Consider the following 115,343-nt stretch of genomic DNA (forward strand, 5'->3'; position numbering starts at 1 on the left):
ATCCGTGAGCCTCACAGAAAAAGGACTTGATAACGGTGGCAATGCTATTAAAGGCATCAGTAGCGTGATGAATGACACCGCTATTGGTGGTGGCTCAAGTGGCACACAAAATGGCTCAGCCGATAGTTCTGCTCCAAGTGGTGATAGCAACACTTTCTTAACCACACTGCGCGGTTTCCAAAGCTCAGATACGACTGATGGAGGTGGTGCAGAGAAATTAAACAGCGCTGCTACTGTGGGCGATTTGCAAAAACTATCCAACTCTCCCCTATTCTTTAGCGCCGATAACTATGCTAAAGATACAGAGAATACCTATATCAAACGTCTGCTTGGTGAACGTGTTGCTATTAAGACAGGTGCATTTACTTGGGATGGTAATGCATTAAGTGGTTCAGTTGCTACAGCCACTACAAACTCTTATAGCAATACCAACCTTGCTGCCGTAGTCAAAGATGGGCAGATTCTTCTTGGCTTTAAAGAGCAACCTCTCTTTAATACTGTCGCGATTGGTACCTCTGGTGCAGGCAATAGCATCACTATCAGCAAAGTAACTGGCACAGCACCTGAGGGAAGTAAAGATGTACCACCAGCGTTGCAGTTCGGTGATACAACAAATCCTGTTCAAGTAAAAAACATCGCTACCCCGGCTGATGCCAACGACGCTGTGAACAAGTCTTATGTGGATAGCAAACTTGGCGACGCAGCATGGACGATTGGAGCGACGGTGACTGGTGCTGAAGGAGTTGTAACCCCTAGCACATCAGTTAATAAGGGGGATATCGTCAACTTTAACTCTGGTACAGGTACCACAACCACTGTTGCTGTAACAACCGATGACCAGCAAGATATCTTTGGGGTAGCGGTTAATGTCAACGAAGCAACCCTCACAAGAGACAACGAAGGCAAAGTGGTTTTGGATACAACTAACGGTACACCTGATACACATAGTTATGCTACCGCTAAAAATATCGCCGATATGATGAATAATCTTGGTACTAAGATTAGTGATTCAACTTTTGGCTTAAAAGCAGCTGATAATAATACAGTGACTAACAAACTAGGCAATACAGTGACCATTATCGGGGCTGATAACAATATCACCACGAAAGTGGTTGATGGTAAATTACAAATCGCTTTAAATAAGGACTTGGTACTAGACAGTCTCTCCACAGGCACTACTACAATGAATAGTAGCGGTGTGACTGTGGGTGATGATGTTACCTTAACGAGCACAGGTCTAACCATCACCGATGGTCCAAGTGTTACATCAACAGGTATCAATGCAGGTGACAAGGTCATCTCTAACGTAGCAAAAGGTAGTTTAAGTAGCTCTTCTACTGATGCAGTGAATGGTAGTCAACTCAACGAGCTTATATCTAAACTAGGTTTAGAGTTGAATAACGACAACAAAGGTCTTGCTGAACAAACGTTTACCGCCATTCAAGGCTCTGCCGACAGTGCTGCCCCTACCTCTTATAAAGACGCTATTGATGACTTAACAACAGCCGTCAATAAAGGGCTAATCTTCCAAGCAGAAGATGATGAGAACACTATCACCAAACACCTAGGTGATACCTTAGAATTTAGCTCTGATGATGATACAGGTAATTGGAAAGGCGGCAATATCCAGATTACACAAAAAGCAGGCAAGATTAATATTGCCCTCCAAGAAATCAGTAGTATCAGTGACACAGACAATAGCGATGTCGATAATAAAGCTAATGCAGGCTTAACCACAGGTAAAGTAGTCAAAGACTATGTGGATAGCAAATTGGCCAACTCTACACAACAATATACTGGTGATAATACGATTGGTGGAGATGGAGCCGATAAGGACAAGCTCGTCACTATTACGCGTACGCCTAGCCAAGTTCTCGGCATCAAAGGTGGTGCAACAAGCTATAGTGAAGAGAATAACCTTGCTGTTATCGCCGATAGCACAAATGGGACACTGACTCTACGCTTAGCCAAAGAGTTAAAAGGTCTCACCAGTGCTGAATTTACTGATGCAACAGGTAACACCACTAAGATAGAGGGTGGTCAAACGACCTATACCTCAGTAGCAACAGACACTTCCAATGGAGGTAAAAAAACTACTACAACCACAGTGGGTAAAGATGGCATTAGTATTACTACAAATATAACCGGTGGGACAACGCCCTCTACAAGTACGGTTAGCCTTACTGAAAATGGTCTAAACAATGGTGGTCATGCAATTACTGGAGTTCTCAGTGCTATTGAGAGTATCAAAGTACCCGCTCCAGAAGGAACTGATGCTGCTGATAAAGATGGGGATAATCTTAAAAATCCAACGTTTGCTCAGCGCCTCGAACAAGCCATAAAAAATAACACAGCAAAAAACAGTGCTGTCAATGTCAATGACTTGTACCAAGCCTCTCAAGAAGCCTCTAAGGCAGCAGCTGCCGCTAAAACTATCGTAAAAGGCGCCGGTGCTGCTGTGGTAAGCAAAACCACTGGAGAACAAGGTCAAGATATCTACGAAGTTAAGGTTGAGCAAACCACTGCGTATGTTGATGCAGAAGGTAACAAACTTGTCAAAGGGGCTGATGGTAAGTGGCATAAAGAGGAAGACCTTAAGGGCATGGCGTATATTCCTAGTGGAGTAGAAGGACAGCCAGGCACTTGGATGAAAGTCGGTGACAATGGCGCATTAACAACCGCAGATGCCCCTGCACCAGCAACACCTGTGTCGGTGAAACTTGTCAATGCCGATGGTACAACTGCAACAGCTACCCAATTAGGCAATGTTGCCAGTGCGATTGGTGGCAAGACTAACGATGGTAGGGAGAACACCTTTATAGCCAACTTAAATAAAGTCGGCAAAAAAGATGAGAATGACCCAACCAAGCCAGCAACAGACGCTATTGATAGTAACGCCGCTGTCACTACCCAAGACCTCAAAAACTTGGCAGACTCTGGTTTTAAATTACAAACCAGCGGTAATGGTGATAAACCAGCACAAACCATTAAGCTAGGCGATACTATCCAAGTGGTGAATGGTACCAATGCCAAGGTATCCGCCATTACCAGTAAAAACGGCGTGCATACCTACAGTATCAATGTTGATGGCTTACCAATGGCGTTTAAAGATGCTGATGGTAATCCACTTGTAAAAGTCGGTGATACATTCTACAAAGCGTCTGATATTGGTAAGGATGGTAAACTTACAGCAGAGGCAAAAGAAGCGACACCAACAGCAGTGGCTTTATTAGATAGTAAAGGTGCGGCTACAGCCCAAAAACTCGGTGGTATCCAGTCTTCTGTAAACGATGTTAAAGTCGTTAAAACAGATGATAAAGGCGAACCTGTCATACAAGATGGTCAACCTGTCTATGTTGACAACCCAACATTTGCGGATCAACTTGCGACTGCCGCCAAGGACGATAATCTCAAAAACGCTGCGGTTAATGTGAACGATTTGAACGAGGTCTCTAAACGTGCTGAAGCAGCCAACCAAGCTGCCACTAAAGCACAAGAAACGGCAAACAAAGGCTTTAATGTCAAGGTCAGTGCTGATGGTGGTAATGCAAATAAAGGTACGAAGATTGGTGATAGCGGCGACAACATCGCTCCAGGCGAGAGTCTTGAGTTTGTCGCTGGTAAAAACGTCACTCTTGATCAAAGCGAAGGCAAGATTAAGATTTCGACCAATGACCAAGCGATTGTGAACAATACCGTTTTGCCTGTGGATTATGTGACTGAAACCAAGGATAAAGACGGCAAGGTTACTGCTCGCGATAAAGTCTACAAAGGGGCAGATGGCTTCTTCTACAAAGATGCTACTCTTGCACAAAATGTCTCTGCTACAGACAAGGAGGGTACAGGTACGTATAAGGATTCGAAAGGAAATTCTGTTTCTGCCAAAGACTCTCGCGTAGCGATGGACAGTATCGTCACCGCGGTTCAAAATCCTGATGGAACGTTCAATACGTCAACCACACTCACCAATGTGGCTGATGGTACTATTGCCGAAGGCTCCAAAGAGGCCGTTAATGGTGGTCAACTTCACCAATTAAGGGCTGAATTAGGTGTAACAGAGGAAATCACCAACAATTTCCACACGGTCGAAATGAAGGAATTTAAAACTACCGTCGTACAAAAAAATGGTGAAACCAAAGAAATTACTGTTCATGTGCCCGCGGATAAAGATGGTAATCCATACCTCAAAACCTACAACGTTCAAGGACAGCAGGAATACATCACCAATAGTGTGTACAGTGCTATCCAGAACATGAATGAACAAGGTATCAAGTATTTCCATACTAACGATGGACAAGCACCAGTAAATCAAGATCACAACACTGAAGACTCCAGTGCGGCGGCGAGATATTCAACCGCTATTGGTTATAAGGCTTCCGTTGGTAAGAATTCGGATAATGCCTTAGCTTTCGGAGCAAACGCTAAAGTAGCTGAAAACTCAGAAAACTCGATTGCTATCGGTAATGGTAGTGAGGTTTCTGGTAGCAACAGCATTAGCATTGGTACGGGTAACAAAGTCACTGGTTCAGGCTCTGGTGCCTTTGGTGACCCATCCGTAATTACGGGTGATAGCAGCTACAGTGTAGGTAACAATAATAACCTCTCTGCGGATGGCTCATTTATCATTGGTAATAATGCTGAAATTAGCCAAGGTGCTAATAATGCTGTGGCTATCGGTAGCAGAGCCAAGGTATCTACCAGCAATAGCGTTGCCGTCGGTGCTGGTGCAGAAGCCACTCAGACCCTTGAGCAACTCCAAAGTGCTACACCTTGGGGTGACCCAAATGCAGTACAAGGCTATGGCAACCAAGTCGTGGGTGAAGTCTCTGTTGGTCGTATGACAGAAAGTGGTGAGCAAGAAGTACGTCGCATTACCAATGTAGCAGCAGGCTCTGCGCCAACTGATGCAGTCAATGTTAGCCAGTTATATGGTTTAGGTGCGGATATGAGCAAACGCATTAATCAGCTTGATAACCGTATCAGTGGTTTAGAAAAAGACTTAGATGCTTCTACAGCCACAGCCGCAGCAATGGCTAACTTACCTCAAGCCTATATCCCAGGCAAGAGTATGGTTGCTTTGGGTACTGGCTTCCATAAAGGACAGCGTGCAGTTGCGATTGGTGTGTCACGCATCTCTGACAATGGCAAGTTTATCCTCAAAGGTAGCCTCAGTCATAGCTCACGCAATAATACGACTTTCGGTGCTGGAGTCGGTTATCAATGGTAATAGGCTGCTGGTGCTAGCGGTCGATTAAATGGTAATCAGCTGCTGGTGCTAGCTGTCGATTAAATGGTAATCAACTGCTAGTGCTAGCGGTCGATTAAATGGTAATCAGCTGCTGGTGCTAGCGGTCGATTAAATGGTAATCAGCTGCTAGTGCTAGCGGTCGAGGTACATTCTACTGATATTAGCTACTGCCAACAGGCAGTGCTAGTATCCTGCATTAAATATAATCCCCCATTCAAAGAACTTTGAATGGGGGATTTGTCTAAATAAGTACCACTAAATCAGATACTACTCTACATCGCACCTGAGTATCATTTGCTCTAGTATTTTAAATAAGTATTGCTAAATCAGATACTACTCTATACCCTGCTTTGCCATCATGGCTTTACGCCGATCACATGGGGTATCACAGTCACAGACCTTTTCAATACCTAGTGCTGATAATCCTCCACAGCTGCCTTTTATGGCTTTTTTCTTGAAGATATAGCCAACTGCCATTGCACAAATAACTAGTATAAAAAATAGAAATGTAATTGTAAAAATAGCCATGCTGTACCCTATCGTCTACTGTTTTAATAATGCTTTAAAAGCGGATGACATCTTTGTCTCAAACTTATCTCCAGTCTGAATAATAAGAAAAACCGGAAGATGTTCTTTTTCTGCAATGTCTAATGCCTTTTGCTCTCCCAAGACAAATAGACCTGTTGCCAATCCATCTGCTGTCATTGTACTACCATGTACCACTGTGATGGAAGCCAATCTATGGCTTATGGGTGCTAAAGTCTGCGGATTAATGATATGCGATAAACGATGTCCTGTATCGTCCATACGAAAATTACGATAATCCCCCGAAGTCGCCATAGCCATATTTTCCAATGGAATCACTAGTTGATTGGACTGGTGCTGAAGCACACTGGGATGTTCAATACCGATACTCCATGGTTGAGATTGTAAATTATGCCCCTTAGCACGTAGCTCTCCTCCAATTTCTACCAAGTAATTGTTTAGCTGTAACTCATCAAGGTAAAAAGCGATTTTATCCACACCAAATCCCTTGGCAATAGAAGATAAATCAATATAAACACCTGCTGCTTTTTTGCTTAAAGTATTTTGATGGAGAAAAATCTTATCAATACCAATAATAGGTCTGACTTTTGCTAGCTGCTCTGGACTAGGTGCCTTAATAACCTCTTTGTCTGGCCCAAATCCCCACATATTCACAACCGGTCCAACTGTAATATCCAAGGCTCCTTGTGTCACAGCATTAATGCGTATTGCCTCACCAACAACAGTTGCAAAATCTTGGGCAATCGTCATATTACAAGGAGCAGTCTCACTACATCCTGTCATCTGATTAAAGCGACTAATTTCAGAACTAGGGATATAGGTAGACATTTCTTGATTAACTTGTTGTAGACGCTTATCAATTTCCGCTTTAACAGCAACAGGATCCGGCAAAGTTTGCGATGGTTCAACAATATATTTGACGGTATATGTGGTTCCCATAGTCTGCCCTGATAGGGTCACCATTTCTGGTTCTGCCTTTGGCTGACAAGCTGCCAACACCACCAGTCCAAGAGTCAATACTGCATAACGAAATAAGTTAAACGGTTTTAGATGCGACATTATTATCCTGCAGATTCTGTAGTATGATGAGATTCTTTGCTATTTTGCGATGCCATTGCCTGCTCTGGGGTATTTGATTCAGGAATTGCTCCTTGTTCACCTAAAGGCAATTCTTCTTGAACAACATCGTTCTTCTTGTTCTCTGATAGCTGCTCCCCTAACTCCTCTTGCCACTCAAAGACCTCCTGCTCTATATCTGACTTCCATTCAAAGTCCTCTCCCTCCATTAATTGACGCATCTGACGCCGTGTTTCAACATCATTCTCTTTGGCAACTCTTAATAACTCTGCATTTCCCCAGCGAGGTAATGTAGGGTCATAATATTTCGCCATCATCTTAACACTTTCTCTTTCACGATGATAATACAGATTCGATAACTCTACCGCTTTGTCATGTTCTATGCCTAACGCCTGCAAGGATAAGCGACCTGCACGGACTGCGGAGTCAAACATCTCTCGTACAATATCGGCATTAGGCTCTTCACCATGCGAAGCACAGGCTCGATATAGCTCGTAAGTATCCAAGCGATCATAGGCCCGAATTACCATCGGTAAATCAGATCGAATCAAACGTACTTGTTCAGCAATTAATCGTGCCTGTTCTGGTTTGCCTATAGCAATAATCAACAACCTGGCACGTGCAAGCCCTGCTGTTTCTAATAAATCAATCCTAGTTGCATCACCAAAATAAGTCTTGATACCATAACGGGTCATTCTATCCACAATATCTGCATCATGATCAATGACCGTCATTTTGTAACCACAAGCCGCCAACATGCCCACAACCACCTGACCGAAACGCCCCTGCCCTAGTACAATAATGGGATTTTCTTCTTGAATTTCATCTTGCTGTCTTGTGGCAAATGGTTCTCGAATACGCCGCCCCAATCTATCATATAAAATAAAAAACAAAGGGGTAAGCAGCATGGATAAAGCCACAACTAAGGATAAAAGGTTAGCAATATTTGTAGGAATAATATGCTCTCGTGTCACCAGAGAAATCAATACAAAACCAAACTCCCCTGCTTGCGCTAAACTCAATGCAAACAATAATCTACTTCTTCTATCCAGTCTAAAAATCCAGCCCAACGCATACAATATCACCATTTTGATAAGCATCATTCCTAGCGTTAGTGCAAAAATAATACCGATATTATGCAATAACAAATGCATATCCATCCCGGCACCAACCGTGATAAAAAAGAGACCTAATAAAATCCCTTTAAAGGGTTCGATATTATTTTTAAGCTCATGTCGGTAGTCACTATTGGCTAATACCACCCCCACCAAGAAAGCTCCCAATGCTGGAGAAAGCCCAATCAAGCTCATTAATACGGCAACTCCAATCACCAATGTTAGGGCTGTTAAGGTGAATAATTCCCGTAGACGACTAGCAGCAATATAGCGAAATAAGGGGCGACTTAAGTAATGGCCTCCACCCACAATCGCCACCATTGCTAATACCGTCACGGTGACTTTGAGTGTATGGCTAGCCCCCTCTAATAAGTTGAGACTGTCTTCTGCCGATACTTTAACTGGAACACCATGTTTGTGTAATACCACTGGCAGTGCTAGTAAAGGCAACATCGCCAACATCGGAATCGCAGCAATATCTTGAAATAGCAAAACAGCAAAACCACTGCGTCCGCCTGGCGTACTCAGCAAGCCTTTTTCTCCCAAGGTCTGTACTACAATAGCTGTAGACGATAGGGACAAAATACAGCCAATCGCAACCCCAATCTGCCAAGGTTGATTAAATAGCACCGCAATCCCTGTAATAGCTGCGATACTCAATAAAACCTGTAACCCACCCATACCGAGTAACTTGGTACGCAATGCCCAGAGTTTGGCTGGCTCTAACTCTAATCCAATAAGAAAGAGCATCATCACTACGCCTAGCTCGGCGATATGTTGAATCTCATGAGTTTCGCTACTCCCCACAATCCCTAGAATAGGACCAATAGCAACGCCTGCTAGCAAATATCCCAGGACAGAGCCTAGTCCCAGTCGCTTCGTAATGGACACGGCAACAACGGCGGCAAATAAATAACCCAACGCATTGAGTAATAATTCTGTCATGCTAGCAACTCTCTACAACTACATTGATGCTCTATCAACTCTCTCATGTCTATGCTGACAACCACTGTCATTGCCGAGCAGACAATGACTCACATAAAGGCATAAGGGCAAGTCTTCACAATAGGAATGACTTGCCCTCTATCTTATCACTAACCTTGCCTCTTATGAGCTTTTTGAAATCAAGGGAAGTGAATAGTGTTCGCTATGATGGTTTTTATTAGCCACCAAAATCATCTAATAGAATGTTTTCGTCTTCTACGCCTAAATCTTTAAGCATTTTGATAACCGCAGCATTCATCACTGGAGGTCCACACATATAGAATTCACAATCCTCTGGGGCTTCATGATTTTTGAGATAGTTCTCATACAATACATTGTGAATAAAACCTGTGTAGCCTGTCCAGTTATCATCGGGTTGAGGATCCGATAATGCGACATGCCACTCAAAGTTAGGATTTTCTGCTTGTAACTGATCAAAATCCTCGACATAGAACATTTCACGCTTAGAGCGAGCACCATACCAAAAGGAAATCTTACGTTTGGTCTTGAGACGTTTAAGCTGGTCAAAGATATGTGAACGCATCGGTGCCATACCTGCACCACCACCAATAAATACCATTTCAGCATCAGTATCCTTGGCAAAGAACTCACCAAATGGACCTGAAATGGTGACTTTATCACCGGGTTTCAATGACCAAATATAGGAGGACATCTTGCCTGGTGGCACATCAGGATTACGTGGAGGCGGTGTCGCAATACGCACGTTTAGCATGATAATACCCTTTTCTTCTGGATAAGAAGCCATAGAGTAGGCACGCACGATATGCTCGTCTACTTTGGACACATAACGCCATAAATTAAATTTGTCCCAATCTTCATGATACTCTTTAGGAATATCAAAATCTTTATAGTTCACGGTATGAGGATCGGCTTCAATTTGAATATAACCACCAGCACGGAAAGGTACCTCTTCTCCCTCTGGAATCGCTAATTTCAATTCTTTAATAAAAGTCGCTTTATTGTCATTAGAAATAACGGTACATTCCCATTTTTTAACCCCAAATACCTCTTCAGGTAATTGGATAGACATATCGCTCTTCACATTGACCTGACAAGACAGGCGACATCCCTCTTTGGCTTCTCGCTTGTTAATATGCGATAACTCAGTCGGTAAAATATCACCTCCGCCACTCTTAACAATCACTCGGCATTGACCGCATGAGCCACCACCACCGCAAGCAGAGGAAACGAAAATACCTTTGCTCGCCAAAGCGCCCAATAATTTACCGCCAGCAGGCAAGGTGACTGATTTTGCTGGGTCATCATTAATTGAGATGGTAATATCGCCACTGTTAACTAATTTGGATTTAGCGAACAGAATGATTAAGGCCAATGCCAAAATCACCGCTGTAAACATAATAATACCTAAGGCAATTTCCATTCGCTTTTCTCCTTACAACTGAATACCAGAAAACGACATAAATGCCAGAGCCATCAACCCACCACTAATAAAAGTGATACCTAAGCCTTTGAGACCTTTGGGAGCATCAGAATATTTCATTTTTTCAGTGATACCTGCAAGCGCCACAATCGCTAGCATCCAGCCTAAACCAGCCCCTGCTCCATACACCACTGATTCCGCAAAATTGTAATCACGCTGAACCATAAAAGATACGCCACCAAAAATAGCACAGTTCACTGCAATCAGTGGTAGGAAAATCCCCAATGCATTGTAGAGTGCAGGGAAATATTTATCCAAAATCATCTCTAGGATTTGTACAATCGCGGCAATCACCCCAATAAAGGTAATGAATTTTAGAAAACTAAGATCCACCCCTTCGACCAAGGCACCATCTTTGAGTAATAGTGAGTAAATCAACTGATTAACTGGCACTGAAATCGCCAAAACCACTGTTACCGCTACCCCTAAACCAAAAGCAGTAGAAACTTTTTTAGACACAGCAAGGAAAGTACACATGCCTAAGAAGAATGACAAAGCCATATTCTCAATGAATATCGACTTTACAAAAAGTGCAATATAGTGTTCCATGCTTTACTTCTCCGCCTGTTCTGGTCTAAGTGTACGAAGACACCAAATAATCAAACCAATGATAAAGAACGCACTAGGCGCTAATAAAAACAACCCATTGGCTTGATACCAACCACCGTCTTGGATAGTTTGTAAAATGGTAAATCCAAATAATTTACCAGAGCCTATAAGCTCGCGAATAAACGCCACGATAATGAGGATTAAACCATATCCCATACCGTTACCGATACCATCCACAAAGCTCGCTAATGGAGGCTCCTTCATTGCAAAGGCTTCTGCACGCCCCATCACAATACAGTTGGTAATAATAAGCCCTACAAACACTGAAAGCTGCTTAGACAATTCATAGGCATAAGCCTGTAAAATTTGATCAACCAGCGTTACTAGCGAAGCAATAATCGCCATCTGCACAATAATGCGAATACTGTTAGGAATGTAATTACGCATCGCTGAAATAAAGAAGCTAGAGAATGCGGTCACTAGGCTCACTGAAATCGCCATAACAATGGCTGTTTCTAATTTGGTTGTTACTGCTAATGACGAACAAATACCCAATACTTGTAAAGCAATAGGGTTATTCGCAATGACAGGTTCAACTAATAACTGTTTGAGATTTTTAGTTTCTGCCATTATTACTCTCCTGCTCTGAGTTTAGACAAATAGGGTCCATAACCATTTTGGCTAAACCAGTATTTAAATGTACCCTGAACACCTTTGGTTGTCATACTGGCACCTGACAAACCATCCACACCATGCACTGCATCTGCAGAGGCTCCTTTGGCAATACGAATAGCGACATTGCCACCATCATCATAGAGCTTTTTACCCACAAAACGTTGTTGCCATAAAGGGTTAGCAATTTCACCACCTAACCCTGGTGTTTCACCTTGGTCATAGTAGGTAATGCCATTAATGGTATTACCATCAGTTTGTACCGCCACAAAACCATACATGACAGACCATAGACCTGTACCATGCATTGGTAAAACAACTTGATTGACTTTACCTGATTCATCTTTGACAAGATAGACTTCTGCGTATTTAGTACGGTGTCTTAACCCAGCAAAATCCTCGTCGGGATTGATGCTTACTGTCTGCTGAGGGTCCTTGTCAGCGGCTCGCATATCATAGTGATCAAGACCAGCAACATAATCACCCGTTGCTAAATCTACCACTTTGGGCTCAATACGTTCCTGATAAACTTGATTAATATTAATCCCTGGTTTTAGTAAGCCTGCAACACTAAGAATATTCTTTTGTTTATCTAGCTGTTTCTGTGTCTGTTGAACGGGTTTTAAACCGACGACAGAACCTGCTACAACGACAGAACACACCAGGCTCACAGCCAACACGATGGCAACTGTACCACCAAAACTGTCTTTATTGAATTTTGCCATTATGCTCTCTCCTGCTCGGCATTGTCACCGTTACGAGCTTTTCTACGTTTAATATTGGCTTTGACAACAAAAAAGTCAAAAATGGGTGCGAATAAGTTAGCAAATAAAATAGCCAACATCATACCTTCTGGGTAAGCTGGATTAACCACTCGAATCAGCACACACATCACGCCAATCAAAATACCGTACCACCATTTACCAACATTAGTAAATGATGCAGAAACAGGATCGGTTGCCATAAAAATCATACCGATAGCAAAACCACCTAGCACCAAATGCCAGTACCACGGCATAGAGAACATAGGATTAGTAGCAGAACCAATGGCGTTAAACATAGCTGATGTGGCTACCATACCAATCATCACCCCCAGGATAATACGCCATGAAGCAATACGTGCAAATACAATAAAAGCACCACCAATAATAAGGGCTAGTGTAGACACCTCCCCTACTGTACCAGGCATATTACCAATAAAAGCATCAAGCCATGAAATGGGTTGACCTGTAGCGATGTTTTTAAGACCAGCTTCGCCTCCGGTTGCCCATTGAGATAAGGCAGTAGCCCCAGAGAAACCATCAACAGCCGTCCAGATAGTGTCTCCTGTCATTTGGGCAGGATACGAGAAGAACAAGAAAGCTCGCCCTGCAAGTGCTGGGTTCATAAAGTTTTTACCTACTCCACCAAACACTTCCTTGGCCATCACCACACCAAAAGTGATACCCAACGCTGCCTGCCAGAGTGGCAATGTAGGAGGCACAATCAAGGCAAACAGAATAGAGGTAACAAAAAAGCCCTCATTGATTTCATGCTTGCGGATAGAAGCAAATAACACTTCCCAAAAACCACCGACAATGAACACTACGGCATAAATAGGGAGGAAAAACACCGCACCCAATGCCATCTTGCTCATTACACCTGCATCAGCACCTAAGTTGATGCCTAGGCTTGCTGCTAACGCATAATGCCAGTTGCTAGTGATATTTTGATCAAGTAAACCAAACTGATTAATCCCTGCTATCGCTTGAGCTCCCACATTGTACATACCGTAGAACATGGCAGGAAACAGTGATAGCCACACCAAAATCATCATACGTTTAGAGTCCAAGGCATCACGCACATGCAAGAATTTGCGTGTCACATTGCCCGGGGTATACAAAGCGGTCGCTACAGCTTCGTATAAGGCATACCATTTTTCATACTTGCCACCGGGAGCAAAAAGATGCTCTTTTTTCTCTAGGAAATTCTTTAAACCCATGCTTAACCTTCCTTCTCAATCTTGTCGAGAGCCTTGCGTAACAAGGATGCATATTCATATTTACCGGGACAAACAAAGCTACAAAGTGCTAAGTCTTCTTCGTCTAATTCCAAGCAACCCAACGCTTGGGCACTATCTGTATCGCCAACGATTAAATCGCGTAGTAACAATGTTGGCAAAATATCTAGTGGCATGATGCGTTCATAAGTACCAATAGGCACCATAGCACGCTCACTACCATGCATAGAAGAAGTAAAGTTAAAGAGTTTGTTTTTAAGGAAATGACCTAATGTCGTCCGTGTAATCGTGTACTTGTCCGCACTGGGTTTTACCCAACCAAACAGTTCTCGGTGACGGTCTTCTGCAATCACGGAAACTTGCAAATGATAACGTCCCAAATAGTCATGAGGACCTGTGGCAGTAGCACCATGAAGTACTGAGCCAGAAATCACACGATTCTCACCTGATTGCAACTCACCTGCCGTCAAATCAGAGATTTTAGCGCCCAAGACGGTACGCACAAGACGAGGATTCTTGACTTGAGGCCCTGCCAAGGACACGATGCGAGAAGCATCAAGCTCACCAGTAGTAAACAAACGCCCAATCGCTATGACGTCTTGGTAATTAATACTCCAAACGGTTTTCTTGATACCTACAGGTTCAATAAAGTGAATGTGTGTACCTGTGAGACCTGCAGGGTGCACACCAGCAAACTCATGTACCTCAATATTGGTTACTGGAGCAGTGGGAATATCCGCTCCAAAGGCCTTACAGACGTGAACTTTGCGATCAGTAAGGCGACTAATCACAGTAAGACCATGCACAAAATCATCTTTACGCTCAGCAACAATAACAGTAGGGTCTGCTGCGAGAGGATTAGTATCCATCACATTGACAAAAATCGCCGCAGGTTGAGCATCAATCGCCGGTACCTTGCTAAAGGGGCGTGTACGCAATGCTGTCCATAGACCAGAAGCGATTAAATTGGCACGCACTTGCTCATTGCTTAACGCTACCAATGATGCAGCAGGATAACGCTCAAAAACGACCTGTTCATCTCCTTGTACAGAGATAACCACGGATTGCAATACTCGCTTCTCTCCACGATGAATAGCTACTACCTGCCCTGCTGCAGGTGCCGTATACACAACGCCAGGATTTTTCTTGTCTTCAAAAAGGACCTGCCCTTTTTTGACAACACTTCCTTCTTGAACTTTCATGGAAGGACGCATCCCTACATATTCCTCACCGAGCAAAGCCACCTCTGTAACAGGGTTAGCATCATAGATAACTTGCTCAGGTTTACCTGCGATAGGTAAATCTAAACCTTTTTTGATTCTAATCATGTGTCTGGGTTAATGTCGTTAATTGATAACTCCCCATTGTAACCCAATCAGCTATTTCCAGCACGAAAAACCTTGTCAATTATTTAAATTTGATGAATTGCTCTTTATCTGTGCAAATTTATATGTAAAAAACAAGGCTCCTGCTTATAAACAGGAGCCTATCCCTCTCATTTATACTCTCTAATAAGTAGATTCTCTGAGAGGCTTTTTATATACGAAAACAAAGACCACCAAGTTATTTTTGATAACGCTCTGCACTCGCTTGGATTTCTGCTTTGGCAGCATCAGGACCTGCCCAACCAGTTACTTTTACCCATTTACCTTTTTCAAGGTCTTTGTAATGTTCAAAGAAGTGTTGAATTTGTTTTAATTCAGTTTCAGGTAAATCCTCTACAGATTTAATATTGCTGTACAGTGGGTAAAGTTTATCAACAGGTACTGCTAGTAATTTAGCGTCTTGACCTGCTTCATCTTCCATTTGTAATACACCCAATGCACGGCATTTAATTACTGAACCCACTTGTACAGGGAATGGGGTCTTAACCAACACATCAACAGGATCACCATCAAGTGATAATGTTTGAGGAATATAACCGTAGTTGCATGGGTAATGCATTGCTGTCAACATGAAGCGGTCAACAAATACTGCCCCACTTTCCTTGTCTACTTCATATTTAACAGGATCAGAATTCATAGGAATTTCAATCACAACATTGAATTCTTCAGGTAATTTAGAACCTGCAGGAACATTTGCTAAACTCATTTTTCTACCTTATAAAAAGTTGATAAAAGGGATTAAATCACCGATGACTGAACATATCACATCACCATGGTGAGCATATCTTGACCCTATTCTATTGCTTAAAACAAGTGAAGAAGGTCAAACGGTATAATACTAGCCAAACTGGCTTTGTACTGTATCAGCACTCAGTAATATGGCAAGTACTTTGCACTATTCCTTGTTGGCATGGATACCAGGAATAGGAGCGGAATCAAAAAATTCGTCATCGGTTTTCTTATCAATAATACCACGCCCTGTCTCAACCTTATTCGCAAGAAAATGATCATCCAGCTTCTTAAGGTTTTTTACATCAGGTGGTACCTCGGGATCGTTACTAGTATCTGCCGCAGCCAATACACCGCTATTATCAGTAGCTGTAATAACAGAAGAACCAGATGCCAAACGCCAATGCTGCATTGCCTCTTGAGGACGTCCTTGACGGTCATTGAGCACCCCTAATAAGGCATGAACCTTGGCATTTTCTTGGAGATGCAGACTCTTGGTCAAATAACGCTCCGCTTGCCCCCATAATTTAGCCATTAAACATAACTGACCAAGAACACATAACAACTCAGCACTATTTTCATTGACCGATAACCACTGCTGAACTTGATGAATACGATCATTAAGCTCAGAATCCGGGCATTTGACATACTGTGCTAAAAGGCGAGAATCTAATTGACGATTCAAGGCCAATTCTAATGCTTCTCGAGACTTACGGTATTCCTCTAGCTGATCATAACGGGTAGCAATGGTCAACGCCACATCTGCAATCGCTTTTTCCTCTCTACTGAGGGCTTGATAAAATGCTGTGGCCTCTTGATAGGAGGCATTGGCCATGTAAATAGTACCGTAGTGTTCCACCAAAGCATGGAACTCATTTTGCGTCAAGGCATACTTACGCAGCAACTGACGTGCCACATCAAACATTTTTAATGTATCACCTGTCTGACGGTATGCCCGTAAAAAAAGTTGTAAGACGTGAGTACTTTTAGCATCAACTGTTTTCACAAAAGCAAGATGCTCCAAAGCCGCTTGACCATTGCCCTGCTCTAGCAACAACTCTGCTTGTACTGTTGCCACCGCCGCCTCCAACTGAGGGGTAGATTGACTTTTCTGACGAGCTTCTTTTAACAAGGCATCTCGTTTATCATAATGTGCTAAATTATGTGCTGCTCTTGCCGCTGCCAAGCTCGCTACAATTTGGCGTTTAGCATCCTTAGTATGGTCAACTAAACGCAATAGATTTTTTTCAGCTTTATCACTACGCCCTTCGAGTAACTCAATCCAGCCTCTCTCAAGCAATAGAATATCTTTATCTGTATGACGTTTATCCGACCACTGTGATACTGCTTTGGGAAAGCTGAGAATCTTAGCAATTAAGCGTACCACAACATAAAACACAGCAAAAATAACCAATAAGCAAAGAATTGCTGTGAGTAAAGACATTGTACGACGCTCATCACCTGTAATAAGCATCACCACATCGGTATTGTTTCTGAGAAAGAACACTGCAAGGATTGCCAAGCCAAACAGAATTAATAATTTGATAATTGCTCGCATAGTTTTTCCCTTGTTAGTTATCTAATCGTAATTGACGGGCAAGTTGCTCTAATGCTTGCTGAGTACGCTGCAAGTCAGGTAACTGTGAAGCAACAGAAGTGCCTGCTAGCTGATGGGCTAAAGCTACAGCTTGTTGTACAACATCGACATTGGTATTGTAATAAGTTGTCAATGCATGTTCGACTTTTTGCATCGCTTCTGCCCAAATAGTTTGTTGACGTTTTAATAAGGCTTCTTGTGCAATGCTTAGTTGACGCAATGTTTCTTCTCGTAATTGCTGTACCTGTTCAACCGACATAAGTGCCACTTCTGGATTGGAGAGCTTTTCAACCTTAATTAACCCTCCTAAATCTGAACGAATCGCGTTATAAGCATCACCAGAAAATTTCTCAACATGGTTAATCGCCTTGTCTAACCACGAAGTTGTCTCTGCAGGTGTTGCCGCATTGGTCTCCTGTATTTCAGAGGATTCCACAGGCACAATCACACCCTGACCACTTTCAGCACTAACAAAAGGTGCAACTTTTAATAATTCTGAAAGCCCCTTGGTCGCTTGGAATAACTTGTCCAAATTCACGTCTGTCGAGGCTTTAAGTGTATCAATATCTTGTTCAACAGCTAAACGCACTGCTTTCCACTCATCACCACTTTGTAAAGCCAATGTTGACTCAAGTACTGCCAAGGCTTTTAAAGTGTTTTCCTTGCTCACGCGTACAGTACGCTCAAAATCAGCTGACTGATACAACTGTGTCAGATTATGCAAAGTCTGCCGTAAAGCCTGTTGTTGCTCTGATTTCACTTGCTGATCAGCCATTGCTGCCTGCGCTGCTTTAAGCTGTTCGGTAAGTTGAGCGATTTGTTGCTCTTGTTGTTTTAATGCTGCCGATAAAGAAGCTACACTAGCATCTGAGGCAGGAGTGTTTGCCACCTCAGTAGATGCACCAGCAGATGTCGTTGAGGCAGTATTATCCGAGCCTGTTGGGGGAGGTGTGGTGTTATCCGCATCTGCAGAAGGCTGTGCTGAGCTATCAGAGGCTGTAGGTGCCGCTGAGCTGTCAGAAGCTGTAGATGTTGCAGAGCTGTCAGAGGCTGTAGATGCGGCTGAGCTGTCAGAAGCTGTAGATGTTGCTGAGCTATCAGAAGCTGTAGATGTTGTTGAGCTGTCAGAAGCTGTAGATGCCGCTGAGCTGTCAGAAGCTGTAGGTGCCGCTGAGCTGTCAGAAGCTGTAGATGTTGCAGAGCTGTCAGAGGCTGTAGATGCCGCTGAGCTATCAGAAGCTGTAGGCGCTGCTGAGCTATCAGAAGCTGTAGATGTTGCTGAGCTGTCAGAGGCTGTAGATGCTGAACTACTCGTTGTATTTTCTGGTGTCGACTCTGAACCTGCAGTCATATTTGCTTTATCTGCATTATCGGCAGACGCTGAATCCGCACTGGTATTATCATTGCTCACCACACTCTCTGAGCTACCAATAAAACCTTGTTCTTTGGCATAATAATAACCGCCACCAATAAGTGCTGCCAATGCAACAATAGTCATCACTGATTTACCAACATTACCCTTTTTGGATGTACCTGCGGTATCCGTACTAGTGGAATCGTCTTGTCCATCATCACCAATCTTCTGCTCATCAAAATGAGAAACTGCCGCTTCTGCTGCCGTCTCAAGAGACGCAGCCTCTGTTGACAACTGCTCTTTTGTTTCAGCTTCAAAAGATTTATCCGAAGTACAAGGTTTCTCCTGCTCAGAGTTAAGTGATTCTGTTGAAGACTCGATGGAATTCTCAACTTTTTTTGTTGGTGCCGATGTCGCCACAAACCCCTCAAGAGCAACCTTAGCCAACTCAGAGGTCGCCGAACTATCTTGTTGATGTGTTTCTACTTGTACTAGTGGTTCATTTTCTTTCATAGCGCCTGACCCTTGTTGATGTGATATTGGATTTGACAATGTCGACTCTGTCGCACTCACGCTGACATCCTTATGTTGTTGACGTTGGCGAGGAACACGTCTCCCTGTACGATATTTATGCCGTTGTGTCATCTCAAACCCCCGAATACTATTAGTACATTTTATACGCATTTTAGCCTATTATGTCTAGATACCTAGCAATCGCACTACTTATCCGCGTATTTTCTGCTGGGACAATAGAAATATCCTGTTCTGACAGGTGAATTTCACCATGACTTAAACTAGCCATGCATTGCTGTAAAGTCATAGCGATACGTTGATGAATCACCCAAAAATGGTGTTTGCAAAGCAACGACTTATCCACCATAGCGTGTTTTTCCACATAATCACAAGATGGATGAGAAAGCCCATCAAAAATACCTAGTTGGAATAAGGTAGGCAACATCGCCTCTACCCCTTCACTACTTGTGAACAACCACTGCACGGTAGTAGACAGAGGCAAGGATTGAAAAACCTGAATTTGTTCTTTTGTCAATGTAGCAGGTACTCTTCGATACATCGGTAAAGTGACCACATCAATACCATATTTTTGACATTGTTCTTGCAACCAATCACGACCTGTTTCTGCACGCACTATCAGTATTTTATGTAGTTTTTTCAACCTATCCTGAGCCACTAAAGTATCCCACAATGCCTCAGAGTCATTACCATTTACAGGAGATATAATGTCCGATTGACCACCAACTATTTGGTACAAGTAATCACGTGTGGATTGACCTACACAAAGTAAGGCAGCATTAATAGACTTTACCAACGGGGGAAAAATTGATGTAGGGGCATTATCCTCTTTTACCCCCCTGCCACCTTGCTCAACATCGCTGTCTTTTGCGGTTGTGTGACTGGGACTTTCCCCTAACAAAGCCCTATTTGCACCTATTCCACCTTGCTCAACATAGCTGTCTTTTGCGGTTGTGTGATAATTTGATGATTGGGTTGAGTTGTTATCAGTCGCCTTGGTAAATAATTGGAAAAAGCATTCTGCCGCATAGGCACTAACAAAGAAAATGGCATCAAAAGTATGAATGTTTTCTAGCGTGAGTCTATCCTTATCAGCTAACTCTGCCCAACTAAAAGGTTTTAACGCTAAAGCAGGCATAGAAAGAATCTGTACCCTACTCTTCTCTTTACAAGAGATAGAAGAAAACTGCTTTGCAGAAATATGAGGCTGACGATTGTCAATAGAAACTTTGGACTGACAATCATCTATGGAAATATGAAGCCGACGATTGTCAATAGAAACTTCAGACTGACAATCATCTATGGAAACATTGCATAGGTTCAATAAGTCAGAAGCCAAGGCTTGATTCTTGGCTTCTGGACGGGTAAGAACAATTAGGTGGTGCATAACTTTGAGTTATTAGGAAGCCTTGGCTTGAGCGAGTGCTTGCTCTACCAATGCTTGCCCCCCTTTAGCTTTAAGTTGCTGAGCCACTTCTACGCCTAACTCTTTGGCTTGAGAAACAGGACCAGACAACTCAGCACGTAAAATCTGCTTACCATCAGTTGATGCCACCAATGCACGAATAGCTAGCATATTATCCTGTAATGTCGCATGAGCAGCCAACGGCACTTGGCAAGAGCCTCCCAATACAAAGGATACTGCTCGCTCAGCAGCTACACAGCTCTGTGTTGTACTATCAACTAATGGCTGCAATAGAGCAAACATATCTGTACGACTTTCTAAGATTTCAATGCCTAACGCCCCTTGACCTGCTGCTGGCAAACTATCGTCAATAGAAAGATAGGCACGAATACGATTAGCTAAACCGAGACGTTTTAAGCCTGCAGCAGCCAGAATAATTGCCGCATATTGCCCCTCATCTAGCTTGCGTAAACGAGTATCTAAATTACCTCGTAATGGTTTGACTTCTAAATGCGGATAACGTTCACGAATTTGAGCTTCTCGGCGAAGACTGGAAGTCCCCACAATAGCCCCAGCAGGCAAATCCGCTAGACTTGCATAGTTAGGAGAAACAAAAGCATCACGAGGATCTTCACGTTCCATCACACAGGCAAGTTGAAATGGCGATTGTAAATCCACAGGAACATCTTTAAGAGAATGCACGGCTAAATCAGCACGACCATCTAATAAGGCGGTTTCAAGTTCTTTGACAAACAATCCTTTACCACCCACCTTGGATAAGGTTTTATCTAAAATCTGATCTCCTCGTGTCGTCATCTTGAGCAACTCAACTTGGGTATCAGGATAAAGCGCAGATAATCGGGCTTGTACGTGTTCTGCCTGCCATAATGCCAAACGACTCTCTCGTGTCGCAATAACAATCTTTGATGGAATTTGCTTAACTGCCATGCTTTTTCCTATCTTCTAGCGTAAATAATTAGCTGCTACAGTAAGTACTACACCTAGAATAAATACAATACCTAACCATTGCAATAGCGATAAGTGTGTTTTTTGTTTATCCACTTGATTACTCATAACCAACCTCTTCTTACATTCGACAAACACCCACATACGCTATGGCAGTGTAGGTGATTAATACGTTACGCTGCATTTATTTGGGCCTTTTTACGTTTTGCCAGAATGAGGCCAACCACCACAACAAATAAAGCACCAATAATTTCTGCTGTTAACTTAATATTCTTAGGAATACAATGAGAAAGTGTCTCTAACTTGGTTAAGTCGCACTCAGGAATGACATTGAACCAGTTGACAATCTGCCCTTCGGTGAAAAGCCACTCAATGACTTTAACATCCGTCAAGAACATACCACCTGCAATCCAACCGAGTAAGGCACCACCACCAATCACTACAATAGGGAAACGGTCAATAAGTTTAAGCACAAGTGTACTTCCCCAAATAATAATGGGAACAGAAACCAGTAAACCAAAAATCACATAACCCATTTGGTGGTCTGCATGAGAATGTTGTGCAGCCCCTGCAATAGCGATAACATTATCTAGACTCATCACAAAGTCAGCCACGATAATGGTCTTGACGGCGGACCAAATCGTTGTACCCCCTTGAATGCTATCATGCCCCTCGTCTTCAGGAAGCAAGAGTTTGATACCAATCCATAGTAACAATACACCACCGACCACTTTAACAAATGGAATTTGAAGCAATTCCATCGCTACAAAAATCAATGCAATACGCATAGCAATGGCACCTGCAGTCCCCCACAGAATACCTTGCATACGTTTGGATTTTTCTAAATTGCGTGAAGCCAATGCAATCACAACAGCATTATCACCACCGAGTAGAATGTCGATCATGACAATACTACCCACTACACCCCAGTGAATTGATTCAAACCACTCTAACATGTCCTTCCTTTAAAGCATCGATAAGAGAACAAATACCCTTAAACATAAGGGACTATCAAACGCTATAGTTTACCTTAAAAACCTCAAATATACGTGCAATAACACAGTATGTAACTGTTTTTTAGATTAATGAATAAAAAAGCCGCCACTACGTTAGTAATGACGGCTTTGTCGAAAGAAGTTAAATTATTAAAGAATAGACTTCAATAATTTACCCATTTCTGATGGATTGCGTGTTGTCTTGATACCGCACTCTTCCATCACAGCTAATTTAGCTTCTGCTGTATCGGCACCACCAGAAATCAAGGCACCTGCGTGACCCATGCGTTTACCTGGAGGCGCTGTAACACCAGCAATAAAGCCAACGATTGGTTTTTTCATGTTGTCTTTAGCCCATAAAGCTGCATTCACTTCGTCTGGACCACCGATTTCACCAATCATGATAACGGCATCAGTATCTGGGTCATCATTGAACATCTTCAATACATCAATGTGTTTAAGACCATTGATTGGATCACCACCAATACCCACCGCAGAAGATTGACCTAAACCTAGTTCAGTTACTTGAGCCACTGCTTCATAAGTCAATGTACCAGAACGTGAAACGATACCGATACGACCTTTGCGGTGAATATGACCAGGCATAATACCGATTTTGATTTCGTCAGGCGTGATTAAACCTGGGCAGTTAGGACCTAATAACAAGGTTTTGCTATTAAGCTCACGCATACGATTGCGCACTTCTAACATATCACGAACAGGAATACCCTCTGTGATACAAATAGCCAAATCTAACTCTGCTTCAACAGCCTCTAAAATCGCTGCTGCAGCACCAGCTGGTGGCACGTAAATCACAGAAACAGTCGCACCTGTCTCTGCTTTAGCTTCTTTAACTGTACCGTAAATAGGTACACCTTCAAAGTCCTCACCTGCACGTTTTGGATTTACACCAGCCACGAAGCATTCTTTACCGTTGGCATACTCGCGGCACATACGAGTGTGGAATTGACCAGTTTTACCAGTGATACCTTGGGTAATCACTTTGGTGTCTTTATTGATAAGAATAGACATTGCTTAATTCCTTATTTCTTTGCTGCTTCAACAACTTTGGTTGCCGCTTCAGCCATCGTATCAGCACTGATAATAGGCAAACCAGAGTCAGCCAACATTTTCTTACCGAGTTCTTCGTTAGTACCTTTCATGCGAACAACAAGAGGTACACTCAAGTTTACGGCACGGCAAGCTTGGATAACACCCTCAGCAATCACGTCACAACGCATAATACCGCCAAAGATATTCACAAGAATCGCTTTAACGTCTTTGTTCTTCAACATGATTTTGAAAGCTTCGGTCACTTTTTCAGCAGTTGCACCACCACCCACATCTAGGAAGTTGGCAGGCTCACCACCGAACAATTTAATCGTATCCATAGTTGCCATCGCAAGACCAGCACCATTTACCAAGCAACCGATATTACCATCAAGTTGGATGTACGCAAGGTCAAACTTACTTGCTTCTACCTCGGCAGGATCTTCTTCATCTAAGTCACGATAAGCCGTGATTTCTGGATGACGGAATAACGCATTAGAGTCAAAATTAAATTTAGCGTCTAACGCACGGATACCACCGTCACCAGTCAAAATCAATGGGTTAATTTCCGCTAAAGAAGCATCTGTATCCCAATAAGCTTTGTATAATTTTTGGAACTGATCTGCTGCTTCAGCCACAGAAGCCTCAGGGATACCAATACCACGAGCAAGGCTTTCTGCATCAGCCTGTGTCAAACCAGTAGCAGGATCTACAAACACTTTAAGAATTTTCTCAGGTGTTTTAGCGGCCACCTCTTCAATTTCCATACCACCTTCACTAGATGCCATTACGCACACACGTTGTGAAGCACGGTCAGTAACGATACCGACGTAGTATTCTTTCTTAATATCTGCACCCTCTTCAATCAATAAGCGACGTACTTTTTGACCTTCAGGACCTGTTTGATGGGTAACAAGTTGCATACCCAAAATTTGTGAAGAAAGCTCACGAACTTCTTCAATAGAACGTGCTAATTTAACGCCACCGCCCTTACCACGGCCACCGGCATGGATTTGGGCTTTAACTACCCAAACTGGGCCGCCTAATTGTTCGGCTGCTTTAACAGCTTCATCAACAGAAAAGGCAGGAATGCCGCGAGGTACATTCACACCGAATTTCTTGAGAAGCTCTTTGCCTTGATACTCATGAATCTTCATAGATAACCTATAAGAATTGAATAAACCCTTAATACTAAGGACACTGGTTAAAAGAAAAACTGCTGTAGCGATTAATTTCTGAGAAATTTAATCAACAACTCAGCATTGTAACATAGCTTGAAAAAAAACAAATGTCTTAAATGTTTCAATGTGGAACATCAGGGAAAAAAGACTCTTTTAAATGACATTGAAAGTGCACACTAGCATAAACAAGTCAATAGCAATCAAATTTGATTTTAATAGCGATGACATCAAAAACGGTGTAGACACTTCTGCCTACACCGCCCATATGGAGTAATAAAATCTACGCTATCCTCTTAGAATCGGTAACTTACTCTTAAGTTACCGCCAATTTCCTTGCGTTTGCCTGTATATCCTCTAACATTGATATCCGCTGCCCAACCAGACTTCTCTGTTGGCAAGACACGTAAACCCACTTCTGCCATGCCAGATGTTCCTTTAAGGCTTGGGGCTGCGATTGGCAATCCAAAAGTCGTTGCAGTTGCTTTACCTCCCATCTCTTGCTCTACAGCAAGTCCTACATAAGGGGTCACTCTATCAGTTAGCTTCCAATGCAAACGACCTCCAGCACGAATACGTTGAGACTCTACAGAATCAAACGACAATTTATCTCCTGTCGTCGTCACCACATCCTTACCATTCAAGCGTGAGTACAAGTATTTTGCATAAACCTCTGAACCTAGCTTGTCATTAAGCTGCCATTCATACCCCAATCCCACATGAAAACTGAAGTAAGCTGCATTAGCTTTGTACGATGCGACTCGGCCAAAACCATCGACTAAACCACTGTCAAATTGATTACGCGCTTGGCCTGCTCTTACACTACCCTCAGCATAAAAACCACTGCGAGCATCAAAACGTGCCAATAAACCACCGCCACTATAATCAACCGTACCGTTACCCACTCCACCTTCAATCACATCATTGTAGGTATCATAGCGGCTACGTCCCGCTTCAAAGAATGCACCGACAGTTAAATCACCTTTATCTAAGTGAAAACCTCTTACTAAACCCACAATCATAGAGGTATCTCTTGTATCAATGTGAGAGCCTGTGTCATAACGCCCTTTAATGCCTGAAGCAATACCAAAACCTTTCCATTTAGCAAAGCGTTCTTTAACAAGTTTTGCTTCTGTAATACCTTGTCCTGCAAGTAGGTCACCTGCTCTGATAGTTGCTAACGCACCAGCCAAATATCCTTCACTGAATGTTTTAGCCTCAGGTTTTACATGTGAGGCAACGACAGGAACAGGCGTTTCAGCAATTGGTTGTGAAACTTCAGGTCCTGATGGTTGCTCTTCTGTCTCAGGTTCTGGTTCTGGCTCAGGAATAACAGGTGGTTGCGGTTCTTCTGCACCAATTAATCTATCCACCAATAAATAAATTTTATTAGGTTCTTGCTTAACAATGGTTTCTGTTTCTAAAGTTACCCCTTGTTGCACCATAAGTGTTTGGTCTTTATTGCCGAGTGTGCCGTTAATAGTATCAGCATCAATCAAGTAAATCTTATCACCCACATTTAATGCTCTCGGACTACCTGCAAAGCTGACAGATTGAATTTCCGCGTGTTTATTGGCATCTGTTGGACTATCTAGTAATAAATCAGTTGTTGTCAAGGCTACACTTTCATTAACCACATGACTTTCAGGTAATACGAATTGGTAGTATTGGAAGTTACCAACAGAACCTAATTTGCTAGTACCCGTATAGTTATCCAAAACTAAAGTATTCCCTGTGAAAATATCCGCGCTAACGGCTTTGGAGAGTAATGCTGGAGGAACATAAGCACCAGAAACTATCGCATTATCTAATACTGGCGCTGATGACAAAATGACTTTATTATCTGTAAGTTTTAATGTCGTTTTACTCAAGTCGGAACCACCAGCATAAACACCAGCAACAAATTTAGCAGGAACGTTAGTACTCAACAATACCTGATTGCCTGTAGCTGTCAGCTCTTGCGTGTCTCCAGTGGGTGAGCCCAAAATTGCTCTTGCTCCAAATATATTGTCGATAGGCTTAGAAAACTGACCTCCAGAAATTTCAACAGTATTACGATTCAACTCAGCTTTATTTTGTGCAGAATAAGATGCTGCACCATCAACAATGCTCACAGCACCCCATGTTCCTCCTGAAATTTTCACACTATTTTCATTCAATGCGTGTTCTACGCTTTGCGATTGTACTACTGCCCCCCAGATAGGTCCTATTTTCTCTGATTGCCCTCCAGAGATAACAACACTATTCTGACTAGCTACAACTATCCCTGTCGATGTTCCCCATACAAAACCACCCATAAAAGAAGGACTTAAAGGATTCAATACTCCTCCCTGTGGAGTAGAATCACCACGAGCAATAAATTCCCCTCCTGAGATGTCTACTTTATTCCCCACTATATTCGTTCCCTGACTTCCTGATTGAACATTTGCCCCAGTCACTTGGGATAAGTCAGTAAAAGTACCCCCTGCAATTTTCACCGCATTATTCTGTGCTGTTGTTTTAGATTGTGCTGCACTAGAAGTAATGCTTGCACCGATGATACCATTCAATAGATTATTAAAATTACCCTGTTGAATAGATACTCTATTATTGTTTGCTATTAAAGATGCTATTCCATCTCTTCCTGTAGAAGCAGAAACTTCCGCGCCTAAAATCTTAGCGACCAACTGGTTTTTTCCTCCTGCCGCCCATATGTCATAAGTAAAACTTCCATTATGAATATCAACTTTATTATTTTCGGCCAACACACTCACACTAACTGCCTTTTTACCATTGGCACTAACACTCCCCCCTGTAATGGATCCGTTACGAATCTTTGTAATGGTTGCCTGCTCAATTAGAACGCTATTATTGCTAGAATGCACATCAATAGCCCCTGTCTGTGCAGATGGTGTAGAAACGTATATGGAACTTCCCACCATATTTTGTTGATTATGTGAAATAAGATTATTTACGATAACCTGATTATTGTCCGCTTTCACTACTGCATTCACAGCAGACTCATCCGCCTTATCGTACAAGTAGACATAACTACCAAATACTGAAATTTGTTTTGTAGTGGGTTCTGCTGGTTGTATCTGAGCACTATCGCTTAGCACAACTTTGTTGTTATTACTTATAGCATTGGGATTACCGTCGTGCTCAATACGAGCAGCTCCTATTGGACATGCTTGTTCTGTCACCGCCAAAGGACAAGTTATCGCTTCTTGGATATTAAGAGTATAACCGCTGACCTCTGCCATGCTGGCGGCAGGATTACTCGCCACATCACTTCCGTCTGCCCCCGCTAATTCAACGTTAGCAAATAACCGACCATGCTTCACTGGCTTACCCCTGAATAAATCAGGACCTTCTGTGATAGGCACTATCGTTGGTGTATTGACTGTATAAGTCTTAGTATCTTGATCTGCTGTATTCGCTACAGCAAAGACTGGCACCGCCCCTAGTATTGCGGTGGTCAAAGTAGATAAATAGAACTTTTTACCTAAATAATTATCTTTTTTATTCGAAATAATATTGAATAATTGACTTGGTTTTTTCATTAATGATTCCTTTATTATCCTACTGATTTAAGGCATTACTACTCGCCTTAGCTGCTTAAGGTAACAAAAAAAAAAAAAACAAGTCAATGTGTTACAAATAGAATATTGCAACAAAAAATAAACAAAAAACTTTCTTGTCTGAAAAGGATTCTCTTTTCTTAACCCTCCCCAACTGGTCAATAATACATCAACAGCAGATAATCATTTTTTATACCACTCCGGATAAAACTCTTTCACCGCTCCTGAATCCAAACGCAAGGCGTGACAACCTTCTAATTGAAAGGGTTTTCTTCCTAAATGTTGGTCTTTTTGATTTCTTTGCTTAGAAAGGCTTTGGACAAATACCGTCGGTAACAGAGCCACCAACTCTGACATATGTGTGCAACCTGCTGTTTTAGCAAATTTTTCCTTTACTTTTTGGCGAAATCCCCTTAGCAAATGCATACCGACTAATTGCTGATAAGCCTCACTAATGCTATAACAGGATTGCTCATAAGGGGCAGCAACATACTGCGCTTGGGCAGCCACAATCTCCCCTGCCTCCGTCACTGTAATACAAATTTTCATATCATGAACAGCATCACCTGCGTGCATGACCTTGCCGTTTTTCTTGGTAAAGTCGTAGGCCTTAACGTCTAATAAAGTCGCTTCTAAATCCCACAAACCATCCTCACGCAAGAACGAGTCCATTTGGATTTTGCGTGTATGTATGGGCGTGCGATTCACCTTATTTCTCCATGGTTGCTATAAAAGTTTTCATTAAAATTTACCTAAAACTTCTTAAAAAACAAAGTTTCAGTCAAACTTAACTGAAACTCTATTCAAAATAAAAAATCTCGGTAAAAATCATACCAAAACCCCATAAAAAATAAAGTTTCAGCAAAAATTTAACTGAAACTTTACAACACTAAACCATGGCATATTATAGGTACGAAAAAGTCTACATATCAGGAGAAGTGAAGGATATCACCTCTCCCATGCTCTATTTCAAAACGGCTACAAACCTAGAATCTAAACTTCACACCAGCATTGACACGGTATTTCTCTTGGAAGACTTTTTTGCTGCTGCGCTCCACTTCCGCATAAAGCTCGTACGAGGACGTCGTCCAGCTACCTCCTACACCATACGTCATATACCCACCATGATAATCATTAGCAATCCGATTCGTACGGTTATACACCAAGGTCGGCTTACCCTTAAACTCATGATAATACATCGCCTTGGCATATAGACTTAATGCGGACTCTGGCGAACGTTTCACATACTCCACCAACAACCCTGTACGACCGATTAAGCTGTCGTACGCATTAGCATGACCTTTTAAGCCTGAACTTGCCGTAAAGTCCATCTTGCCATAACGGGTATAACTAAGTTGTGCCTGTGGCTCAATAAACCAAGTCCCTGGCTCCTCTGTCTGCACACTCGAAGCCTGTAATGCCCCTTGACGCAGTGCAAAACGCTTACCCAACTCCACTGATAAGCCCCACTGTGTCTGATGAACGCCCTCAGCCTTTACCGCTTTCGTGCCTGCCGCATTATGTGTGGATAAATCCCCTTTATAGCGACCATAACGTCCGACAATATCTATATAAGCACTACCCAGCTTCTGAGTAAGGTATGCACCTACACCATAATAACCCCCTTTGACTTTACCATTATGATACGTAGACTTGCTATTAAAGTAACTGCCATAGAGTCCCAGATAGGTGCGGTAATCTTGACTTGGATGACTCCATGCTTCTATATAACGGTCTACCCCAAACTGCACCCCTGTTATATCGGTATCGGTCTTAGGAAGATGGCGTGTGCCTCCCATCTTAAAGCCTGCTTTCAATACCTTAATCCAAGGACTAGTCCCCTCTTGGAATAAGGCCAAATGATGTACATCACCTAAACGCTGACGCAATGTTTGCTGATCACTCAATCCCACCAAATATGCATCACTTAGCAAGACCTGTCCACCTTTAGCTGCTGGCGATAAGCGAGGAGCTGAATAACGCTTAGGCTTTGGAGGCTCCTCTGGCGCAGAAGGCTCTTCTGGCGCAGAAGGGTGTTCTGGTTGGCTTGGTTGTTCGGGTTCTTCTGGCTTTTCTGATAGAGCGTATAAATACCAGTCTCCCTTCTCTGCACTAAAACTCTGATTAACTTCAAAACGATTGGCATTTACCGTATCTGCATCACCCACTTGGTAAACGTAGGGACCAATTTCTACATCTTGAACCGCCTTAAAGGTTGCGCTAAACTGCGAAACAGGATTCGACGCTGTAACCACAGAATCAACAACTTTCACAGGAGCATAGGGATTTACCCCTTCTGCTGCTGAATTATCTTGAATATCTAAGAAATGCGAGCCTTCACTTGATTTCACAATTTGAATGTACTGTGCTTTACCTGCGGCCACATCGGTATTTAACTGAATAACCCCTCCATCCCCTACTAAGTTGAGCATATAAAGCGAAGGTTTTGTATGGTAGTCGTCAGGGTTGTTCACTTTAAATTCACGTACATTTACAATACCTCCAGACTCCATATGCAAGGTATCCAGAGAGGAGGCTGTACCAGAAGTAGTATCCCATCTTGCCCCATTCTTCAGCATAATATTCACTATTCCTTTCTCTTGCTGCCGAGTGACCATTTTATTATCCGTCCTCACTCTCATGACACTATCACCTGTATCTAAGGTAATCCCCACTAAGCCTCCATTGGTGGCTACCACTGCACCAAGTTCTCCGCCGTCTATTTGTTGCCTTGCTCCCCCATTACGATTGACAAGAATCTTAGCTTTTTTTCCACTTGCTACAAGCAAACCATTTTGTCCTGAAGCTCCACTAGAAAAAGCATTCTCTCCATCCAAATAAATATAGGCTTCAGCGGTACCACTTGAATTAGTTGTCTGTGCCCAAATCGTTGGTTGTCTGACAACTTCTGTTTGGGTCATGGTTAATCCATTACTAATTGTCAATGTCGCCTTACCAGAAAGCGAAGCCCATACACTAATAGGACGTTGATTACTCCCCGAAGCAATAGTACTCAACTCCAAAGAATCTAGGGTTACGTTTCTTTCTGCCCCACCTTCACTGCCAATAAAAATACCATAAGCAGAAGACCCTTTTACATCAACTTTAGTTTTACCTTTAACAGTTAACTTAAAATCACCCTTAATATTGCTATTCCACCCCGTCCCACCTACCAAGGACTCGTCGTGAGAAATAAACAACCCTTTACTAACACCTTGACTGCCCCATGCCTTTAAATCTAAAGCATATTTATCCGTAGCAAAATTGTCCGAACCGATAGTGAGATTAACACTCCCCCCTGCTGGCTGAATAATATTCTCAAAAGCACTCACTCCATTTGAAATTCCAGAAGAATACACATGACTTTTTACACCTTCTACAATCTGTCCGTCTAAACGTGAATCATTAATATCTAGAAGAATTCCTTTAAGTGAACCTGGCTGCTCTGGCACATCAACCGCTAATGCACCCAACATTTCTAGCTTAACATAAGAGCTATTCTTCGCCGAAACCTCAAAACCTCTACTTCCATTACCCTGAGATGGATTGGCTATCCCTACATCAAAAGAAAGAGTCTTTCCGCTAGCATTCTTTATAGTCACCTCAGATGCCTTATTCTCAAAATAAGCTCCCCACGTAGTACCACTTTGGCTTCTAGTACGAATACTAACATCTCCCTGAAAGTCAAATATTGCTTTTGATTGACCCTTTCCTGTTTGATATATCCCTCTGTTAGACAATTTGTCCTGTTGAGCATTCATCGTTATCGAAAGCCCATCTTTAGCGATAAACTCTGCAGTACCCCCCTTGTCTCCCTGCAGATATATCCCTATTGAGTTATTAGAAAAAGGATTAAGACCAGTAAGATTGCTTCCAGTAGTCCGCTTATCGCTAATCACAGCATTCACTGATTTTTCTAATGATAGTTGCTTCGTACCTGCGCTAGCAGTCTGATTTACCGAAAAAGCAACAATTCCAGGATACGCAGTGGCAGAAGAACACCCAGAAGAAGAACAAACCGATCGATTTGATACATATTTTACATCATCTGTAATAGCCTCTAAATCCATCCATAGTTCCGCATTAACCACTGCGTTAGAAGCCTCTCCTACCTCTATGGCACGCATACCTTTATCCCCACTATGTCTGCCACTATTGCGCGTAATCAGTGTCAATGACCCTGTTGAAGATAATGTGGGTAGTAATGCAGGACTTGAACTCGCTCCTATACTAGCTGCAGTACTTCTACTACCCCCTAACTTAATAAATACTCCATCATTAGGATTATTACCACCATCCCAACCAAGCACCGTTCCTCCTTCAAAACTCCACTGTTCTATTGTAGGAATAGCAAAATCCTTCCACTGATTTTGTGTTTGTGTATCTAACGAGTACTCCTCTGCATAAACAGGAAAGATACCAAACGACATCAAAATACTCACTGACAGTAATTTTCTATTAAAACGATGAGAAAGATAAGATGTTCTTCCTAAAATGTGGGACTTCATTGTTTTCATAATAAACCTTTTTTGTTACTAAGAAATAACCTTAAACCCGATAAGGTTTTATGGTCTATATCAATTGTAACGAAAAAACAATCAAGATGTTACCAAAAAAAACGATTCTTAATAAGAAAATTTTAAACTTGAAAACAAGGGATAAAAATGAGAAAAATACGAGCGAGGAGAGAATTTTTATCTTGCAAAAAAGAGGTATCTCGCTCTTAAAAAACGCGATACCTCTTTCCCTCTCCAACCATATTGAGTCGATAATATGCCGCTATCCCTTATCCTTATGGCTTTAACAACCAGTCAATAAGGTTAATAGCACGAATCCCTTCATATCAGAGGAATAAACTTTACGTACAAATTGCACAAAAGCTTTGGGCTATGAAGTCTCCCTACAATTAGCAAACAACTTATGCTTCTGGAGAGGTGACTGGAATCACATCTCCCTCATGCCACTCAAACACAGCAATAGACTCTACATGAGCGGTATGAGGGAACATATTGACTACACCAGCACAAACTAAACGATAACCGCCTTGTTTGACTAATACACCCGCATCACGCGCCAAGGTAGCTGGATTACAGGAAACGTAAACAATACGCTTAGGACGTTCATTCTCCGTGAGTTGTGCTAGGGCCTTGGCAACTGCAAAAGCCCCCTCTCGTGGTGGATCAATCAACATACGGTCAAAATATCCCAAATCACGTAGCCACTGTACATCGACCTCAAACAAATTCAACGTAGAGAAAGATGTCTTATGGTTTAGTCCATGTTCTGCCGCTGCAGCTAACGCTCTATCGGTCAGTGCAGAACTACCCTCAATCCCCACTACCTCTTGGGCTTGTGTGGCTAGCGGCAACGTAAAATTCCCCAAACCACAGAATAAATCAGCCACCCTATCAGTTGGTTCCACCGCCAATAAAGACAATGCTTTCGCAATTAAACTACGGTTAATAAAATAGTTAACCTGTGTAAAATCACTTGGTTTATAGTGCATACGCAAACCAAATTGCGGTAATGCGTACGCCAAGCGATTCTCATCGGCTGGATTCAGTGGTTTTAACGTATCAGGCCCTTTGGCTTGTGTCCACCATACCACATTATGCTGTGCGGCAAACTGCTCTAGTAGAGCAATATCCTCAGCAATCAGTGGTTCCATATGGCGTAATGCCAATACCACACAGGAATCACCTACAGCCACCTCAATCTGTGGCACATCCTCTTTAATCGTCAAACTACCGATTAACTCACGCATAGGTGCAAGCAAATCAGAAACGATTTTGGGCAAAACTAAGCATTCGGTCATATCGACAACATAATGCCCTCTTTTTTCTCTAAAACCAATAAGTACAGCGTCTTTCTTACGCACATAACGTACCGATAATCTTGCACGGAAGCGATACCCCCAGGTAGGGCCATAAATCGCTGGTAATACTTGAGGAATTTTTAACCCTGCAATATGTTTAAAATTATCTTCCAAGGTTCTTTGTTTAACAGCTACTTGTGCTGATGGCTCTAGATGTTGCATCGCACAGCCACCACAGACGCCATAGTTTGGGCATTGGGGTTCTACGCGCATAAAGGACTGTTTAAGAATACGCATAGTATGGGCATTATCAAAAGAGGATTTTTTACGATAAACATTGGCCTCAACCAACTCACCGGGCAATGCTCCCTCTACAAAGACCACCTTACCATCTCGGCGAGCAATACCTCTAGCCTCATTATCCAATGACTCAATCGACAAAATCTCAGACATAATTTTCCTTTATGCAATCTATTCTGATGAATTCGCTATTTTAAATTTTTTCATGGAAAAGAAGAAAGAGATTTATCACAGAAGCTAAAAATTTATGCAAAAGACAAAGGAATTGATTATTGCATTGGCAATATCACAGAAGCTAAAAATTTAAAGGGGTTGATTATTGCATTGGCAATATGAGTTACTGCAAAAAATAATCAAAAAAAACCTCGGTATGAAACCGAGGCCAAACAGGGAGAGGAAAGTTTTAAATGAAGGGAAAATTTGAATAAGCTATTTGCTATCAAACTGTAGTTGTATTATGCATCAAGGTCTGTTTCAAAAGTATTTCACATTGGGACGAAAATATTTCATTGAATTTCACCTTGACTACTCTACTAAAATCAATCTCCTCTTGCTAAAGCAAGGAAATTCCTACTGCGTCTAACGATACTACTTGTTAGCTCATTTCGCTCTATCAGGGCTGAACAACAGCCCTGAAAAAAGTTAAAAAGGAGAAATTATTTACTACCATCCTTGACAGCTGGTTGCTCACTATGATGGTGCTTTGCCTGATCGCCATCTTTGGGAGCCTTTCTGTGTTGTTCTACAAACTTATCCATACGCTCTTGTTTGTTTTTCAAGGATTGTGTGACTTTAATTTTTTGGTCTTTATCCAAGCTATCCCAGAAAGCAAGTACTTTCTCACGGATTTTAACCTTGCCCTCGGTCATCTCTTTATGGAATTGTTCGCCATTGTCAAGTAATGCTTTTAAATCCACAATTTCTGCTGAAAGCAATGATTTACGCTCTTCTCGGATTTGTCTATCAACTGTTTCGCGGCGGTTGAGTGCTGCTTGCTGTGCGTCTTTAACCTCGTCAAACTTAGCTTTTTGAGCTTCAGTTAAATTAAGGCTTTTGATAAGTTTGGGACTAAACAAACCAAACCCCTCATGGCGATTATCATGTTTAGGCATCTTTTGGCTAAACTCTGCTTTGGGGGCATCTTTGGAAGTATCTTGGGCATAAGCACCGCCTGCCAAACCAAATGCTAAAGCACTAGTGAGTAATAAGTTTTTTAATGTTGTGGTCTTCATAATGTACTCCTTTGTGACATGAAGATTTATCGTTGGGTACATTATGGAGGCATTGTCATTTCAAATGTATTTCATTTCAGCGTGGATTATTTCATCGCATTACTCACCACAGCTTCTCGAAACCTACTGTATTAAAACGCCGTGCTACAGCCCTTTATCCCAAGTATCAAGATACTCTTTCCAATGGGGTTTATCAATCTGACTCAGGGATTCTCGCACTAAATCAATCTCCTCTTGATAGGAAACTTCATCTAGCTCTCCTTTCATCAAACGATAGCGACAAAACACCAACCAGGTATTGACTACATCAGTTTCACAATAGCCACGTACTTCATCTGCTCGCCCTTCTTGCCATGCTGTCCAGACTTGGGAACCATCCATGCCCAATTTACCAGGGAAACCACATAGTTTGGCTAATTGATCAAGCGGAGCATTGGCACGCCCAGTGTAGCCAGCCAACACATCCATCAAGTCTAGATGGCGTGAATGATAGCGACTGAGGTAGTTGTTGTACTTGAAATCACGGTTGTTCTCTCCAGTGTCCCAATAGCAAGGTGAACTAATACCATGAATCAAACTACGGTAATGCAATACAGGTGCATCAAAACCTGTGCCATTCCAGCTAATTAGTTGTGGCGTATAAAAATCAATTGTTTTGAAAAACTGACGAATCATGGTTGCTTCATCAGCCTCATCACTTCCTAATGTTTTAACGCGAAAACCGTTGTCATCTCGGAATACACATCCAATAACAGCAACTTTTTGAAGATGATGTGGCAAAAAAGTTGAGCCGGTCTTCTCTAGGCGTTCAGCAAGTATTTGTTCTACAAACTCTGTATCGCTGAGTGACTCTGCTGGCTCATGTAAGGCACGTAGACCCTTTACATCAGGAATTGTTTCTAAGTCAAATACCAAATAAGGAATCATATCCTCCTCCTCTATGAGAAAACACCACCTTTTAATGTAGTAAAAGAATCTTTATTGCCTATGAGGGCTAGTCTTACAAGACACAAACAGCACCTAGTCATCCTAAGTGCTGCCTTGTGTATATAGCGGACTCTCCTTTTACCAAAACTAGGTTAATGTGGTAAGTAGGCTTGTGGGTTAACTGGTCGTCCATTACGACGAATCTCAAAGTGCAAACGAGGCGATGAGGTATCTGATTGACCTAACTCAGCAATGGTTTGTCCTTTGGAAACTCGTTGGTTTTGTTTGACTAATAATTTGCTGTTATGTGCATAAGCGGAAATAAAACCATTACTATGGGTAATCAAAACTAGATTACCTAAACCACGCAAACCGTTGCCTACGTAGGAAACCTTACCATCGGCAGCAGCTTTGACTGGGTCGCCAATTTTACCTGCAATATCAATACCTCTAGTGCTGGTGGAGTATGCAGTGATAATATTGCCACGATATGGCCAACCCCATGAAACAAGATTAGCATCTGAAGCTCTAGTGCTAGTGTCAGCATCTGCAAAAGCCCCTGAAGTTACTCCAGAAGGACGGCTAACAGGCGTTTTGCTACTACTGCTGCCACTGCTGCCTCCGCCACCAACACGGATGCGTTGCCCTACTTCAATCTGTGATGGGTTTGAGATATTATTCATGCTAAGCAAGCTCTTAACAGATACACCGTAACGACGAGCAATACTATAGAGTGTATCACCCCGTTGAACCACATAAGTCCCTGCAGATGCTCCACCTGAACTGTATCCTCCCACGCTACTAATAGGTGCCTTATGAGAGCTACCACAACCTGCCAACACTAACACCGATAAAGCTACACCACAAAAATAAGACTTTTTCACACTCATAGTAAACTCAAATATTTATAACAATCTAAACATGACCACCCCAGTTATTCAGCGCTGAATTCCTGGGCGAAGCGGCACAAAGCGTGTCGCCTCAAGTTCTTGTCGGGCCCACTCCTGAGCACCTTTACGCTCAATTAAAACAAGCTTTTGTTGTTGTTCACCTTCAGGCGCAATCAGCCTACCACCAACACTTAATTGTGACAGCAAAGCCTGCGGAATAGATAGTCCTGCAGCAGCAATCACTATCGTATCAAAAGGTGCCTTATCTGGCAAACCCAACATTCCATCTCCAAAAATAAATTGGATAGGAGGTAATCCAATAATCCTAGCCGCATTACGTTTTGCTAATTCATGCAACCCCGCAATGCGCTCAATGGAATAGACTTCTTTAAAAATACAAGCCAACACTGCCGCTTGATAGCCACATCCTGAACCAATTTCCAACACTCGCCCAGCCTCTCTGTCTTGGATAGCAACAGAAATCATACGAGCCACTACTGAAGGCATGGAGATAGTTTGTCCATAGCCTATAGGCAATGCGGCATCTTCATACGCTCTAACCGCCGTACCAGGATCCATAAACAGGTGGCGTTGCACTTGTATCAAGGCACGCAAAACCCGCTCATCAGTGATTCCTTTCTCTGTACGCAGGCGTGCTACCATATTGATGCGTAACTGGTCAGAATTTAACCCCTCATTACGAGATAATACACTTTTTACTTGCGTTCGTATGGTTTCCGAGGGACTTACACCAATTAATTTATTGCCTCGCATAATGCGGGTATTGCTGTTTTGCGAAAGCCCTGATAGCTTATGCAACAACTGAGAAGCTGGTCTGACCGTCCTCACTGCCATATTCCCAGGGAGCAAGCGTGCATTGCTATTGGCAGGGGTGATTTTCAGTTTCTTGTTCATTTGCCCTCATCAATCCATTGCTGTGTTTGCGCAATTTGATCGAAATGTGTTAAATCTAAACGCAAGGGGGTAATAGAAACACAACCCTGCTGGATAGCCATAAAATCCGTATCTTCACCCAAGTCAAGAATTTCACCTACAGGACCAATCCAATATAAAGTTTCTCCATGAGGGCTAGGAGTCTTAATCACTGGCTGGCTGGGGTGGCGTCTACCTAAACGTGTAGCACGAATATTGGCAAAATCATGATGTGGCAGCGGCGGAATATTGACATTTAACAACGTTGTGCATGGCTGAGGATGAGCAATTTGATGTTGTACGATTTTATTTGCAATCTCTACTGCTGCCTCAATATGCGGCCAATTACGCTCTGTCAATGAAAATGCAATAGAAGGCACTCCAAACAAATACCCCTCTGTAGCTGCTGCTACTGTCCCTGAATAAAGAGTATCTTCGCCAAGATTAGCTCCATTATTGATACCCGACACAACAAGGTCTGGTTTGAATTCCAGCACCCCTGTCATCGCCACATGCACACAATCACTGGGAGTGCCATTCACATAGTAAAAACCATTGGCGGCTTGTTTGAGCCATAAGGGGCGATTCACACTAAGAGAATTAGATGCACCACTGTGATTGACTTCAGGGGCAAATACGGTTACATCCGCCCATGCGGAAAGAGCCTGGTAAAGTAACTCCAAGCCTTTGGCCGTATAACCATCATCGTTTGCAAGTAAGATACGTTTTCGCATAATGAAGCAAGAAAAAATGATGCCGTTATTTTAACTTCAATTAAGTCTTGAAAACAATTTCTAATGACAAAAATGGTGTTTTTATCTAATTACACTATCAAACTAGACTGTTTACAACAAAGATATGAGATGTGGACTGCTTTACAATCCTTATGTTAGAATGAAAGGTTGTATCAAACAGGGATATGCTTAGGCTTTCTCTATGGTGATACCCTATTTGGGCAGGACTTATCTATTGTGCGTGTAAGGTAAACTGTACTAGTCAACCAGTTAGCAGCACAAACTCTTCGAGGTGAGCTAACAATCCGTACCGTTAGGCACAGTAGGAATCCTCTTTCACTGCGTAGAGGAGGATGACAAACCTAGGAACCATTTACAATAAGGCATTTTAGTACCCAAATATTTTTGTCGTACTCAATATTTTTTACGGGGATGTATCGTGGAATTCTCAGCAATCATGCTTTATACCGTTATCGGTGCTGTATGTGCTTATTTAATCGGCTCCATTCCTTTTGCTATTGTCACAAGCAAATTGTTTGGTTTGCAGGATCCCCGTCAATTCGGATCTGGTAATCCTGGAGCAACTAATGTTCTACGCAGTGGCAACAAGACAGCAGCAGCCCTTACTCTGGTTGGTGATGCCCTAAAAGGTTGGATTGCTGTATTTATTGCCCAAAAATATACGTCTCTACCTGATGTAGGAATTGCAGTTGTTGCTCTAGCTGTTTTTTTGGGACATATTTATTCAGTTTTTTTAGGTTTTAAAGGGGGCAAAGGTGTTGCCACAGCTATTGGGGTATTAATTGCTCTAGATGCTACACTGGCCTTGTCGTTAGTCGGTATTTGGTTGCTTATGGCGATATTATTCCGTTATTCATCACTTGCCGCCATTGTAGCTGCTTCAGTGGCCCCAATTCTCTACCTCATTATGAATTTGCAAAGTGTGCACTATAGCAATGCTATTTTTATTGCTATCTTATTCATGAGTGCTATGCTTGTGTATAAACATAAAACCAATATTGAAAAGCTACTAAAAGGAACTGAATCTAAGATTGGTGGAAAAAAGAAAGATAAATTGGCCACCCATGTTGCCCCTAGCACCCATGCCAAAGGGCGTAAACATCACAAATAGCCCCCTATTTCGTCAAAAGATTCCTTTTTACAGTTCTTCCAACGGCCACCGTGGACGCACACTGCCATCATAGTGTACATGATGCAAATCACATAAACCTGCTTTGATGCGTTCACTTGCTGCATGAGCAATCATGGCACCATTATCCGTACAAAGATTCAGTGGGGGAAAATACACTGTACCGCCAAGCTTTTTCATTTGAGAGATTAAAAACTCTCTTAGTTGCAGGTTAGCCCCTACACCACCAGCGACAACAAGACGTTTAAGCCCTGTCTGCTTCATTGCTTTTATGGCTTTGAAACCAAGTACATCTACAATTGCAGCTTGCACACTAGCAGCAAGATTGGCTTTTTGAACCTCTGTTAGTTGGCTGTGAAGATGTTCTACTGGACGGCTACCCACCTCACTCGAACAATACGTTTTATCTTCGAGCGTGGGGTGAAGAGGTTCTACCGGACGGCTACCCACCTCACTATTTTCTGTTGAAATAGAAGCCGCCATATTCTCTGCCTCAATTTTGCGAAGAGTAGTTAACACAGCGGTTTTTAACCCACTAAAACTAAAATCTAAATCGGCACTATGCTTCATAGGACGAGGCAATTCATAAACAGAAGCATCCCCTTGTTGGGCTAGTTTAGACAGATAGGGGCCTCCAGGATACGGCAGACCAAGCAGTTTTGCTGACTTATCAAAAGCCTCTCCTGCTGCATCGTCTAGAGTTTCTCCAAGAAGCTCATACTTCCCTACCCCATCTACACGCATAATCTGAGTATGTCCTCCAGAAACCAACAATGCCACAAAAGGAAACTCAGGCACAGGATCCGCTAACATAGGGGAAAGCAGATGCCCCTCAAGGTGGTGAATGGGGATTGTAGGTAGGTTATGGCTCCAAGCAAAAGCCTGTGCCACAGATGCTCCAACCAATAAGGCCCCTGCCAACCCTGGACCTGCTGTATAGGCAACAGCATCAATATCGTCTAAAGTAAGTTGAGTCTGCTCAAGTACTGAATTAATTAAGGGGATGACGCGACGGATATGATCGCGCGAAGCTAGCTCCGGCACTACTCCACCATAAGCCTGATGCATCGCAATCTGACTATGTAGGGCATGACCTAATAATCCCTGCTCTGTATCCACAATAGCAACCCCTGTCTCATCACAGGAGCTCTCAATACCAAGTACCTTCATACCTTTGTCGTGATTTTCAGACAGTTTATGCGACTTTTAGGTGCATAAATCGCCAAAATCCCAAATCCTTTCTCTGCAAGTAATAAAATAGCTATTTTACATCGAAAACTCACAGGGATTGATTATGTTTGAGTCACTTTTTAAACTGAAAGACCATGATACCAATGTTCGTACAGAGCTGCTTGCTGGTCTGACAACATTCCTTACTATGGCGTACATTATCTTTGTTAACCCTAATATTTTAGGGACAACTGGCATGGATTCTGGTGCCGTTTTTGTGGCAACTTGCTTAGCAGCGGCTGTAGGCTCATTTATTATGGCTTTTGTCGCCAACTGGCCTATCGGTATGGCTCCAGGCATGGGTTTAAATGCTTTCTTTGCATTCGCTGTTGTCGGTGCTATGGGCTATACTTGGCAACAAGCATTAGCTGCGGTTTTTGTCTCTGGTGTTATTTTCATCATTTTGACAGTGACTGGCATTCGTCAATGGCTGATTGAGGGGATTCCTGCTTCCTTACGCTCTGCTATTGTCGCTGGTATCGGTTTATTCCTTGCCTTTATTGGCTTACAAAGCTCTGGGCTTGTGGTAGACAATCCTGCTACATTAACCAGTCACGGTGATTTGGGATCTGCCCCTGTATTATTTGCCATTTTGGGCTTCTTTATTATCGTTATCCTAGATGTATTGCATATCAAAGGAGCTATTCTTATCGGCATCTTAGCTGTGACTATTTTATCTGTGATTACTGGTCACTCTACAATGCCTGAACACCTTGTATCGGCACCTCCATCTGTTGCTCCAACCTTTTTACAACTTGATTTAGCAGGTATTTTTGACAAAGGCATTTTCCATGTAGTGCTTGTCTTTGTGCTTGTTGAGATTTTCGATGCCACTGGTACTATGATTGGTGTAGCTAAACGTGCTAACCTCATGCCAGAAGGCAAACCTAATCGCCTAGGTCGTGCACTTTTTGCTGACTCTACAGCGATTTTACTCGGCTCAATTATTGGTACTAGCAGTACCACTGCTTATGTAGAAAGTACTGCTGGGGTTCAAGCAGGTGGTCGTACTGGTCTTACTGCTGTTGTTGTAGGTGTACTCTTCCTAGCTGCCCTATTTTTTGCACCTGTTGCAGGTATTGTGCCAGCTTACGCAACAGCTCCTGCCTTGATTTATGTGGCAATTTTGATGTTGCGTGAGCTAACCTCTATCGACTGGAAAGATATGACAGATGTTGTTCCTGCGGCAGTAACAGTCATCTTTATGCCATTTACTTACTCTATTGCTGAGGGTATCGCTTTTGGCTTTATCAGCTATGTAGTGATTAAGGCTCTCACTGGTCGTTTTAAAGATATTCACCCAGCAACTGTGCTAGTAGCTGCATTGTTTGTATTACGCTTTGCAATCGCTTAATAAACAATACTGTCTGATTAGATAGACATGGACTGATTTGTGAAGCACAGACTGATTTGTGAAGCACAGACTGATTTGTGAAGCACAGTCCCAACTCAAGGCAAGAGTATCTACTCTTGCCTTTTTAATGCTCTCTTATTCACCTGCCCCTATCTTTTAATATTCGCTTTTTCACACTTATCTTGCTTGTTTAATGGTCGCTTATTCACCCTTACTATGCTATGATGAAGCCATTCTAATTTTTCTAGTGAGAGTGTTTATGAGTGTTAAAGAACTCAACGAGAGTAATTTTGCTTCTGTTTTAACCGACGACAATATTGTTATTATTGATTTTTGGGCCCCTTGGTGTGGACCTTGCCGTCAGTTTGCCCCTACTTTTGAAGCGGCCTCAGAAGCACACCCCGACATTGTATTTGCTAAAGTGAATACCGAAGAAGAGCAAGGGTTAGCTGCTTCTTTCCGTATCCGCTCTATTCCCACTTTGATGATTTTCCGTGAAAAAGTGATGTTATTCAATCAAGCAGGTGCCTTACCTGCCTCTGCTTTAGAAGACTTGATTCAACAAGTAAAAGCCCTAGATATGGAAAAAATCCATGCCGATATTGCAGCCCAACAAGCCAACAATACTGCGAGCTAATTGACAGTACCAGGCAGGGAAGAGGATTTTCTCTAGCTATGCCCTGCCTGCATACGACTTTGCATGCGATGTTCCCTCTAGCTATGCCCTGCCTGCATACGACTTTGCATGCGATGTTCCCTCTAGCTATGCCCTGCCTGCGTACGACTTTGCATAGCGATAATTTTCTCCTCTAATGCTTCTGATGTACGCAGTGCAATTAAAAAGGTATTTTTACCCTCTGGACGGTCTACACTTAAGGTAATACTTTGCCCCTCAAATACCTCTGGATCTGCCTTTATATCAATATATTTCTGAATAAGTGCATCAATAGAGGCTTGTGCAGGTGCTAGAAAATCTTCAATGGTTTCTTCCGTCGCCTCTTTAAAGGCCAATTCAATGGTCTTGGACAAGTCCCAGGTAAAAAACATCAACGCATTAGGACCTTTTACATCGGGGTGGTTATATCCCCAGTTATCCGGTTTATTCATAAATGTATCCCTTTATTTTTATAGAATATACACTATATCAAAAATCAATGGCTGCCATCATATATACACTATATCAAAAATCAACGATTGCCACCATATAGGCACAAAGCAAACGAGCGTGGACAGTTCATCTGCTGTGATGTTAGGCTTACTCCTGTTTTTGAGTTAGCTTAGCCAAAGAAGCATACAACCCGTCCTTGGAAAGAAGCTGTTCATGTGTACCTTCTTCAACAATATTACCACTGTCTAGCACCAAAATACGGTCTGCATTCTGAATAGTGGACAGCCGATGGGCAATGACGAATGTTGTTCTACCTTGCATTAATACATCCAACGACTCTTGCACTAGTTTCTCTGACTCATTGTCTAAAGCTGAGGTCGCTTCGTCTAAAATCAAGATAGGAGCATTCTTTAAGAGAGCGCGGGCAATAGCAATACGTTGACGCTGACCACCTGATAACCATGCCCCATTTTCACCAATAGGAGTATCTAATCCTTGCGGTAAACCTTCCACGAAAGCCTTTAGGTTTGCTGCCTCAAGTGCCGCCATGATTTCTTCATGAGTTGCACTGGCACTAGAGCCATAGGCAACATTCTCTGCCAACGTACCATCAAATAAGAACACATGTTGCCCAACCAGTGCAAAATTATGGCGTAGACTCTTTAAGTCATATTCATCAAATGGTACACCATCAAGGTACAACTGACCAGAAGTAGGGTCTAAAAAACGCGGCAACATATTGACCAAGGTAGTCTTACCACTACCTGAACGCCCCACAAAAGCCACTGTTTCCCCAGCATGCACGGTTAAATTTAAATCATTTATTGTATCTGTCTCTGATTCAGGAAAACGAAAACCCACATGCTTAAATTCAATGATTGAATTTGGTTTTACTTCAGCAACACGAGTACCTTTGCTACTTTCTTGAGGAGCATCGATGAGCTTAAACACACTTTCAGTAGCCATCATCATACGTTGTGCTTTACCTGCAATATTGGTAAGACGCTTAACAGGATCAAAAATCTGACCTAATGCAGAAATAAAAGCGATAAACTCTCCCACCGTCAAATTGCCCTGCTCTCCTTGATAAAGTGCCATAGCAATCACTGCCGCAACTGAGAAAGAAATCATCCACTGTGTTAATGGAGACATTGCCGCCTCTGCTGTGGCAATACGCATAGCATGGTGACGCAATGTAGCGTTGACTCGGTCAAATCGCTCATTTTCAATGGTTTCACCGTCATGCATTTTGATGACGCGTTGTCCTTCAATACCCTCTTTGACAATCTTTGTCAATTGTGCATTAACATCAATATTTTGGCGATTCACCTTACGAAGACGACGAGCAAAATAGCGCCCCACCAATACAGAAGGAGGAAATACCAAAATAATGATGAAGGTCAATTTCCAAGATAGCCACAACAACATAAAGAAAATGCCAATCACAATGGTCGACTCTTTGATGATTGTAGTAACCACCTCGGTAGCATAGGCTGTTACCTGAGTAGCATCTACCGTAAAACGATTTAATAATCTTCCGCTATCCCCTTTTTGGAACTCACTATCAGGAAGCAATACCAGACTCTTAAACATGTCTTTGCGCAAAGCCAGTAAGACTTTATTAGCCACCCATGCCATCAAATAGCTCCCACCGAAGTTTGTCAGGCCTCTAATCAGCATAAGAATGACAAGAACAACTGGAATAAACCAGACATAATGTGCTTTAGCCCCTAAAAAACCATCATCAAGTAACGGTTTCATTAAATATGCCATAGCTGGTTGTGTCGCAGAAGACAATAGAATCAATACGAGTGCAGTAATCCAATATATCCAGTACTCTCCAATACGTTTATATAGACGTATCCATAATGTGCGGTCAACGGCTTGTGAACCATCATCAATTTGTTGTTTTTTCTTAAAAATGTTCAATATCGTACTCTCTTTTCTAGCACAAAACTTCTAGAGATATTCATTTTACAATCATGAAAGAGACAGGATTGTATACTCGTTTGCAAAAACTTCTTAGCATTTTAAACGGTTTCCGTTAAAATCGGAATAAAGTGTAGCGTAGATAAAAAATCCTCGCATAATTTTTTTGTATTTTATCCCTATAATGAATCAATCTATCCGCCGTATTTATATCCGTCTTCCCAACTGGATTGGAGACGTATGTATGTCTTTACCCAGTCTAGACGCCGTCTTACAAACAGGCTGCGAAGTGGTTATCTGCGCTAAACCGTGGGCTAAAGATTTACTTAGTGGAGTTCCTGCATTTGACTTTATTGCCTTATCTGGCAAATGGAATGAAGATAGAAAACGTGTCTCTGCTCACCGTGCTACACACCCTACTAATGGCAAGAGTGTGGGATTATTGCTTCCAGACTCTTTAACAAGTGCCCTAACCTTTCGCCTAGCAGGCTTGCCTTGTGCTGGATATCGAGATGATGGACGTAGCTTGTTACTACGCTGGCCTGTGCATAAGCCCTCAACATCATTGCATGCCGTCGAATCTTGGTATTATCTGACACGTACAGCATTACAACACTGGGGGTTTGAAGCTCAGTCTAGTCCAAGTCAAACCTTGCACCTCTCACTGACAGAGGCACATAAAACACAGGCACAGGCAGTTATTGATACGCTGAAGGGACGTCCTTTTGTACTTATTGCCCCTACAGCAACAGGGCTACACAAGGGGCGTAACAAGGTCTGGCCCTATTTTGATGAGCTCACCCGCCATCTACAACAGCAAGGATTACTTGTGGTCATGTCACCTCCTCCCAATGAAAAGGAAATGGCTTTACAAAATGCACCTACAGCCACATTACTCCCTCCTCTTGGTTTGGGAGCTTTTGTTGCCTTGCTTCAACAATCTGCTGCTGTGGTTTGCAATGACTCAGGTGTTTCGCATTTAGCCGCATTAGGGGCACCACATCAATTTACACTGATTGGCGTCACCGACCCTCAACGCACTGGTCCTTGGTCACCTAATGCTACTATTTTGGGCAAGATGAATGCCTGGGCTTCTGTTGATGAGGTCATCACAGCAGTAAAAAACGTTTTATAATTGTTAGCATCTAACGTTTTTATAAAACGTATGGTATAGTTGTTTGTCAATAGTTTCCCTGTTTTCTGACTAGATGAAGAGTTTACTTATTTCACTTATTGTCCCTCTTAACCTCTGTATATTTTTGGTCATAGTGGGAGCAGTGTTAGCGTTACTCAGAAGAAAACGCCTTGCATTGCTTAGCATTATCAGTGGTGTAGCTTGGACTTTTATCTGGTCCTTGCCAATGACCTCCTATATTGCAGGAGGCTATCTTGAAAACCGTTATCCTCACATCCCTCCTGCCGAGATGCCTACAGCACAAGCCATCGTAGTCTTTGGAGGTAGCACAGCCAACAACCGAGCCAACTGGTTTGAGCCTTATACCAAAGAGACTCGTCATGCCCGTATTGATACCGCAGATGATTTGTTTTTTATGCACAAGGCTCCTCTTATTATTGTCTCAGGAGCCGCTTTAGAGGGAGAGGTTAGTGAAGCCAAAGGGATGTCTGCTCAACTCCAAAATCGAGGTATCCCCAAGGAAAACATCATAACGGAAAGCCAAAGCACTACCACTCGTGAAAATGCTTTTTATGTTGACAAAATTCTTAAACAAAAAGGAATCACTGATGTTTTACTTGTGACTTCTGCATTGCATATGCCTCGCTCTATGGCTGTCATGCAAAAGCTAGGTTATCACCCTATTGCGGCAGCAAACCCACCTCAAATAGTTATTCCCGACAATATTCAACCCTATCTTCCTGATGATAGAGCCTTAGAGGCAAGTCGTTCTATTATCAAAGAATACATAGGGCTTTTAACCTACTATTTGCGTGGTTGGATTTAATCTTTAGTGGTATTCCACCTCATAATTGATTTGTTTGTCGTGTAACTGTTTAAACAAATCGGGGGCCATTCGCACACGCCACTCCTCACCCAAATGCAAATCGCATTGAAACTGGTTTTCTACAGATAATCCCACCTTAACCCATACACCAGGCACTCCATTCTCTGGCTCAGCTCTAAAAGGATTCAATGCCTGTTTTAATACAATAGGACTATGTTTTTCTGTTATTGATAAGTATAGGTGACGTGCTTTTATCTCACGAGCTGACTGTAAGTCGTGCAACACCTCTGCTGTCAAACGCAAAGTTCCATTAAAACGATTCACTCTGGCACGCACTTGTGCAATTAATAAATTATCAGTCTGCACAAGATGGCGGTATTGTTGGTAAACCTCTTCAGTACACATAATCTCTAACTGAGCACTGCCATCATCCAACAAGAGGAAAAATAATCGCCCTGCATCCTGCCCTTCATTTTTGGTTGTAAAACTTCGTACACCCAACAATACCCCAGCAATCCATTGCAAATCCTTGGATTCAGTGATTTTAGCTAAAGTCGTTGGAATAAAGCGTCTCACCTCATCGCGCCATACATCAAAGAGATGGTGACTATAGTAAAAACCTAGGGCTTGTTTTTCTTCTATCAAGGAAGTATGTAAATCCCAAGGAGGAATTTTTGCCATTTCAGTATTGATTAGCTCGCCTGCATCATCACCAAATAGTGAAAACTGATTGGCATTTTCGTCGGCCTGATCAGCGGCTTCGATTGCTTGATCTATACATGCCAATAATGCGGCACGGTTGGAACTAATACTATCAAATGCACCGGCCTTGATTAAGGCCTCTATTGAACGACGGTTAACCGTGTGTCGGTCAACACGACGGCAAAAATCATAGAAATCTTTAAATGCTCCACCCTCTTCACGTGCCTTAACAATATTTTCAACTGCTGACTGCCCCGTACCTTTCACAGCACCCAGCCCATAACGCATGGTTTTAGGGGGTAAACCTTTGGCACTATATTCATCCAATACTGGCTCAAAACGATAAACCGATTGGTTAATATCAGGAGGCAGTACAGTGATACCATTGTCCAGTGCATCTCGCCAGAAAACCTGTACTTTATCGGTATCATCCATATCGGAGGAAATCGTCGCAGCAATAAACTCAGCAGGATGATATGCCTTTAGCCAAGCAGTTTGATAAGCAATAAGTGCATAGGCAGCGGAGTGACTCTTGTTAAAACCATAACCGGCAAATTTTTCCATCAGGTCAAACAAACGCACAGCCAAGTCTGCATCGTAGCCTTTTTCTATCGCCCCTTTTTGGAAAATATCACGATGTTTTGCCATCTCCTCGGGTTTTTTCTTACCCATCGCACGACGTAGCAAGTCTGCACCACCCAAAGAATAGCCACCGATAATCTGCGAAATCAGCATTACCTGCTCTTGATAGACGATAACCCCATAAGTACTTGATAAGGTCGATGTCAAATCAGGGTGGAAATAATCCACTTCAGCACGCCCATGTTTTCGATTAACAAAATCATCCACCATGCCAGACTCTAATGGACCAGGACGATACAATGCTAATACCGCAATAATATCCTCAAAATTACTAGGTAATAATTTGCGTAAAAGCTCTTTCATGCCACGAGACTCCAGCTGAAATACCGCTGTCGTATTCCCCTCGCATAGCAATTTAAAGGCTGCGGCATCATCTAGTGGCAGACTCATTAATTCAAAGTCTTTTTGTGCTTCGTTAAACCGTCTGACATAGCGTACTGCCCAATCCAAAATAGTCAAGTTACGCAAGCCCAAAAAGTCAAACTTCACCAAGCCCGCTTCCTCAATGTCCCCTTTATCATACTGGGACACCACAGAAGTACTGCCTGGCTGGCAATACAAAGGGCAAAAATCCGTTAATTTACCAGGAGCAATGAGTACACCCCCCGCATGCATACCAATACTACGAGTTAATCCCTCTAGTGGTTTAGCAATATCGACAATCGCTCTCACTTCCTCATCTTCTTCATAGCGACGTCTAAAATCTGGCTCTTCGGAAAGTGCTTTTTCAAGCGACCAAGGATTGGCAGGGTCAAAAGGAATGAGTTTAGATAACCCATCGCAAAGACTATAGGGCATTTCTAGTACACGCCCCACATCGCGAATCACCGCTTTGGCTCCCAAGGTACCAAAAGTGGCAATCTGGCTCACCGCATCACGTCCGTATTTATCTTTAACGTATTCAATTACTTTCTCGCGGTTATCCTGACAAAAGTCCACATCAAAGTCAGGCATAGAGACACGTTCTGGGTTCAAAAAACGCTCAAAAAGCAGGTCATAACGTAATGGGTCCAGGTCGGTAATTCCCAAGGCAAAAGCCACCAAAGAGCCTGCACCTGAGCCACGCCCTGGTCCGACAGGCACACCATTGTTTTTACCCCAGTTAATAAAGTCCTGCACGATAAGAAAGTAGCCCGGAAAGCCCATAGAAATAATGGTTTTACACTCCCTATCCAACCGCTCTTGGTAGGTCGGATATTGTTTGGCACGCTCTTTATCATCTGGATAAAGCTGCTTCATACGCCTCATCAAGCCTTCTTGTGCTAGATGGGTCATATAATCATCCAGTGAAATACCATCAGGCGTTGGGAAGATAGGCAACTGCGGACGACCTAGCTCAATCTCTACATTACAACGCTTGGCGATTTCAACAGTATTTTGAATGGCAGAAGGAATATCAGCAAATAATGCCAACATTTCCTGTGTTGATTTCATATATTGCTGCTCAGTAAAACGGTGAGCCCGTGAAGCATCTGCCAAAATATCCCCAGAAGCAATACATGTCCGTGCTTCATGGGTCATAAAGTCATCTGCAGCAATGAACTGGATTGGGTGAGTTGCTACGACAGGCAGTTGAAGTTGTTGGGCAATATTAATTACATGACGAATATAATTTTCCTCACCCTCAAAGCCTGCTCGTTGTAACTCTAGATAGAATGCATTGGGAAAGCGTGTTTGCCAGTCTTTAGCCAGAGCCAATGCCTGTGAATCATTACCAACTTGAATAGCACGCCCTATATCTCCCATCAAAGCACCCGATAAGGCTATCAACCCCTCGGTATCGACTAGCCACTCTTTGCGAATTTCTGCTCTATCGTAAAATGGATTCTCTAGCCACGCCTTGGAGATAATTTCGCAAAGTCTTAGATAACCTTGATGGTTGCGTGCAATTAACAGGCAACGATAAGGCTTGGTTCGATCTTCATCATTTGTAATCCATAAATCACAAGCAATGATGGGCTTAATGCCTGCTTTGCGAGCCCCTTTGTAAAACTTAATTTGACCGAACATATTGCCAAGATCAGAAAGTCCTAGGGCAGGTTGTCCAAACTTCTTGGCAGTTTTAATCAATTCATCTATACGTGCAATGCCATCTACGACAGAGAACTCAGAGTGACTACGAAGATGAACGAATTGCGGTGCTGTGGTCATAGGTGCTTAGTGCTATTATCAAAAGCACCATTATACCGCATTCTCATTGCCCTCTTCTTGCTCCGACAATGGAGCAAACACAAAGAAAAGACTGGCATAGACCATATAAAAAAAAGAGCTACGAAACACTTAACCATACCTTTTGCAGACGCTTCACCGATACAGGCATTGGCGTGCGAAGCTCTTGTGCAAACAAAGCCACGCGAAGCTCTTGCAACAGCCATCGGAAATCCTCTAAATGCTTATCTTCACGTCCTTTTAATTGAGAAAATGCACGCTGATAATTCACTACCAAAGGTGCCATATCCGCCATTAATTTGGCATCCCGTGCAGGATCTTTTTGCAATTTCTCTGCTCGTACAAAATCAGCTTTAAGATAGCGCACAAAATGGCTTAAATGTTCATAATCATGGTCCAACAAAAACCGTTTTGTCATCAACTGACTTTGGTTACTCATCATATCTTGATAAGCATTTTTATGTGCCTTGATTGCTCCCATTTTTTTCTGAGTCTGCTGCCATTGCTCTAAAATCTGTAATGCCAGACGTGCCACTTCATTAACGAGCAAACCTAATTTTTCCTTAGCTGCTTCTTTACGTTGTTCAAAAGTGGCCTTGTTATGGGGTAAAGGCTCCATCAAAGCCGCTTGTATCAAGGCTCTATCAATGATTTGATGGAGTAAATCTTCTTGTGTCCCCAATGGCATATAAAGCATGCTCATTTTGGTTAAATCGCGAATATTCTTTTGCCAATATTTAATCTGTTCTTTAAATGCCAGCTTGAATAGTCGTAGCAAACCTTGTTTATGTTGTTGTTGTGCCTGTTCTAATTCATCAAAAACATCAATGGCACAATGCGTTCCCTCATCAACCAAGGCTGGATAGCCGATAACCGATTGATTTTTCCGTTTAATTTCTAAAATTTCTGGTAACTCACCAAAATCCCAATCTGTAATATTATCTGTGCTAGTTAAATGGGAAACCTGCTGCTCTGCCACTTTTTGAAAGCTCTCTTGGACTTGTTCTGCATGTTCAGCTTTTAGCAGTCCAAGATTACGACTTGCTGATAGCATGCGACCATGCTCATCCACCACTTTAAAAATCATAAACATATGCGCAGGCAATGTCTCTAGCTTAAAGTCCTCTTCCTTGACTCGCGTCTGGGTATGTTCCCAAATATCATCTATCAACGCTTGCAGTAAAGGTTGGTTAGGTCTAGAAAGTAAATGTTCATGTCGCAGGTAAAAATCACGGGCATACTCAGGCAATGGCACGCAATGACGACGTAATTTCTGCGGCAATGATTTCAACAATAACTGGACTTTCTCGCGAAGCATGCCCGGCACAAGCCATTGTGGAGCAATGGCATCGATTTGGCGTAGAGCATAAACAGGTATCGTCATAGTAACCCCATCTTTGGGGGAACCTGGTTCAAAATGGTAATCTAGTGGTAAGTCCAAACCATCCCAAGTAAACTTCTTGGGAAACACATTGGTGGTCACTCCAGCCGCTTCATGACGCATTAAATCTTTTTTATCTAGGATAAGTGACTGCTGTTGCTCTGTCGACAACCCCTTATACCAAGACTCTAGCGTAGCTGTTTGGTAAATATCCTTACTAATATGCTGATCATAAAACGCATAAATCAGCTCCTCATCTACTAAAATATCTGGACGGCGAGTACGATGCTCTAAACGTTCAATTTCCTCAATTAAACGTCGATTTTTCACAATAAAAGGTAGCTGGCTATCTATATCCCCAGGTACTAAAGCCTCACGTATAAATACTTCACGAGCTACAGTAGGATTGATACGCCCATAATGCACTTTACGTCCTTGGTAAATCTGCACTCCATATAAAGCGGCTCGCTCATTGGCTTGTACTTGTCCACGCTGGCGGTTCCACTGTGGATCGGACCATTGTTTTTTCAGCAAATGTGAGGCTAATTGCTCAATCCACTGTGGCTCAATTTTGGCAATAGTTCGTGCAAATAGACGCGAAGTTTCTACCAGCTCCCCTGCCATAATCCACTTACCTGCTTTTTTCGCCAATGTTGAGCTTGGGTGAATAACAAAACGAATATCTCTTGCACCTTGATAGACCTGGTTATCTTGCTCGCTTTTCAGACCTATGCTCCCAAGTAGACCACTTAATAATGCCTTGTGTATTTGTTCATAAGTGGCATCTGTTTGATTAATATGCCAACCTTTTTCTGCAATCAGGGTCAGTAATTGTGCGTGAATATCATGCCATTCACGCAAGCGTATTGGCGAAAGAAATTCCTTGCGCAACCCTGCGACAAGTTTACGTTGAGACTCTTTATGGGCGACTTTATCGTGGTACCAGTCCCATAATTTCAGATAGGAAATAAATTCTGATTTCTCATCCTTAAACTTTGCATGAGCTTGTGTACTTTGCTCTTTGGCATCAAAGGGGCGTTCACGAGGATCCTGTACTGATAAAGCCGCAGCAATCACCAGTACTTCACGCAGACTGTTCTGCTCTTTCCCTGCCAAAATCATGCGAGCAATTTTAGGATCCAGTGGCAACTCTGCCAAAACATGTCCAACTGCCGTCAAGCGATTGTGCTCATTTAATGCGCCTAATTCATGCAAGATATGATAACCATCAGCAATCGCCTTGCCTGTAGGACTATCGACAAAAGGAAACTTTTCAATGTCATGCAGACGCAGCGCCTTCATGCGCAAAATAACCGAGGCCAACGATGAGCGTAAAATTTCTGGGTCACTAAAAGCAGGTCGACGTTTGAAATCCAATTCATCATATAGACGGATACAAACCCCTGCCCCAATACGACCGCATCGCCCCGAACGCTGATTAGCTGAGGCTTGACTAATTTTCTCTATTTGGAGCTGCTCAACCTTGTTACGCCAGGAGTAACGTTTCACTCTAGCCAAACCACTATCAATCACAAAACGAATCCCCGGAACTGTGAGAGAGGTTTCAGCAACGTTAGTAGCTAAAATAACACGACGCAAATTGGTTGATGGGTGAAAGATACGCTCTTGCTCAGCCTGCGACATACGGGCAAATAAGGGTAAAACCTCCATACCACCAGACACTTTATGCTTACGCAGTGCCTCTGCCGCTTCTCGAATCTCTCGCTCACCTGGCAAAAATACCAAAATGTCTCCCTGCCCTATGTAGCTACATTCATCCACAGCATCCGTAATGGCATTGATTAAATCTTTTTCTTCATCCCGCTCTAAACGGTCAGCAGAACGTTGTTCAGCATGAGCCTGAGGTGAAGGACGAGAAGGTAAAGAATCATCATCAGTATCCTCATCAATAGACTCATAAGAATTACCTGAACCTATAGGACGATAACGTACCTCAACAGGATAAAGTCGCCCCGATACTTCAATTACAGGAGCAGCTTTGCCCTGAGTATCGGCAAAATGCTGAGCAAACCGATCTGCATCAATGGTAGCAGAGGTAATAATCAGTTTTAAATCAGGGCGTTTACGCAGAATATTTTTGAGTAAGCCCAATAAAAAATCAATATTTAAGCTACGTTCATGGGCTTCGTCGATGATAATCGTATCATACTTACGCAACAGGCGATCATGCTGTGTTTCAGCCAACAAAATACCATCTGTCATCAGTTTAATGGCTGCATTGGGACCTGTTTTATCATTAAAACGTACCTGATACCCTACCCAATCTCCAATATCTGTTTTAAGCTCTTGAGCAATCCGCTTGGCTACAGAAACAGCAGCAATACGGCGGGGCTGAGTATGTCCAATTAGACCTGCTTGACCTCGTCCTAGCTCTAAACAGATTTTAGGTAGCTGGGTTGTTTTACCAGACCCTGTTTCACCACAAATAATAACTACTTGATGCTGTGTAATTGCTTGTGCAATTTCCTCTCGCTTACTGCTAACAGGCAATTCATCATCATAAGTAATCAATGGTAAGGGTCTTGGTGGATTTTTTTGTAAATTTTGATGACTAACCATGGGAATAGCTTAATTTTTCAACAGTCCAACATTATAATTTCGTTAATTTTCTATGACCAGTTTTTTTGTCCTCATCGATATTTTTTAGGAGTTGCATTTTTCAATGAGTACCGAAGTTGAAACCGTATCTGCTTCCGAAGCCCCCGAATATGCCCCAGCACAGTTTGTACGTTGGTTCCGCGAGGTAGCCCCCTATGTGCATACCATGCGAGGCAAAACCTTTGTTATTGGGTTTGGTGGTGATTTAGTCCAAGAAGGCAAGCTCAATGCACTTGTGCAGGACTTATCTTTACTAACCGCATTAGGTGTACGATTGGTGTTGGTTTTTGGCTCTCGACCCCAGGTCAATGAGCAACTTCGTCTCAAAGGTTATGATTTTCAGTTTGGTCTAGGTATTGAACCAACTTCTGCTGTTGCTCTCGAATGCTGCAAGGAAGCCGCAGGAGAGATTCGTTGGGATATTGAGGCAGCATTTAGCCAAGGTTTACCCAATACCCCTATGTCCAACTCCCATATTCACGTCGTATCGGGTAACTTTGTCACTGCACAACCTGCTGGCATCATTGATGGCGTAGACTATAGACACACAGGTAAAGTACGTAAATTTGATACAGAGTCGATTAACCGTGCCATGGCATTAGGTGCGGTGGTACTACTTGGCCCCATCGGTTTTTCTCCTACAGGAGAGGCTTTTAATATCGCCATGGAAGACCTAGCAACCAATACGGCTATAGCTCTTAAGGCCGACAAACTGATTTTCATCAATAAAGCTACCCTATTGCGTGACAGTAATGGGGAAATTGTGACCGAAATTGCTCGTGCAGATGTCGATACCTTACTTGCCTCTGATAATAGCTTAGATGAGGAATTTCGTAATTTTCTCCGTCATGCCTCTCGTGCTGTACGTCGTGGCGTAAAACGGGCTCATATTATTCCTCACGACTTAGATGGTAGTATTTTATTAGAGTATTTTACCCATGATGGTGTAGGTACTATGGTGGTTGAAGATACCCTAGATGACTTACGCCCTGCCACTGTCGATGATATTGGTGCGATTGTCAGCCTAATTGAGCCATTAGAGGCTGATGGTACACTAGTGCCTCGCGGTCGTCATATTATTGAGCGTGATGTGGATAAGTTCACCGTGCTAGAGCATGATGGTATTATCTATGGCTGCGTGTCTCTCATGCCCTATCCCGAAGAGAAAATGGCAGAGATGGCCTGTCTTATTGTCCACCCTGACTGGCAAAGTACAGGCGAAGGTGAAATTTTGCTACGCCATACAGAGAGCAAAGCACGTGCATTAGGTTTTAAAAAGCTATTTGTACTAACCACACGCACCTCTCACTGGTTCATCAAACGAGGCTTTGTTCAAGGAAGCATCAGTGACTTGCCTGCAGAAAAACAAATGAATTACAATCGTGCTAGAAATAGCTTAATTTTTATTAAGAAACTTTAAAAGGAATCCCTATGACTCGCATGGTGTATTGTGTAAAACTCAAAAAAGAAGCCCCTGGTTTAGCCGCTCCTCCTTATCCTGGTGAACTCGGTGTGAAAATTTACAAAAACATCTCTATGGAGGCTTGGCAAGGCTGGATGGATGTCCAAACCCGTCTTGTCAATGAAAATCGTCTTAATCTTGCGGATGCTCGTGCACGTAAATATGTGAAGCAACAGATGGAAAACTATCTATTTGAAGGTCACGATATTGAAGCCCAAGGTTATGTACCCCCTAGTGCTTAATTCGTATTAATGCTTAAACAAAAGGACGAATGCCTCGTCGGTATTCGTCCTTTTTTTATGCTTGAAAAGCCGTTATTAGTGATTAAAAAGACTTAATCATTAAAGAGTTAATGGTTACAGCTTAATGATTAAAAAGGCTTAGTGCTTAAAGACTTCCCTCTCTAGCCACTTTCTCTGCTTTTTTCACCCCTTTATGACGTACATCTTCACCTTGGACAAGATAAATAATACGTTCAGCCATATTCTTGGCATGATCACCGATACGCTCTAATGAGCGTGCGATAAAAATTAAATCAATTGCTTCTGATGTATGTCGAGGATCCTCAATCATATAACTACTCAAGGTACGTAACAGGGACTTCCACTCTTTGTCCACCTGCTTATCTGCCCTCACTACTTCTGCAGCAACTACTGCATCATTACGAGCAAAAGCATCTAGTAACTTATTCAACATAGAAAGAACTAGTGTACCAATATGACGCATCTCAACAAGTGGCTCATAGTGTGAGTGTGTCTCATGCAGGCGACGTGCCATCTTGGCTACTTTTTCTGCTTCATCTCCCGAACGCTCCATATCCGTCAGCATTTTAAGAGCAGCAAAAAGAAGCCTCAAGTCTACCGCTGTTGGTTGTTGACGTGCAATCACCTCTACGATATATCCGTCAAGCTCAACTTCTAGTTCATTGACCTGTTTCTCTTGATCAAGAATTTGGGCAATTTTCTCTGCATCTCCAGTTTCTATTACTTCTACCGACCCTGTCAGCATGGCATGCACAACGCCCCCCATACGCAACATGGTAGAGCGGATAGTTTCTAGGTCATTTTCGTAGCGTTTGCTGGTATGTTCAATCATATGGCACCCTTAAAAAAGAATGTCTGCATTGTAAAGGGAGTTTGTGACGGAAATATGACACTGTCACTATTTAACACTTCACCCCATAGGATAGATATAGTGCCATCACATTGCCTAAACACCTTTATACAAACAAGCCCTTGAGATATTTTCGATAACCAAGGCATAAGCAATGGTTAGTCCGTTTTAAAGGTTATAAAGTTTTTACCCCATCTTGGGTAGCAATCAACGCCACTGTTGCTGGGGATAAGGCAAAGAAACCGCAACACACCACGCCAGGAATATTGTTAATCCTTTGTTCTAGCTCTCGTGCATCTTTAACACTAAAACCAGCCACATCAATAATAGGATTGCCATTGTCTGTAATAAAACCCTCGCGAATATGTGCAACCCCACCTAGTTTACTCATAGCCCGTGATACACTGGCTACAGCCATAGGAAGTACTTCAATGGGTAATTTAAAAGCCCCTAGGGCATCCACTACCTTAGACTCATCAGCAATGCAGACAAAACGCTCTGCGACAGAGGCAACAATTTTTTCACGTGTTAAAGCACCGCCACCACCTTTAAGCATCTGACGCAATGCATTAATTTCGTCAGCACCATCGACATAAACAGGCATAGACTCTACATCATTCAAATCCAGCACTTGAATACCATGCTTGGCTAGACGTTGAGCACTACGTTCAGAACTAGCTGCAGCGGCACGAAATAAATGTTTATACTGGGCTAACTCATCAATAAACAAATCAGCGGTAGACCCCGTACCCACACCCACAACATCATTGGCTTGAAGTAAAGGTAAAATATATTCTACAGCAGCTTGAGCCACTTGTTGTTTAAGTTCTTGTTGAGAGATAGCCATTTTTAGTCCTCATAATTATGCATAGCTAGATTGTAGCCTAATCTATCAACTATAGACTACGATTTAATCCATATCCTTTATAAACAACAGTCAATATTTATTCTGCAAATATGTCTTGTAACGTCACTAAAACAAAGTATAAGGTACTGTCCTCACTACGCCCCAAGTGTTTCACCAACTATGTCTTATCCACAGCACACAATAGTTATAACAATAAGCTATTTTTTCAACTTTTGATAATCTGCCTCTACAAACCCCACCAGCAACAGCTTATCGCTTTCTAATAATGGACGCTTCATGAGGGAGGGATTTGCTTGTACTAAGGCAATTAAATCAGCCTCTGCTGTAAGCTCCTTTTGCTCATCTGTCAAACTACGCCACGTTTGCGATTTTTTATTAATCAACTTATCCCAGCCGAGTTGTAAAGACCATGATTGTAATTGTGCAGCACTAGGAGGCATTTGACGCACATCTTGAAACTCAAAAGCAATACCGTTGGCCTCCAACCACTTTTGTGCTTTTACACAAGTGCTGCAGTTTTTTAAACCAAATACTTTCATATTATCCTCTTCTTGATATGCAATTCCTGCCCTATCCTGATAAGTCAGACACGAATTTTCACCTAAATATTACCTACACCAGTTAAAAATACCTTTGAACAAAAATAGATTTGAACAAATATTTTTACGACTAAAACAATGATGGGGGTATACCCCCCACCAATCTTTTATACGGATTTATTCTTAAGCTGGATACGATTGGCCACAATCACAATCGTACCTACTAAGACGATAAATATTGTTGCTAGCGCATTAACCTCAGGCTTCACTCCTAAGCGTACACGCGAAAACACCTCAATCGGCAAGGTGGTAAATCCGGGGCCATTTAAGAATGATGCAATTACCACATCATCAAGCGATAGTGTAAATGCCAACAACCATGCAGATACCAGTGCAGGAGCAATCAATGGCAAGGTAATAGAGAAAAATACGCGTATCGGTGTAGCTCCTAGGTCTAATGCCGCCTCTTCTAAAGAGCGGTCTAATTCGCGCACACGTGACGACACCACCACAGACACATAAGCAACGCATAATGTGACATGCCCAATCCAAATGGTAAACGAGCCATTTTCTGCTGGAAATCCTACTAGATTACGAATTTCAATAATCATTAATAATAAAGAAATCCCCAAAATAACATCAGGAATCACCAGCGGTGCATTTAGCATTCCAATATAGAGAGAAAATCCACGAAATGGGCCTTTGCGTGCTAATACATATCCAGCCCATGTGCCAACGATTACCGCCATTGTTGCTGACATCACTGCAATTTTAAGCGATAGCCAAGCAGCACTTAATAATGCCTGATCCTCAAAAAGACTGTGATACCAGCGTAAAGAGAACCCTGACCAAGAAGAGGAAAGTGCAGAATCATTAAATGAGAACACAATCAAACTAATAATAGGCACATACAAGAAAGCAAAACCAAGGCCTAAAGCAATCCATTTAAAGGTGGTATTTGATCTCATGATTTTTTGCCCCCCTTCATTAGTTTGGCTTCATTACGTTGGAAAATAACCAATGGAACCAATAACAGCAAAATCATACATACAGCCACAGCAGCAGCAACTGGCCAGTTGGCATCGGTAAAGTATTGATCCCACATCACCCGACCAATCATATAGGTATCAGTACCCCCTAATAACTCAGGAATAACATATTCACCGACAGTAGGAATAAAGACAAGCATTGCTCCAGCAATGACTCCTGGCATAGATAAGGGTAAAGTGATAGACCAAAAAACACTCAATGGTTTTGCCCCTAAATCGGCGGCGGCATCTAGCAAACGCTGATCTAGTTTAAGCAAATTGGTGTATAACGGTAAAATAAAAAACGGTAAATAGGTATACACCATGCCAATGTAGACTGCAATATCTGTCCGATAAATTTCAATAGGACTATCAATAACACCTATCCACATTAAGAAATTATTTAATAAGCCCTCATTACGAAGAATCCCTACCCAAGCATATACACGCAACAGCAAAGATGTCCAGAAAGGCAATACAACCATTAAAAGCAATAAATTACGAGTTTGCGGTGCTGATCGGGCAATATAGTAAGCCATAGGATAGCCAATCAATACACACAAGACGGTAGTAATGGCAGCCATCTTGAGTGAATTCAAGTAGGCATGTACAAACAAACCGTCGGTAACAATCATAAAATAGCCTTCAAGATGCAAAGCTATTCGAATGACCTCATCCTTGAATTCTACTAGTGGTGTATATGGAGGCACTCCAAAAGAAGACTCCGCAAAGCTAATCTTAAGGACAATAAAAAACGGCACCAATAAAAACAAGACGAGCCAAGCGAATGGTGGCACAATCGCCATTTTATCGGTGTCGACTTTGAAGATTTTTTTCAACTGAGACAAATGTATCATGATGGCAATACCGTTCCGCTATCAGGCCCCCAAGTAACATAGACCTCATCATCTATACCTGGAGGCTCCTCTTGACCAATACGATTGTTGGGTACACTAGCTTCGATAATTTTGCCTGCATCTAGACGAATTTGATAACGCAGGTAGGAACCCATCCATGCCACGTGCGTTACCATGCCGTGACCTACATTAATTTCATCTTCAGGTTGCTCACGTAATACGCGAATTTGTTCGGGACGGATAGACACAAATACTTCCATGCCCAACGGCTCAGAAATACCATGATTTACATACATAGGACGCATCAGCTCATCACTTTCAATAATCACATGGTCCGGCTCGTCGACAACAATCGTGCCTGTGAAGATATTAGTCGAACCGATAAAGCTCGCTACAAACTGTGAATTAGGGAAAGTATACACATCATGTGGAGTGCCTGACTGTACAATGCTACCATCTGTCATCACAGCAAGACGGTGAGCCATCGTCATGGCCTCTTCTTGATCATGCGTCACCATAATGCAAGTCACCCCTACCGAATCCAAAATTTTAACTAATTCGATTTGGGTTTTTTGACGGATTTGCTTATCCAAAGCGGACATTGGCTCATCCAGCAATAATAGCTTAGGGCGTTTTACTAGACTACGTGCTAGGGCAACACGCTGCTGTTGACCGCCTGATAACTGAGAGGGTTTACGACGAGCATAACTCGCCATTTGCACTAAATCCAAAGCCTCAAAAACGCGGTCATGAATTTCTTGCTTATCAACCCCCTCTTGTTTGAGACCAAAAGCAACATTGGCCTCTACAGACATATGAGGAAACAAGGCATAGGATTGGAACATCATGTTCACAGGGCGTTTGTATGGAGGTACAGTAGATATATCTACACCATCCAACAGAATCTGCCCTGAAGTCGGTTGTTCGAACCCTGCCAACATACGTAGCAGTGTCGATTTACCCGACCCAGAACTACCCAATAAAGCAAAAATTTCATTACGACGAACCGATAAATTGACTGATTTTACAGCTACCGTTTCGCCAAAAATCTTTACCACATCCACTAGTTGGACTAAATCATCAGGATCTCCTGATTGGGTCGTAAAGCGACTCTCTTCCATAATGCCTTTGTTTTCCTTCCTATACTGTTAAAAACTACTTACCAGATTTTAGCTCTGCCCACAAACGTGTTTGTAAGCGAGAAATTTTGAGTGATTGTGGCTTAATCACAAAAAGAGTTTTGGCCACATCTGCATCTGGATAAAGCATTTTGTTATTGGCAATTTCCGGTTTCACAAACTCACGGGCTGCCTTGTTTGCATTAGGATAGAACATTTCATTGGTAATAGCCGCATGCACCTTGGGTTCTTCGATATAGTTGATAAATGCATGTGCTTCATCAACATTCTTGGCCCCCTTGGCAATAGCCATCGTATCAAACCATACTGGTGCACCACCTTTTGGAATAAAATAATCTACCACAAAAGGTTTTTTCGCTTCTTTGGCACGGTCTGCTGCAATAAGTACATCACCATTAAAGCCATACACCATGCATAAATCGCCTGATGCTAACTCATCAATATAGCCAGATGAGCTGAATTGACGAATATAAGGGCGGATTTTTTTCAATACTTCTAAAGCTGCACGGTAATCATCTGGGTTCTCGCTGTTGGGATCTTTACCGATATAGTGCAATACTGCTGGGAATACTTGTGCTGCCTCATCTAGGATAGAAATACCGCATTGTTTAAGCTTTTCTGCATTTTCTGGCTTAAACAACATATCCCAATTAGTTAAATCCACATTGTCACCGAAAATTTCTTTGACCTTGGTAACATTAAAACCTAATCCATTGGTACCAAACCCCCATGGAATCAAGTAGTTATTACCTGGATCAACTTGTGCTACCACAGCCATAATAGCAGGGTCTAAATTCTTCCAGTTAGGAATCTTGGATTTGTCGAGTTTTTGCAAAAGACCTGCTTCAATCTGACGGGCAGCATAGTGTGTTGATGGCACCACCACATCGTAGCCAGAATTACCTGTTAATAATTTGGCTTGTAAAATATCGTTGGTATCATAGGTGTCATAACGAACTTTGATACCAGTTTCTCTTTCAAAACCAGGAAGTGTATCTTCTGCAGTATATTCTGCCCAGTTATACACATTCACCACTTTTTGTTGTGCAGTTGCAGTTGCAAAAGTCGCACCTAAAATGCTTGCAGCAAGCGTAAGTTTACCTAGAAAGTTTAGCTTCATTGTATGACCCTCTATGTACTGTGTTGAAAAAATTAGAAAGGTAATAATAAGGCTTTTTTTATAAATATTTAAGACTTTTTTTGTTAATAACAAAATATTTTTTTAATGATGGCAAAAAAAGAACACTTTGGAGCTTTTTTATAACATTTTTCTCAATTATCCCTTATTCGGTGCAATGATAGTGTTTATTAATAAGTTGAGCAAAATCACCACCTTGCTCTCCGAGCGTCTTTAATAAATGACGCCTTAAACGATTTAGATTATCCTGACACCAAGACCCTAACTGCTGTTCCAGTCTAGCTTTATCAAAATCAATGAGATAAACCTTTGATGCAGCCATATCAATTAAAATATTGAAAGCATTAAGATCAACATGATTTACTCGGTGCTGGTGCATAGTCATAACGACTTTAGCCACCTCTTTTGCTAAACCGTCTAAACTTTCACGGTTTTGCTCCCCTATATGTTGAATAGCCTGAACCAAAGTCATCGTATTTGGAATCTTTTCTGTAATAAGTGCCGCTTGATACCACCATCCATGCCGCTGGTAGACAGCCGCAATAGGTTTTGCCACCGGAACGCCTTTAGCATAAAGATAATGCAAGACCTTAAACTCTTCCCATGAGCGAGTTTGCTCTTCACCTTGCCAGATATAATGCGAACGAATGAATTTCCCAATCAAACCACCTCGACGATACTGCCGAACCACTCCAGAAAATAAAGGGTGTTCAACAAACCACGCTGCATTGCGCCCCCCTTTTTGCACTGCCTTGACTTCTGTATAGGGAGGGCATTTCGGGGGAGATACCACTTCACCAAAAAACTCTATTGTCAACAATGCCGATAAATCTTCCGTTGCACATAAGATACGTTTATCCATGGAGGCCTTAAAACAAATAAGCGGGCACTCATCTGCATTCATTGTCTGCTTCTGGCTTAGCTGCAAAACTGAATCTTTTGCTACCACATAAACTAACTCGCTCACATCACCTCCATTATGTTTCATCTAAACAAAGATTTAATAGGATCGATTTCGCCTCTTGTGTTTCATCTAAACAAAGGATTTAATCGGCTCGATTTCGCATCCAATCTGCCACATCAAAAAAAGCAGCTAATAATTTATCTTGTAACTCTTGTTCTACATCTAAGTCCATCAAGGCTTGTGCCATACACCCTACCCACTGGTCTCGCTCAACTGTGCCAATAGAAAAAGGCATATGTCTTGCCCGTAACCGAGGATGCCCGAATCGCTCTACATATAAGTCGGGACCACCCAACCAACCACTGAGGAACAAAAACAGTTTCATACGTGCAGGCTCCAGAGTTGCTCCATGAGTATCACGTAATTCTTTGAATCGTGGCTCTAAATCCATTAAATCATAGAACCGTTCAACTAAATTTCTTACCCCTTGCTCACCACCTAAACGGTCATAATAAGTCACTAACTCTTGTAATGAGGGGGTCTGTATTGTCGCCTTTACCATATCTTTTCCTTAATGCCTATTGATAATTACTTTTATTGCCCCCTCCCCTTGCTAAAACAAAGAGATTCCTACGGTGTCTAACAATAATTAGCCCGCCTCAGTGGACTCGTGCTACTGTTTACTTACTGCACAGCTCACACGCACTAAAGACAAGCTCTGCACTGAATACTTTAATATGTCGCCAGAACAAACAACAAACTTTCGTCCATACTAGCGTAAATACTCCATTACATCTTCTAATCGAGAAACAGGCCAAACCGTGAGCCCCTCTATTTTCTTGGGGGGGATATTGTGTTTAGGAATCATAGCAATTTTAAATCCTAATTTTGCAGCCTCTTTAAGACGCTCCTGCCCTCTAGATGCTGGACGAATTTCACCAGCCAGCCCCACCTCTCCAAAAGCAAACAATCCTCTAGGTAAAGGTTTATCTCTTAATGAAGATAAGATAGCCAACAAAACAGGCAAATCGGCTGCTGTCTCTGTAATACGCACTCCACCTACCGCATTGATAAAGACATCTTGATCAAAAGTGGCAACACCAACATGACGATTTAATACTGCCAATAACATAGCCAACCTACTACCATCAATCCCTAGGCTTAAACGACGAGGGTTGGGCACATGAGCAGTATCTACTAATGCTTGAATTTCTACCAATAAAGGGCGGGTACCCTCTTGGGTAGCCATAACACAAGAACCAGCGATGTCATCATTGTGCTGTGATAAAAAAATAGCTGATGGATTACTAATACCTCGTAATCCCTTATCTGTCATGGCAAAAACACCCAATTCATTAACCGCACCAAACCGATTTTTAAAAGCTCTAATCAAACGATGCGTAGAGTCACTCTCGCCTTCAAAATATAACACGGTATCTACAATATGTTCTAATACTCGTGGACCAGCTAATGTACCATCTTTAGTCACATGTCCAATCATAACCATAGCAATACCGTTTTGCTTAGCTATGCGAGTCAGTTGAGCCGCACACTCTCTGACTTGAGAAACAGAGCCAGGGGCAGCTGTCAATTCCCCAGAAAAAAGAGTTTGAATAGAGTCAATCACCGCAATTTTAGGCTGCTCTTGCTGTAATGCCTGCTGAATAGACTCTAGTTGAATTTCGGCTAGCAATTTTACATGAGTGGTATTGAGTTCTAAACGATTGGCTCGCAAAGCTACTTGCTCTGCGGACTCTTCCCCTGTTACATAAAGCACCTTATATTGACTAGAAAGGTAAGAAAGTGCCTGAATAAGCAATGTAGACTTACCAATCCCTGGATCACCACCGATAAGCACGACACCACCAGGTACCAACCCACCACCCAATACTCTATCCAATTCTGATAACCCAGTATGAATGCGAGGAATCTCTGCGGCGACAACCTCTGATAACACTTTCACAGGAGCAGCCTGTGCTAGATGAGTAAACCGATTATTACTTGCAGCCGAAGGTTTCTCAACAAACTCAACCAACGTATTCCAACTATGACAATGAGGACATTGACCTTGCCATTTGGAGCTTACACCACCACATTCTTGACATACAAAGCTAACTTTCGCTTTTGCCATTAAAAATTCCTATTCATTATTGGACTCATAGGTAAACTGTAGTTTTACCTCGTTATCTCATCTTTCACCTATTGTTATACCACTTTGAGTGGCACTCGTCTTGCCAAGTTACACATCATCTCATAACCAATGCGACCCGCTTTATCTGCAACCTCATCAATACTAGGACCACCTTTCCCCCATAGGACAACTTTAGAACCAATACCTGCAGAAGGAATATGGGAAATATCAATATTCATCATATCCATAGAAACTCTACCTACCACATGAGCAGGTACACCATCAACGGTAACAGGTGTCCCAAACGGCGCACTACGGGGATAACCATCGGCATAACCACATGCAATAACAGCAACACGCATCGGCTTATCCGCTGTAAATGTTGACCCATACCCTACACTATCCCCTGCCTTAATATCTTGCACAGCAATAATATCGGCAATAAGTGTCATCGTAGGTTGAAACTGGACATCTGGTAAATCAATAACAGATGCAGTTGCGGTGATATTTCCCTCTGCTGTCAAGGCAATAGGGGTAGTATCAAAAGGTACTGAACCATATAGACAAATACCAGGACGAACCCAATTTTCATGATGCTGCAGGGTTAATTGAGGATAACGTACACTGGCAGCAGAATTACAAATACTCAAGGGGCCATCTGTGAACAAATGCTTGACACCTAATATATCCTCAGCGGCTTGCACCACATAATCTTGATCTAAATCTGCATTGGCAAAATGACTCATACAACCAATTCGTCCAACAATGCCTTGCACTTGTAAATGTTTTAAATCCGTCAATATGTCTAGTGCTTGATAAGATTTAAAACCTAGGCGATTCATACCTGTGTTAAATTTCATCATCACATCAATGGGCTTGCCTACTGATTTAGCTTGTTGTAGCAATTCAAGCTGATAACGAGAATGAATAGCAGTAGTAATATGGTAGTGCTGCAGCACCTCAATATCTTCTGCGTGAAAAAAACCTTCTAATAACAGTATTGGTTTAGTCCAGCCATTATCACGACAAAGAACAGCATCCGCAATATCAATCATGCCCAAACCATCTGCTTGAGCAAACCCCTTGAGGGCATTTAACGTACCATGACCATAGGCATTTGCCTTGATAACAGCAAATGCTTTGACACTTGGCAAACAAGAAAGTGTTTTTTCTTGAGAAGCAACAGAGGCAGCTATCTGAGACTGCAAAGTTCGAATTCTCTCTTGTACTTGTGCTAAATTATGCGCCATGGCTTGTGTCGAAATCACGGCTTGTATAGGACGAGGCATAACGGAAATCTCCGAAAATACAAAAATGCCCCTATTATAAATCTATTCAAACAAAATCCTAAATCCACACGCCTTCACCACATTAAATATCGTTTTAAACGAAATCCTAAATCCACATGACTTCACCACATTAAATATCGTTTCAGACGCAGGATTACCTGCCTCTGAATATCTATAAGGAATAACCCCTAGTCATTTCACCTATGAAGTGCTATGATGTCGTTCTCATTGCCAAGCTCGTATAGAGTTCGTGCAATGTTTGTCTTTTTTCTTTATTCACATTATCATGAAAAAAATTATTGGTATTCTTGGCGGTATGGGACCTGCAGCAACAGCAGATATGTTCCAAAAATTTATTCAGTTGACGCCTGCCACAAAAGATCAAGAACATATCCCTCTATTAATTTCTTCTATTCCTGACATTCCTGACCGTAGCACTTGTATTCTTGAGGGGGGTGAATCACCCTTGCCTGCCATGCAAGACTATGTCAATCGTTTAGTTCAGGGAGGAGCTCAAGCTATTGTCATTGCGTGCAATACCGCACACTACTGGCACAAAGACCTACAGTCTACTTGCCCTGTCCCTATCGTAAGTATGATTGAAACAACGGCAGAAGCTGCACTGACTAGTGGGCTTAAACACATTGGTATTCTTGCTACCAATGCCACACTGGCTACAGGTCTTTACAAAAAAGAACTAGAGAAACGCGGACTTAACTATATTCAACCCGACGAGGATAGTCAAGCACTCGTTATGGAAAGTATTTATGCTCTGAAAGGGGGCGATAGTGCTAGAGCAAAAGCCTTGATGCAAGCTCAAAAAGATGCTCTGTTTGCCAAAGGAGCTGATGCTATTATTTTAGGCTGTACAGAAGTGCCTATCCTATTAGCCGACGAAGCCAAAAAAGAACCTCATCGTTATCTTGATGCAACACTTATCTTAGTAAAAAGGATGATTGATTGGTATAACCAGTAAATTCTATGCTTCAAGCATAACCCAACTCCCTTTACCTCGAGTTAGATTGACATACAGTTGCTCTAACTCCCCCACCCTCTCTTTGGGAATACTTAAAGTCCAAACAACACCTTGTTCATTAAAGTCTTCGGCAATCAGTCCGATGCCATCTTGCAATAAACGAGACTTAATCATCGCCATTTCTGAAAACAAAGCTGAGCATATGATTTGTGTCTTGGGGATAATTTTCTCTTTGACACCAAGGTCAAGGCACTTTGCCGCTGTGCCACCATAAGCTCGTACCAAACCTCCTGTACCTAGCTTAATACCACCATAATAGCGGATGACAAGCACTGCTGTATTAACCAGCTCTTTTCCCTCTATAGCCTGTAAAATGGGACGTCCAGCAGTCCCCCCTGGCTCTCCATCATCATTAAAACGATAACTTTGTTCTAGCTTAAATGCCCAACAATTATGCGTAGCGTCTGACTGATGATGCTGTTGGAAAAATACTAATGCCTCTTCTGCACTTGCGACAGGAGCCGCATGTGCAATAAAAAGGCTTTTTTTAATAGTTTCTTCAAACGAAACAGGAGCAACTAAACGGAACACAGGTATCTAATTTCCTTTGGAGAGAGTCTAATTACTTAGACAAAAGTACATCACTACTTTAATGAAAATGCCTAATTACTTAGACAAAAGTACATCACTACTTTAATGAAAATGCCCAATTACTTTAACAAAAGAGCATCACTACTTTAGTAGTAAAAATGGATTGAATGCTTACTCAATACCTCGAGATGCAAGATACTCTTCATAATTGCCCATATAGTCAATTAACTCCCCACTCGGCATAATTTCAATAATACGAGTAGCCAGTCCAGAGACAAACTCACGGTCATGAGACACAAAGATTAAAGTACCTTGATATTTTTCTAAAGCTAGCTGTAAAGACTCTATCGATTCCATATCCAAATGGTTGGTTGGCTCATCCATTAATAATACATTATGGCGACCTAACATCAAACGCCCAAAGAACATACGATTCTTTTCACCCCCCGATAGAACCTTGACATCTTTCACAATATCATCCGCTGAGAATAATAAACGCCCTAGTACTGAGCGGATTTGCTGATCTTCATCACCCTCTTGACGATAATCTGCCATCCAATCAAAAAGGTTTTTGCTCTGTGCAAAAGCATCCGATACATCTTGAGCCATATAGCCTATATCCGCATTGTCTGACCATTTCATACTACCGCTATCAGGCACTAAATCTTGAGCAAATAGACGTAGTAGTGTTGTCTTACCCACCCCATTTGCACCAATAATAGCTATCTTTTGACCAGCTTCTACCATAGCGGAAAAGTCTTTAATTACAGGTTTGTCATAGGATTTGCTCACTTTCTCTGCAGTCACTGCAAGACGGTGCATGGCCTTTTTCTGTTCAAAACGAATAAAAGGATTCTGACGTGATGAAGGTTTGACTTCTACTTGCTCAGACTTAATGCGGTCAATTTGTTTTAAACGTGAAGTTGCTTGACGGGATTTAGACTTGTTGGCGGCAAAACGACGGACAAAATCCTGCAACTCTGAAATACGTTCTTTGGCCTTTGCATTATCTGCAATAAGACGTTCACGTGCCTGTGCAGAAGCCAACATATAGTCATCATAGTTTCCAGGATAAATACGGATTTCACCATAATCTAAATCCGCCATATGAGTACATACTGCATTCAAAAAATGGCGGTCATGACTAATAATAATCATGGTGCTTTGGTAACTATTGATGATATTTTCTAGCCAGCGAATAGTATTAATATCCAAGTTATTGGTAGGCTCATCCAACAATAGCACATCAGGATTAGAAAAAAGGGCTTGAGCGAGTAGCACTCGTAATTTCCAACCTGGGGCAATTTCTCGCATTAAAAGATTATGCTGTTCTACTGGAATTTCCAATCCTAGCAACAACTCCCCTGCTCGTGCTTCAGCCGTGTAACCATCATATTCTGCAAACTTGGCCTCTAGTTCAGCAGCGTGCATATAATCTTCATCGGTGGCATCAGGATTCGCATAAATCGCATCACGGGCAGTCATAGCGTCCCACATTTCTTTGTGCCCCATCAACACCACATCTAGTACACGAACCTCTTCATAAGCAAATTGGTCTTGACGCAATTTACCCAAGCGGATGCCAGGATCTAGGGAAACATTGCCTGAAGTAGGCTCTAGGTCTCCACCGATAATCTTCATAAAGGTTGATTTACCCGAGCCATTAGCTCCAATTAAGCCATAGCGATTGCCGCCGCCAAATTTTACACTAACATTCTCAAATAAAGGCTTAGGGCCAAATTGAATGGTCAAGTTCGCCGTTGAAATCACAATTTTATCCTCTCTTAATACCAACGGGGCATTATAGCGTATTAAAGAGAGTCTTTGTGATGCTTTCGCCAAGCGTCAATGTTGCACACCATCACAGTGGCAAAAGCATCTGAGAGACTTAAGTGCTGGAGTGGTAAGAGTCACTTATTTTTTTGCTTTTTTACCCTTTTTTGACTTTTTGTGTTTCTTACTCACAAGATTCTTGCAGCACTCTATACAATCATGCCCATCATGCCCTTCATGCTCAGAATGGTCTGCATGGTTATGATCATGCTTATCCAGTAGTAAATATGCCATACCCTTCTCTGTCGCAATACCGACTTTCTTACCGATGGGTAATGTTACACGCATCTCACCATGACCATAGGGTAAACCAGTGATAACAGGCACCTTAATCTGGCTACGCAGCCACTTAATCACCTCTGCCATGTTAAAGCCGTTATCCGATTTACTGAGCTCATAATCAGTAATATCTCCGATAATAATTGCCTTTTGCTTGTCTAAAATACCAGCATGCAAAAGTTGGGTAAGCAGACGCTCAATACGATAAGGATGCTCACTTACATCCTCAAAGAATAAAATCCCTTTCTTAATTTTGGGTAAATATGGTGTCCCTACTAATGAGGTTAGCATCGCTAAATTACCCCCCCATAGAACACCCTCTGTGTCCACCTCATCAGCATCTTGAGTTTCAAAACTTAATATCTCAAGCTCACCACGCATGCTTTCAACAAAAATATCAGCAATTAAATCATCAACCTTATTGGCACTGAAATCACCTACGGCATTAGGACCAGTGAAACTAGGCAATCCAGTCTTGGCTAATAAAGCGAGATTAAAAGCGGTAAAGTCACTATAACCGACATAAGTCTTGGGATTTTTCTCCAATAATTTCCAGTCAATCAAAGGCAAAATGCGACTAATACCATAACCACCACGAGTTGCCATAACAATAGGAGCATCATCCTTAGCGGCTCGTGAAAAGGCTTTAGCACGCTCTTCATCTGTTGCTGCAAAACGCAAGTACTTACCCGCAGCAGCCTTATCCACTCGCACGTCAAAACCTAGACTGGACAACTTTTTCTGTGCAATAGGTAGACGCTTAGGATCTGCGATTGCACCCGACGGAGAAATCAAATAAAGCCCCAGTTTCTCTGCATAAGGCTCTTTGACAACAGGGACATCATCTGCTTCATCAAATAGAATCTGCGCATCATTGACTCGTTGTTCTAATTGGTGGTTACCCGCTTTTCTTTGGTTTGTGCTCATTACTTTTCCTACGTTCTTGAAAAAAACGGCGCAGAAGCCCAGCACATTCTTCACTCAGAACACCTGTACTTATCGTCGTTTGGTGATTTAATAAGGGATTAGCGTGCATGGCAATAACACCACCGCAAGCTCCCGTCTTGGGATCGCTCGCCCCAAAAATAACTTGCTTTATTCTAGCATGGACAATGGCTCCTAGGCACATAGGACATGGTTCTAAAGTGACATATAAACGACACTGCGGCAGACGATAGTTGTTTAAGTGTTGAGCTGCCATACGTAATGCCATCACTTCTGCATGTGCTGTAGGATCACTATCCATGATGGTACGGTTATACCCCCTGCCAATAATCTCTCCATCAGGCGCTACTACTACAGCACCGACGGGGATTTCTTGCAAATCATAAGCAAGCTGAGCTTGTTTCAGCGCTTCTTGCATATAAGCTAGATGTTGGAGACGGTTAGGGATAAAGGTCATTTTCGATTAGCAGTAAAAATTTCTAATTTCGCTAAGCATAAAGTACCTCTAAATCCGAGTCAACTGTACATAACTTACCTCTCAATAGGACATTTTTGTCACAGTGATTACTTAAACACACATGAACCTTGATTATCCCATCAAATAGCCAAAATCTATCAAAACAATTTAAAAATAAAATTTTACTATCATAGTAATAAACTATAGAATTCTATTTGCAATAGTTTTTAACAAAGGAAATGCTATGAGTGATTCTTCAAAAAATATCCCTGCACAATGCCCTGTCACCCACTTAACCACTGCTTTTGGTGCCCCTGTTGTGGATAATCAAAACAGCCTTACTGCTGGTCCACGAGGCCCTCTACTCGCTCAAGATCTATGGCTAAACGAAAAACTTGCCAACTTCGTTCGAGAAGTAATTCCTGAACGCCGTATGCACGCTAAAGGGTCTGGTGCTTTCGGTACCTTTACTGTCACCAATGACATTACTAAATACACTCGTGCCAAGATTTTTAGCGAAGTGGGTAAAAAAACAGAAATGTTTGCTCGCTTTACTACCGTCGCAGGTGAGCGTGGTGCAGCTGATGCAGAGCGTGATATTCGTGGCTTTGCCCTTAAATTCTATACAGAGGAAGGTAACTGGGACTTAGTTGGGAACAATACCCCGGTCTTTTTTATTCGTGATCCGCGTAAATTCCCTGATTTAAACAAGGCAGTTAAACGCGACCCCCGCACCAACCTACGCAGTGCAACTTATAACTGGGATTTCTGGACATTATTACCCGAAGCACTCCACCAAGTCACTATTGTGATGTCTGATCGTGGCATTCCTGCTAGCTACCGCCATATGCATGGGTATGGCTCTCATACTTATAGCTTTATTAATGCCAATAATGAACGCTTCTGGGTGAAATTCCACTTTCATACCCAGCAAGGCATCAAAAATCTTACCGATGCAGAAGCAGAGGCATTAATCGGCAAAGACCGTGAAAGTCATCAGCGTGATTTATACGAAGCTATTGAACGTGGCGATTATCCCAAATGGACAATGTATGTCCAAATCATGCCTGAAGAAGATGCAGAAAAAGTACCTTATCACCCCTTTGATTTAACCAAAGTATGGCCCAAAGCAGACTATCCTCTTATTGAAGTCGGTGAGTTTGAACTCAATCGTAACCCTGAAAACTTCTTCATGGATGTAGAGCAATCGGCTTTTGCACCAAGTAATCTGGTTCCTGGTATTAGCGTCTCACCAGACCGTATGTTACAAGCTCGTTTATTTAACTATGCAGACGCTCAACGTTATCGTTTAGGAGTAAATTATCATCAAATTCCAGTCAATCGCGCCCGCTGCCCTGTTCACAGCAATCATCGAGATGGTCAAGGTCGTGTCGATGGCAACTATGGCAGTACCTTACACTATGAACCCAACAGTTTTGGGCAATGGCAAGAACAGCCTCAATACAAAGAGCCTCCACTAAAAATCTCGGGTGATGCTGCTCACTGGGATTTCCGTGAGGACGACAATGACTATTTCTCTCAGCCTCGTGCATTGTTTAAGCTCATGAGTGCAGAACAACGCCAAACCTTATTTGAAAATACTGCTCGTGCAATGGGTGATGTTCCTGATTTCATTAAAGAGCGTCATATCAATAACTGCATGAAATGTGACCCTGAATATGGTGAGGGTGTAAGAAAAGCCATTGAGGCACTGAAAAATTAAATTTAAGATATTTATCAGACCGTGCCGTAGAACCTCGTCGTTTACGGCGAGGATATAAGGCATGCACTGCAAAGCATATCTTTACTATGACTGCAAGACACTAGCAGAGAGATGTCGGTAGTTATTGTTAAATTTAGGAAAATAGGGATAGAAGATTACTCTCCTATCCCCTGCTCATTTACAAATTTCACTCTTTTAAAGAGGGTAAAAGGGCTACTTCTGCCCTCTACCCAGCGATACATACAACAAATCAATTAAAACACTACACGTAGATTCAACTGTACTTGTTGGTCGATATAGCGCTTACCAAAGTGGGTGTTGTAGCGTAAGGTTACAGCGCTATTATTTGTAGGAGCAAACTCAGCACGTACGCCAGCCGTACCAATCACGCTAGGACGCTCTATACCATAGACGGGCATTGTTTCACCCGGAAGCACAGTAAAACCGGCTTTAAGTTTTGGTTTTTTATCCAATGTTTCTACCCCTACAGCAAGAGTACCACCAAGTTTCCAGCGATCTCCTAAACGGAAATCACCGTCCACACCCGCTTGCAACAAGAGTGAATCAAAGTTTTGCTTACGTACATCTAAACGAGTAGAACCACCTTTCTCACTAAAACTATGCATCTTCACTAGATGATAATTTGCACGAACAAATGGACTGACTCGGTATTTATCATCACCCATGTAGTAACGTAACCCTAATGAAGCATAAGCAATATCTGCATGGTATTTGCCCTCATTAGAGACACCTAATACTGATTGATAACGAGTGCCTTTCAACGAACTATGCCCATAGCCAAGCTGTCCTTCAAGTGCCATTTTTGGTGTAAACAACCACTCCCCATAGAGTCCAGCTTGCCATGTGTTGGAAGTAAGTTTCTCATCAAGCACGGCTTCTGTTGTACGAGCTTTACTTGATAAATAGGCAACTGATGCACCGATATGCCCTTTATCAAAGTATTTTGTTGCACCAAGCACAAAACCATTATGATGAGTTTTATAACTAGACAAGCCTAAGTAGCCATGGTTACCACTATCAGCCTTGGTTTTACCCCAAGCCCCGATATAGCGGCCCCATACGTGGGTATCACGGTGAGAATCTTTCTCATCCAATGCAACAAAACCTGTTGGTATGTTATCTGCAATTAAACGGCTTGCCTCTATCAGCATATTACCTGTATTAGCGTAAAGTACAGGAGCAATTTGAGTTGCAGCCGTACGAACCAGAGTAAGACTAGGCAACTTGCCAAAATCTTTAGCAAGCTCAACAGCTGAATTATCACCTACCAAGGCTCTATCAATCACATCATCAACCAAATGGGCAACTGCTATACTTTCATTAGATGGACTGCTCACATTAGGTGTGGGATTTGCTTCATTAGAGACTGGATTTGCTGATGTACTATTACTTCCCTCGTCGGAATTAACAGCTTCCTCTACACTCACCGCTCTCTTCACTCGCATATTCAACGACTTAAGATTATTGCCATTACCCTCTTCCAAAGAATTGCCATCTTTATCTTTACCCGCATGGTATTCTTCAAAAGTAAACAATGCGCTATTATCTTCTATACTAGCGAATTTACCCTGTAACGCATAACTATCAGCAATGCCGTCATTACGGTCATAACCGTCACAATTTTGCCCTACAAATGCGTCATCACCGCATTGGTAAATAGTGCTTTTAACACTTACAATATCATTAATCACCCATGCTTCTTTTTCAGCGGTTGCTTTATCCAATAAAGACGAATCAATAACTAGTTTTGCTTCGGACACGTTAAGGTTAGCATTTTCCACCACTAATGCCCCATAGGCCTCTGGAGAGCGAATACCAACTTTTAAAGTCTTACCAGCTAAGCTCACTACAGGTTGCTCTCTATCATCATTATGCAAGGAAATCGCATCATTATTAGGTGCTTGATAGACCAGCTTGTTATGTAATTCCATATAAGACGGCAATTCCATCCTATTCGCCATAATACGGCTAGGTTGATTAACGAGTAATCTTTCTACACCAGCCACTGTATAGTCCACCACAAGGGGGGCTGCTGTAGGTGCGGTGACATTTTCTCCTAGCACCAACTCATCTTCACCCTCACCTAAATCTAAGGTATGGTCGGTCACATTAATGCGAACTGATTCATCACCGATAACAACTTTATCATTACCCGCTCTTAAATCAATATCACCATTAATGATAGAATTTTGTCCGATGTAAAGCACATTATTTGCATCATCTCCTAATACAGCATGCGATTTTCTAGTTTCTACACTGCCATCATCTTTAAGTACTTTGACGGCAAAGCCATTTGCATTAAGGATGGTATTTTCCAATCTAACAGTCGTATTACCTTGAATATTTAAGGCAGTCACAAAGCCATTGACGATACTATTAGTAAGCGTCAAATCCTTATTGGCAACTAACGCTCCATTCGCTACCCCTACACCATTGATAATAGTGTGATCAATCGTATTATCCACTGCAGTATAGCTACTGTCTCGACCACTAATAGGTGCATTGATAATCTTATACTCTACACCACCAATCGTTTGAGTACTATTCTCGGCTGACTCAATACGGTCAACTACACCGTATGGAGCAGAGGCTAAAGCATCAGTAGAAGAACTAGTATTAGGTAATTCAACAACGCCATCTTCTGATGCAACGACGGGCATATCAACATGGTACACATCCTTAAGATGGTTGTTTAACTTAATCAGCTTTTCATTAAGTTGTTTAATTTGCTCGTTATAAAATGCAAGATACTGGTTATAAATAACTTTAAAGCCACTATCTCCATTTAATGACTGGATAAGTCCTGCAAGTGCTTGTTGTTGATTTATTAGTTTGTTTTTCTGAGCTAAAATCTCAGTTCTATTAGATTCATCACGCCATTTCGCTTTAGGAAGCCATTCATCTTCATAACTTAACTTAAAAGTATCCGCTGTCTTAGTATCAGTAAGCGCTTCATTTAATTTGAAATATAAATCAATACGCTGATCATCAGTTAATGTATTACTCACACTACCATAGGCTTTTTCAACTTTCTTAATATCGCTAACCGCAAAATCCCTATACGTACTTAGAATCTTCCCATCATTTCTTTTGTAATGTTCATTTAGACTTTTCATATCCTCCGCTAATTCACTTAATTTAGTGGAGCTTTCAGGATTCATAAAATCATTTCGAGCCGAAGCTGTATTAGCACTCTCTACACGCTGACTCATCACCGCACGTTTTCCTAAATAAACATATGTTCCCATATTATTAACAGGATCTTTATCAGCATTGAAATATAAGTAAGTCTGATGCTTTGCATCTGCATCCGTACGTCCACCATTATAATTTCCTGCTATAAGCTGACCTGCCATTAAACCATAGTTATTAATCGTACCTGTAAATGCAGACTGATAACTAGGTTCACTTACGTTATAAGCATCATTAATAGAACCTTTGGCTAGTAACGCGGCATGAGTACCTGAAATAATCCCTTGGTTATTGATGCTAGAAGACACGGGTTGATCTACAAACAAACCTACCCCTGTTCCTAAAAAGTCTACTCGACGATATTCACCATCCGAGAACCCGTGGTATATTTCGCTATATCCACTCATTACCCCACGATTATTCACGTCACCTAAAGTCAGTTCGTCACTAGCTCGTCCCGTATAAATGGATACACCATTACCGCTACCTTTAATGTCTGAGATGGCGTTAATCTGTATGCAATTACTATGTTTAATACTTGCATATCGAATACAACTTACTGCCTCTTCGGGTGCTGGTGGAGCCTGATTTACTCGATAATTTTGATTCCAGTTTGAATCATCGGTGATGATTAGCTCCACTTCCTTTAAAGGAAGATTTTTGTTAGCTAAAACAGCGTCTTCTTTTCCACCACCACCCATGCCTGCTTGGGCTTTTAAGTATCCAGAAATCACACCATCATTGTTGATATTGCCCACTTTCATTGAATAATCTTGGGCTGCTCCTGCTTTTAAAGAAACTGAAATACCATTGCCAACTCCCATAGCTTCAACATTAATAACGCCATAGCCACTGCCAGCCATTAAATCAGCAAAACCGTCAATTCTACCTTTATTATCTATATTTCCCATAGATAGGCGAACGCCAGGCTCATCCCTAAAACCATATTCATCAACAGGTCCAAGAACATTTTGTGTTGCCTCTAAAGATAAACCAATACCATTACCTGCATTATAAGCTTGTGATTGCGAATAGTTATGTAATGCACGAGACTGATTATCTCCAGAGATTTGAACCAACTGCCCTTTAATATTCCCTTGATTATTCACATTACCAATCTCTGCAAAAGTTTGATCTTTTGCAAATCTTAGCGTACGTGCTGCAACACTAATACCGTTTCCAGTATCATAAGATCGTGTATAGTTAGTCGAACCATCATTTTTCACATCAACTGAACGCAATAAGGCATCCCCGACTATTCTACCGCCTACATTATTATTGACGTTGCCTAACTTTGCTTCATTAATTTTCTCATAAGAATACGTACGCCTATCCTGCGTAATTAGGTTTGTACGTAAAGAAACCCCATTACCCGATGCCCAACTGATCATTGCATAATCTTGTGCCTCATCATGATCAATATCAAGCACTTTACTTCCTTGTGCTACTACTTTACCTTGGATAAGACCACTATTTTCGAGTTTATCTAAAGCAACACGGATATTTTTGCCATAGAAATTTTTATCATCCGATGTAAGTGATGCTGGGATAACACCAACCCCATCCACCCCTGTGACTGAGGCCTCATTTGCTGAACGTACAGAACGAGCACTACGAGAACCACCTGTCGCCGCATCTACAGCAACTTCGCTCCCATCAGCACCAATGATATATTTACCATAATCACCAGACCCATATAGCGAGACGCCATTCGCAGAGGCATTGACTACCACCAAACTGCGGTGAGTGCCTGCACCCGTTTGCAGTTGAGCAAATCCAGACACTACGCCTGTATTTTCTATTTTGTCCAGAGCAAACGTCATATCGTTTTCATTACTTACAGGCACCCAGCCATAAGCATCAATACCATTGGCCTGACCATCAGGTGCGATACTACTGCGATAATCTTTTAACTCTACTCCCTCCAAGGTGTTATAAGTATTACCAGATTTAATCGCATTAATAAACAGTCGTCCATAAATCCGCCCATTATTAATCGCCCCCTTCTGTGCTGTCAGCCCATCCATATCGCCATACCAGTTAATCCTCACAGGATTACCTGTACGATTATGCACCCCTACAAATAAACCACTATATTCGTCGCTTGGGTCAGTGATTTCCGCCAGACTTGTCACAGTCAAGTAATCTTTTACCAACGCATAAGGAATGTCTCTATCCTGTACATATAAATCTTGCGTATTGTAAACTGGATGGTCTGCATAAGCCGAACAACTTAGTGATGTCAAGATAGCCAATGCTGTTGCCTTTAACTGGAAATGCTGTTTTCCCATATTTCACCCTAAAAAAGAATATCAATCACGCACAAAAAATGGTATTTCCATAGTGCCAATTCCCTCTCTCTTGATTAAGGTACTCCTAAGCTAACTATTGATAGAAATACAAATTTTTTGCCCTTATGGATGAAAATAAGCAACTAATTTCCTCTTCCCTGTGTATTGTTTCATTGTCACTGTCCTAAAACAGTTTCACTGAGAAATTAATTACCTAGATTCTGGTCGTGGAGCATATCAGAAAACCTTATTTTTGTAAATGATAATCATTATCATTATTATCATTTAAAAAATAATTTAAGAATATTTTTTATAATGTATGATTATTCATATCTCAAAATAAATTTTATTCATAAAAAAAGGGGATAAAATTTTCCCCCTATTAATTTTTATAACCAGTTGAAATATCTATATAATTTTAAATTATTTAGCATTGATGAACCGAGCAAAAGCAGAACTAATTCTTAAAGCATAGCCTTTTTCATGGCTATCGTCGTTCACAATAAACAAAGCAGCTATTTGTTGTTTTTCAGCAAATTCAATAGCTTTTTCTCCTAATAAAAACAATGCCGTTGCATAACCATCAGCAAGCATACAATTTTCTGCTAATACCGTGACAGAAAGAATTTCTGATACTTTGGTATAACCCGTCTGCGTATTAATTTCGTGTGAGGCAACTTTCTCTTTATCTTTAAAATAATTGCGATAATTACCTGACGTTGCCACTCCTATAGTCACCTCTTTAAAAGTCAGCATATGCTCATAAACCCCTCCTCCCCACTGCGGACGCTCAACCCCTACACGCCATGCCTGGTCGTAACGACTACCAGATAATCGCAACTCTCCCCCAATTTCGACCAAATAATGATGAATACCCTCTTTTTCTAATACTTCAGCTACTTTGTCCACGCCATAGCCTTTGGCAATAGAGCATAAATCAATACGGGTTTGTGGGTATTCTTTGCGTAACCCCTCCTCTGTCAAAGATAAATAACGATAATTAACATAACGCAGGGTATCCGCAACTTGGGCATCATCTGGATGTGATTTAACCTCTTTTGCCCCAAATCCCCAAATATTCACCAATGGCTCTACTGTAATATCATAGACCCCATCTGTCTGCTCACACAGAGTTAATGCCTGTCGCACCACATAATACATGGCAGGACTAAGTGCAATAGGCGCTGTGCTAGGATTATCATTAAATAAGGAAATCTCTGATTGTGGTATAAAGGGTGACATTTGCTGATTAACTTCCTCTAATACCATTTCTATCATTGACTGTATCCTCTCTTTTGCCACTTGCGCTACCTCTTGCGCAATATGCACATTCCATGATGAACCCATTGTTTCGCCTGTTAGATAAACCATTATTTTTTTCCTTTTATTTGATAATGATTCTTATTATAATCTAAATAGCTTATTTCAATGCGTTTCTTCTATGAGCCAATTTTGGATATTTCAAAAAAACCTTGAGCAAATCGTGTATTTATTCCATATATTTTTTCGACTAATAAGCCTTTAAAATCGTTATCTTCACTTCTTTTTGCTTTATTTTGAGGCTTTTTTGCTTCAATATGGAGCAAAAATACTTTTTCAGTCCAATACCCCTACTTAGAGTAGTATTACTAGGGAAAACCCTAGGCTGACTTTGTTACACTTTGCCTGCACTCTTGATCTCATTATTCAAAGACATTCTTCTTCTGGGATAGGATTTATAATTAAATCAAAAACAACCAAGAACAATGCTTGAATTGTGGAAAATTTCCTGACAGTAGATTTTTTCAATAAGGATTAAGCATGAAAATCTCTCTTATAAGAGGGCTGACAACAATACTGATGACAATATTTGCTCTTATCGGGGGAGGTATTTACCATGCCCCTCAAGAAATCAATGACACGATTGCCCGTGAGCAGCCCACACCTACTAGTGTCCCTGGCGTCGCTGATAGTGACTGGGTCGCCTATGGCCGCTCATCGGCTGGCGAACGCTATTCACCACTAACACAAATCAATACCAATAATGTCAACAAACTGAAAGTTGCTTGGGTTTATCATACAGAAGATATGAAAACCGATGATGACTCTGGTGAGAGTACTTATGAAGTCACCCCTTTAAAAGTTGGTGATAAATTATTTTTATGTACATTACACCAACGCCTTGATGCATTGGATGCCGCTACAGGTAAGCGTCTTTGGCGTTTTGACCCCAAGATTGCATCGACTAAACAATATCAACACTTAACTTGCCGTGGAGTGTCTTATTATGATGCGGATACAGCAGCACAAATTAATCCTAAAAGTGCTTCTTTAAGTACCAGCACAGCTTCACTAGAATGCCCTCGCAAAGTTATTCTGCCTGTTAATGATGGTCGTCTCATCACCGTCAATGCGGATAATGGTAAACCTTGCAGTGATTTTGAAACAAAGTTGGGAGATTCCCTTGTTGCTTATGCTCTTGACGAACAAAAGTAATTAGGCCTTTTTCCATCGTTTAGGACGGGTGGTTTAGCTACTCGTCCACTCTTAAGTAAAATATTTTTATCTATATACAAAAGAGGTAAACGACAATGGATGCCTTAATCTTAAGTCGCATACAATTTGCATTAAATATTAGTTTTCATATTTTATTCCCTGTTATTAGTATTGCCTTATCGTGGTATCTGGTCTTTTTCCGTTATATGTGGGGAAAGACCGGCAAGCAAGGCTGGCTAGTAGCCTATCAGTTTTGGGTCAAAGTTTTTGCCATTACCTTTGCTGTTGGTGTCGTTTCTGGTGTCACCATGAGTTTTCAATTCGGCACCAACTGGCCAATTTTTATGGAAAAAGCAGGCAATATAGCAGGCCCTCTTCTTGGTTATGAAGTCCTCACCGCCTTTTTCCTAGAAGCAGGCTTTCTGGGTATTATGTTATTTGGGCGTGAGCGAGTCAGCCAGCGATTGCATCTGATTGCTGCTTGTATTGTCGCTATCGGCACGCTCATTTCTGCATTCTGGATTCTGGCATTAAACTCATGGCTACAAACTCCAGCAGGTTATTCTATCGATGCAAATGGGGTATTCCATGTAGAAAATTGGTTAGAGGTCATTTTTAACCCCTCTTTCCCTTACCGTTTTACTCATATGATTTTGGCCTCAGTGCTTACTGCCTCTTTCTTGGTGGTGGGATTATCTGCCTGGCAGGTCATCAAACGATGTGCTACTGAAGCCACAGGCTTAATTATGAAAACAGGCCTATCTTTTGCGGCTGTCGTTATCGTGGTACAAATTTTTGTAGGAGATGCGCATGGTCTCAATACCTTAGAACATCAACCTGCAAAATTAGCAGCTATTGAAGCCATTTGGCATACTGAGAAACCTGCTGCTCTCAATCTATTTGCCTATCCTGATGAGAAAACACAATCAAATAAATTCGATATTTCCGTACCTCATTTAGGATCACTTATCCTTACCCATGATTGGGATGGGGAAATTAAGGGTATGGATCAGTTTGACTACCATCCTCCTGTTGCCCCTGTCTTCTATGCCTTCCGTGTAATGGTAGCCGTGGGGGTATTAATGCTACTAACAAGTTGGTTTGGGTGGTATCGTTATCGCAAGTCAGGCTGGAATCCCAATAAACTCCCTCGTTGGGTTCTTTATCTCTTTTCAGGTATGACTTTCTCGGGATGGGTCGCCACATTAGCAGGTTGGTATGTCACTGAAATTGGTCGTCAACCATTCCTTGTCTATGGGCTACTACGTACTTCTGATTCAGTCACTCAAGCTGTGCCAGCAGATCATGTTGGTCTTACTCTCGTGTTTTACTTCTTGCTTTATGGTGCGATGTTATTGTCTTACATCGCCGTCTTAAAACATCTGGCAGAACACCACCATACAGAACCCAGTAAACAATAGGAGAAAATCATGGATTGGAATTATTGGTTACCCCTTATTTTCCTTGCCCTTTTAGGCTTAGCCATGTTTATTTATGTGACATTGGATGGTTTTGACCTCGGTGTCGGTATGCTCATGCCACGTGCTAAAAGTGCTGAACAAGATATTATGGTAGGCTCTATTGGCCCTTTCTGGGATGCTAATGAAACTTGGATTGTGCTTGGGGCTGGTGTGTTATTCATTGCTTTCCCTAAAGCAAACACCTTGATTTTGGGAGAGTTGTATTTACCCGCCACCTTTATGATTTTTATGTTGCTCATTCGCGGAGCTGCATTTGACTTTAGAGCAAAAGCTGATGACTATCACAAAGAGCTCTGGAATATTGGCTTTATGATTAGCTCTGGTGGCATGGCTCTATGCCAAGGTTGGATGTTAGGTCGCTATATCACTGCTTTTGGTACAGAATGGGATCACTACCTCTTCACTATCGGTGTGATGCTATCCGTTCCAGCCGTATATGTCTTATTAGCTGCTTGCTGGCTGATTGCCAAGACAGAGGGTGAGTTGCAACGCAAAGCCAAACACTGGGCAAACCAAGCATGGTGGCTGGTGGTTGTGTGCTTGGCTTTGATTTCTCTTGCTACTCCCTATATCAGCCAAGGTATCTACAATCGTTGGTTTAGCGAGGAATTATGGCTATTGCCTATTCCTATAGCGACAGCACTGTTATTACTTCGCCTTAAATTTTTGGTTAAAGGGGAAGAAGTGCTTCACCATGGGGTATGGAGACCATTTAGATTAACCGTGTTTGTGCTTGTATTATGTGCATTAGGATTAGCGATTAGTGTCTTTCCTTATGCCGTAATTGATAAACTCACCGTGTGGGAAGCCGCTGCCAGCACCCCTACCCTAGTGGTAACGTTGATTGGCGTGTGCATTACCGTCCCTATTATTCTAGCTTATAGCATCTTTGCTTACTGGGTATTTAGAGGCAAGGCATCTACCCTCAAATATGAGTAATTAGTCTCATAATTATTAGGAAATTAAAGTTTAAGGGCATTGATTTTCAATGCCCTTTTTAAATGATTTTAACGTGATAAAGACTGCTGACTAATCGAACTCCGCTCCGCCAATCAGCTCTAGTGTGTAAATGATTTTGAACGATAAAGACTGTTAACTAATCGAATTCTGATTCACCAATCAGCTCTATTGTAAGATTATTATCCACGGCGAAATCATTAACAAACTTCCATGCCCGTGGTTCCAACTGACGCAAACGCTCATCAACAATCACGCACTTGTGACCATTTCTATTGGTAGGCACCACATAGGGAGAATAAGCAATATGACTACACTGCAACCCAGGTGGACGAAACTGTGCCATTACCCCAGCAAGACGCTCAGCCCAATCGCTCGGACGAAAACGCTGACCAGACTTCGTAAGACCGTAGATAATTAACTGTTGCACTTGACTAACCTTGTAGCAAAAGAGCGGATATTTTAGACGATTTATCCGATAATTTCGACATTTTTCTTGATTATTGTTATTATAAGTCTTTTGAGCATTTTTGGGCGAAACTTTCTTTGTTTTAAGGAATACGCATCACTTGTTTTTGGAATCACAAATACGTTAAGGAGCTTTTGCTTTTTGATTAGCTATTTCATCTGATGCTCTTTTTTCACAAAGTGTAGTTACCCATTGAATACTTTTTATTTTTTACTTTGTGTGTTTGCATATGACTACTCAGAACTCTAGTGCGCCTATGCGCCATTTTTTACAGCTTACTGATTTTTCGGCTCAAGAAATCCTTTATATTCTTGAGCGTGCTCGCTATATCAAACAAAAATTCAAACGATACGAGCCTCATATGCCTTTACACGACCGTACCCTTGCAATGGTTTTCGAAAAAGCCAGTACACGGACTCGCGTCTCTTTTGAGGCTGGTATGTACCAAATGGGGGGGGTAGTGATTAATCTTACTGCTAATGACTCTCAACTTGGACGATCTGAACCTATCGAAGACACTGCTCGTGTGATTAGCCGCATGGTTGATATTGTGATGATTCGTACTTTTGAACAAACACGTCTTGAACGTTTTGCCGCACACTCTCGCGTACCAGTCATTAATGGTCTAACTAATGAATATCACCCTTGCCAAATTCTGGCAGACTTGTTGACTTTTATTGAGCATCGCGGTCCTATCCAGGGTAAAACAGTTGCTTGGATTGGGGATGCCAATAATATGTCATATACCTGGTTGCAAGCAGCTCAACTGCTTGATTTTAAACTTCATATTTCTGCGCCTAAAGGCTATCAACTTGACCATGACCGTATTGGCTCTGTCAGCCCTCGTCACTTACAAGAGTTCGACGATCCAATGGAAGCAGCCAAAGGAGCTGATTTAATTACAACTGATGTATGGACCAGCATGGGTTATGAACAAGAAAATGAAAAACGTCGCGTGGCTTTTGCCAACTGGATGGTTGATAGTGAGATGATGTCATTAGCCAATAAAGACGCCATCTTTATGCACTGCCTCCCTGCTCACCGTGGCGAAGAAGTGAGTGCTGAGGTTATTGATGGTCCTCAAAGCGTAGTATGGGATGAAGCAGAAAACCGTCTCCATGTACAAAAAGCCTTGATGGAATTCTTGGTATTAGGCAAACAAGAAACTCCTTCATTGTAAATCTTCTCTGCTGTTTTTTGTCTTAAATAGGCATGGAAATATCCCGTAGTACTTGCTAAATATAGGGTCTACTTATTGGGTGGATAAACATAATAAGTAAACCCTTTCAGTCATAAACTGAGGGCTTATTCCAGGCGATACATTTTTAAAACAGTGCATTGATTATTCACGCACTGATTTGAAACAAAATACGGCTAATCAGGCTTTTAGGCTTTTGCAAACCTAATTTAAGGCGTAAAATATGCCTACATTATTAATCCTTATTGATTGAGTAATTAACATGAGCGATATTAAAAAAGTAGTTCTCGCCTATTCTGGCGGTCTTGATACATCTGTAATTCTAAAATGGTTACAAGACACTTACCAATGCGAGGTGGTGACTTTTACTGCTGACATTGGCCAAGGCGAAGAGCTTGAACCAGCACGTGCGAAAGCATTAAAGTTTGGCATCAAACCTGAAAACATCTTTATCGAAGACTTACGCGAAGAGTTCGTGCGTGATTTTGTATTCCCTATGTTCCGTGCCAACGCCATTTACGAAGGCGAATACTTGCTAGGTACTTCTATCGCTCGTCCTCTTATTGCCAAACGACAAATTGAAATTGCTAAGCAATTAAACGCAGACGCGGTTTCTCACGGTGCAACAGGTAAAGGCAACGACCAAGTCCGCTTTGAGCTTGGTTACTATGCACTAAATCCAAATATCCGCGTTATTGCTCCTTGGCGTGAATGGGATTTACTCTCTCGCGAAAAACTCCTTGCCTACGCTGAAAAAGCTGGCATTGAAATTGAGATGAAACACAAACAAGGTGGTGCTCCTTACTCTATGGATGCCAACCTACTTCACATCAGCTACGAAGGTCGTCACCTCGAAGACCCAAATGCTGAAGCAGAAGAAAGCATGTGGCGTTGGACTGTTTCACCAGAAGCAGCTCCTGATGCTCCTGAATATATCGACCTTGAGTACGAACGTGGTGACATCGTTGCTATTAACGGTGTTCGTTTAAGTCCTGCTGCCGTATTAGCAAAACTTAATGAGCTTGGTGGCAAACACGGTATTGGTCGTCTTGACCTTGTTGAAAACCGTTATGTAGGCATGAAATCTCGCGGTTGTTATGAAACCCCAGGGGGAACTATCATGCTTAAAGGTCACCGTGCGATTGAATCTATCACACTTGACCGTGAGGTGGCTCACCTTAAAGACGACCTTATGCCTCGTTATGCTGCATTGGTTTACAATGGCTACTGGTGGTCTCCTGAGCGTAAAGCCTTGCAAGTGCTTATTGACCACACTCAAGAGCATGTCAACGGTTTTGTTCGTCTTAAACTCTACAAAGGTGGCGTGTACACTGTATCTCGCGACTCTAAAGATAGCTTGTTTGATAAGACTATTGCTACTTTTGATGATGACGGTGGTGCTTATAACCAAGCAGATGCTGCTGGCTTTATTAAGCTCAATGCATTGCGTATGCGTATTGAAAGCAAAGCTGGTCGTAAATAAAATTAGCTTTTAATCATTCACTTTTAACCTGTCAAAGAGGTCTATAGGAGTTTTAAGCAATCGCATAATAAGGTCTTTTAAGACCACTTTAGCGACTCTTGTTTATTGGGCTTATGCTCATACACTCCCCTGACCTCTTTGACTCAATGCTGGTTAAAACTCAAGCATAGTTAAACAAAAGGCAAGCTTCTAAGAAGACAAAACTGATACTGTCTTCTACAATCACTATAATTCAACAAGCTTGTACTGTCTTCTACATATCACTATGATTCAACAAATCACCGTTCAGACACTCAAACAATGGCTAGATGAAGGCCGAGATATTACTCTTCTTGATGTCAGAGAAGACAATGAAGTGGCTTTTGCCAATATTCCTGGTCACCTCCATATCCCAATGCACTTGATTCCTATCCGTCATGCCGAGATTGACGATAGTAAGCCACTTGTGATTTATTGTCATCATGGCATGCGTAGTTTACAAACAGGCTTATATCTCACTGAGGTAGGGTTTGAAGACGTTTATAATGTCCAAGGCGGTATTGATGCATGGTCAACAGAAATCGATACTTCTGTGCCTAGATATTAAATCTTTTTAGCATTCCCTTTACAACTTTATTTTTCTTGTAGCGTAATTACACCCAACAACTTTATTTTCCTTGCAGTGTAATTACACCCAACAACTTTATTTTCTCTGCCGAATAATTACACTTGAAAAAAGTGCCTAAAGCAGTTATTATTCATGCTTGATAATAATTATCATTTCCAAAATTATTTATCATTATTGTAATTATTTATCATAATATTATTTGCCAAGGTTTTCTTCTATTATTCACACATCATCTAAATAAGTTTAGCAGAAAACCAGCATCATTCAGTTGTTTTTATTTGGAGGGATTTCCTATGACTTTTAATACCTTACTCAAGCCACTTGTGATTGCCTGCGCATTAACAGGCTCTCTTGCTCAAGCCGCAGAGGAAGTCAATATTTATACCACTCGTGAGCCAGGTTTATTACAACCGCTGTTAGAGCAATTTACTAAAGACACAGGTATTAAAGCGAATACCGTATTTGTAAAAGATGGTTTGGCTGAACGTGTGGCAAATGAAGGTGAGAAGTCCCCTGCTGATGTATTAATGGTTGTGGATATTGGCAACTTGACTGACCTTGTTGAAAAAGGTCTTTCTCAACCCATCCAATCAGCAACGCTAGAGAAAGCTATCCCTGCACAATATCGCGATCCAGCCGGCAACTGGTACGCCCTCTCATTGCGTGATCGCGTGCTATATGCAGCCAAGGATTTAGACTTAAAAAACTTTACCTATGAAGAACTTGCTGATCCTAAATGGAAAGGCAAGGTATGCATCCGCTCTGGTCAACATCCATATAACACCAGCTTAGTCGCTGCTCTTATTGCTCATGATGGTGAAGCTAAAACAGAAGCATGGCTCAAAGGGGTGAAAGCCAATCTTGCACGCAAAGCTGCTGGTGGCGATCGTGATGTAGCTCGCGATATTCTTGCTGGTATTTGCGATATTGGTATCGCTAATGCTTATTATGTAGGTCGCATGTTAAATGCAGAACCAGGCTCTGACCAACGTAAATGGGGAGAAGCCATTAAAGTCATTCGCCCAGTTTTTGCTGGTGCCAAAGATGGTGGGACACATGCTAATGTATCTGGTGCAGTTGTCGCTAAAAATGCCCCTCACAAAGAGAATGCAGTGAAACTTTTAGAGTACTTGGTTAGCCCTAAAGCACAAGCCATGTATGCTAAAGTAAATTACGAATATCCTGTGGTAGCTGGCTCTGAATTAGATCCTACTGTGGCATCTTTTGGCGAGTTTAAACCCGATACCTTACCACTTGGGGAAATCTCTAAAAATCGCAAAAAAGCCAGTGCGTTAGTGGAAAAAGTTGGCTTTGATAACTAACTTCCTTTATTCAGCAATTTATACATAAACCATGCCATTGCAAAAAAATAATCGGATTACCTTTACTCAATGCCTTGGCTGGTTAATTGTATTCAGCGTTATAGCACCTGTTTTTAGCCTATTTATCCTCGCCATATCAGGAAATTTTGGTCATTGGGATAGCTTAATCCGTTATGTATTGCCCTATGCCCTAAATAACACAGCGATTTTGCTTATAGGTACTGGTATTATGGTGGGTCTCATTGGCACAGGTGCTGCTTGGCTCACTTGTGCCTACCAATTTCCTACACGTAACCTACTGGTATGGGCATTGCTATTACCCTTAGCAATTCCCACCTATATTATGGCATTCGCCTATCTAGATTTATTACATCCACTCGGTCCTATCCAAACAGTGATTCGCGAGTTGCTCGGCTATGAATCCCCTCGACAATTTCGCCTACCAGACCTACGCGGCATGCCAGGGGCTATTTTCGTGATGGGCATGGCACTTTATCCCTATGTCTATCTTAATGTACGCGTGATGTTTATGAGCCAATCGGCAAATCTAGTCGAAGCCGCTCGTACGCTGGGCTGCACACCTACTCAGACATTTTACCGTTTAATTCTTCCCATGGCACGCCCTGCTATTGTCGTAGGAATTAGTCTTACCTTACTAGAAACCTTGAATGATATTGGTGCCTCAGAATTTCTAGGGATTAAGACATTAACCGTCTCTATCTATACCGAATGGGTGACACGCTCTAACCTTGCAGGAGCCTCGCAAATAGCGATTTTTATGCTTTTTATCGTCACCTTTTTAATATATATTGAACGCCTCAGTCGCCAACGTCAGCGTTATACTAATACTCAACGCCTACACCCTATCCAACCTATAGTATTGACGGGTTACAAAGCCTTTATCGCTTTATGTCTAGGTTGGTTGCCTGTAGTGGTTGGTTTTGCTTTTCCAGCCCTCTATCTTATTTCTGAAACCATTAAACGACTAGAAAATGTCGGTGCTATTTCCAATGCATTGTGGCATAGTACGGTAAATACTGTGACCCTAGCCGCAGTAGCAACTATTGTGACCGTCATTTTTGGTGTAATCATTGCTTGGGTAGTACGTCAACCACGCTTCCGCTATGCAAAAAGTATGGTGCGACTAGGCAGTCTAGGCTATGCTATTCCTGGTTCTGTACTCGCTATTGGCTTGGTGACCCCTCTAGTATGGATAGACAATGGGATTAGTGCTGCAATGAGTGCCATATTCTCATTACCACCCCAACTCTATATCATGGGAAGTATAGCAGGACTAGTTATTGCCTATTACATTCGATTCTTAACAATTAGCATCGGTTCAACTGAATCTGGCTATACACGTATCCCCATATCGCTAGACCAAGCAGCACGCAGTTTACGTTGTAACGATAAACAAGTGTTCACACGTGTGCACTGGCCTTTATTAAAACCCGCGTTAGGAGCTGCGGCATTATTGGTATTTGTTGATGCCATGAAAGAATTATCTGCAACTTTGCTGTTGCGCCCACTAAATTTTGAGACACTATCTACTTGGTTATATGCCGAAGCTGCTCGCGGTACCTATGAGGAAGGAGCCATTGCTGCCTTGCTAATCGTATTGGTGGGATTAGTTCCTGTGATTTTCCTTGCCAAGACGCAGTTTAAAACATGATAGAGCTAACTGTTGGCATAGCTATGGAAATAACCCATAGGAAACAATCCACCTACAACTCCATAGGAAACAACCTACTATGGTTGCCAAATATCCAGCCATCGGAGTTTAATGGGAAAGTAGCTATAACTCCATAAAAAATAGTGGCTATATTTTGGGTAGTTAGGTTGATTTAAGATAAATGATTTTTGAAAAAGGTGAAAAATGCTTCTACAACTGAATGATGTTAAACTCGGTTATCCCCAAGGAAATGGTTTTAAAACCATCATAGAAGCATTTTCTATGCATTTAGCTCGTGGGGAAAATGCCTGCCTACTAGGCTCCTCTGGATGTGGCAAGACAACGATTTTGCGAGCTATTGCAGGATTTGAACCCTTGTATGGAGGGGAAATTCTTCTCGATGGGGATATTATTGCCAAAACAGGCTACATGGTGCCACCTGAGCAACGGCATATTGGAATGATGTTCCAAGACTATGCCCTCTTTCCTCATCTCACTGTGGCACAGAATATCGCTTTTGGACTACATCATTTACCCAAGGCACAGATCAAGCAAACCACCCACGAAATGTTGACTCTTATCGGTCTCCCTGGCTATGCGAAATCCTATCCCCACGAACTATCTGGAGGACAACAACAACGTGTTGCCCTTGCTCGTGCTATCGCTCCTGAACCAAAGTTATTACTGCTAGATGAACCGTTTTCTAATTTAGATGTAGATACCAGAGAGAAACTTGCTACCGAGGTATGCGATATTCTGAAAGATAAGCAACTCAGTGCCATTTTAGTGACGCACAACCGTGCAGAGGCAGATGTTTTTGCCAAACAGATTTACCATATAGGAGAAATCTAGCAAAAGCCATGTAGTTTTTTATAGAATAAGCTCAGCACTAAAGAAGTGATACCATCGCCTGTAGTAGCGAGAAAAGCAAAGGGGAAAATAAGGAAGTGATATACTGAACTGATGTATTGACCTGATGGTGGGTGCTACAGGGGTCGAACCTGTGACCTACGCCTTGTAAGGGCGCCGCTCTACCAACTGAGCTAAGCACCCATCAGTGTGATGAACGATGCTAGAAGATGGTGGGTGCTACAGGGGTCGAACCTGTGACCTACGCCTTGTAAGGGCGCCGCTCTACCAACTGAGCTAAGCACCCATCTGCGTGCATCGAAGTATTAAATTATAAGGAGGTTTTCGCTCTTTGGCAAGATTTTGCATACATCAAAGACTTATTTTTTTAATTTAAAGTTGTTTTAACACAACATTTTTTCTATTCTAGTGTTGAGTTTGCATAGATAGATTTTTCTAGTCTAGGTTTGCATAGATAGATTTTTCTAGATTAGGATTGCATAGATAGCCTTTTCTAGTCTAGGTTTGCATAAATAGATTTTTCTAGGCTAGGATTGCATAGATAGCCTTTTCTAGTCTAGGTTTGCATAAATAGATTTTTCTAGGCTAGGATTGAGTTTACATATGATAGACATAAGAAAGCCACCTCAAGAGGTGGCTTTTATCACAAAACAGTAAAACAAATTATTTAACTGCTTCTTTTAATGCTTTACCTGGAACAAACTTAGGTACTTTAGCCTTTTTGATTTTAATCTCTTCACCAGTGCGTGGGTTACGACCAGTACGCGCTGCGCGAACAGAAACACGGAAAGTACCAAAACCTACTAGGGTTACTGTATCGCCCTTTTTAAGTGTCGCTTTTACAGCTTCGATAGTAGCATCTAAAGCACGACCAGCAGCAGCTTTAGAAATCTCTGCTTTTTCAGCAATTTTTTCAACTAATTCAGTTTTATTCATCAAATTACCCCTATAAGAATGAGTACAAAAAAACTTCTTTCGTTATAATCTCTTGAATAACCTTGTCTGTCAAGTATTTACCTATAAAAAACTCCATTTATCAGGGTATATCACTATTTTTCAGGCTGAATTGCCCCAATTCTGTGGGTTTTTCATCACATAACAAGCACTTCTGCCCTTTCTTTGCACTTTCTTATAGCCTTATGACACAGCATCTTTTTTAAGCAAAAAAACACTCCCTTACCTTTGGTGCTGGCTGCTATTTCACTTATGGCACATCGTCTTTTTTAAGCAAAAAAGCACTCCCTAGACAAGAGTGCTTGAATGAAAAAAACTATCAATAAGCTAAATTTAAGCTGATACTGTTTTTTGGTATGCTTGCTCAAAATCGGCAATTAAATCATTAACATCTTCAATACCGACTGAAATACGCAATAAATTATCAGAAATACCCATTAAGGCACGTTGTTCTGGAGATGCTTCCGCATAAATCGTTGGTGCCACAGGTAAGCATAAAGTGCGGTTATCACCTAAATGTGTAGCGAGGATAATCGTATTTAAATTATTTAAAAACTTGATTAAATCAATATCATCACGCAATGAAGTAGCAATTAATGAACCATAGCCTTTGCCCTTAAATAAGGTTTTCGCCAACTGGTGCTGAGGATGATTTTCTAAACCAGGATATTTAACTTCTGCAAAAATAGGGCTTTCTTGCATATAACGAGCAAGGGCAAGTGCATTATCATTAGCTTTTTTGGCTCGCAACTCAAAAGTTTCCATGCCAAGTGCAATGCGATTTGCTGCCTCAGAAGAAAGAGTAGCCCCCATATCCCGCAAGCCCTTTTTCTTAATTTGGGTAATCCCCTGCTTTTCCAAGGGATAACTACGATAAACATCTAAAATATTCGGATAACGAGACCAATCAAATAGACCTGTATCCGTCACAGAGCCTCCTAAAGCATTAGCATGACCACAAATAGACTTTGACAAGGAGTGCATCACTAAAGAGGCTTTGATTTCTTTACCCTTTAACAAGTAAGGGGTCACCATAGTCATATCCACAAAGTAAATCAACCCTTGTGCTTCACAAAAATCCCCCATCGCTTTTAAATCACTGACTTGTGTTACGGGATTACCAATGGTCTCGGTAAAAAGCATGCGTGTATTTGGACGAATGGCTGCCTTGACCTCATTGATATTGGTCGTATCCACCATAGTGACTTCAATACCAAGTTGTTCCAATGTAGAAAAAAGACTCTTGGTATTGCCAAAAATAAAACGACTAGAAATAAAATGATCTCCCGCTTTTAATAGCGTCAACATGACTGCTGCAATAGCCGCCATACCAGAGGCAAACCCTATCGTAGCAATCCCCTCTTCTAATAGGCTTACCTTATTCTCCATTGCTGTCACCGTTGGTGTCCCTTGGCGCGAATAAGCATAACCAGGAGTATTACCAAACACAGCAATCAAATCTCTCACATCATTAAAGGAATACTGGGCAGATACGTGGATAGGCTTGTGAATAGCATTATGCTCAACTTTTTGGCGACGATCTGCATGAACAATTTTGGTACTAATATTTTGGGAACTCATGATGTTTTACTCAAAAAATAAAATGCTTGGGGGTAACAGGAAACAAAATCGATAATTAACAATGAAAAAATAATCCGACTGATGAGAAATACCTGTCATAATCAACCAACCTATTACCTTAGCACATTGGGGAAAATAGATATGCAAAGAAGTATAAGCGATAGTTAATAGGGTTACAAAATACGCTTAAAACTTTTAGTTATAAATCTGTCTTCCATACTCCTGTACTTCCATACTCCTGTACTTCCATACTTCCATACTTCTGTACTTTCATACTTCTGTACTGTCATACTTTTTTAAAAATATGCTTTTTAAAAATAAACATGCACTCTTTTAGATTTACGAGAAATCTTCCAGAGTGCTTGTGAATAGGCTTATGCTGACAGCTTAATCAACGCTTTGCTGCGAGACGTTGGCGACTTGTCTCATATAAACACACGGCACTGGCAACGCTAACATTCAAACTTTCTACAGAGCCTGCCATAGGGATACGCACAAGTTCATCACAAGTTTCTGCTGTCAGACGACGCATACCATCACCTTCAGCTCCCATTACCCACGCCATAGAACGAGTACCATCAACCTGATAAATGTCTTGTTCTGCTTGGTCTGTCGTTCCTACCAACCACACATCACGCTCTTTCAGCTCACGCATGGTGCGCGCTAGATTAGTCACCATTAAGTAAGGCACAGTATCTGCCGCTCCACAAGCGACGCGTTGTACCGTAGCATTCAGCCCTACCGCACGATCTTTGGGGGCAATCACAGCGTGAACTCCCGCAGCATCTGCAGTACGCAAGCAAGCACCCAAATTATGCGGATCAGTTACCGAGTCAAGAATCAGCAATAAAACCGGCTCAGTCACCACATCAAGAACATCATGGATATTTACCGCCAACTGCCGTTGCTCAGCCAAAGCCACTACACCTTGATGGCGGACTCCTTTCGCCAAACCATCAAGACGCTCCATGTTTACGGCGTAAATCTTAACTTTCTGACGCTCAGCCTGATCTACCAAACTTTGCATGCGTTTGTCTTTTCGAGAGGTTTCAATATAAATTTCTTTAATAGAGTCAGGGGCGTGACGCAGACGTGCTGTCACTGCGTGAAACCCTGCCAAAATCTGATGTGATGCCATTTTTTACCTTTATAAAATTAACGTTTTTTTCTTGTGCTACGTTTACTTGAAGATTTAGTTGTTCGTCGCTTACTAGATTTCTTTGTGCTACGCTTTGCCTCTGCGGCTCGCTTGGCCTCTAACTCGGCTCGAGCAGCCTCTTTCTCCGCACGTTTGGCCGCAGCTCTTCGTTGCTTAGCAGTTTGTCCTTTTAGGGCGTCTGGTTTTGGTTTGGCTGCCCGTTTAGGTGCTGTTGAGCGTTTATTTGCACTGTTTAGCTCTTTTTGCACAGAGGCAAAAGTTAACCCTTGTACTGGCAAGAACTCAATGCGTCTTGCTTCTAAATCTACCCGGGCCACTTTTACATGCATAACATCACCGAGACGATAACGCTTACCTGTGGTATCCCCTATCAATTCGCCTGTCTTCTCTACATATTGGAAATATTCCCAACCTAACACAGAGATATGTACAAGCCCCTCAACAAAAAGATTATCCAGGGTCACGAACACACCGAAATTAGTCACTCCTGAAATCTTGCCGCTAAAGACTTCTCCGATATGCTCTCGCATATACCATGCTTTTAGCCATGCCTCAACATCTCGTGAAGCATCATCAGCTCGACGCTCACTTGCTGATAATTGGCGTCCCAAGGTATCCCAAACGGCATGCTCATATTCCTTGGCAGATTCACCCTTGGCCTTGGCTAAACCCTCTACATGGGGGACATAGCGCGTCTCTGCCAAAATTGATTTAATAACCCTATGTACTAGCAAATCAGGATAACGGCGAATTGGCGAAGTGAAATGAGTGTACGCCTCATAAGCAAGACCAAAATGCCCTACATTATCAGGGCTATACACTGCTTGTTGCATAGAGCGCAAAGCCATGGTCTGAATCATTTGATAATCAGGACGCATACGTGCTTTATCTAACAAGGCGGCATAATCCTTGCCATGAGGTTGAGTAGCCCCACCCAAAGACAAACCAAAATACTTTAAAAAATCACGTAGGCTATCTAATTTTTCAGGTGTCGGTCCCTCATGAATACGGAACAACCCCATACGTTTATGGGTGAGAATAAAATCAGCAGCACAAGTATTGGCAGCAAGCATGCATTCCTCAATGAGGCGGTGTGCATTATTACGAATAAACGGCACGATTTGTTCAATCTTGCCCATCTCATTGCTGATGATTTTAGTCTCGACTGTCTCAAACTCCATTGCTCCACGAGCCTGACGTGCCTTGAATAATAATTCGTATAATTGGTATAAATCCTGAATCTGTGGCTGTACATGACGTAACTGTTGAGCAGAAGGTCCATCAGGCTGCTGTAGACAATCCCATACCTGAGTATAAGTCGTACGTGCATGTGAGTGAATCACTGCATTATAGAATTGATATGCTGTCACCTGCCCTGCTTTAACCCCTGTTGCTGGAATCACCATATCGCAGACCATGACTAGACGATCGACTTCAGGATTCAAAGAGCATAATCCATTAGAAAGTACCTCCGGCAACATAGGAATCACGCGACGAGGGAAATACACTGACGTACCACGCTCCACCGCATCTTGATCAAGTGCATCACCTGCTTTGACATAGTGAGACACATCAGCAATAGCAACTAATAAACGCCAACCACGACGTTTTCGTTTTTCTGTCCCTAGATTCACTTCTTGTGCATAAACCGCATCATCAAAGTCACGAGCATCTTCTCCGTCAATCGTAATAAATGGAATATCTCGCAAATCAATACGGTCTTTTAAATCTTTTGCAGTCACATGATCAGGGAGTGCATTGGCTTGTTTGAGGGCAGCTTTAGAAAATTCAGCAGGGACATTAAACTTGCGAATTGCAATTTCAATTTCCATACCTGGATCATCAATATCTCCCAAGACCTCAACCACTCGCCCTGTAGGCTGACTATAGCGTGTCGGCTGGGTAGTGATTTCGACAACGACAACTTTACCCTTTTCTGCCCCAGCTAATTCAGCAGTAGGAATTACAATATCATGCTTGATTCGTTGATCCTCTGGGACAACAATCCATTGATTTTGTTCATAAAGCAGACGACCAACAAGCTTAGTAATGCCTCGTTTTAGAACCTCTAGAATAATCCCCTCAAGGCGGCCTCGTGAATCCTTACCGGTCACTTTGACACTCACACTATCGCCGTGGAGAACTTTGAGCATTTCACGGTTAGGTAAAAAGACATCCTCACTACCATCATCAGGAATGAGAAAGCCAAAACCATCACGATGCCCTTGTATAGTACCTACCACAACATTATTATTGTGCAGATTAATCTTGTAGCCTTGACGAATTGCAATCAGTTGACCATCTCGCTGCATGGCTTGTAAACGTTTTTCTAAACCAACGAGACCTGCTTCCCGTAGCAACCCAAAATGTCTTGCCAACGCATCTACGCCAATTTGCTTTTTATGCATACGCATAAATTCCAAAATATCCTCACGACTAGGCACATCAGGATCGTATTGATTGCCCATCTCTATCGGCGTATTGGCATCTCGTGTGACCAAAGGAATCTCCTTAAAAATAAGTTCGACAGCATCAATCGCCACCGAAATACACTTATTGTACGGCATTCATGGTGACTTTTTTATGATTTAAGATAATTACTACAATGAATACCGTGATGGGCAATGAAATTTCCCACGACTCAACGGCATACCGCTAAGATTCGATTATAGAATAATGCCAAAACAAAGCGTCCCAAACTCGCCTATGGGTTTTGTTTAAGTTACAGACTGCCTACTGGTTTTACCTAAGCCACAAACTCGCCTATGGGTTTTGTCTAAATAACTGAGAAAATTGCCAGATAAATCCCCAGCAGGGCAAAATTAATGGCACTGAACCATTTTAATAAAGAAGTCTTCTCTTTAGGATAGTAGCTGGCAAACACTTTATAGCCAATCAGGTTTGCTAATGAAGCAATAAGTGTCCCCATACCACCAATATTAGCCCCAATTACCATTGCTTGAGCATGCTTGGTAAAAGGAGCTAGCAATAAGGAGGCAGGAACGTTACTAATCACTTGACTAACCCCTGCCGAAACCCATAATGTATCCTTATAAGACTGCACACCATTACGCAAAAAATCTGCTATAGAATGGTTTTGTGATAGATTACCAACGATTAAGAAAAAACATACAAAGGTCAATAGCATCAGGTAATCCACTTTTTTAATAGCATGAGGAAATTGCACCAACACTAGTACAACAGCTACCACCACCCACCAAGGACTATGTGCAAAATTCATAACATGCGCCAGCATAATCAGTAGCCCTGCATATGGTAGGAATTTTTGTGGTGAGGGGGAATAACGTTTTAAGAAAGGTACATGCTGGTGCAACACAGGCGAAGCAGAGGAGGTGCTAGCCACTGAAGAAGCCTCAACTTTTGGATGGGTATTAGTAGCTAAAGGTGCTTTAATTGGCGAGGGGGGATTAAAACCGTCTGCCTGTTGTGGTGAGCCAGCTGCTAAAACATGAAGTGCAGTCTGCTGTGTTGCTTCTTTATTAAAGGGTTCCTTAGCAACCAATAGACTCAATCTCCACAACATCACTGCGGATAGTAGACAAAACAGCCACATCCATGAGAAAAAAGTCTGTACATTTAAATGATAATACGAATAAAGAAAGATATTATGCGGACTTCCAGTGGGAAATGCACTACTTCCCAGATTAGCTGCCAGAATAATCAGCACAGTACCCAACAAGGTTTCTCGCCGCGCCAACACTTGCTTTGCAATCATCAGAAAAATAGGCAAAACCGTCAAAATTGTCACATCATTGGTTAGCAACATAGAGGCGAAAAATGACAATGCCACCAACAGCTGCACCAAACTTCTCTTGCTATTGGCAACAAGTGTTGCAAGATGGGCAATTCGGGTCAATGTACCCATTTCTTTCAGGGCTTCAATAACAATCATCAAACCAAATAACGAAATAATCACTTTGGTGTTAATAAATTGTGTATCAAACCGCCCCAATGAACAAGCGATAACTGCTCCCACCAAAGATATGCTAAAAGTCATATCCTTGGTTAGCCAAGCCTTTAACAAACCCAACATTAAATAACAAACTTTTCGTAAATGTACTTCGCCACCATCAAGAAACACATTAATACCACTAGTGGTCGTACCAGTTTAGCTCCGTTCTTAATGACCATTAGTGAACCAATATATGCCCCTAAAATCTGACCAACAATCATCACTCCACCAACAAGCCAAACAATCTTGCCACTCACCAAAAACACCACGACAGCAGCAATATTACTCGCAAAATTAAAGACTTTGGCGTTGCCTGTGGCAGTCACAATTTGTTGTCCACGTAAGGCGATATTGGATAAAGAGAAAAATGACCCTGTTCCTGGTCCAAAAATCCCATCATAAAAGCCGATACTTGGCACCACAGTGACATTAAATAATTTCTCGTCCATCCGCGGCTTTTTCTCAATCTCACCCACACTAGGTACCAGCAAGAAATAAAGACCAATCAGTATCAGCACAATGGGAATAATAATATCAAGCACTTTGACATTAATGAAATGCACACAAATTGTCCCAAGAGTCGCCCCAATAAAAGACATCAAGGCAGCAAACCAAATTTTTTTAAAGTTTACCACCCCTTTGCGAATCATAGTCATTGATGCCGTAAAAGACCCTGCCATCCCTTGAATCTTATTGGTTGCTAAGGCATTGACTGGAGGCAATCCAGACAGCAACAACACAGGAATCCCGATCAATCCACCACCACCAGCGATAGAGTCAATAAACCCTGCCAAAGTCGCTGCTGCAAAGAACAGTAACAACATATCCCAACTAAAGCTAAAATCCATGAAATAAACCCACAAATAAAACTGATATTCTGTAAAACTTGAGTATTTTACGCTAATATAGGGAAAATGGAAATGTGTTCTATTTGCATAAATAGTGACAAAGCAAGGTAGCCTCTTTATTTTAGATGATAGGACTTATTTCCCAGCAACAAGTTCTCATCCCACTTTAGCAAGTAGCATTTATTTAACAACAAGTATTAAATTTAATAAAAACAAGGAATAATATGTCCGAACACTATCTCACCATCAAAGCCATTCATATGACTTGTGCTTATTTAACAGTGTCTTTTTTATTATTTAGGGTATTTTTATCTGTCTACCGCCCTGCTCTATTACAACAAAAATGGGCGAAAGTCTTGCCTCATGTGATTGACTCTGTGTTGCTCATTTGTGCCATTATGATGGTCATGGTGATTGGCCCTCACCATCCCTTTATTCTAGCTAAAATTATTTTACTGCTTGCCTACATTGGAGCAGGCTATGTGACTTTAAAGGTTGTCAAAAGCACATCTGGCAAACTCATCGGATCGGCTGTGATTGTATTAATATTTGTACTAATTGTTGGGGTTGCTATACATAAAAGCCCACTTTCTTGGTGGGCATAAAACTTCTTAACTATTCATTCTCATGAAATTAACCCCTGTTAGTTGCAGGGGCTAATTCACCTAAGGCTTAACACCAGCCTCATGGTTTGATGATTGATTGCACCCAAGGTTTACAATACCAGCCTCATGGTTTGATGATCGACTCCTGAATCTAGGTAAATATCCCCCTCTGCCACAAAGCCATAGCGTCCATAAAATCCTAAAGCATGGGTCTGGGCAGATAACACCAATTCTTTAAAACCATGCTGCTGACCCGCATCGATTAGGGCTTGTAGCACCATACCCCCTACTCCTGTTCCTCGAGCAGATTTCACTACGGCCATACGACCGATATGCCCATCAGGGAGTAAACGCCCTGTCGCAACAGCTTCACCGGCTGCATCAAAGGCAACTGCATGCAGCGATACGGCATCAAACTCATCTATCTCCATTTCAGCAGGAAATTGCTGCTCATCAACAAATACTTCAAAACGAACCTTTGTTGCAGGTTTTTCAAGGGTTATCCAGTCACCAACAACTAATCGTAAACCATTATCCATTATTCTTTCCTCGGCCTATTTATCTCCACTAATGTATTTTGATTGACCTGCATCTTGCTACTGATACTTTTAAGCCATTCTTCTTTACTTAATAATCAGTAAGACGTTTAGGATTATTTCAGGCAATGCTTCAATCATTATCCTTGGTGTGGGGTTTCTTGTAAGGTCCAGCCGCCCTCTGGATGAATTTGCAATACATGAGTGTGATGTACCAACAATGTGCTACGATGTCCCACACTCACTATTCGCATAGATGGATAAGTTTCACGCAATAGCTTATACATTGCAAACTCTAACCCCTCATCCATTGCCGCTGTTGCTTCGTCCATAAATACGACTTTAGGCTTGGTTAAGAGAATACGTGCAAAGGCCACGCGTTGTTGCTCTCCCACAGACAGCATATGAGTCCAATTCAATACTTCGCTAAGGCGTCCTGCCAAATGAGCCAAATGCACTTTATCCATCACATGTTTAGCCTGCTCTAGGGCATCAGGCGGTGGCACATCAGGATAGTACAATGCATCAATAAGACGCCCCTCTGGAAGATAGGGTTTCTGTGACAGAAACAACACTTCTTTGTCAGGACGAACAACTTCACCTTGACTATAAGGCCACAATCCAGCAATCGTTCTTAACAAAGTGGTTTTTCCTGAACCTGAGGGACCTTGAATTAATAAAGCATCTCCTGCATTGAGACGAAAAGAGACTTCTTTCACTAGCTCACGACCTGCAGGTGTGGAAATACTCACTTTATTTAAACTTAATTCACCACCATTCGCTCGCACATTAGGTAACGGTAAATTATCTGCCTCATCAATATTATGATGAAAACCAGTCAAACGGTCTAATACCGCACGATATTGAGCAAAACTATCGTAAGCAGTACGGAAAAAAGACAAATTATCCAACAAATTACTAAATGCTTGTGCCGTTTGTACCATCCCCCCTAGCTCCAATTTACCAGCAAAAAAACGAGGAGCTTGGATAATAAAAGGAAACACTAAGGCAGTCTGTGACACAATTAAGTTAAATCCTTGAAATTTCAGGCTCCGATGAACAATTCCCCACATGTTTTCAATCACTTCCTTAAAACGTCGAGTGAGGCGATTGCTTTCAATTTTCTCACCCGCATAGAAAGCAATACTCTCCGCATACTCACGCACACGGATAAGCGAATAACGATAGTTCGCATTTAATCGCTCATTTAAAAAGTTTAATTGAATCAAGGGTCGACCAATACGGAACGCCAAGAACGTAGTAATCAGTACATAAATAAACAGCATAAATACCATACCACGTGGAATTACCACTCCAAAAATTGGTAAATCGCCTGATAAGTTCCATAAAATCAAGGTAAATGCCACAGCAGATACGAGAGAAGAAATCACCCCCAATGTCAATTCTAGTGATAGCTGGGCAAACTGGATAACATCTTGTTGAATACGTTGATCAGGGTTATCAATCGGACTTTTAAGGTAGTATGAGCGGTAATAACTCTTTTTATCTAGCCAACGTGAGAGCATCTCTTCATTCATAGTCTCACGCCATTTAATTTCAAACCGCTGTTGCAAATAATAAGCTAACAGGATACGACTCACATGAATGGTTGCCAATACAGCAAACACACCCATTTGAATCCAAAAGGCATTGGCATCTAGCTTTTGTAAAGCAGTATACATGGTGTTGTACCAGTTGGAGAACAACACATTAATCCTCACCCCAGCTAAACTCAATAATAGAATAATGACAAAGGTCACTATCGTTAATGGTTTCTTTTTAGGATTAAAATAATGTCCAGCAAGAGACCAGAATTGTGATGCCCAACGGGTGGTTTTAATAAGGATAAAGCCAGTAACAACTAAAAAAACTGACGAAATTAAAAAAGCTCGCCCTATCCACCAAGCGCTATCCATTAATTCTTGTGACCAATTCATCGTAATATCTTCCAAAAAATAAGGTAGGTAGCTTTGTGGATATTAAACCGATACAAAACCACCTACTCTCTGTGTATTCGGTGCTAGTGCCTCTAGGCTAACGTATTATATAGCAAGCAATCTTAAAACAATATCTTACGACATGGAATCTGTCACATCACATTACGTACTGACAATACACTCATCATATGTGAGTTGTTTAATTATTTGCATTGTCTCCTACAAAACTGCCATTTTACGCTTTAAACTTCCTTATTCTCTGACAGCTGTAATTGCTTTTTGTACAATAGCTAGATATAGCGTTGCTACACTGTTCAACATTAGCCGCCATAATTTATTTAGAACAGCTTATCGTTTTTGCTATAAGCTGCTGTTTCGCTTTACGATTTATGATGAATTTTCGGGAACAAGCCCTGTTTGCTTTACAACAAACTGTTATTGAAGACAAGATTAATGCTACCAATGCGATTTCTCTAGAGAATTGTCCTCTTGACCCCTCTCAATCAATCACCAACACCACAGCTTTACCTGGCAGACCAGACAAGCCAGAATTAGTTGATCCTCGTACAGTTAAAGTTCGCGCAGTAGGCTCAGAACAAGGACGTGCAGCCTTACTCCACGCCATTGCTCATATTGAATTTAACGCCATTAACCTAGCTTTAGATATTATCTGGCGCTTTCCCAATATGCCTGAACAGTTTTACACAGATTGGCTACGTGTGGCAAAAGAAGAATGCTACCACTTTGGGCTAGTACGCACTCACTTACAAAGCATGGGCTATGACTATGGTGATTTTGTAGCGCATAGTGGGCTATGGGATATGTCTGAAAAAACCACTGAGGATTTAATTGCTCGTCTTGCCTTGGTGCCTCGAACTTTAGAAGCCAGAGGGCTGGATGTTAATCCTGGCATGCAAGAGAAATTTACTCAAATAGGTGATAACAAAGCGGTTGAGATTTTGTCCATTATTCTGCGTGATGAGGTAGGTCATGTTGAGATTGGTAATCGTTGGTATAAGTACCTCTGCCAGCAACATCAATTAGACCCTGTCAAACACTATGCTCACTTACTAGTCAGTTATGGTACTTCAAAACCACGTGGTCCTTTTAATGTCGCAGACCGCATGAAAGCAGGCTTTTCACAGGAAGAAATTGATTGGTTACAAGCAGGTTAACCATCGTGCCTATAGCACAATACCGTAAATTTTAGGAGATAAAAAAATGCAAGCTATTATTCTCGGAGCTGGTATTGTAGGTTTAGCAACCGCTTATACCTTGGCGAATAGAGGATACGAAGTGACTATTATTGATCAGCATGATGAGGTTGGTCATGGTGCAACCTTTGCCAATGGTGCCCAACTCTCCTATAGCTATGTAGCCCCACTTGCAGGTCCTGGCGTGATTGAAAAAGTACCTAAATGGTTACTCAATCCAGATTCTCCTTTACGCTTTAGACCCAGTCTAAAACCTAGTGATATTGGTTGGCAGTTGCGTTTCCTTAAAGCCTGTAATGCCCACCGTAGTGAACAAACCACTGCGGAATTATTAAGGCTTGCTTATTTAAGCCGTGATTTATACCACGAAATATTTAAAAATCAGACTTTTTGCAATATTGATTTTAGTCGTGCAGGTAAATTAGTCGTCCATCGTACCGCCCATTCTATGGAAAGTGCCGTCCGTCAACTTGAAGTACAGCAACGACTTGGAGGAATGCCTCAACAAGCACTTTCAGCGACAGAATGTATCGAAAAAGAACCTGCTCTAGCTCCTATTGCATCTCAGTTAGTTGGAGGTATCTACACAGAAAGCGAAGAAGCCGCAGATGCCTATAAAGTTACCTTGGCTTTTAAGCAATACCTGATGCAGCATGGAGTGAAATTCTTATTGAATACTCAAGTCACAGGGTTCAAACGCCATGTCGATAACCGTGTCAGTGTCAAAGTGTGTACTTCACCAACTACAACAGCTCATGCTTCAACGGTAGGAGCTTTGCCTAATACGCTTTCCGCCGATGCGATTATTGTTTGTCTAGGTGTAGAAAGTCGCAATATATTGGCTAGTTTGGATATTCAAGTACCTGTCGCTCCACTAAAAGGATATAGCCTTACCCTTGATATTGAAAATGAGAGTATGGCTCCTCATGTTAGTATTACTGACTTTGAACGTAAAGTGGTTTATGCTCGTTTAGGTAAACGTCTACGTCTGGCAGGCATGGCTGATTTGGTAGGACTTGATTACCGCATAGATCAGCATCGTATTAATGCCCTTATTGCCGAGGCGCAAGCTGTTTTTGCACAAGCTGGTGATTATCGTAAAGCCCAACAATGGACTGGTTTACGCCCTGCTACTCCACTAGGCAAGCCTATTATTGATAAAACTCCATTAGAAAATTTATATATCAATATTGGACATGGGGCCTTGGGTTTTACTTTGGCAGCTGGCAGCGCAGAACTACTAGCTGACAAGTTGGAAAATAAATCTCATGTTTTAGCACCGCTATTTAATTTGGCGGTAGCAAAAGCATGGTAAAGGTGCTGTTTTACCTTACTTAGTCATTACTAAAATGAGTAGATGGTCATCAACATCGACTAAATCATCTACAATAATAAAAGCGGTGAATTTATTATCGCCTACTAAATAAGGTAGTCGATTAAAAACTGTTGATTTATTATTGCCTACTAAACAAAGTAGTCGATATATAAAAATAGCTTATTGGTCCTTTTGTCCAATGACATTTATATAGAATAATTTGTATTGCCGTAGAGGTATTTTATGCAAAAAGTTATTGTCCCCGTCGTAATTTTTATTGCGGTACTTATTGCCCTCATGTTTGGGGAGGGATTACTAAGCTCCCTGCTCTCATTCTTAGAAGATGCATTGGGCTTTTTCCTAGATTACTGGCGTATGTTCTACACCCATGTCGCCGATTTTGTAGTGAATAATCCTTATAAACTATTACTTGCCCTTGTTATTACTGCGATTGCCTCTTTATGGATTTTTAAACGCCATGGTGATGAGCTTAACAGCCCAACAAACCGTCGTAAGTTTGCGGTAGTATTAGCGATTTTCCTTGGCTGGTTAGGGGCACATCGTTTTTATCTTGGTCAATATGGCAAGGGTATTGTATATATCTTAATCAGTGCTGTTTTTGCTCCACTCAGTGTATTGCTGAGTTTTATTGATGCCGTACGCTTTTTAGCCATGGATGATGCCGAGTTCCGTACCCATTATCCTTTGTGAGAAATAAGATGGAAATTCAAGATTTAACTATCCCCAGCGAACATATCGACAGCAAACGTTTACTTCAAAACTGGTCATGGCTTTTTGAACCACGGCTTCAAGTGGTGATGATTACCAAACTTGGCGATGCTTTTTTAATTGAACCTAGTACAGGGGAGATTTTTTTCCTTGATACATTAGATGGCGAGCTAGAATCCATTGCAGATTCCGTTAATGACTTTAGAGAATTACTAAACGATCGTGAGTTTGTGATTGACTATTTCTCACTAGAATTACTAGCACCTGTTATTCACCTTGCTATGCCAGAAAATACGGTATATAGCTTTAAAAAACCACCTGTGCTTGGTGGTGAAGTCAGTAGCGATAATTTAGAACTTTTTGATGTCCTTCAGCACTTCGACGATATGGGTAGACTGTGGTTAGAAATTGACCAGCTCGCCCAAGAAATGGATGATGAGGAGTAGTCGATTGGACTATCCTCTTTCTCTAAATTTTTTAAAGACAACCCTATATCAATAGATATAGGTTTTTTTATTATTATCTCTCTTCATAGGAAAGTCTAACCATGCAACCCTCACAATCTTCTGATTTGGTTTATAAACTGGAAGATAAACCTCCTTTTTTTAGTGCATTTTTAAGTGCATTAACCCATTTATTAGCGATTTTTGTCCCTATGGTTACTCCAGCCCTTATCGTAGGTGGAGCATTGAATCTTTCTAATGACATTACTGCTTACCTTGTTTCTATGGCAATGGTAGCCTCTGGGGTAGGAACTTTCTTACAAGTAAATCGCTGGGGAATAATAGGTTCTGGATTGTTATCTATCCAATCAGTCAACTTCTCTTTTGTGACAGTAATGATTACGCTTGGCCTTGGCATGCAGAAAGAGGGGTTAACAGAAGATTTGGTGATTTCTACTTTACTAGGGGTATCTTTTGTCGGCGCTTTTCTTGTAATGGGGGCGGCATGGGTACTCCCTTATCTTAAACGCATTATCACACCCACTGTCAGTGGTGTGGTTGTAATGATGATTGGTTTAAGCCTTATTCATGTGGGGATTACTGATTTTGGGGGCGGTTTTGCTGCCAAAAGCAACGGTACCTTTGGCTCCATGCAAAACCTTGGTTTAGCTAGTCTAGTATTGATTATTGTATTGCTTTTTAACTGCTTTAAAAATCCTTTATTGCGTATGAGCGGTATTGCTGTAGGCTTGATTGTGGGCTATATCGTATCGCTATTTCTCGGCATTGTGGATTTTAGTCCCTTGCAAAATCTTCCTATTATTACTGTACCTGTGCCTTTCAAATACGGTTTTAACTTTGACTGGCATGCATTTATCCTAGCAGGTACAATTTTCTTGCTTAGCGTGTTTGAAGCCGTCGGCGACTTAACAGCAACCTCTATGGTATCTAACCGCCCTATTGAGGGTGAAGAATATACTTCTCGTCTACGTGGTGGTGTGATGGCAGATGGTCTGGTTTCTGTGATTGCTACTGCATTAGGCTCTTTGCCACTCACTACTTTTGCACAAAACAATGGTGTTATCCAAATGACTGGGGTTGCTTCCCGTCATGTTGGTAAATATATCGCTGTGATTTTAGTCGTCCTTGGTCTATTCCCTATTGTAGGCCGTTTCTTTACGACAATCCCTAGTCCTGTGCTAGGTGGTGCAATGGTATTGATGTTTGGACTGATTGCTATTGCTGGTGTGCGTATCATTATGACCAATGGTATCAATCGTCGTGAAGCGATTATTTGTGCCACTTCTGTGGGTTTAGGTCTTGGCGTAGCATTTGAACCTAGTGTGTTTGAGCAATTACCAATTCTTTTTCAAAATCCAATTTGTATGGGTGGTATTGTGGCAGTCGTGTTGAATATTATCCTGCCTCGTGATGATGAGAAGAAGATGTTTACTGAAGTGGATTTGTAAAGCAGCTTCTTTCTCTAGTGGTGCGGCACTTTTAGGTGCCGCATTTTGTTTGCTACAGCGGATTGGTAAAGCAGCTCCTTTCTCTAGCGGTGCGACACTTTTAGGTGCCGCATCCTTTACTTAAGATAAATCTTCAAAGAGCTTTTTAATGTCCCAAGTATGCCTTTCTCACTGCATCATTGACTAATAAGTTAGCCCCTGTATCCTGCAATACAACACGTCCAGTCTCTAATACATATCCACGGTCGGCAACCTGGAGTGCCTTGTTAGCATTTTGCTCTACCAAGAACACTGTCACACCTCCCTCACGAATCGTCTGAATAATCTCAAAAATTTGAGCAATAATCAGTGGGGCTAGTCCTAAAGTTGGCTCATCTAGCAAAATCAGCTGTGGACGACTCATCAAGGCACGCCCGATAGCTAGCATCTGTTGCTCACCACCAGACATTGTTCCTGCACGCTGATTCGCACGCTCTTTAAGACGAGGGAATAGTGTAAATGCATGTTCAATCCCCTCTTCTGTTTCTTGGTCATTTAAAAAGAAACCGCCCATCTTGAGATTTTCAACGACGGTCAGCGCAGGAAATACACGACGCCCCTCTGGAGAGATAGATACTCCACTACGCATAATCATATGCGTCTCATCATTGGTAATATCACGACCAAATAAAGTAATCTTACCCTCAGAAGCACGAGGATTACCACAAACAGTCTTAAGTAAAGTTGTCTTGCCTGCCCCATTGGCACCAATAAGTGTGACAATCTCACCCTTGTTTACTTCAATACTAACATTGTGCAGCGCTTGAATAGCGCCATAATGTGCACTCACATTTTCTAACTTTAGCACGCTATTCTCCCAAATAAGCCTTAATCACTTGAGGATCATTGCGAACCTCATCTGGTAAACCAGTGACGAGCGGTTTACCCATCTCCATCACCATGATGCGATCAGAAATATCCATAATCAAGCTCATATCATGCTCAATCAACAAGACAGAAATATCGAACTCACGGCGTAACTGGTCAATCATACGAGCCAGGTCTTTCTTCTCTTGTGGATTAAGACCTGCTGCTGGCTCATCAAGAAGCAATAACTTAGGCTGGGTAATCATACAACGGGCAATCTCTAGGCGACGTTGGTGACCATAAGCCAGATTACCTGCTTCACGGTTAGCCATATCACGCAGTCCCATAAAATCAAGCCATTTCACAGCATTATCAAGAGCCTGTTTCTCACTACGCTTATAGCTAGGCAAACTTAATAAGCCTGATAAAAAGCTGGCACTCAAACGATTATGCTGAGCCACAAGTAAGTTTTCTAACGCCGTTAAGTTCTTAAAAAGACGTACGTTTTGGAAAGTACGCACCAAGCCATGTTTAGCCACAACATGACTAGGCTTGCCAGTAATATTCTCTCCAAACAAAGAGATATTTCCCTCTGAAGGAGAATAAAACCCACTCACGCAGTTAAATACTGTGGTCTTGCCTGCTCCATTAGGACCGATGATTGAAAAAATCTCGTTTTTATGAACATCAAAAGCGACTTGGTCCACTGCAACAAGACCACCGAAACGCATCACAAGATCACGTACGGATAATACTACTTCTTTACTCATGACGAAATCTCCACGTGAGGACGTTTAATAGGAAGCAAGCCCTGAGGACGCCACATCATCATGACAACCATAACTAAACCAAAAATTAACATACGGTATTCCGCAAATTCACGTGCCAACTCAGGTAATACAGTCAATAAAATAGCGGCAAAAATCACCCCAAGTTGAGAACCCATACCACCTAGTACCACAATCGCAAGAATCAATGCAGATTCGATAAAGGTGAAAGACTCTGGATTCACTAGACCTTGACGTGCAGCAAAGAAAGCTCCACCAAAACCTGCACACATCGCACCAAGCGTAAATGCGGATAGTTTAATCTTTGTCGGATTAAGACCAAGTGAACGGCAAGCGATTTCATCTTCACGCAATGCTTCCCAAGCACGACCGATAGGCATACGCACTAGACGATTAGAAAGTAATAAAGTCACAACTGCAAGCACCAAAGCCATGAGATAGAGGTAAATGACAACGTCCATATTGTCAAATTTCCAGCCCATCATTTGGTGGAAAGTTTCTTCACCTGCTGGTGCACGACGTGCCATCACATAACCAAATAAACTTGGTTTAGGGATACTAGAAATCCCATCAGGGCCACCTGTCCACTCAGTTAAGTTAATCAGTAATAAACGGATAATCTCACCAAACCCGAGTGTCACAATGGCTAGATAGTCACCACGCAAACGCAATACAGGGAACCCAAGCATGAAACCAAACAGTGCTGCCATTGCACCTGATAGCGGTAAGGCTTCCCAAAAAGTCCACCCTGCCCAGTGATATAGTAAAGCATAAGTGTATGCACCCACGGCATAGAAACCTACAAAGCCCAAGTCAAGTAAACCCGCAAACCCCACTACGATGTTAAGACCTAAACCCAACATCACATAGATGAGTACCAGTGTTGCAATATCCACAGCAACACGATTACCGAAAAATGGCCAAATCACGCAAATAACCACCACCGCGAAAATCAGAAGATTCGTCTTCTTCTGACTGAGTGCAGGAATCTCTGGCAATTTAAAACGACTACCCACACTGCTGCGACGGAATAATGGGGCGACAATCAGTTGGAATAAGAATACAACCAAGCAACCCCAAGCCACTACCGATAAATTGGGTTCAACAACACTAGAAATACCTTGGCGAGTCAAAGTAAGACCAAAGATTGGCGTTGCCATAATAGCAGTCATCGCCGTACTAAAAAAAGCATTTTTTAGATTGTTCATCATACTTTTTCAACCTCCGGCTTACCTAATAAACCACTTGGCCTAAATAATAAAATCAACACTAAGAGACCAAAGGCCACAATATCCTTGTACTCAGAAGAGATATAAGCCGCTGCCAATGTTTCTGCAATCCCTAGTAAGACACCGCCCAAAATCGCACCAGGAATACTACCAATACCCCCCAATACCGCAGCAGTAAATGCCTTTATACCTGCAATAAAGCCAATGAACGGATTCAATTTACCAATGGTGATAGCAATCAACACCCCGCCGATAGCTGCCAACACCGCACCGAGAACAAAAGTGAAAGAAATAACCTTGTTCGTATCAATACCAAGCAAATTAGCCATCTGCATATCTTGTGAGCAGGCACGTGAGGCACGCCCCATACGTGAGTTCTTAATATAGAAAGTCAAGGCCACCATCAACACGAACACCACGACAATAATCAACAGACGAGCATAGGTAATTGTCAATGAAAAATGTTCAGAAATATCAATATGAAAAGCCCCTGGAAGAATATTAGGTACAGCAGTATCTTTTGCCCCTTGACCTAATGCCACCCAGTTTTGTAGGAAGATGGACATACCAATCGCTGAAATCAATGATACCAAACGAGGGCTATTACGCAGAGGACGATAAGCCACACGTTCGACAGCATAGCCATAGCAGCCGGTCACCACAGCAGCAATCACCAACATACTCATAATGAGTACAGGTACGGGAATACTCCCACCTACGCCTAGTGAGGTTAATGTCACTAGCCCCACATAAGCTCCAATCATATAAATCTCACCATGGGCAAAGTTAATCATGCCGATGATGCCATACACCATGGTGTAACCAATCGCAATCAGCGCATAAATGGCCCCCAACGAGAGACCGTTAAATAGTTGCTGAAGAAATTGTGGTAAAAATGTTTCCATTCCTACTCCCCGAAGTAAAACTAATAAAGCCTCTATTTCAACAGAGATTTAAACCTTGCCTATTTTATCGGCCCAGACAGCTAGATTCTATTAGGTTTTACGCTAGGATACCAACTGCCTCATCAAAACTGCACTATTGTAGTGCGTTTTTAAAAGAATACTATCCGTATAACTACGAATATGGGCAATACCAGAGCATATTCTGCCCGCCATGATTAAGTGCCAAGTTCTTTTGCCATCTCTGCAGAACGTGCTGCTGCTGCTGCCATAGCTTGTGCCACAATATCCTCTAAATGATGTTCTTGAAAGACACTTAATGCCCGTAAAGTGGTTCCTCCCTTGGAAGAAACATTAGCACGTAACTGGGCCGGAGACTCTCCTGTGCTTTCAACCATCTTGGCCCCACCAGCAACCGTGGCTACAGCCAACTGTTTGGCTTGCTCTTCAGTCAACCCCAATTTCACCCCGCCAGCAATAAGTGCCTCGATAAACAGGTAAACATAGGCAGGACCACTACCTGACAATGCACACACTGCATCAATCAAAAACTCTTCGTTTACACGAATAACCAACCCCATACAACGTAATAAATTTTCAGCATAAAGAACACTCTCTTCACTCACTGCTGGGGTTGCAAAAAGACCTGTTGCCCCCATCCCTACTAAGCAAGGAGTATTGGGCATTGCACGGATAATTAAGTCATGTTCTAACCAACGTCCCAGTGAAGTCACATTAATTCCAGCTGCCACACTGATAATAAGCGTATTTTTGGTCAAAAACGGCTTAATAGATAGGCAAACCTCTTTCAGATTCTGTGGTTTAACTGCTAATACCCAAGTTTTGCAATGACTTAATGTCTCGCTTACCTCTAATGAAGTTGTCGCTCCCATCGCTGCCCATAAATCGGCTTTACTCTGATTATGATCAATCACATATAAAGATGTTTGCTCTCCTTTTGTGGTAACAATACCACGCCCCATGGCCTGTGCCATATTACCACCACCTATAAAAGCCACATCAAATGACTTACTCATCATTGCACTCCTTTTTTCATAGAGAAATCCTAGGGTTTCCCACTAGAAACTTTCATTAAGCTGACAAAACCCAAAGAGTAAGTTTAACATAGTGCCTAAGTTTAAAAAGATTCTTCTTTTGCTTCACACGTTTGTCACAAACGAGTAATATTATGTGCATTGCTACATATCAGTAGCGTTTTTTCGCTGATTTTCCAGCGTTCCTTTATGGAGAGACAATACAATGAAATTTATTCCCAAAGCTTTATCTCTTGCTGCCTTATTAGCTGCCACTAGCAACGCCTACGCGGTGACTGACATCTCTATCTGGCACTCTATGGAAGGCACATTGGGCGAACGCCTCAATGAAATCGTTGCTGATTTTAATAAAAGCCAATCTGACTACAAAGTAACCGCTACTTACAAAGGTAACTATGGTGAGTCAATGAATGCTGGTATTGCTGCTTATCGTGCAGGTAAGGCTCCTGACATCATTCAAGTATTTGAAGTAGGTACTGCAACAATGATGTTCTCAAAAGGTGCTATCAAACCTATTCAACAAATGAGTGAAGAAGTAGGTAATCCTATTGATCCATCTAAATTTGTCCCTGGTATTGCAGGCTACTATTCAGAGCCCAACGGTAAGTTAGCTTCTATGCCTTTTAATAGCTCTACCCCTGTTTTCTACTACAACAAAGATTTGTTCAAAAAAGCAGGGCTAGATGTCAACAACCCACCTAAAACTTACCAAGAAATCCGTGAAGCAGCGAAAAAACTTAAAGCAGCTGGTGTTCAATGTGGCTATACCACTTCTTGGCCATCATGGGTATTAGTAGAGAACTTTGGTGCATTACACAATATCCCTTATGCCTCTAAAAATAATGGCTTTGATGGTTTAGATGCACGCATTAACCTATTGCAAGACGGCTTTGTTAAGCATTTTGAATTGCTCAACGAGATGGCTAAAGAAGGTACTTTCACCTATGCTGGTCGTGCTGATGCAGGTAATGC

88 protein-coding genes and 2 tRNA genes (2 of these 90 cut by a window edge) are annotated in these 115,343 nt (G+C 41.9%); 26 read left to right on the forward strand and 64 right to left on the reverse strand.

Translation table 11 applies throughout. The features are described from left to right. Positions 1–5,227, forward strand: partial view of a YadA-like family protein gene (locus HKX40_RS05670; protein WP_171588602.1) — the 3' end only. Its footprint begins 7,916 nt before the window's first position; the window shows 5,227 of its 13,143 coding nt (coding positions 7,917–13,143); its start codon lies beyond the left edge, outside the window; it ends in the stop codon at positions 5,225–5,227. Between the two features lie 354 nt (positions 5,228–5,581). Here HKX40_RS05670 and nqrM read toward each other — a convergent pair whose 3' ends face one another. From nqrM to surE, 26 genes are all read right to left on the reverse strand, one after another. After that, positions 5,582–5,776 carry a (Na+)-NQR maturation NqrM gene (gene nqrM / locus HKX40_RS05675; RefSeq protein WP_171588603.1) on the reverse strand — a complete coding sequence of 65 codons (195 nt, stop codon included), beginning with the start codon at positions 5,774–5,776 and terminating at the stop codon, positions 5,582–5,584. Between the two features lie 15 nt (positions 5,777–5,791). Beyond that, the gene (locus tag HKX40_RS05680; protein ID WP_171588604.1) at positions 5,792–6,853 is read right to left on the reverse strand and encodes an FAD:protein FMN transferase; all 1,062 of its coding nucleotides are present in this window, start codon (positions 6,851–6,853) and stop codon (positions 5,792–5,794) included. 2 nt (positions 6,854–6,855) lie between these two features. Then, positions 6,856–8,931: a monovalent cation:proton antiporter-2 (CPA2) family protein gene (locus HKX40_RS05685; RefSeq protein WP_171588605.1), complete on the reverse strand. Its 2,076-nt coding sequence runs from the start codon at positions 8,929–8,931 to the stop codon at positions 6,856–6,858. A gap of 217 nt (positions 8,932–9,148) precedes the next feature. Next, the gene (nqrF, locus tag HKX40_RS05690; protein ID WP_171588606.1) at positions 9,149–10,372 is read right to left on the reverse strand and encodes an NADH:ubiquinone reductase (Na(+)-transporting) subunit F; all 1,224 of its coding nucleotides are present in this window, start codon (positions 10,370–10,372) and stop codon (positions 9,149–9,151) included. Positions 10,373–10,384: 12 nt separating this feature from the next. Continuing rightward, positions 10,385–10,981 (reverse strand): NADH:ubiquinone reductase (Na(+)-transporting) subunit E, encoded by a 597-nt coding sequence (gene nqrE, locus HKX40_RS05695; RefSeq protein WP_171588607.1) that lies wholly within the window; start codon positions 10,979–10,981, stop codon positions 10,385–10,387. Between the two features lie 3 nt (positions 10,982–10,984). Then, entirely contained in the window at positions 10,985–11,611 is a 627-nt protein-coding gene (locus HKX40_RS05700; protein ID WP_171588608.1) for an NADH:ubiquinone reductase (Na(+)-transporting) subunit D, read from the reverse strand. Between the two features lie 2 nt (positions 11,612–11,613). Beyond that, on the reverse strand, positions 11,614–12,378 hold the full coding sequence (locus HKX40_RS05705) for a Na(+)-translocating NADH-quinone reductase subunit C (protein WP_216605182.1): 765 nt from the start codon (positions 12,376–12,378) through the stop codon (positions 11,614–11,616). Continuing rightward, positions 12,378–13,634 carry an NADH:ubiquinone reductase (Na(+)-transporting) subunit B gene (locus tag HKX40_RS05710; RefSeq protein ID WP_171588609.1) on the reverse strand — a complete coding sequence of 419 codons (1,257 nt, stop codon included), beginning with the start codon at positions 13,632–13,634 and terminating at the stop codon, positions 12,378–12,380. The genes HKX40_RS05705 and HKX40_RS05710 overlap by 1 nt, the downstream gene beginning before the upstream one ends. Before the next feature lie 2 nt (positions 13,635–13,636). Beyond that, the gene (locus HKX40_RS05715) at positions 13,637–14,980 is read right to left on the reverse strand and encodes a Na(+)-translocating NADH-quinone reductase subunit A (RefSeq protein WP_171588610.1); all 1,344 of its coding nucleotides are present in this window, start codon (positions 14,978–14,980) and stop codon (positions 13,637–13,639) included. A 235-nt stretch (positions 14,981–15,215) separates the two neighbouring features. Next, the gene (gene ppa, locus HKX40_RS05720) at positions 15,216–15,743 is read right to left on the reverse strand and encodes an inorganic diphosphatase (protein ID WP_171588611.1); all 528 of its coding nucleotides are present in this window, start codon (positions 15,741–15,743) and stop codon (positions 15,216–15,218) included. Between the two features lie 189 nt (positions 15,744–15,932). Next, positions 15,933–17,324 (reverse strand): heme biosynthesis HemY N-terminal domain-containing protein, encoded by a 1,392-nt coding sequence (locus HKX40_RS05725; protein WP_171588612.1) that lies wholly within the window; start codon positions 17,322–17,324, stop codon positions 15,933–15,935. A 13-nt stretch (positions 17,325–17,337) separates the two neighbouring features. After that, entirely contained in the window at positions 17,338–19,362 is a 2,025-nt protein-coding gene (locus HKX40_RS05730) for a uroporphyrinogen-III C-methyltransferase (protein ID WP_171588613.1), read from the reverse strand. A 40-nt stretch (positions 19,363–19,402) separates the two neighbouring features. Next, positions 19,403–20,635 (reverse strand): uroporphyrinogen-III synthase, encoded by a 1,233-nt coding sequence (locus HKX40_RS05735; protein WP_171588614.1) that lies wholly within the window; start codon positions 20,633–20,635, stop codon positions 19,403–19,405. A gap of 12 nt (positions 20,636–20,647) precedes the next feature. Continuing rightward, complete coding sequence (gene hemC / locus HKX40_RS05740; RefSeq protein WP_171588615.1) at positions 20,648–21,601, reverse strand: hydroxymethylbilane synthase; 954 nt, start codon at positions 21,599–21,601, stop codon at positions 20,648–20,650. A 191-nt stretch (positions 21,602–21,792) separates the two neighbouring features. Continuing rightward, positions 21,793–22,575 carry a TerC family protein gene (locus HKX40_RS05745; RefSeq protein WP_171588616.1) on the reverse strand — a complete coding sequence of 261 codons (783 nt, stop codon included), beginning with the start codon at positions 22,573–22,575 and terminating at the stop codon, positions 21,793–21,795. Between the two features lie 189 nt (positions 22,576–22,764). Beyond that, complete coding sequence (gene sucD, locus HKX40_RS05750) at positions 22,765–23,646, reverse strand: succinate--CoA ligase subunit alpha (protein ID WP_171588617.1); 882 nt, start codon at positions 23,644–23,646, stop codon at positions 22,765–22,767. Between the two features lie 11 nt (positions 23,647–23,657). Continuing rightward, entirely contained in the window at positions 23,658–24,821 is a 1,164-nt protein-coding gene (sucC, locus tag HKX40_RS05755) for an ADP-forming succinate--CoA ligase subunit beta (protein ID WP_171588618.1), read from the reverse strand. A 317-nt stretch (positions 24,822–25,138) separates the two neighbouring features. Continuing rightward, a complete protein-coding gene (locus tag HKX40_RS05760) occupies positions 25,139–28,384 on the reverse strand; it encodes an autotransporter outer membrane beta-barrel domain-containing protein (protein ID WP_171588619.1) in 3,246 nt (1,081 codons plus the stop codon). A 201-nt stretch (positions 28,385–28,585) separates the two neighbouring features. Continuing rightward, positions 28,586–29,110 (reverse strand): DUF2889 domain-containing protein, encoded by a 525-nt coding sequence (locus tag HKX40_RS05765; RefSeq protein ID WP_343043009.1) that lies wholly within the window; start codon positions 29,108–29,110, stop codon positions 28,586–28,588. Positions 29,111–29,388: 278 nt separating this feature from the next. Further along, positions 29,389–32,919 carry an autotransporter outer membrane beta-barrel domain-containing protein gene (locus tag HKX40_RS05770; protein ID WP_171588620.1) on the reverse strand — a complete coding sequence of 1,177 codons (3,531 nt, stop codon included), beginning with the start codon at positions 32,917–32,919 and terminating at the stop codon, positions 29,389–29,391. 401 nt (positions 32,920–33,320) lie between these two features. Next, positions 33,321–34,670: a 23S rRNA (uracil(1939)-C(5))-methyltransferase RlmD gene (gene rlmD, locus HKX40_RS05775; RefSeq protein WP_171588621.1), complete on the reverse strand. Its 1,350-nt coding sequence runs from the start codon at positions 34,668–34,670 to the stop codon at positions 33,321–33,323. A 503-nt stretch (positions 34,671–35,173) separates the two neighbouring features. Next, positions 35,174–35,749: a Spy/CpxP family protein refolding chaperone gene (locus tag HKX40_RS05780; protein ID WP_171588622.1), complete on the reverse strand. Its 576-nt coding sequence runs from the start codon at positions 35,747–35,749 to the stop codon at positions 35,174–35,176. Positions 35,750–35,893: 144 nt separating this feature from the next. Next, complete coding sequence (locus HKX40_RS05785) at positions 35,894–36,676, reverse strand: 3'-5' exonuclease (protein WP_171588623.1); 783 nt, start codon at positions 36,674–36,676, stop codon at positions 35,894–35,896. Positions 36,677–36,828: 152 nt separating this feature from the next. Beyond that, entirely contained in the window at positions 36,829–37,566 is a 738-nt protein-coding gene (locus tag HKX40_RS05790) for a peptidoglycan DD-metalloendopeptidase family protein (RefSeq protein WP_171588624.1), read from the reverse strand. A 48-nt stretch (positions 37,567–37,614) separates the two neighbouring features. Continuing rightward, the gene (locus tag HKX40_RS05795) at positions 37,615–38,340 is read right to left on the reverse strand and encodes a protein-L-isoaspartate(D-aspartate) O-methyltransferase (protein WP_171588717.1); all 726 of its coding nucleotides are present in this window, start codon (positions 38,338–38,340) and stop codon (positions 37,615–37,617) included. 137 nt (positions 38,341–38,477) lie between these two features. Continuing rightward, positions 38,478–39,233 carry a 5'/3'-nucleotidase SurE gene (surE, locus tag HKX40_RS05800; protein ID WP_171588625.1) on the reverse strand — a complete coding sequence of 252 codons (756 nt, stop codon included), beginning with the start codon at positions 39,231–39,233 and terminating at the stop codon, positions 38,478–38,480. A 457-nt stretch (positions 39,234–39,690) separates the two neighbouring features. On the opposite strand from surE, the gene plsY reads away from it, so the two are divergent. Continuing rightward, a complete protein-coding gene (gene plsY, locus HKX40_RS05805) occupies positions 39,691–40,365 on the forward strand; it encodes a glycerol-3-phosphate 1-O-acyltransferase PlsY (RefSeq protein WP_171588718.1) in 675 nt (224 codons plus the stop codon). A 27-nt stretch (positions 40,366–40,392) separates the two neighbouring features. Here the strand turns inward: plsY and tsaD are convergent, their stop codons facing one another. Beyond that, positions 40,393–41,553, reverse strand: coding sequence for a tRNA (adenosine(37)-N6)-threonylcarbamoyltransferase complex transferase subunit TsaD (tsaD, locus tag HKX40_RS05810; protein ID WP_171588626.1), 1,161 nt, complete (start codon positions 41,551–41,553; stop codon positions 40,393–40,395). A gap of 124 nt (positions 41,554–41,677) precedes the next feature. On the opposite strand from tsaD, the gene HKX40_RS05815 reads away from it, so the two are divergent. After that, the gene (locus tag HKX40_RS05815) at positions 41,678–42,967 is read left to right on the forward strand and encodes an NCS2 family permease (protein ID WP_171588627.1); all 1,290 of its coding nucleotides are present in this window, start codon (positions 41,678–41,680) and stop codon (positions 42,965–42,967) included. Positions 42,968–43,226: 259 nt separating this feature from the next. Then, the gene (gene trxA, locus HKX40_RS05820) at positions 43,227–43,604 is read left to right on the forward strand and encodes a thioredoxin (RefSeq protein ID WP_171588628.1); all 378 of its coding nucleotides are present in this window, start codon (positions 43,227–43,229) and stop codon (positions 43,602–43,604) included. A gap of 122 nt (positions 43,605–43,726) precedes the next feature. Here trxA and HKX40_RS05825 read toward each other — a convergent pair whose 3' ends face one another. Both HKX40_RS05825 and msbA read right to left on the reverse strand, forming a co-directional pair. Beyond that, positions 43,727–44,074, reverse strand: a complete 348-nt coding sequence (locus tag HKX40_RS05825) for a hypothetical protein (protein WP_171588629.1) — start codon at positions 44,072–44,074, stop codon at positions 43,727–43,729. A 148-nt stretch (positions 44,075–44,222) separates the two neighbouring features. Then, on the reverse strand, positions 44,223–46,004 hold the full coding sequence (gene msbA, locus HKX40_RS05830) for a lipid A export permease/ATP-binding protein MsbA (RefSeq protein ID WP_171588630.1): 1,782 nt from the start codon (positions 46,002–46,004) through the stop codon (positions 44,223–44,225). 184 nt (positions 46,005–46,188) lie between these two features. On the opposite strand from msbA, the gene HKX40_RS05835 reads away from it, so the two are divergent. Further along, entirely contained in the window at positions 46,189–47,139 is a 951-nt protein-coding gene (locus HKX40_RS05835) for a glycosyltransferase family 9 protein (protein ID WP_171588631.1), read from the forward strand. 73 nt (positions 47,140–47,212) lie between these two features. Continuing rightward, a complete protein-coding gene (locus HKX40_RS05840; RefSeq protein ID WP_171588632.1) occupies positions 47,213–47,965 on the forward strand; it encodes a YdcF family protein in 753 nt (250 codons plus the stop codon). 3 nt (positions 47,966–47,968) lie between these two features. Here the strand turns inward: HKX40_RS05840 and dnaE are convergent, their stop codons facing one another. Beyond that, a complete protein-coding gene (gene dnaE / locus HKX40_RS05845) occupies positions 47,969–51,460 on the reverse strand; it encodes a DNA polymerase III subunit alpha (protein WP_171588633.1) in 3,492 nt (1,163 codons plus the stop codon). 118 nt (positions 51,461–51,578) lie between these two features. After that, positions 51,579–55,439, reverse strand: a complete 3,861-nt coding sequence (gene hrpA, locus HKX40_RS05850) for an ATP-dependent RNA helicase HrpA (protein WP_171588634.1) — start codon at positions 55,437–55,439, stop codon at positions 51,579–51,581. 103 nt (positions 55,440–55,542) lie between these two features. Between hrpA and argA the strand changes: the two genes are divergently transcribed. Further along, positions 55,543–56,898 carry an amino-acid N-acetyltransferase gene (argA, locus tag HKX40_RS05855; RefSeq protein WP_171588635.1) on the forward strand — a complete coding sequence of 452 codons (1,356 nt, stop codon included), beginning with the start codon at positions 55,543–55,545 and terminating at the stop codon, positions 56,896–56,898. An 11-nt stretch (positions 56,899–56,909) separates the two neighbouring features. Beyond that, positions 56,910–57,182, forward strand: coding sequence for an oxidative damage protection protein (locus HKX40_RS05860; protein WP_171588636.1), 273 nt, complete (start codon positions 56,910–56,912; stop codon positions 57,180–57,182). Positions 57,183–57,327: 145 nt separating this feature from the next. On the opposite strand, the gene phoU is transcribed toward HKX40_RS05860, so the two are convergent. From phoU to alr, 11 genes are all read right to left on the reverse strand, one after another. Continuing rightward, positions 57,328–58,035 (reverse strand): phosphate signaling complex protein PhoU, encoded by a 708-nt coding sequence (gene phoU, locus HKX40_RS05865; protein ID WP_171588637.1) that lies wholly within the window; start codon positions 58,033–58,035, stop codon positions 57,328–57,330. 193 nt (positions 58,036–58,228) lie between these two features. After that, positions 58,229–58,900, reverse strand: a complete 672-nt coding sequence (gene rpiA / locus HKX40_RS05870; protein WP_171588638.1) for a ribose-5-phosphate isomerase RpiA — start codon at positions 58,898–58,900, stop codon at positions 58,229–58,231. A gap of 218 nt (positions 58,901–59,118) precedes the next feature. After that, positions 59,119–59,460 carry a Spx/MgsR family RNA polymerase-binding regulatory protein gene (locus HKX40_RS05875; protein ID WP_171588639.1) on the reverse strand — a complete coding sequence of 114 codons (342 nt, stop codon included), beginning with the start codon at positions 59,458–59,460 and terminating at the stop codon, positions 59,119–59,121. Positions 59,461–59,627: 167 nt separating this feature from the next. Continuing rightward, positions 59,628–60,428 (reverse strand): ABC transporter permease subunit, encoded by an 801-nt coding sequence (locus HKX40_RS05880; protein ID WP_216605183.1) that lies wholly within the window; start codon positions 60,426–60,428, stop codon positions 59,628–59,630. Then, positions 60,425–61,345 carry an ABC transporter permease subunit gene (locus tag HKX40_RS05885; protein WP_171588640.1) on the reverse strand — a complete coding sequence of 307 codons (921 nt, stop codon included), beginning with the start codon at positions 61,343–61,345 and terminating at the stop codon, positions 60,425–60,427. Before HKX40_RS05885 ends, HKX40_RS05880 begins: the two co-directional genes overlap by 4 nt. Continuing rightward, complete coding sequence (locus HKX40_RS05890; RefSeq protein ID WP_171588641.1) at positions 61,342–62,466, reverse strand: ABC transporter ATP-binding protein; 1,125 nt, start codon at positions 62,464–62,466, stop codon at positions 61,342–61,344. The genes HKX40_RS05885 and HKX40_RS05890 overlap by 4 nt, the downstream gene beginning before the upstream one ends. Before the next feature lie 34 nt (positions 62,467–62,500). After that, positions 62,501–63,604, reverse strand: coding sequence for a polyamine ABC transporter substrate-binding protein (locus HKX40_RS05895; RefSeq protein ID WP_171588642.1), 1,104 nt, complete (start codon positions 63,602–63,604; stop codon positions 62,501–62,503). A gap of 163 nt (positions 63,605–63,767) precedes the next feature. Then, positions 63,768–64,589, reverse strand: a complete 822-nt coding sequence (locus HKX40_RS05900; RefSeq protein ID WP_171588643.1) for a 3-deoxy-D-manno-octulosonic acid kinase — start codon at positions 64,587–64,589, stop codon at positions 63,768–63,770. A gap of 79 nt (positions 64,590–64,668) precedes the next feature. Beyond that, positions 64,669–65,088 carry a group II truncated hemoglobin gene (locus HKX40_RS05905; protein WP_171588644.1) on the reverse strand — a complete coding sequence of 140 codons (420 nt, stop codon included), beginning with the start codon at positions 65,086–65,088 and terminating at the stop codon, positions 64,669–64,671. Between the two features lie 210 nt (positions 65,089–65,298). Then, positions 65,299–66,657: a DNA repair protein RadA gene (gene radA, locus HKX40_RS05910; protein WP_171588645.1), complete on the reverse strand. Its 1,359-nt coding sequence runs from the start codon at positions 66,655–66,657 to the stop codon at positions 65,299–65,301. Positions 66,658–66,731: 74 nt separating this feature from the next. Continuing rightward, positions 66,732–67,946 (reverse strand): alanine racemase, encoded by a 1,215-nt coding sequence (gene alr / locus HKX40_RS05915; RefSeq protein WP_171588646.1) that lies wholly within the window; start codon positions 67,944–67,946, stop codon positions 66,732–66,734. Between the two features lie 286 nt (positions 67,947–68,232). On the opposite strand from alr, the gene cuyB reads away from it, so the two are divergent. Further along, positions 68,233–68,922, forward strand: coding sequence for a cysteate racemase (gene cuyB / locus HKX40_RS05920; RefSeq protein ID WP_171588647.1), 690 nt, complete (start codon positions 68,233–68,235; stop codon positions 68,920–68,922). A 3-nt stretch (positions 68,923–68,925) separates the two neighbouring features. On the opposite strand, the gene HKX40_RS05925 is transcribed toward cuyB, so the two are convergent. From HKX40_RS05925 to tadA, 4 genes are all read right to left on the reverse strand, one after another. Continuing rightward, a complete protein-coding gene (locus tag HKX40_RS05925) occupies positions 68,926–69,513 on the reverse strand; it encodes a YigZ family protein (RefSeq protein WP_171588648.1) in 588 nt (195 codons plus the stop codon). Between the two features lie 171 nt (positions 69,514–69,684). After that, positions 69,685–71,283 (reverse strand): ABC-F family ATPase, encoded by a 1,599-nt coding sequence (locus HKX40_RS05930; RefSeq protein WP_171588720.1) that lies wholly within the window; start codon positions 71,281–71,283, stop codon positions 69,685–69,687. Between the two features lie 144 nt (positions 71,284–71,427). Then, entirely contained in the window at positions 71,428–72,552 is a 1,125-nt protein-coding gene (locus HKX40_RS05935) for an LD-carboxypeptidase (protein WP_171588649.1), read from the reverse strand. Beyond that, the gene (gene tadA / locus HKX40_RS05940) at positions 72,524–73,027 is read right to left on the reverse strand and encodes a tRNA adenosine(34) deaminase TadA (protein WP_171588650.1); all 504 of its coding nucleotides are present in this window, start codon (positions 73,025–73,027) and stop codon (positions 72,524–72,526) included. Before tadA ends, HKX40_RS05935 begins: the two co-directional genes overlap by 29 nt. 244 nt (positions 73,028–73,271) lie before the next feature. On the opposite strand from tadA, the gene HKX40_RS05945 reads away from it, so the two are divergent. Then, positions 73,272–74,750 (forward strand): catalase, encoded by a 1,479-nt coding sequence (locus HKX40_RS05945; RefSeq protein WP_171588651.1) that lies wholly within the window; start codon positions 73,272–73,274, stop codon positions 74,748–74,750. A gap of 254 nt (positions 74,751–75,004) precedes the next feature. On the opposite strand, the gene HKX40_RS05950 is transcribed toward HKX40_RS05945, so the two are convergent. After that, positions 75,005–80,254: an autotransporter outer membrane beta-barrel domain-containing protein gene (locus tag HKX40_RS05950; protein WP_171588652.1), complete on the reverse strand. Its 5,250-nt coding sequence runs from the start codon at positions 80,252–80,254 to the stop codon at positions 75,005–75,007. Between the two features lie 423 nt (positions 80,255–80,677). After that, positions 80,678–81,625, reverse strand: a complete 948-nt coding sequence (locus HKX40_RS05955; protein ID WP_171588653.1) for an FAD:protein FMN transferase — start codon at positions 81,623–81,625, stop codon at positions 80,678–80,680. 429 nt (positions 81,626–82,054) lie between these two features. Here HKX40_RS05955 and HKX40_RS05960 point away from each other — a divergent pair, with 429 nt between their 5' ends. From HKX40_RS05960 to HKX40_RS05970, 3 genes are all read left to right on the forward strand, one after another. Beyond that, positions 82,055–82,729, forward strand: a complete 675-nt coding sequence (locus HKX40_RS05960) for a PQQ-binding-like beta-propeller repeat protein (RefSeq protein ID WP_171588654.1) — start codon at positions 82,055–82,057, stop codon at positions 82,727–82,729. 95 nt (positions 82,730–82,824) lie between these two features. Next, positions 82,825–84,150, forward strand: a complete 1,326-nt coding sequence (locus HKX40_RS05965; RefSeq protein WP_171588655.1) for a cytochrome ubiquinol oxidase subunit I — start codon at positions 82,825–82,827, stop codon at positions 84,148–84,150. A gap of 9 nt (positions 84,151–84,159) precedes the next feature. Next, positions 84,160–85,149 (forward strand): cytochrome d ubiquinol oxidase subunit II, encoded by a 990-nt coding sequence (locus HKX40_RS05970; protein ID WP_171588656.1) that lies wholly within the window; start codon positions 84,160–84,162, stop codon positions 85,147–85,149. Between the two features lie 157 nt (positions 85,150–85,306). Here HKX40_RS05970 and HKX40_RS05975 read toward each other — a convergent pair whose 3' ends face one another. Continuing rightward, positions 85,307–85,597, reverse strand: a complete 291-nt coding sequence (locus HKX40_RS05975; RefSeq protein ID WP_171588657.1) for a DUF3579 domain-containing protein — start codon at positions 85,595–85,597, stop codon at positions 85,307–85,309. A 268-nt stretch (positions 85,598–85,865) separates the two neighbouring features. Here HKX40_RS05975 and argF point away from each other — a divergent pair, with 268 nt between their 5' ends. The 6 genes from argF (at position 85,866) to HKX40_RS06005 (ending at position 92,770) form a co-directional block, all read left to right on the forward strand. Continuing rightward, a complete protein-coding gene (gene argF, locus HKX40_RS05980) occupies positions 85,866–86,816 on the forward strand; it encodes an ornithine carbamoyltransferase (RefSeq protein WP_171588658.1) in 951 nt (316 codons plus the stop codon). Positions 86,817–87,096: 280 nt separating this feature from the next. Beyond that, positions 87,097–88,317, forward strand: coding sequence for an argininosuccinate synthase (locus HKX40_RS05985; RefSeq protein ID WP_171588659.1), 1,221 nt, complete (start codon positions 87,097–87,099; stop codon positions 88,315–88,317). Between the two features lie 265 nt (positions 88,318–88,582). After that, positions 88,583–88,903, forward strand: coding sequence for a rhodanese-like domain-containing protein (locus tag HKX40_RS05990; protein ID WP_171588660.1), 321 nt, complete (start codon positions 88,583–88,585; stop codon positions 88,901–88,903). A 314-nt stretch (positions 88,904–89,217) separates the two neighbouring features. After that, a complete protein-coding gene (locus HKX40_RS05995; RefSeq protein ID WP_171588661.1) occupies positions 89,218–90,246 on the forward strand; it encodes a Fe(3+) ABC transporter substrate-binding protein in 1,029 nt (342 codons plus the stop codon). A 31-nt stretch (positions 90,247–90,277) separates the two neighbouring features. Further along, a complete protein-coding gene (locus HKX40_RS06000; RefSeq protein WP_171588662.1) occupies positions 90,278–91,918 on the forward strand; it encodes an ABC transporter permease in 1,641 nt (546 codons plus the stop codon). A gap of 204 nt (positions 91,919–92,122) precedes the next feature. Further along, positions 92,123–92,770, forward strand: a complete 648-nt coding sequence (locus HKX40_RS06005) for an ABC transporter ATP-binding protein (protein WP_171588663.1) — start codon at positions 92,123–92,125, stop codon at positions 92,768–92,770. 125 nt (positions 92,771–92,895) lie between these two features. Here the strand turns inward: HKX40_RS06005 and HKX40_RS06010 are convergent. From HKX40_RS06010 to HKX40_RS06045, 8 genes are all read right to left on the reverse strand, one after another. After that, a tRNA-Val gene (locus tag HKX40_RS06010) sits at positions 92,896–92,971 on the reverse strand. A 27-nt stretch (positions 92,972–92,998) separates the two neighbouring features. After that, positions 92,999–93,074: transfer RNA gene (locus HKX40_RS06015), tRNA-Val, on the reverse strand. Positions 93,075–93,451: 377 nt separating this feature from the next. Next, complete coding sequence (locus HKX40_RS06020; protein WP_171588664.1) at positions 93,452–93,724, reverse strand: HU family DNA-binding protein; 273 nt, start codon at positions 93,722–93,724, stop codon at positions 93,452–93,454. Between the two features lie 351 nt (positions 93,725–94,075). After that, a complete protein-coding gene (locus HKX40_RS06025) occupies positions 94,076–95,323 on the reverse strand; it encodes a cystathionine gamma-synthase family protein (protein WP_171588665.1) in 1,248 nt (415 codons plus the stop codon). A gap of 391 nt (positions 95,324–95,714) precedes the next feature. Further along, positions 95,715–96,461: a 23S rRNA (guanosine(2251)-2'-O)-methyltransferase RlmB gene (gene rlmB, locus HKX40_RS06030; RefSeq protein WP_171588666.1), complete on the reverse strand. Its 747-nt coding sequence runs from the start codon at positions 96,459–96,461 to the stop codon at positions 95,715–95,717. Between the two features lie 17 nt (positions 96,462–96,478). Then, entirely contained in the window at positions 96,479–98,950 is a 2,472-nt protein-coding gene (gene rnr, locus HKX40_RS06035) for a ribonuclease R (protein WP_171588721.1), read from the reverse strand. Between the two features lie 308 nt (positions 98,951–99,258). Next, complete coding sequence (locus tag HKX40_RS06040) at positions 99,259–100,500, reverse strand: SLC13 family permease (protein ID WP_171588667.1); 1,242 nt, start codon at positions 100,498–100,500, stop codon at positions 99,259–99,261. A 35-nt stretch (positions 100,501–100,535) separates the two neighbouring features. Next, the gene (locus tag HKX40_RS06045) at positions 100,536–101,303 is read right to left on the reverse strand and encodes a TSUP family transporter (protein ID WP_171588668.1); all 768 of its coding nucleotides are present in this window, start codon (positions 101,301–101,303) and stop codon (positions 100,536–100,538) included. A 224-nt stretch (positions 101,304–101,527) separates the two neighbouring features. On the opposite strand from HKX40_RS06045, the gene HKX40_RS06050 reads away from it, so the two are divergent. Beyond that, positions 101,528–101,908 carry a SirB2 family protein gene (locus HKX40_RS06050; RefSeq protein WP_171588669.1) on the forward strand — a complete coding sequence of 127 codons (381 nt, stop codon included), beginning with the start codon at positions 101,528–101,530 and terminating at the stop codon, positions 101,906–101,908. Between the two features lie 110 nt (positions 101,909–102,018). On the opposite strand, the gene HKX40_RS06055 is transcribed toward HKX40_RS06050, so the two are convergent. Together HKX40_RS06055 and HKX40_RS06060 are read right to left on the reverse strand one after the other, a co-directional pair. Then, a complete protein-coding gene (locus HKX40_RS06055) occupies positions 102,019–102,447 on the reverse strand; it encodes a GNAT family N-acetyltransferase (protein ID WP_171588670.1) in 429 nt (142 codons plus the stop codon). A 137-nt stretch (positions 102,448–102,584) separates the two neighbouring features. After that, positions 102,585–104,381 (reverse strand): ABC transporter ATP-binding protein/permease, encoded by a 1,797-nt coding sequence (locus HKX40_RS06060; protein WP_171588671.1) that lies wholly within the window; start codon positions 104,379–104,381, stop codon positions 102,585–102,587. A gap of 389 nt (positions 104,382–104,770) precedes the next feature. On the opposite strand from HKX40_RS06060, the gene HKX40_RS06065 reads away from it, so the two are divergent. The 5 genes from HKX40_RS06065 to HKX40_RS06085 all read left to right on the forward strand — a co-directional run bounded on the left by HKX40_RS06065 (position 104,771) and on the right by HKX40_RS06085 (position 109,551). Next, positions 104,771–105,556: a ferritin-like domain-containing protein gene (locus tag HKX40_RS06065; protein ID WP_171588672.1), complete on the forward strand. Its 786-nt coding sequence runs from the start codon at positions 104,771–104,773 to the stop codon at positions 105,554–105,556. 46 nt (positions 105,557–105,602) lie between these two features. Then, positions 105,603–106,910: a D-amino acid dehydrogenase gene (locus HKX40_RS06070; protein ID WP_171588673.1), complete on the forward strand. Its 1,308-nt coding sequence runs from the start codon at positions 105,603–105,605 to the stop codon at positions 106,908–106,910. Between the two features lie 243 nt (positions 106,911–107,153). Further along, the gene (locus HKX40_RS06075; RefSeq protein ID WP_171588674.1) at positions 107,154–107,621 is read left to right on the forward strand and encodes a TM2 domain-containing protein; all 468 of its coding nucleotides are present in this window, start codon (positions 107,154–107,156) and stop codon (positions 107,619–107,621) included. 8 nt (positions 107,622–107,629) lie between these two features. Next, a complete protein-coding gene (locus tag HKX40_RS06080) occupies positions 107,630–108,085 on the forward strand; it encodes a T6SS immunity protein Tdi1 domain-containing protein (protein WP_171588675.1) in 456 nt (151 codons plus the stop codon). 101 nt (positions 108,086–108,186) lie between these two features. Further along, entirely contained in the window at positions 108,187–109,551 is a 1,365-nt protein-coding gene (locus HKX40_RS06085) for a nucleobase:cation symporter-2 family protein (protein WP_171588676.1), read from the forward strand. Between the two features lie 145 nt (positions 109,552–109,696). Here HKX40_RS06085 and HKX40_RS06090 read toward each other — a convergent pair whose 3' ends face one another. From HKX40_RS06090 to proC, 5 genes are all read right to left on the reverse strand, one after another. After that, positions 109,697–110,398: an ATP-binding cassette domain-containing protein gene (locus HKX40_RS06090; protein ID WP_171588677.1), complete on the reverse strand. Its 702-nt coding sequence runs from the start codon at positions 110,396–110,398 to the stop codon at positions 109,697–109,699. A 1-nt stretch (position 110,399) separates the two neighbouring features. Next, positions 110,400–111,167, reverse strand: coding sequence for a high-affinity branched-chain amino acid ABC transporter ATP-binding protein LivG (gene livG / locus HKX40_RS06095; RefSeq protein WP_171588678.1), 768 nt, complete (start codon positions 111,165–111,167; stop codon positions 110,400–110,402). After that, entirely contained in the window at positions 111,164–112,396 is a 1,233-nt protein-coding gene (locus HKX40_RS06100) for a high-affinity branched-chain amino acid ABC transporter permease LivM (protein ID WP_171588679.1), read from the reverse strand. The genes livG and HKX40_RS06100 overlap by 4 nt, the downstream gene beginning before the upstream one ends. Next, on the reverse strand, positions 112,393–113,319 hold the full coding sequence (gene livH, locus HKX40_RS06105) for a high-affinity branched-chain amino acid ABC transporter permease LivH (RefSeq protein ID WP_171588680.1): 927 nt from the start codon (positions 113,317–113,319) through the stop codon (positions 112,393–112,395). Before livH ends, HKX40_RS06100 begins: the two co-directional genes overlap by 4 nt. 215 nt (positions 113,320–113,534) lie before the next feature. Further along, complete coding sequence (proC, locus tag HKX40_RS06110) at positions 113,535–114,356, reverse strand: pyrroline-5-carboxylate reductase (RefSeq protein WP_171588681.1); 822 nt, start codon at positions 114,354–114,356, stop codon at positions 113,535–113,537. A 220-nt stretch (positions 114,357–114,576) separates the two neighbouring features. On the opposite strand from proC, the gene ugpB reads away from it, so the two are divergent. Continuing rightward, positions 114,577–115,343: the 5' portion of a sn-glycerol-3-phosphate ABC transporter substrate-binding protein UgpB gene (gene ugpB, locus HKX40_RS06115; protein ID WP_171588682.1), read on the forward strand. Its footprint extends 541 nt past the window's final position; only the first 767 of its 1,308 coding nucleotides appear in the window; its start codon is at positions 114,577–114,579; its stop codon lies beyond the right edge, outside the window.

It is taken from the genome of Pelistega europaea (genome assembly GCF_013133775.1).
Classification (GTDB): domain Bacteria; phylum Pseudomonadota; class Gammaproteobacteria; order Burkholderiales; family Burkholderiaceae_B; genus Taylorella; species Taylorella europaea.

What these genes read in the sequence shown, in the direction of transcription:
- nqrM (WP_171588603.1), bottom strand. Translation starts at nt 5,776, where the DNA reads ATGGCTATTTTTACAATTACATTTCTATTTTTTATACTAGTTATTTGT.
- HKX40_RS05680 (WP_171588604.1), bottom strand. Translation starts at nt 6,853, where the DNA reads ATGTCGCATCTAAAACCGTTTAACTTATTTCGTTATGCAGTATTGACT.
- HKX40_RS05685 (WP_171588605.1), bottom strand. Translation starts at nt 8,931, where the DNA reads ATGACAGAATTATTACTCAATGCGTTGGGTTATTTATTTGCCGCCGTT.
- nqrF (WP_171588606.1), bottom strand. Translation starts at nt 10,372, where the DNA reads ATGGAAATTGCCTTAGGTATTATTATGTTTACAGCGGTGATTTTGGCA.
- nqrE (WP_171588607.1), bottom strand. Translation starts at nt 10,981, where the DNA reads ATGGAACACTATATTGCACTTTTTGTAAAGTCGATATTCATTGAGAAT.
- HKX40_RS05700 (WP_171588608.1), bottom strand. Translation starts at nt 11,611, where the DNA reads ATGGCAGAAACTAAAAATCTCAAACAGTTATTAGTTGAACCTGTCATT.
- HKX40_RS05705 (WP_216605182.1), bottom strand. Translation starts at nt 12,378, where the DNA reads ATGGCAAAATTCAATAAAGACAGTTTTGGTGGTACAGTTGCCATCGTG.
- HKX40_RS05710 (WP_171588609.1), bottom strand. Translation starts at nt 13,634, where the DNA reads ATGGGTTTAAAGAATTTCCTAGAGAAAAAAGAGCATCTTTTTGCTCCC.
- HKX40_RS05715 (WP_171588610.1), bottom strand. Translation starts at nt 14,980, where the DNA reads ATGATTAGAATCAAAAAAGGTTTAGATTTACCTATCGCAGGTAAACCT.
- ppa (WP_171588611.1), bottom strand. Translation starts at nt 15,743, where the DNA reads ATGAGTTTAGCAAATGTTCCTGCAGGTTCTAAATTACCTGAAGAATTC.
- HKX40_RS05725 (WP_171588612.1), bottom strand. Translation starts at nt 17,324, where the DNA reads ATGCGAGCAATTATCAAATTATTAATTCTGTTTGGCTTGGCAATCCTT.
- HKX40_RS05730 (WP_171588613.1), bottom strand. Translation starts at nt 19,362, where the DNA reads ATGACACAACGGCATAAATATCGTACAGGGAGACGTGTTCCTCGCCAA.
- HKX40_RS05735 (WP_171588614.1), bottom strand. Translation starts at nt 20,635, where the DNA reads ATGCACCACCTAATTGTTCTTACCCGTCCAGAAGCCAAGAATCAAGCC.
- hemC (WP_171588615.1), bottom strand. Translation starts at nt 21,601, where the DNA reads ATGGCAGTTAAGCAAATTCCATCAAAGATTGTTATTGCGACACGAGAG.
- HKX40_RS05745 (WP_171588616.1), bottom strand. Translation starts at nt 22,575, where the DNA reads ATGTTAGAGTGGTTTGAATCAATTCACTGGGGTGTAGTGGGTAGTATT.
- sucD (WP_171588617.1), bottom strand. Translation starts at nt 23,646, where the DNA reads ATGTCTATTCTTATCAATAAAGACACCAAAGTGATTACCCAAGGTATC.
- sucC (WP_171588618.1), bottom strand. Translation starts at nt 24,821, where the DNA reads ATGAAGATTCATGAGTATCAAGGCAAAGAGCTTCTCAAGAAATTCGGT.
- HKX40_RS05760 (WP_171588619.1), bottom strand. Translation starts at nt 28,384, where the DNA reads ATGAAAAAACCAAGTCAATTATTCAATATTATTTCGAATAAAAAAGAT.
- HKX40_RS05770 (WP_171588620.1), bottom strand. Translation starts at nt 32,919, where the DNA reads ATGAAAACAATGAAGTCCCACATTTTAGGAAGAACATCTTATCTTTCT.
- rlmD (WP_171588621.1), bottom strand. Translation starts at nt 34,670, where the DNA reads ATGTCTGAGATTTTGTCGATTGAGTCATTGGATAATGAGGCTAGAGGT.
- HKX40_RS05780 (WP_171588622.1), bottom strand. Translation starts at nt 35,749, where the DNA reads ATGAAGACCACAACATTAAAAAACTTATTACTCACTAGTGCTTTAGCA.
- HKX40_RS05785 (WP_171588623.1), bottom strand. Translation starts at nt 36,676, where the DNA reads ATGATTCCTTATTTGGTATTTGACTTAGAAACAATTCCTGATGTAAAG.
- HKX40_RS05790 (WP_171588624.1), bottom strand. Translation starts at nt 37,566, where the DNA reads ATGAGTGTGAAAAAGTCTTATTTTTGTGGTGTAGCTTTATCGGTGTTA.
- HKX40_RS05795 (WP_171588717.1), bottom strand. Translation starts at nt 38,340, where the DNA reads ATGCGAGGCAATAAATTAATTGGTGTAAGTCCCTCGGAAACCATACGA.
- surE (WP_171588625.1), bottom strand. Translation starts at nt 39,233, where the DNA reads ATGCGAAAACGTATCTTACTTGCAAACGATGATGGTTATACGGCCAAA.
- plsY (WP_171588718.1), top strand. Translation starts at nt 39,691, where the DNA reads ATGCTTTATACCGTTATCGGTGCTGTATGTGCTTATTTAATCGGCTCC.
- tsaD (WP_171588626.1), bottom strand. Translation starts at nt 41,553, where the DNA reads ATGAAGGTACTTGGTATTGAGAGCTCCTGTGATGAGACAGGGGTTGCT.
- HKX40_RS05815 (WP_171588627.1), top strand. Translation starts at nt 41,678, where the DNA reads ATGTTTGAGTCACTTTTTAAACTGAAAGACCATGATACCAATGTTCGT.
- trxA (WP_171588628.1), top strand. Translation starts at nt 43,227, where the DNA reads ATGAGTGTTAAAGAACTCAACGAGAGTAATTTTGCTTCTGTTTTAACC.
- HKX40_RS05825 (WP_171588629.1), bottom strand. Translation starts at nt 44,074, where the DNA reads ATGAATAAACCGGATAACTGGGGATATAACCACCCCGATGTAAAAGGT.
- HKX40_RS05835 (WP_171588631.1), top strand. Translation starts at nt 46,189, where the DNA reads ATGAATCAATCTATCCGCCGTATTTATATCCGTCTTCCCAACTGGATT.
- HKX40_RS05840 (WP_171588632.1), top strand. Translation starts at nt 47,213, where the DNA reads ATGAAGAGTTTACTTATTTCACTTATTGTCCCTCTTAACCTCTGTATA.
- dnaE (WP_171588633.1), bottom strand. Translation starts at nt 51,460, where the DNA reads ATGACCACAGCACCGCAATTCGTTCATCTTCGTAGTCACTCTGAGTTC.
- hrpA (WP_171588634.1), bottom strand. Translation starts at nt 55,439, where the DNA reads ATGGTTAGTCATCAAAATTTACAAAAAAATCCACCAAGACCCTTACCA.
- argA (WP_171588635.1), top strand. Translation starts at nt 55,543, where the DNA reads ATGAGTACCGAAGTTGAAACCGTATCTGCTTCCGAAGCCCCCGAATAT.
- HKX40_RS05860 (WP_171588636.1), top strand. Translation starts at nt 56,910, where the DNA reads ATGACTCGCATGGTGTATTGTGTAAAACTCAAAAAAGAAGCCCCTGGT.
- phoU (WP_171588637.1), bottom strand. Translation starts at nt 58,035, where the DNA reads ATGATTGAACATACCAGCAAACGCTACGAAAATGACCTAGAAACTATC.
- rpiA (WP_171588638.1), bottom strand. Translation starts at nt 58,900, where the DNA reads ATGGCTATCTCTCAACAAGAACTTAAACAACAAGTGGCTCAAGCTGCT.
- HKX40_RS05875 (WP_171588639.1), bottom strand. Translation starts at nt 59,460, where the DNA reads ATGAAAGTATTTGGTTTAAAAAACTGCAGCACTTGTGTAAAAGCACAA.
- HKX40_RS05880 (WP_216605183.1), bottom strand. Translation starts at nt 60,428, where the DNA reads ATGAGATCAAATACCACCTTTAAATGGATTGCTTTAGGCCTTGGTTTT.
- HKX40_RS05885 (WP_171588640.1), bottom strand. Translation starts at nt 61,345, where the DNA reads ATGATACATTTGTCTCAGTTGAAAAAAATCTTCAAAGTCGACACCGAT.
- HKX40_RS05890 (WP_171588641.1), bottom strand. Translation starts at nt 62,466, where the DNA reads ATGGAAGAGAGTCGCTTTACGACCCAATCAGGAGATCCTGATGATTTA.
- HKX40_RS05895 (WP_171588642.1), bottom strand. Translation starts at nt 63,604, where the DNA reads ATGAAGCTAAACTTTCTAGGTAAACTTACGCTTGCTGCAAGCATTTTA.
- HKX40_RS05905 (WP_171588644.1), bottom strand. Translation starts at nt 65,088, where the DNA reads ATGGTAAAGGCGACAATACAGACCCCCTCATTACAAGAGTTAGTGACT.
- radA (WP_171588645.1), bottom strand. Translation starts at nt 66,657, where the DNA reads ATGGCAAAAGCGAAAGTTAGCTTTGTATGTCAAGAATGTGGTGGTGTA.
- alr (WP_171588646.1), bottom strand. Translation starts at nt 67,946, where the DNA reads ATGCCTCGTCCTATACAAGCCGTGATTTCGACACAAGCCATGGCGCAT.
- cuyB (WP_171588647.1), top strand. Translation starts at nt 68,233, where the DNA reads ATGAAAAAAATTATTGGTATTCTTGGCGGTATGGGACCTGCAGCAACA.
- HKX40_RS05935 (WP_171588649.1), bottom strand. Translation starts at nt 72,552, where the DNA reads ATGAGCACAAACCAAAGAAAAGCGGGTAACCACCAATTAGAACAACGA.
- tadA (WP_171588650.1), bottom strand. Translation starts at nt 73,027, where the DNA reads ATGACCTTTATCCCTAACCGTCTCCAACATCTAGCTTATATGCAAGAA.
- HKX40_RS05945 (WP_171588651.1), top strand. Translation starts at nt 73,272, where the DNA reads ATGAGTGATTCTTCAAAAAATATCCCTGCACAATGCCCTGTCACCCAC.
- HKX40_RS05950 (WP_171588652.1), bottom strand. Translation starts at nt 80,254, where the DNA reads ATGGGAAAACAGCATTTCCAGTTAAAGGCAACAGCATTGGCTATCTTG.
- HKX40_RS05955 (WP_171588653.1), bottom strand. Translation starts at nt 81,625, where the DNA reads ATGGTTTATCTAACAGGCGAAACAATGGGTTCATCATGGAATGTGCAT.
- HKX40_RS05960 (WP_171588654.1), top strand. Translation starts at nt 82,055, where the DNA reads ATGAAAATCTCTCTTATAAGAGGGCTGACAACAATACTGATGACAATA.
- HKX40_RS05965 (WP_171588655.1), top strand. Translation starts at nt 82,825, where the DNA reads ATGGATGCCTTAATCTTAAGTCGCATACAATTTGCATTAAATATTAGT.
- HKX40_RS05970 (WP_171588656.1), top strand. Translation starts at nt 84,160, where the DNA reads ATGGATTGGAATTATTGGTTACCCCTTATTTTCCTTGCCCTTTTAGGC.
- argF (WP_171588658.1), top strand. Translation starts at nt 85,866, where the DNA reads ATGACTACTCAGAACTCTAGTGCGCCTATGCGCCATTTTTTACAGCTT.
- HKX40_RS05985 (WP_171588659.1), top strand. Translation starts at nt 87,097, where the DNA reads ATGAGCGATATTAAAAAAGTAGTTCTCGCCTATTCTGGCGGTCTTGAT.
- HKX40_RS05990 (WP_171588660.1), top strand. Translation starts at nt 88,583, where the DNA reads ATGATTCAACAAATCACCGTTCAGACACTCAAACAATGGCTAGATGAA.
- HKX40_RS05995 (WP_171588661.1), top strand. Translation starts at nt 89,218, where the DNA reads ATGACTTTTAATACCTTACTCAAGCCACTTGTGATTGCCTGCGCATTA.
- HKX40_RS06000 (WP_171588662.1), top strand. Translation starts at nt 90,278, where the DNA reads ATGCCATTGCAAAAAAATAATCGGATTACCTTTACTCAATGCCTTGGC.
- HKX40_RS06005 (WP_171588663.1), top strand. Translation starts at nt 92,123, where the DNA reads ATGCTTCTACAACTGAATGATGTTAAACTCGGTTATCCCCAAGGAAAT.
- HKX40_RS06020 (WP_171588664.1), bottom strand. Translation starts at nt 93,724, where the DNA reads ATGAATAAAACTGAATTAGTTGAAAAAATTGCTGAAAAAGCAGAGATT.
- HKX40_RS06025 (WP_171588665.1), bottom strand. Translation starts at nt 95,323, where the DNA reads ATGAGTTCCCAAAATATTAGTACCAAAATTGTTCATGCAGATCGTCGC.
- rlmB (WP_171588666.1), bottom strand. Translation starts at nt 96,461, where the DNA reads ATGGCATCACATCAGATTTTGGCAGGGTTTCACGCAGTGACAGCACGT.
- rnr (WP_171588721.1), bottom strand. Translation starts at nt 98,950, where the DNA reads ATGGGCAATCAATACGATCCTGATGTGCCTAGTCGTGAGGATATTTTG.
- HKX40_RS06040 (WP_171588667.1), bottom strand. Translation starts at nt 100,500, where the DNA reads ATGACTTTTAGCATATCTTTGGTGGGAGCAGTTATCGCTTGTTCATTG.
- HKX40_RS06045 (WP_171588668.1), bottom strand. Translation starts at nt 101,303, where the DNA reads ATGGATTTTAGCTTTAGTTGGGATATGTTGTTACTGTTCTTTGCAGCA.
- HKX40_RS06050 (WP_171588669.1), top strand. Translation starts at nt 101,528, where the DNA reads ATGTCCGAACACTATCTCACCATCAAAGCCATTCATATGACTTGTGCT.
- HKX40_RS06055 (WP_171588670.1), bottom strand. Translation starts at nt 102,447, where the DNA reads ATGGATAATGGTTTACGATTAGTTGTTGGTGACTGGATAACCCTTGAA.
- HKX40_RS06060 (WP_171588671.1), bottom strand. Translation starts at nt 104,381, where the DNA reads ATGAATTGGTCACAAGAATTAATGGATAGCGCTTGGTGGATAGGGCGA.
- HKX40_RS06065 (WP_171588672.1), top strand. Translation starts at nt 104,771, where the DNA reads ATGATGAATTTTCGGGAACAAGCCCTGTTTGCTTTACAACAAACTGTT.
- HKX40_RS06070 (WP_171588673.1), top strand. Translation starts at nt 105,603, where the DNA reads ATGCAAGCTATTATTCTCGGAGCTGGTATTGTAGGTTTAGCAACCGCT.
- HKX40_RS06075 (WP_171588674.1), top strand. Translation starts at nt 107,154, where the DNA reads ATGCAAAAAGTTATTGTCCCCGTCGTAATTTTTATTGCGGTACTTATT.
- HKX40_RS06080 (WP_171588675.1), top strand. Translation starts at nt 107,630, where the DNA reads ATGGAAATTCAAGATTTAACTATCCCCAGCGAACATATCGACAGCAAA.
- HKX40_RS06085 (WP_171588676.1), top strand. Translation starts at nt 108,187, where the DNA reads ATGCAACCCTCACAATCTTCTGATTTGGTTTATAAACTGGAAGATAAA.
- livG (WP_171588678.1), bottom strand. Translation starts at nt 111,167, where the DNA reads ATGAGTAAAGAAGTAGTATTATCCGTACGTGATCTTGTGATGCGTTTC.
- HKX40_RS06100 (WP_171588679.1), bottom strand. Translation starts at nt 112,396, where the DNA reads ATGATGAACAATCTAAAAAATGCTTTTTTTAGTACGGCGATGACTGCT.
- livH (WP_171588680.1), bottom strand. Translation starts at nt 113,319, where the DNA reads ATGGAAACATTTTTACCACAATTTCTTCAGCAACTATTTAACGGTCTC.
- proC (WP_171588681.1), bottom strand. Translation starts at nt 114,356, where the DNA reads ATGATGAGTAAGTCATTTGATGTGGCTTTTATAGGTGGTGGTAATATG.